We start from the raw sequence: 113793 nt of genomic DNA, 5'->3' as shown, positions 1-113793 counted from the left end.
CACCGGCAGCTACGCCAATACCGTGCCTGCCGGGCGTGAAGGCGTAATTAATAAAGACATTAACGGCCAGTTGCGCTGGGATTTCGCGCCGATGAACTCGCTGGAGCTGGAAGCGGGCTACAGCCGCCAGGGCAACCTCTACGCGGGCGACACCCAGAACACCAACACCAATGCGCTGGTGAAAAAGAATTACGGCAAAGAGACCAACCGTCTCTATCGCCAGAATTACTCGCTGACCTGGAACGGCGGCTGGGACAACGGCATCACCACCAATACCTATGCCCAGTACGAACACACCCGCAACTCGCGCAATAACGAAGGCCTGGCGGGCGGCACCGAAGGGATTTTCTCTGATGAGAATTTCTCGAATATCGATCTCAGCGACGTCTTGCTGCACAGCGAAGTCAGCCTGCCGCTGGACTGGCTGGTTAACCAGAACCTGACGCTCGGCACCGAGTGGAACCAGCAGCGCATGAAGGACCTGGCGTCCAATACGCAGTCGCTGACCGAAGGCGGCGCTATCGGCGGCGTTGACGCCACCAACCGCAGCCCCTACTCAAAAGCGGAGATCTTCTCGCTGTTCGCCGAAGACAACATGGAGCTGACCGACAGCACCATGCTGACGCCGGGCCTGCGTTTCGATCACCACACTATCGTTGGCAACAACTGGAGCCCGTCGCTGAACCTTTCACAAGGGCTGACGGACGATATCACGCTGAAAATGGGCATCGCCCGCGCCTATAAAGCGCCGAGCCTCTATCAGACCAACCCTAACTACATTCTCTACAGCCGTGGCCAGGGCTGCTACGCCAGCGCAGGCGCCTGCTACCTGATGGGCAACGACGACCTGAAAGCGGAAACCAGCATCAACAAAGAGGTGGGGCTGGAGTTTAAACGCGACGGCTGGCTGGCGGGCGTCACCTGGTTCCGTAACGACTACCGCGACAAGATTGAAGCGGGCTACTCGCCAATTGGCAAAGCGTCTAAAGCCACCACCGACGTTTATCAGTGGGAAAACGTGCCGAAGGCGGTTGTGGAAGGGCTGGAAGGGTCGCTTAACGTGCCGGTCAGCGACACGGTGAACTGGACTAACAACTTCACCTACATGCTGCAAAGCAAAAACAAAACCACGGGCGATCGGCTGTCTATTATCCCGGAGTACACGCTGAACTCGACGCTGAGCTGGCAGATTCGCCAGGATATCTCCGTGCAGTCCACGTTTACCTGGTACGGCAAACAGCAGCCGAAGATTTATAACTACAAAGGCGAGCGCGCCACCGGCAGCGAGACCAACGAAGTGAGTCCTTACAGCATTGTTGGCCTGAGCGGCACCTGGGACGCGACCAAAAACGTCAGCCTGACGGCAGGCGTGGATAACCTCTTTGACAAGCGCCACTGGCGCGCGGGCAACGCGCAAACCACCGGTAACGACACGACGAAATCGTATATGTACGGCGCAGGCGCGGAAACGTATAACGAATCAGGCCGCACCTGGTATGTCAGCGTCAACACGCATTTCTGATAGCGTTTGCTAAAGCATGTTGAGGATAAAAGGCGGGGATACTCCCGCCTTTTTGTTTTCGTTACACTGTTTCCTCTTTAAACCGCGCCATCTCTTTTATGCAAACCCATATCCGCTCCTTTACGTTTGCCGGCCACACGCTGTTTCGCGTCGGGTTCGACCCCGCTACGCTGCACCCCGCCGACCTGCTCTGGCTGGCGCATCATGAACAGGTTAGCCGCTTCGCGCCGCGCAGGCAGGCCGAGCACCTTGCCGGGCGAATAGCGGCAGTGGCGGCGCTTCGCCATGCCGGCAGCGACAGCCCGGCGCCGGGTATCGGCCTTAACCGTGAACCGCTCTGGCCGGCAGGCTTTTGCGGCAGCATTACCCATATTTCAGGCGTGGCGATGGCGGTGGCGATAAAAAGCGCCAGCCCGCGCCCGGGCATTGGCATCGACCTGGAAACCCTGCTGGATGAAAACGGCGCGGCGCAGATTGCCGAGGGCGCGCTTAACGCCTGCGAGCGCGAGCGCCTGCGCCAGGCCGCGCTTCCCTTTCCGCTTGCCGTTACGCTCGCCTTTTCCGCCAAAGAGAGCCTTTTTAAAGCGCTGTTCCCGCAGGTCAGAACCGCGTTCGGCTTTGACTGCGCGGAGATCGTAGCGTTTGAACAGCGCACGCTGACCCTTCGCCTTACGCAGGCGCTTGCCTCTTATCCCACCGGCGCCGCTTTTTACGTTCACTGGCAGCGGCTTGAGAACGCGGTAGCCACTCTGGTCCGCGGTTAACGCCGCCCCCCCTAATTCCAGGGGGAATCAGCCTTAAAGACGCATTCTTGCTGAAGATGCGTATGGCTTTGCCGATAACCCCTTAACCTACCAGCTATTTTTACTGCTCTGTCCTGCGCCGTCGTTGCGCCAGCACGAGTACAGGGATAAGGACGCGATGAATCGCCCTACCACCGATGCGGCGCCTGCCAGAGACGCCCTTACGCCGCCGCACAGGCAGCGCGAAGAAGGTCATTTCAATGCCGCCCGCGCCGTTCAGGCAGCACGTTTTACCTTAGATAAAGACGTTATCTTATCGGCGGCCACCCGCACCGCCCTTGATGAATGCCTCGCCCGCCTGCGTTTTCACCACACCATTTACCGGCATTGGAACTTCGCCAGCGTCGACCCCATGGGCATGACCGCCATTCTTAATTTTTACGGCCCTCCCGGCACCGGCAAAACGCTTTGCGCCGAAGCGCTGGCGGGACAGCTGGGCCTGCCTTTTCTGTCGCTGGGCATCGCCGAGCTGGAAAGCAAATTTATGGGCGAGACGGCAAAAAACATTCAGGCCGCTTTCGCCTGCGCCCGGGAGACAGGCGCGCTGCTCTTTTTTGACGAAGCCGACACCCTGCTTGGCAAACGCCTCTCTTCCGTCACACAAGGGGTGGATAACGAAGTTAACGCCATGCGCTCCACGCTGCTTATTGAACTGGAGCGATTTGAAGGCATCGCCGTTTTCGCCACCAACTTCGCCAACAATTACGACGAAGCCTTTCGCAGCAGAATTGGCTATCACGTTGAATTCACGTTGCCCGACCATGCCGCCCGCCAGCGGCTCTGGCATAAATTTCTGGTGGCCGATATTCCGCTGGCCGACCCGCGCGACGCCTTGCTCGAAGCCGCAAGCGGGCTTTCTGAAGGTCTTGCCGGGCGTGAAATACGCACCTGCATGCGTCTTGCTCTGCCAAAAGCGTTGCTTGAAGCCGAGCGCGACGGCGTTTCGCCACGCCTCGCCACCCGCCATTTGCAGGCCGCCATCGAACAGGTTCTCGCCTCGCGTCAGGCTGTCGCCAGCCGGGCGGGCCGCCTGCCGGACGATCTCAACACAGCAAAAAAACTACTGGGCGTTTAAAAATAATAAAGGAGAGTGGAAATGGGTTTTTGGTCAAGCATAAGTAGTGGATTCAGCAGTTTCGTCAGTTCTGCGGCCAGCGTAGCCAGCCGGGTATGGGACAGCGTAAAAGAGACCGCAGCCCGAACCGTTTCGTGGATGGCGGATAAAGCGGAAACTTTTGTCGGCAGCGTGAAAAAGGTCTGGGATAAAGTAAAACCGGTTATCAACAACGTGATTCGCCCGATTGTGCAGACCGCGGCGAAGCTTGCCGCCAAAGTGCTGCCGCAGTTTCCCTGGATTGGCGGCGCGCTGAATGCGCTGGATCGCGCCCTTGGTTTGCTCGTTGAGTGGGATAAGAGCGACCTGGCTAAACGCATCAGTAAAGCCATTGAGTGGGCGATTAAAAAAGCGAAGGCGCTGAAAGATATCTTCCTGACGCCCGAAGAAAGGGAAGAAGCCCGTCAGCATGAAGAAGCGCTGCGCGAAGCGCGCAGCCAGATGCGCGGCGAAGCGGCCCGCGCCATCGACTTAGCCAGCCTGATAACCCACTACGCCCAGCTCTCTACCCGCATTCAGGATGTGCTGGAAAACATTCAGATCGCCGATTTTGACCATTACCTGCGTTTACGCGCCGCGCAGAAACTGCTCAAAGAGACCGAACAACGCCTGACCCGCGCACAGGATATCGATGTCATTACCGATGACGATCTGTTCCTGATTGAAACGGGCAGCGACCTGCTTAAGCCCGACCCTCAACTCAGCGACAGCGTGGCGCAGCGCCTGAATGATGTCGTGATAGCGCGTTTCGGCCAGAAGCTGCTGCCGTTTGTCTTTGAAGAGATGATCATGGCCTGGGGCTACGACCTCCAGGAGAGAGAAAACGAGTGGAAATCGCTTAGCGAAGCGCTCTCGAAAGAAGAAGTGCTGCTGCGTCGCCTGAAAATTGGCGAGCGCCTTGGCGATCTGTCGCCGGAAGAGGCGCAGATGTTAAGCGCCCTTGAGGCCCGCCTTCCGGCCCGGCAGAGCGAAATGGAAAGCAAACGCAAACGCACCAACGAGATGCGTAATTACGTCTTCGCCGCTGAGGGCTTTCTGCAACTGCTGGAAAAAGAGCCGGACGACTTTATCGCTGAAGGCCGCGACTACCTGCTGGAAGACAGCAGCGCCGCCGGGATGATCATTATTGAATGCGCCCAGTATGGCAAAACCTGGGAACAACTCACCTTTGACGAGCAAAGCCTGATTATCGATTTCGCTAATATTTTCGAAGAAGCCAGCCGCGCGCGCGCGCAAAAACTGGTTGAGGTGGCCGCATGACGCCGCAGGAGTTTTTCGCTTTTTTGCTGCCCCGCATGGAAATTATTCAGCTGGTTTTCGGCGGACTCATGCTGTTAATGGTCGTGGTCACCATCGGTTTGCTTTGCACCCGCGCCAACCCCACAGAATGGGAAAAAAACTGGCGCGCCGGCACGCCGGATAACGCGGCTGACGATCCTGACGTTGAGCACGGCTCGGTTAACGAAATGAGCGCCGCTGTTGCCACCGACGGGGAAAAAATGGCCGACGTCATGCCGGGCGTTTTGCTGATTGTTGGCCTTCTTGGCACGTTTCTTGGCCTGGGCATTGCGCTGAACAAAGCCTCCGACATTCTTATCGACGCCAACTCGGCCGGCATGGACAGCGCCATGACCAACCTGATGGGCATGATGGAAGGTCTCGGGACGAAATTCAAAACCTCCACCTGGGGCATTATCGCGTTTCTGTTTCTGAAAACCTGGGCGGCATTCGGCAAGTATGACGAAAAGCGCCTGCGCTGGTGCGCGCAGAAGATGAAAGCCGTCGTCGGACAGAAGCGCCAGGCTGCGCATCTTAAGCAGGCGCACACAGAAGAGCGTTTTATCCAGACTCTCGAAACGATTGACGCCAGCATCCGCCTTCAGGGCGAGGCCACGCAAAGCGCCCTGCTTACGCTGCAATCCGGCATCGAGCCGCTGCTTAAAACGCTGACCGCGCAGGGTGTCGACACCCTCCAGGCGAGCCATGCGCATGGCGAACGGCTCGCGCAGTTAGGCGAAACGCTTGCGGGGCTCCGCCACGATGCGGCCGGGCAAATGCAGGCGCAGGCTGAAAACCAGGATAAGCAGCTGGCGCAGGCCATCGCCACGCGGGAATCGCTTCAGCGCTTTATTGCAGCCAACAGTGAAAACCTTGCCGCGATCCAACACTCCGCGCAGCAGATGGCGGATGCCGCACAGGGCATGGGCGATTCGGCGAAGGATTTGCAGTCGGCCATCGGCGATTTCCGCACTGGCGTGACCGAGGTGCTGGCCACCCTTAAAACCGATCTCGGCTCCACCATTAATCAGATGGGCGACAGCTTCAGCCAGAACATGGCTTCTATTTCCGCGAATATGGCTAACGCCACTGACGGTATCTCCCATGCGGTGACCGATCTTTCGCAGAGCGTGGGCGTCACCATGAATGAGGTGCGCGGCTCCATTGAAAGATCGATGGATTTGCAGAGCAAAACGCAGCGCGACTTTATTGTCACCAGCGACACGCTGAACGAAAAAGTCATCGCCATGACCCGGCTGGTTGACGACCTGCGCGAGCAGATTGTCAGCGGCCTGCGCGCGGTGTCAGAAAGCGGCCGCCGCGTCGCCAGCCTGAATACCCGCTATGAAGCGCTGACGGATGCGGGGGTGAAAAGTGCCGACGCTATCGCCGCGCTGGTGGAAGCGCTCAGCGCCATGCAGCAGCGCAGCCCGCTTCAGCCGGCGATGGACAAGATTGACGCGGGTATCGGTCAACTGGTGCGCAGCGTTGAAAAAGCCCATAACGACGCCCTGAGCGGCAGCGAAGCGTCCAGCGCGCTCGCTTCGCTGGATAACCGGTTAACCGATACGCTAACAACGCTGACCGCCATCCAGCGCGACATGGCGGCCGCCAACCAGACGTCGGGCGCGCAGCTGGCGCAGACGCTAAAACCGCTGTCAGCGACGCTGCAAAGCCTTGAGCGCAAGCTTTCGACCCCGCAAACGCTTAACCCCGCCGCCCTGGGAGTGGTGTCGTGAAAGACAAACCGAATGAATGGGTTTCCGTCTCTGACCTGATGTCGGGCGTTATGGCGGTCGTCATGTTGTTGCTGGTGATGTCCGTGCTGCAAAAAACCTGGTCAGACGTAAAGCATAAGCAGGAAATGGAACAGGGGATTGGCGCCCAGCGCGCCAGAGTCGGCAAAATGCTTCAGGAGATAAAAACCTCGCTGGACGGCACGCAAAACGAGGGCCTGGTCGCGCTCGACAGCGGCTCGCAAAAAATCACGCTGCGTGACGGCGTCTTTAACCGGGGAAGCGCCTGTATCGCGCCCGCCGCCCGCCAGGCGCTTGCCACGATTGAAACGCAGGTAGTGAAGTTTCTTACTGAGTTTGGCACCGGCCAGGTATTTATCGAAGGGTATACCGATAACCTGCCTGTCGCCCGCCCGGTGACTAACTTTGAAAGCTTCTGCACCGTTTACGACGATAACTTCACCCTTTCCGCCGCCCGCGCCAGGGAAGCGCGCAAGTTTATCGTTGGCGATCTGACAGCATCCGTGGCGCGCCGGGTGATCGTAGCAGGCTATGGCGATTCCCAGCCCATTGCGGGCGTACCGCCGGAAGATGCCCGGCAACGGCGCATTGAAGTGCGCTTTGTTTTATCTGATAAACAGTAAGCCGCTTGCGGACGTGTTCTCGTCCGCACAGCTTCTCCCGCCCGCCAGAATGCTCTGATAACACCGCCGCCTTTGCGACTTCAGACTCGCCTGATAGCGGCGCCTGTGATAAACCGCGAAGGTAGCGGCGCCAGGTTGTTGTTTATCTGGCGTTTATCAGGAGAAGAACATGAAAAAAATCGCCATTATGAGCCTGCTGCTCGCCCTCGGCGGCCTGAGCGGCTGCGTATACCATCATCACCACCACGACGGCCATCGTCATCATCATGGCGATCGCCACCACGGCGACTGGCGATAACCCCCTGCTTTTCGCACCGGCCTGCGGCCATAAAGCAGGCCGGTCTTGCCCAAATCTCCTGCCCTCTTGCCTGTTTCTGCCGCCCGGCAAAATGTTGCAAAAAACGCATCGTTACGTTGCAAATATTTCATGAAGGAATGATTGCCTCCGTCATTAATTGCCGATACAAAGAGTAACGGCGTTATGCAGCCTTTCGCGCTGCGCCCCTCAGGTTTTATCGCATCAGCAGCAAAACCCCCGCCCGTTCCCTATTTCCCCGTCTAAGCGGCTCATCAGAAAGCCGGACGGGTACAGACATAAACACAACACAATTTTCAGGAGTATGTATGACGGTGATTTCCCGTACAGAGGTGATCTATGCCATGTCGCGCGACAACGCCCCGGTGGCGACCGTAGCGGACGGCAGCGAAGTGACGTTTCAGACTTGCGACTGTTTTTCCGACCAGATAACCCGCGCCGACGCGGTGTTTACCGAACTGGACTGGGACCGCATCAACCCGGCCACCGGCCCGGTTTATGTGGAAGGCGCAAAAGCGGGCGACGTGCTGCGCGTTGATATCAAACGCATCGCGCTCACCAGCGCCCAGGCGGCGATGGTCACCGCGCCGCAGCTTGGCGTGGTGGGCGATGAGCTGGAAAAGCCGCAAATCACTATCGTGCCGATTGAAAACAATCAGGCGCTGCTGCCAGGCGGCGTGCGCGTGCCGCTGAACCCGATGATTGGCGTTATCGGCGTGGCGCCTGCGGGCGACGCTATCTCCTGCGGCACGCCGGACAGCCACGGCGGCAACATGGACTGCAAAGTGATTGCCGAGGGCGCCACCCTCTACCTGCCGGTTAACGTAGACGGCGCGCTGTTCGCGCTGGGCGACCTGCACGCGGCGATGGGCGATGGCGAGGTGTCCGTTTGCGGTCTGGAAATTCCAGGCGAAGTGACAGTCAGCCTGAGCGTGGTGAAAAACCGCCCGCTGCCGACGCCGATGCTGGAAAACGCCGACGCCATTTACACGCTCGGTTCGGCAAAAACGCTGGATGAGGCCGCCGCGCTCGCCACCCGCAACATGGCGCACTTTATCGCAGACCACGCGAATCTCACCCTCGACCAGGCGATCACTCTGCTGAGCATTGCAGGCGACCTGCAAATCTGTCAGGTCGTCGACCCGCTGAAAACCTGCCGCTACGCGCTGCCGAAAGCCGTCGCCGCCCAACTGAACCTGCGTATTGAGGGCTAATGAATGTCGGTTGAACAATTTGGCTATAAGCAGGAGCTGCACCGGGCGTTAACGCTTAAGGACCTGCTGATTTACGGCATGATTTTTATGGTGCCGATAGCGCCGTTCGGCGTGTTCGGCTATGTCTGGGACGGCGCGCAGGGCATGGTGGCGCTGGCGTATCTTATCGGCATGGCGGCGATGTTTTTCACCGCCATGAGCTACTGGTCGATGTCCCGCGCCTTTCCGGTGTCCGGCTCGGTCTATGCCTACGCCCAGCGCGGCATTCACCCGACGGTCGGCTTTTTCGCCGGCTGGCTGATCCTGCTGGACTACATTCTGGTGCCTTCGCTGCTTTATATCGTCAGCGCCGCCGCGCTGTCGCCGATTTTGCCCGGCGTTCCGGCGTGGGTCTGGATAATCGGCTTTATCGCGGTGAACAGCGTCATTAACCTGCTCGGCATTTCGTTTACCGCCAAAGCCAACAAGTACATTCTGGTGGCGGAAATCATCGTGCTGGCGATCTTTGTGGTGCTTGGGTTGATTGCGCTCTACTCCGGCGAAGGCGCAGGACATCTGACGCTGAACCCGCTTTATAACGCCGACCATTTCAGCCTGCCGCTGGTGATGGGCGCGGTGTCGATCGCGGTGCTGTCGTTTCTTGGCTTCGACGGCATTTCAACGCTTTCTGAAGAGACCAAAGGCGGCGTGGATACCGTAGGCAAGGCGTCGCTCGGCGCGCTGATGCTGGTGGGCGTGCTGTTTGTCCTGCAAACCTGGATTGCCGCCGATCTTGCCCAGGGGATGAACTTCTCAAGCCTCGACACCGCATTTTACGACACGGCTAACCTCGCAGGCGGCGCATGGCTTAAGTATGTGACCATCTGGTCGACGGCGCTCTCCTGGGGTATCGCCAACGCGCTGGTGGCGCAGGCGGCGGTTTCGCGCATTCTGTTCGCCATGGCGCGCGACAAACAGCTGCCGAAGCTGCTCGCTAAAGTGCACCCGCGCTTTAAAACGCCGTATGTCAGCACGCTGATTGTGGCGGCGATTTCCATCGCCTCCGGCCTTTATTTCAACGGCAACATCGACAACCTCAGCCGGCTGGTGAACTTCGGCGCGCTGATGGGCTTTTTGCTGCTGCATATTTCGGTTATCAACCACTACATGCTGCGCAATAAGTCCCGCAACCTGCTGCTGCACCTGATTTTTCCGCTGATCGGCTTTTTCATTATCGGCTTTGTTATTTATGAGATGGACAGCCAGGCGAAGATCCTCGGCCTGAGCTGGCTGGCGGTTGGGGTGGTCTATTACCTCGTGATGCGCTTTACCCTCAAGCGCGACGTCGTGCTGGATCTCGACAACTAACCTTCCCTTATCTGGCTTCGCCGCCCGGCGGAGCCAGCCTCGCCGCTATACTTTCTCTTATTCACGGGATAACGCGCGCGTATCCCGCCTCGTTACGCCGCCTGAAAAGGAGCCGCCATGAAACTCTACGCCTATGACCACTGCCCCTTCTGCACCCGCGTGCGCTTTATCACCGGCATGAAAAATATTCCCATCGACGTGCGCTATTTGCTCTGGGACGACGAGCAGACGCCCGTGCAGCTGGTGGGCAAAAAGAGCGTGCCGATTTTTGATGACGGCGAAGGCACCCTGCTTACTGACAGCCTGGAGATTGTCGCCTGGCTCGACAGCCACTGGGCAGAGCCTCTTCTGCAAGCGGAAAATCGCCCGGAGGTGGATGCCTGGCTTAACGACGCGATGCTGCCGCTGCAAAAAATCGGCTATCCGCGCTGGCCGACGCTGCTGCTGCCGGAGTTTCAGGCCGCCAGCGCCCGCGATGCCTGGAAAGCGGCGAAGCAGGCGGAGATTAACGGCTTTGACGAAGCGCTCGCCGAAACGCCCGCGCTGGTCGAGCCTGTTTTCGCGCTGTTTGAGCGCGCCGAAGCGCTGCTGGGCGACGCCATCGACGCCCGGCATCCGGTGAGCTACACCGAAATCAAACTCTTTACCGTGCTGCGCGGCTTTACCTGCGAGCCTTCGCTGCGCTGGCCGTTGCCACTGCGCAAATGGCTGGATCTGCGCTCGCGCCACAGCGCCGTGCCGCTGTTCTGGTCGTAATCAGGCGACGGTGCGCGAGGTAATTACGCGGCGCGCGCCCAGCCAGTGATCCTGCCAGAAAGGGTTATTAAGATCGCTGATGCGGATGGTTTCGCCAGTGCGCGGCGCCTGGATAAACTGGCCGCCGCCCAGATAAACGCCGACGTGATCCGCCCTTTTGCCATGATGAATATGGAAAAAAACCAGGTCGCCTGGTTTTAACTCCGACACGTCAACCGCGTTGCCGCGTCGGTCGTGATACATCTCATTGGCGGTACGAGGCAGAGCGGCGGAGAGATGCGCGTTATAGGCGTAAAAAACAAGCCCGCTACAGTCAAACCCCTCGCGCGGGCTTTTACCGCCCCAGACATAGGGTTTGCCAAGCTGCGCTTTTAACCGGGCGATAATTTTCTCTCGCGTCTCGTGCAGCGCGTCGTTTTCCACAAACGCCCTTTCCTCTTCTGAAAAGGTGTCGCTTTCAGGTTTTTTACTGTCGTAAACACCCTGCCACAAAAAGGCTTCGTCGTTGAAGGTGTCGTAGTGAAAAGGATCTCTGACGGTCAAAATACGGCTTCCCTGCTGCTGATGCTTATGTGACACCGCTTTCGTCGCATGATGCGGTTTTGCCCACAGAGGCATGCTGACGGAAACGGCCATCAGCAGAGTAATAAGTCGTACTTTAGTCTTGAACATAGCGATGAATAACTTACCCGTCGGCGGTTTTTGTGCCCGCGCATGATGAAGAAGGACAGCAGAAGCGCTCAGCAGCGCTCAAAAAATAGACTACCACTCTGCTGCCGACGCCGGGTTTAGCGTTTCCTGAAAGTGACATTAGCTTTATTTCATCTGCCGGGCGCCAAATCCGCTTTGCTTCACTATGTGAAGCACTCTTTGCGGCTGTTTTATGACCCTCTTCACGCAACCTTCGCCTGCGATAGCCATACGGCCTCGCCTCCTTAACACTGCATAACAACCCGGCGGTACGGGACTTCACCCGCTAAACCCACGGGCGCGCCACGCGCTGCTCAGGAGAAAACATGAACACGACCGATACCCGTTACGTTGCAGGCTACCCGGCGGCCAGCCCGCAGGAAGGGCGGCAAAGCACCTTTAAAATCATGACCTCGGCCGGCGTCGGCCACTTTATCGAATGGTTTGATTTCGGCCTTTACGGCACGCTGGCAGCCATTATCGCCAGCAACTTTTTCGCCAGCAGCGACCCGACGGTCGCCCTGCTGAAATCGTTCGCCGTTTTCGGCTCCGGCTTTTTAATGCGCCCGCTGGGCGGGCTGTTTTTCGGCTCGATGGGCGACCGGCTCGGACGGCGTAAGGTGCTGGTAACGGTGATTACTATCACCTCGGTCTCCACCTTCGTGATGGGGATTTTGCCCACTTACTCCCAGGCGGGAATTATCGCCCCGGTCTTGCTGGTGCTGACCCGGCTGGTGCAGGGGTTTGCCGCGGGCGGGGAAAGCTCAGGGGTCATCACCTATCTTGCCGAAAGCGCTAAGCCGCACCGCCGCGCCACGCTGACCTGCTGGAGCGAAAACTTCAGCTTTATGGCGTTTGTCTGCGGCTCCGGGCTGGTGCTGGCGTTAACCCACTGGCTTGGCGAGCCTGCCATGAACGACTGGGGCTGGCGCATTCCTTTCCTGCTGGCCGCGCCGCTGGGGCTGGGCGGGTTCTATATGCGCCGCAATATGGAAGATTCCGCCGAGTTTCATAAGCTGAAAAAGAGCGGCAAGCTTGAGCAGTCGCCGCTGCGCACCACGCTGAAAACCTCCCTGCGCGCGCTGCTGTTTTGCGTCGGCTTTGTGGTGGTAAAAGCGGTAAGCAGCTGGGTGCTGCAATCTTTTATGCCCGGCTATCTTTCCACCTACCTTAATTACAGCCGCACCGACGCTTACCTGATTACCACGCTGGGGCTTCTGAGCGTGGCGATAGCCATGCCGGTAACCGGCTATCTCTCCGACAGGCTGGGCCGCCGCCCGCTGATGCTGATGGGTTGCGGCGGTTTTATTTTACTGACCTGGCCCGCCATGCTGCTGATGGCGCAAGGCTCCGTGCTCGCCTCGATAGGCGCAATGAGTATGCTGGGCATTTTCGTCGCGCTGTTTAACGGCGGCTGCGGCGCGGCGATGGTCGAGCTTTTCCCCACCGCCATTCGCTACGGCAGCATCGCTATCTCTTACAACATCACGGTGGCGCTGTTCGGCGGCGTTACGCCGCTCGCTTCGGCAAGCCTTATCACCTTTACCGGCAACCCGCTTTCACCCGCCTTCTATGTGATGGCGACGGCGCTTATCTCTTTTATCGCCGTGCTGCTTGCGAAAGAAACGGCAGGCAAAACGCTGGATTAATTTTCTCAAACGGAGTGCGTTATGAAGATTGTTGACGTGCAGTGCTTCCCGCTAAAAATCAGGCCGCAGGAGATTTACCTGGGCGGCAAGCCGGATGACGAAGCCGCAGACTATTACTATCGCCCGGAATACCGCTGCGTCTATTCCCGCAAGATGGAAACTTGCCTGGTGAAAATCACCAGTGAGGACGGGCAGGTGGGCTGGGGCGAGGCGCTCGCGCCGGTAGTGCCGCAGGTGATCGCGCAGCTGATCACGCACCTGTTTACGCCGCTGCTGCTTGGCGCTAACCCGTTTAACAGCGCGGTGCTGAACGCCAGAATGTACGACTCGATGCGCGATCGGGGGCATATCACCGGCTATCACATCGATGCGCTGGCGGCGGTGGATACCGCGCTGTGGGATCTGAAAGGCCGCCTGTTGGATCTGCCTGTCCACCAACTGCTGGGAGGCAATTTTCGCGATTCCGTGCCCTGCTATGTTTCAGGACTGCCGCGCCCCACCCTTGAGGAGCGCTGCGGGTTGGCGCGGGAGTGGCAGACGAAAGGGTTTAACGCCATTAAGCTGGCGCTGGGCTATGGCGTGAGCGAAGACCTGAAAAACGTCCAGGCGATCCGCGAGGCGCTTGGGCCGCAGGCGACGCTGTTTCTGGACGCCCACTGGAACTACAGCGTCAGCGAAGCGGCGCAACTTGCCGCCGGGCTGAATGCCCTTAACGTCAGCTTTCTGGAAGCGCCTTTGCTGCCGGAAGATGTCGCCGGGCACGCCGAGCTGCGTCGTAAAAGCGCCCTGCCCATCGCCCTTGGCGAAACGGAACGCACCTGTTACCAGTTCCGCCCTTTTATTGAACAGCGCGCCGTCGACATTCTTCAGCCCGATGTAGGGCGCACCGGCATTACCGAGTTGATGCGCATCGCGACGCTTGCGCAGACCTGGCATTTACAGGTTGCGCCGCACTTAAGCGTCGGGCTTGGCCCCTGTATCGCCGCCTCCCTGCATGTGGCGGCCGCCCTGCCGAATCTCTTCATGCTGGAATATCAGCCGCCGGTCTTTGAGGTTGCCAACAGCCTGCTGCGACAGCCGCTGCGCTGCGAGGCGGGCCACTACGCGCTGCCGACGGGCGCCGGATTGGGTATTGAAATTGACGAACAACGAGTACGTGAATCTGTCTGGAGTGACGCATGTTAAAAGGTAATGTTCCTATTCTCGCCACCGCGTTTGACGAACAGGGCGCGGTAGACCTCGCCTCAATCGAAAAGCTGGTGATTTTTCTGCTCGAACAGGGCATCGACGGGCTGGCGCTGTTTGGCAATGCCTCGGAAGGCTATGCGCTGACCAGCAAAGAAAAAGCGGCGATTTTTCGCACGGTAAAAGCCCTGACCGGCGATCTGCCGCTGGTGGCGGCGGCGGGCGGCGGGTCGTCACAGGCCGCTGTTGAAGATATCCAGCGTATCCAGGCGATGGGAGCAAACGTGGCGATGGTGAACCCGCCCTCCGTGGTTAAACCGGGGCCGGAGGAGATTTACCGTTTTTACAGCGATATTTGCCGCCAGTGCGATATTGACATCATGATCCAGGACGCGCCGCTGATGACGGGCGTGAATATCCCGGTGCCGACGCTGGTTCGCCTGTGCGAAACGCTGGCGCAAATTCGCTACATCAAAGTGGAGCAGCCGCCCACGACGCTGAAGATAAGCCAGCTTAAAACGGCGCTCGGGGAGCGCGCCGGGCTGTTTGGCGGCCTGAACGCCGGGTTTTTGTATGAAGAGCTTGCCCGCGGCATTATCGGCACCATGCCCGCCTGCGAATTTCCGGATGTCATCAACGCCATTTTGCAGGCCTGGACGCGCGACCGCGACGAGGCGCGCGCGCTTTTTTACCGCTATTTGCCGTTTCTGCGCTACGGCGTGCAGCCGGGCATCGGCGTGGCGGTGCATAAAGAGATCCTCTACCGCTCCGGCCTTTTCGCCACTCGCACCGTGCGCGACCCGGCGAAAACGCTGGATGAAACCACGCGCAAAGAGCTTTGCGAAATCACCGATCGTCTGCCGCTGGCGATTCTGGAGCGTGCGCGATGAGCGACTATATTGCCGTTGACTGGGGCAGCAGCAATTTTCGCGCCATGCGCGTAAACCGAGGGGAAGTGGTGAAGAGCGTGGCGTCGCCAAAAGGAGTGGCCCGCACGCCGCGCGAAGCGCTGGGAGTCATCCTGCGCGAAGAGCTTGCGCGCCTTGGCGACGACTACGACGCCAGCACGCCGGTTATCCTCTGCGGCATGATTGGCAGCAACATCGGCATAGTGGACGCAGGCTATCAGTCGCTGCCGCTGAGCTTCAGGGCGTTAACCGCGCGGGGCGTGGTGCTGGAAGGCGTATTGCCCAACCCGTTGACCGTCAGGCCCGGCATTTGCAGCCCGTCGGAGCATGAGATCTGCCGCGGCGAAGAGATGCAACTGGCAGGGGCGCTGACGCTGTGCGACGCCCGCGTTTTCGCCGCCGTCGGCACCCACAGCAAATGGCTGCGCGTCGATCGCCACCAGCAACAAGTGATCAGCCTGCGCACGCTGATGACCGGCGAGCTTTATCATCTGGTGTTGAACCACTCGGTGGTGGGGCGCGGGTTGCCTGAACAGCGTTTTGATGACGACCGCTTTCAGGACGGCGTGGAGACGGCCATCGCCATCGCCCAGGGCAACGCCGGGCTGGTGAGCGAACTGTTCCGCTGCCGGGGCCGCTATATCCTCGGCGAATTTGACGCCGCCTGCGCCAGCGCCTGGCTTTCCGGCCTGCTCATCGGCCATGAAATCCTCTGCGGGCATCCGCGTGAGGAAACGGTCTGCTTTATTGGCGCTGCGTCGTTGCTGCCCCGCTACCAGCAGGCGTGCGAATTACTCAACCTCCCCTGCCTGACGCTTGAAGCCGAAACGGCGCTGATAGCCGGGCTGAATAAGGTGTTTAGCGATGCTGTTTAACGGACGCATTATCGCGATTTTACGCGGCGTAACGCCGGATGACTGCCTGGCGCAGGTCGACGCGCTGGCGGAGCATAATATTCTGGATGTGGAAATCCCCGCCAACTCGCCTGACTGGGCGCAAAGCATCCGGCTGATCAAGCGCCGTTTCGCCCGGCGGGTGAACCTTGGCGGCGGCACCATCGTTACCCCTGCGCAGGCGGCGGCGTGCGCCGAAGCGGGCGCCGATTACGCGCTTACGCCGAATCTGGATGCGAAAGTCGTGGAAGCATGCAGAACGCAGGGGCTGAAAATCTGCGCAGGCGTTTATACCAGCACGGAGATCTTCGCCGCCTGCGCGCTGGGGGTAGACGCGCTGAAAATTTTTCCGGCGGTAACGCTGCCCGCCAGCTGGCCGCAGTTGATTAAGGGGCCGCTGTCGCAGGCGGTGCCCTTTTGCGCGGTGGGCGGAATTGATGAGAGCAATATGGCGGACTATTTGCAGCATTACGACAGCGTGGGCATTGGCTCCGCGCTTTATCGCCCGGGCCAGCCTGCCGCCGTTACGCGCCAGCGTGCGGCGTTGCTTGCCCGCTAACCGCCGCTGATTTTTTGCGCCGCCGACACCAGAAACGCTTTCAGCGCCTCCAGCTCAAGCTTTTCGCCATTCAGGTTGGAAAGCGCAATCGCCGCCTGCATGCCAGGAATGATGCAGGCCATGCGAGCGTCGCCGTCCGGCCAGACTTTCACCAGCACCTGATGACGCCGCGCCGCCTCAATATCCGCCCGGATAAGCTGAAAATCGTGTATGCCGATAAGATCGATAATCTCTTCATCGCTGCGCGCCGCCAGCAGCTTGATGCCGATAACCGATTCAACGGCGGGATAAGAGTCATAGTTGCCGATGGCTCTGGCCACGCTTTTTCCCTGCCGCGTATGGATGAGATAAACCACCTCTTTGCCGCTCAGTATGCCGACCACGATAGAGACGGGCTGGCTGCCCACCTCTTCCAGCGTCTCCAGCACCGCTTTGTAAAAAGCGGAGTTATGGATAACCTGGGCGGAAAAGCGGTGTACGCCCGGGCCGAGCGAATATTTGCGCTTTTCGTTGCGCTGCACCATCTCCAGCGCCAGCAACGTTTGCATCAGCCGCGTTACTTTGGCGGAGTCCAGCGCCAGCTGGCGGCCTATTTCGCGAATGCCGGTCGGCGCGCCGAGGCTCGCCAGCAGGTTCAGGCAGCGAAACGCGTCATAGACCGAGCGCAGTAGCATAGCGCTTGCGCTCAGCGTGCGTGAAACGCCGAAAGCGGCTGTTTTTGCCGCCCCTGCGCATCAAAGTTTTCCGGCGCCAGCCAGCCGCGCAAGGCGGCGTTTCGCTGCGGCCACTCTGCATCAATAATGGAGAACCACTCGCTGTCGCGGTTGCGGCCTTTACGCACCATCATCTGGCGCAGCAGCCCTTCGAAAGTAAAGCCAAGCCGCAGCGCCGCGTTACGCGAGGCGGCGTTCAGCGAATCGCACTTCCATTCCACGCGGCGGTAGCCCTGTTCAAAAGCGGCGCCGAGCAGCAGCCAGACCGCTTCGGTGCCGAGCACGGTATTTTTCATGCGCGGCGACCAGGTGACATGGCCGATTTCCACCGTGCCGTTAGCCGTGTCCATACGCATAAAACAGACCAGTCCTGCCGCCTCGCCGCTTTTTTGCTCGATGACGGCGTAGGGAGTAAGCGTCGGGTCCGCCACTTTGCCCTGCACCCAGTGCCAGGCCGCCTGCGGCGTATCGGGGCGTTGCGCGGCAAGCCACGTCCAGTCGCGCTCGTCAGGCGCCAGCTGGTAGGCCTCGAAAAGTTGCTGCGAATGGCGGTCCGCATCCAGCGGCTCAAGGCGGCAATAATGCCCTGCCAGCGGCACGCGGGGGAGGATCTGTACGCCCTGCCACTCCGGTACGGGCGCGCCAACGAGCTGGTTGTACTGGTTTAACTCGGTCACAGGAAAAATCCTTGCGGGTGGGATTGTTAATAAATTGTTGTATCAGGTAAGCCGCTGGAAAGAAAGTGAATGTCGTTCATAAAAATGCGTGAGGCGGTGTGGGCCGTTTTTTCTCCCTCAGGCTTTTTCTTTTGCTTCAGAGGCTTCAGAACAACTCGGTTTTATCCGAGCCGCTTCAGCGCAAACAGATGATTTTGCATGACTATACTTGCACAAAGCGCCACCCGCAGCCGTAGCTGGCTGCCATGACAAGAGATAATCCTATGCCTCTGAAACCCTTTAACGCCTCTGATCCTTTCACGCTGGGCATTGAACTGGAGCTCCAGGTGGCGAGCCCGCCCGGCTACAACCTAAGCCAGGACTCCTCCACGCTGATTAGCGAGCTGGAAGGCACAATCAGCGCCGGAGAGGTGAAACATGACATCACCGAAAGCATGCTTGAGATAGCGACCGGCGTCTGCCAGGACATTAACCAGGCGAGCGCGCAATTTTCCGCGCTGCAACGTGACATTCTCGCCTGCGCGCAACAGCACCATCTGGTGATTAGCGGCGGCGGCACGCACCCGTTCCAGAAATGGCAACGCCAGGAAGTGTGCGCCAGCGAGCGTTACGCCCGCACCCTGGAGCTGTTTGGCTACCTCATTAAGCAGGCGACGGTCTTTGGCCAGCATGTGCATGTGGGGTGTCGTACCGGGGATGAGGCGATTTATCTGCTGCATGGGCTGTCTCGCTTCGTGCCGCACTTCGTCGCGCTTTCCGCCTCCTCGCCTTATATGCAGGGTTCCGATACCGGCTTCGCCTCTTCAAGGCTCAATATTTTTTCTGCGTTTCCCGATAACGGCCCCGCGCCGTTTGTCGAAAACTGGACGCAGTTTGAAAAAATGTACGCCCGGCTCGAAGGCACAGGGGTGGTGGAATCGATTAAAGACTTGCACTGGGATATTCGCCCAAGCCCCGGCTTTGGCACGGTGGAGGTCAGGGTGATGGATACGCCGCTTTCGCTGTCGCGGGCCATTAACATCGCCGGATTTATTCAGGCTATCGCCCACTGGCTGCTGGAAGAGCGCCCCTTCAAACCGAAGGCGGAAGATTACCTGATTTACCGCTTCAACCGCTTTAGCGCCTGCCGCTATGGGCTGGAAGGCACCTTAACCGACGTTTGCACCGGCGAGCAGCGCACCATCGGCGAAGATATTCTGCGCACGCTGGAAAAAGTCGACCGCTATGCCGCTGACCTGAACGGCCGGAGCGCGCTTGAGGAGATTCATCGCTACGTGCGAAATAACGACAGCGACGCGCGCACTATGCGGGAATTTATGGCCGACGGGCTGTCGCTTTCGGAACTGGTGCGCCGCAACGGCGAAATCTGGGCTGCAACGCTTTAGCGGTAACTGTTTTCCGGCGTGGGGCGTGATTTTGCACGCCGGAAAATAACGCCTTACGCCCGGTCTATTGAAAACCAGCGCCGCCAGACGAAGCGGATAACCAGGTATTCAACGGCGCCGAGAAACAAAAACCAGGCGCAGAAAATAATGGTGTAGAGCTGGTTAAGATCCTGCAAATGGAAGGTGGCGATCATTTTTTGCGCCAGCGACAGCGCCAGTACCGGCGCGGGCAGCAGCAGACAAGAGAGAAAGGCCAGCAGCAAAATGCCGCCGGCCACCATCAAAGATTCGAGCGGATGCTTCATGAGGGACGAGAGCCTGAGTTTAAAAGGCGCATTGTCGGAGAATTCATCCGGCCTTGCAAATTCAGTTGTTCGCCTGTCGGCGGTAGCTGCCCGGCGATAAACTGTAGTGGCGCGTAAAAAGCCGCGTAAAGGTTTGCTGCGATTCAAAACCATACTTCAGCGAAATATCGAGCACTTTCTCGTTGGTGGCGCGCAGATCGCGCGCGGCGAGACTGAGCTTTTTCTCGCGAATATAGCGCCCTAAGCTTTCCCCTTTATGGTGGTGAAACAGGCGCTGCAAATGCCATTTAGAATAACCGGCGTGGCGCGCGACATCGTCAATGCGCAACGGCTTATGCAGATTGTCGTCGATCCAGCCGGTGAGGGTTTCTATAACCTGAGCGGGCAGTTCCATACAAGCGTCCCTCTGTTTTTAGGTTGAGTATTAACGTGGCGCGACGACGTTGTCGTCTTCCCACCACGCGCTGAAATGCTGCTCTGTTTGCGCAAGGCGCACCGGTTCGCCGGGGCGCGGCGTCAGCAGCGTATAAGCTTTATCGCGACTGGCCGCCGCCAGTCTTTTTAACGGATCGTTCCAGGCATGCTTCGCCATCGCAAAACGGCCGTTATGCCCCGGCAGGACGCGTTTGGCCCCCAGATCCTGCGCGGCCTGCGCCGTTTCTTCGGGCATCATGTGGATCTGGCTCCAGTCGCGGTCGTACTGACCGTTTTCCATGATGGCGATGTCCACGCCGCCGAACCGTTCGCCAGTCGCTTTAAAATGCGGGCCATAGCCGCTGTCGCCGCTGTAATAGAGTTTTTGCTGCGGCGTTTCGAACAGAAAACTCGCCCACAGCGTCTGGTTGCCTTTCAGGCCGCGCCCGGAAAAGTGACGCGCCGGCAGGGCATGCACCGTCAGCCCATCAGCAACGTTTACCGACTGCTGCCAGTCCACCTCTTTAATACGCGACGGCGCTACGCCCCAGGCTTCCAGATGCGCCCCGACCCCAAGCGGCGTGATGACCTGGCGAATTTTCGGGCGCAGCGCCCGAAGCGTGGCGTAATCCAGGTGATCGTAGTGATCGTGCGATATCACCAGCAGATCGATGTCCGGCATGCTTTGCGCCGTCCACGGGTAATCGCCGGCAAAAGCGCGGTTGAAAAGCGCAAACGGCGAGGCGTAGCCGCTAAAGACCGGGTCAATCAAAATACGTTTGCCCGCCAGTTGCAGATACCAGGAGGAGTGGCCCAGCCACAACGCCAGATCGTCGTTTTTATCCAGCGAGGCGATGTCGGTGTGAACCAGCGGTAGCGGACGCTCAGGTTTCAGGTTATCGATGCGCTTAAAGAGGAACTCGCCCCACGCGGCCCACTGGCTGCCCTGCCCGGTAAAAACACGCGTGGGCTCTTCATTCTGAAACGCGCCGTCGCGGTAGTTCGGCGAGCGCTCAACCTGCGCTTTTCGCTCTCCTTGCGGCGCGGCGCCGAAACCGGGGGCGAGGTAGAGCGCCAGCGCGCCCATTGCTGCTAACATAAGAATGCCTCCCGTAGCCCAGAAACGTAGCGGTTTTCTCATTGCGGTCCTCTGCGGATTTATTGTCGTGCCCGCCTGGAGCAGGCCGGGATATTCCCTTATTTAACAGGGGCATTGGTCCGAAAAGAGGCGTCTCGTCTTGATAATGAGTGAGTAAACACTCATTATAGAAAGCAAACCTGACCCGTCAAGACGTTTTTACAATGTGACGGGCCGCCTTGCGACAGGTCGAAGAGTCTGGTTCAATTCGCGTTTTCGAAAAAAGAGGTAGAAGCAGTGGCTCGTCCCCGTAGTGAAGATAAAAAGCTGGCGTTACTGGAAGCGGCAGCCGAAGCGATTGCCGAGGCGGGCATTAGCGCCTCCACTGCCCTTGTGGCGCGCAAGGCAGGCGTGGCCGAAGGCACGCTGTTTCGCTATTTCCCTACAAAAGACGATCTCTATAACGCGCTTTACCTGCACCTGAAGCACGGCTTCTGCCAGCCGCTTACCGCCAGGCTTGACCGCAGCGGGGAACCCAAAGCGATTACTCGCTATATCTGGACGACTTATATCGAGTGGGGTTTGCGCAATCCGCTGGCAAACCAGGCCATGCGCCAGCTTGCCGTTAGCGAAAAAATAACCGAAGCGACACGCCAGACAGTAAACGAGATGTATCCGGATCTGCGTAATCTGTGCGAGCAGTCTATCGCGCCCCTCTTTCTGGCGACGCCCTGGCGCGCTTTCGGCGACGCGCTCTTTTTCTCGCTGGCGCAAACGACGATAGATTTCGCCGCCCGCGAACCGGCGCGCGCCGAAGAGTTAATAAGCGTTGGTTTCGATGCGATGTGGCGCGCCCTGGGCGTTAATTAACCCAGGCTGACCGGTTTCTTCGGCCAGGCGACCTGCCCTGTGACATCATCTGTCATTGCACTCCTGTTTACTCTGCTTAACGCACTACCGTTTAAACATTCTTATATCTCGTTGCGTAAATAAGCGCGGAAATGTCGCGCATGTCACTGTAAACTCCCGCAAAGGAATAAGATTTATCTTAAACTGGTTAGGCAGGATTAACCTGACAGGAGAAATAAGATGGAACTGAGTAAGGAAGCCATCCGGCGGTTACTGGCGGCTGACATTGAAGTAAGCATTATGGGCGGCTGTTACCAGCGCGCCACAGTACGCGCGGTGTTCTATCACCATATTTTTGAATTAACAGTAGAAGTTACGCATCCGCTGCTGGTCTGGCAGTGCGGCAACCGCGACGGCGTGCATCTGGTAAAACGCGAAAAAAACGGTCGCAGCGTGGAGCTTGAGCTGGCCAAAGCATTGCAGGAAAAAGTGGCGCAAATGCGGCGCGCCGCGACCATGAGCGATGAGATGGCGCACAATCTTAGCGAGAAAAATCGCCAGCAGATAGAAGCGCTGGAACGCCAGTTGAAACGCTAAAGGCAAACTTAACCACGGGAAAGTCAGGCCGCAACGGTGGGTTAAAGGCGAAAGCCGCCCTTCCCCACCTCATCACGGCAACTATCCTGAGCCTGGCGTCATATCGGCCCGGCTTCAGAAACGGCCCGGCTTCGCCCAGCGGGCTAACCCTGGGTTTGGGTGGCAATAAACGGAAATTCTCTGGCGATCGCCTTTTCCAGATGCGCATCGAACGTTGCCGTCGTCATACCGCCTAGTTCAAAGATCAGTAAACCATCCAGGCCGCACACCAGCGCGATAAGCCGCCAGGCGATATTTTCCGCGCTGTCCGCCAGGGCCGCTGTTGATTCATGCTCACGGATAATACGCACCAGCTCTCCATGCCATATTTCCATCGACTGCGCATAAGCGGCTTTAAATGCCGGCTCCTTTTCCGCCAGCAGCGGCGCTTCACGCCACAGCCGCAGATAAGGATCGTAAGCTTCTTCCTGATAGCCAAGCATCGACAAAAGCCTGTCGCGCCAGCCTGCCGGTTGCGCTTCATCGGCAGTCTTGAGTTTTGTCTGGATAATACGCAAAAACGCCTGCGCCTTTAATTCCGTTGAGGAAGCAAAATGATGGTGCACCTGCCCTGCCGCTACACCCGCTTGCGCGGCAATTCGCCGTACCGTCATTGCGGCGAACCCTGCGCTCAGCGCCACTTCTGTAGCGGCCTGCAAAATGGTTTCTCTGCGTTCTTCCCGGTGTAAGTAACTCATGTTGTTTAGTAAACCTCGCCTTAACGAACTCCACTATAAGCTGGACAAGCGTCCAAATTCCACTACTATTGGCAAACTTTAAAGTTGGTCAAGTGTCCAGAATGGCCTTAAGGAGAGTTATGCTTCGTCAGTGGTTAACGCTGGCCATTATCGTGCTGGCTTATATTCCGGTCGCTATCGACGCAACCGTGCTGCATGTCGCCGCGCCGACGCTGAGCCTTTCGCTCAATACCAGCGGCAACGAACTGCTGTGGATAATCGATATTTATTCGCTGATGATGGCGGGCATGGTGTTGCCGATGGGCGCGCTTGGCGACCGCATCGGCTTTCGTCGCCTGCTGCTGTCTGGCAGCGCGCTTTTTGGTCTGGCTTCGCTGGCGGCGGCGTTTGCCCAGAGCGCGCTGTGGCTGATTATCGCCCGCGCGTTGCTGGCGGTAGGCGCAGCGATGATTGTGCCAGCGACGCTTGCCGGGATCCGCACGCTGTTCACCGATGCCCGGCAGCGCAATATCGCGCTGGGCGTCTGGGCGGCGGTGGGATCCGGCGGCGCCGCCTTCGGCCCGCTGGTGGGCGGCCTGCTGCTGGAGCACTTCTTCTGGGGCTCGGTTTTTCTCATCAACGTGCCGATTGTGCTGGGCGTTATCGCGCTGGCGCGGTGGCTGATGCCGCGCCAGCAAGGCCGCGCCGAACAGCCTGTCAACCTTACCCACGCCCTGATGCTTATTACCGCGCTGTTGCTGCTTATCTACAGCGCCAAAGCCGCGCTCAGGGGCGGCGTTTCGCCTGCGCTGGCGATGCTTCTGGCCATCGCAGGCGGCAGCCTTCTGGTTGCGTTCATTCACACCCAGCGCCGGGCAGCGAGACCGATGCTGGATATGTCGCTTTTCAGCCACCGCGTTATTCTGAGCGGCGTAATCATGGCGGTAACGGCAATGGTAGCGCTGGTGGGCTTTGAACTACTGATGGCGCAGGAGTTGCAGTTTGTTCATGCGTTCACCCCCTTCGCAGCCGGCCTGTTTATGCTGCCGGTTATGCTGGCGAGCGGTTTCAGCGGACCAGTGGCAGGGGTGCTGGTTTCCCGCCTGGGGTTGCGAACGGTGGCGGCAGGCGGCATGGGATTCAGCGCGCTGAGTTTTTTCGGCCTGTCGGTAACAGACTTTAGCACTCAGCACTGGCAGGCCTGGGGGTGGATGACGCTGTTGGGCTTTAGCGCCGCCAGCGCGCTGCTGGCTTCCACCTCTGCGATTATGGCCTCGGCGCCAAAAGAAAAAGCCGCAGCGGCAGGCGCTATCGAGACAATGGCTTACGAGCTGGGCGCCGGTCTTGGCGTGGCGATATTCGGCCTGCTGCTGAGCCGCAGCTTTTCGCAGGCTATTGTGCTGCCAACAGGATTAAGCGCCCGGGAAGCGGCAGGCGCGGCGTATTCTATTGGCGAGGCGGTTAAAGTCTCGCAACAGCTGGAGCCCACGCTCGCACAGGCCGTCATGGAGGCGGCGAAAACCGCTTTTACGTTCTCTCATAGTCTGGCGCTGAGCATAGCAGGCAGCGCCTTGCTGATTCTGGCGATGATAATGTGGTTTAGCTTCGCGGGAAGAAAGGGGAAATAAAGCAGGGAAATGATAAAGCAGACCGGGTTCAGGCCATGAGCCTGAACCCGCAGCAGACGTTAAGCCGCCTGCCAGGAAGAGGTCACCTCATCCTTATTTTTGTTGAGCAGAACTTTGTTGTTCTCAACTTTATCTACCCAGCTTAGCGGGATGTAATGGTGCATGCCCCCGGATTTCGGGTCGCTTTTCGCCAGTTTGATTTTATCTTCGCCTTCAAGGTGGTCGACAGTACCAACATGGCTGCCACAGCTGGCGATAACTTCTGCGTGTTCGCGGATTTCGTTTTTATTTACCATATGTCCTCCTGTCTATAAGGTAACAGTCAGTATAGACAACCTGATAAAAACGAAACTCATTATTAATATTCTGTAATATTTCACGATTTCTTTAAGATTATTCTATTGCCGTTTAGTCGATGCAGGGCAAGCTTAGCGGCGTTATCGCGAAGGGATAAAACCACGCCGGAAGCAGACTTACCCCTTTCTGCCATAATAAACAGGGCGCTACGGACAATGCCGTTTTGCCAGAGAGCATTTTTAAAATTACCTCAAAGGAATACTCATGCTGCCAAGAGGCTTTTCTAAGTTTTTCTTTATTCTCATTCTTGCTGTGGTCACGCTGGCCTTCCTGACGATATTACGGCCTTACGCCTCGGCCGTGCTCTGGGCGGCAATCCTTGCGGTTATCTTTTATAAAACCAAAGAGTGGATCCGTCGGCGGGCGACCGGCAACAGAAATGGCCTCGCGTCGTTGCTGACCCTGCTGCTTATCTGCCTTATCGTCTTTACGCCGCTGGCGGTTATTCTCTCTTCTCTGGTGAATGAATTTAATGTGGTCTATCGCAATCTCCAGGAGGACAACACCTCTATGTCGGTTGTGTTTGCCGATGTCATTCGCCACCTTCCTTCCTGGGGCCAGCAGTTGCTTGCAGACTATGACCTGGATGACGTAGGCGAAATACAGCGAAAACTCTCTGCCGCCGTTATGCAGGGCAGCCAGTTCCTCGCCGGCAGTGCGTTGGCTATCAGTAAAAACACCTTCAGCCTGGCGGTAGGCTTCGGGGTTATGCTCTACCTGCTCTTTTTCTTACTGAAAGATGGCTCGCATCTGGTGGCGTTAATTATGCGCGCCATCCCGCTGGAAAACCGGGTCAAGTATCGGCTGATTGCCCGCTTCGCCGCCGTGGCGCGCGCCACGGTGAAAGGCACGGTGGTGGTAGCCGTGATTCAGGGCTTTCTTGGCGGCGTGGCGTTCTGGTTTTTGGGGATTCAGGGTAGCCTGTTATGGGGAGCGCTGATGGCCTTTTTCTCGCTGGTGCCGGCCGTTGGCACCGCTTTAGTCTGGGTTCCCGCCGCCATTTATCTGTTCGCGGTAGGCGCGCTCTGGAAGGCGATAGCGCTTGTGGTTTGGTTCGTGGTGGTGGTCGGGCTGGTGGATAATATTCTGCGCCCCATACTGGTAGGAAAAGATATTAAGATGCCGGATTATCTGATACTTATCGCCACGCTTGGCGGCCTGACGGTGTATGGTATCAACGGCTTCGTAACAGGACCGCTGATTGCCGCACTGTTCGTTACCTGCTGGCAATACCTGGCCGAGCCGGACCGGGAAGATAAAGTGGGGCATTAAAAGCAACACGAGATGGCACAGAAACAGAATGGCGCGCCCTGCAGGACTCGAACCTGCGACCCACGGCTTAGAAGGCCGTTGCTCTATCCAGCTGAGCTAAGGGCGCATCGGGAAGATGCTGCCACAACGCCAAGGGAGCCTTTAACGCTGTGAAACGCGTGGAATTATACGGTGAGCGCCTTGTGAGTCAATGGCTTTCCGACTGCCCGCTTGCCTTTTAAGCATAAAGGCGCTTTCGGGACTGACAGCGCCGCCCGCTTCTGACAAAATATCAACATCCCCTCTCCTTTATCATTACAGATGGAATCCTCTCTCTGATGGCAGCAAAGATTATTGACGGTAAAACGATTGCGCAGCAGGTGCGACAAGAAGTTGCGGAAAAAGTGCAGGCGCGTCTGGCGGCTGGAAAACGGGCGCCGGGTCTTGCGGTTGTGCTGGTTGGCGCTAACCCCGCTTCGCAGATTTATGTCGCCAGCAAGCGCAAAGCGTGCGAAGAGGTGGGCTTTCTTTCCCGCTCGTACGATCTGCCTGAAACCACGACCGAAGCGGAACTTCTCGCGCTTATCGACGAGCTGAACGCCGACGCCGCTATTGACGGCATTCTTGTACAGCTGCCGCTGCCGGCGGGCATCGATAACGTAAAAGTGCTGGAGCGTATCGCGCCGGATAAAGACGTGGATGGTTTTCATCCTTACAACGTAGGCCGCCTGTGCCAGCGTGCGCCGCGTCTGCGTCCCTGCACCCCGCGTGGCATCGTTACGCTGCTGGAGCGCTACAATATCGATACCTACGGCCTGAATGCGGTGGTTATCGGCGCCTCTAACATTGTCGGTCGCCCCATGAGCATGGAATTGCTGCTTGCGGGCTGTACCACCACGGTGACTCACCGTTTTACTAAAAACCTGCGCCATCATGTAGAAAACGCGGATCTGTTGATCGTTGCGGTCGGCAAACCGGGCTTTATTCCTGGTGAGTGGATTAAGGAAGGGGCGATAGTGATTGATGTTGGCATTAACCGCCTCGAAAACGGCAAAGTTGTGGGCGATGTCGTGTTTGACGACGCCGCCGCGCGCGCTGCTTATATCACCCCTGTGCCAGGCGGCGTGGGTCCAATGACCGTCGCCACGCTTATCCAGAACACGCTTCAGGCGTGCGAGGAATATCATGACGCGGAGGGCGCGTAAAATGGCGACATTTTCTCTTGGAAAACACCCGCATGTTGAGCTGTGCGACCTGCTGAAGCTGGAAGGCTGGACCGAGAGCGGCGCGCAGGCGAAAATCGTCATCAGCGAAGGGCTCGTGAAGGTAGACGGCGCGGTGGAAACCCGCAAGCGCTGCAAAATCGTTGCTGGTCAGACTGTCACTTTTGAAGGGCAAAGCATCACCGTTACCGCCTGATGTTGTCTGAACGTAAAAACCCGCCATCAGGCGGGTTTTTTATTGGGCGGACCACGGACTTCTAAGCCGTTGCTCTGCCTTACGCTTGCGGCGGCTGGCCGTTAGAGGCCGTAATACCGCCATCTACCGGCAGATTCACCCCGGTGATATACCGCGCGTCATTGCTGGCGATAAACGCAATGGCGTCGGCGATATCTTCCGGCTCGCCGGCGCGTTTCAACGGAATACGCTCATAGAATTTTTGCAGCAGCGGTTCATTCTGCTTCATCTCTTCGGTCAGGTCGGTAAAAGTGAAACCCGGGCATATCGCGTTAACGCGCACGCCGTCCGCGCCGTAGTCCATCGCCAGCGCGCGAGTAAAGTTGGTGATAGCGCCCTTCGCGGCGTTATAAACACTCATGCCCCAGTCGCCGCCAAGGCCGGAAACAGAAGAGATGTTGACCACGTTGCCTTTGGTTTTAAGCAACTCAGGCATGAAATAATGCGTGCAATAGAAGACGCCGTTGAGGTCCGTGCCCATCAACGTTTCCCAGTCGTCCAGTTTAATTTCATGGATGCGGCCCTGAACGATAACGCCTGCGTTATTCACCAGCACATCGACACGGCCATATTCATCCGCCACGCGCTGCGCTAAATTTTGCACCTCTTGCGCATTCGAAACGTCGCAAGGCACGACAAGATGTTTGCCCTGCGCCAGCGTAGCCGCCACCTTCTCCAGTTTTTCCGGCGTACGGCCCACCAGCACGACGCTTGCGCCTTCGCTGGCGAAACGCTTCGCCGCCCCGGCGCCAATACCAGAACCTGCGCCGGTGATCACCACAACTTTCTGCTGAAAACGAGCCATAAAACCTCCTTTTTGTGCTGGGTTTATTAACTTATCTCTGTTAATAAGACTGGCAGCCCGTGAGCGCATCGCAAGCTAACTCACGTCATTTGGTCTTAACCGGCTGTTTTTAAATAACATTAAAAAGTTTAAAAATGTGATCGAGCGCATTTAATGAAGCGTCAGGCGGGTACCCGGATATAAACAGGCGAAGTAAAAAACCCGGCTAACGCCGGGTTTTTGTTATTTATTTGCGCTAGCGGGCTGGCCGCCCGTTGGCGCGACATCAACGATTTTAATATCGTAGACCATCGTTGAGTCAGGCGGGATCTCCGGCATTCTTCCTGCTTCGCCATAAGCCAGTTCAGGCGGCACAACGATACGGATTTCACCATGGTTATTCAGCACTGACAACGCCGATTTAAACAGCGGCGGATAACTGTTAAGCGGTAACGCCAGCACCGTACCCTTTTGCGTCATATCATTGATGATTTTGCCGTTTGACAGGCTTTCGCGGATAACGACCCCTACCGTGTCGCTGTTTTTGATCTTCCCGCTTCCCTTCTTAGCGATCAGATAGTAGTAGCCCATAGACGCTTTTTTCACGCCCGGCTGTTTACTGAAGCCAGTCATATACTGTCTGCCTTCATTGTTGGCGATTTTTTTGACTTTCTCTTCCTGGGCGCCGGAGTTTTTATCAAGCTCCTGTAAGACTTTGATCAGTTGCTCATACGACAGCTTCAACTCGCCGTTGATCATGTCCGTTGCGCCGTTCAATACCTGTTGACGAGCAATATGGTAACCGTACCCCTCTTTGCTCTTCATCATGCCTATCATCTCCTGAGCCCAAAACGCGCCCAGTGCATAGTCGCGGATCTCATCTGTGCTTTTCGGTTTCGCGGCGGTAGCGGGTTTCGCTTTATCAAGCGAGGCCAGTTGCTTATTTTTTTCCTCAAGCTGTTTGCTGGCTTCCTGCCATTTTTTCTCAAATTCGCTCGATTTTTTCTGGCTGGCGACCAGATTCTGCTCAGCCATCGCTAAAGCTGCGGTATTACCACTCTGTGAGGCAGTGAGTTCCGCCACTTGTTTTGCCAGCGCTGCCGCTTTTTTCTGCTCTTCTTGCACCTGTTGCGCCATTTTTTCGCTTGATTGCGTGCTGTCAGCCTGTGCTGTGGTTAAAACAGCAATCTCTTTTTCCAGCGCCAGCGTTTTTTTCTGGCTTTCAAGCAGTCGTGCTTGCAGCTTGCCGCTCTCCTGCGCTTTTTCGCCTTGCGCGCTGCTGAGGGTGGCGATCTGCGCTTTCATCGCCTGCGCCTCTTGCTGGCTGGCGGTGAGCTGCTGGCGAAGCTGCGCGCTTTCATCGGCTTTCGCTTTCTGAGTCTCTGTCAGCGAGGCAAGCTGGCTTTGCAGCGCCTGCGCCTTTTTCTGGCTCTCAAGCAGCTGCGCTTGCAGCTTGCCGCTCTCCTGCGTTTTGGCATCCTGCGCGCTCGAAAGCGTGGCGATCTGCGCTTTCAACTGCGCCGCCTCTTGCTGGCTGGCGGTGAGCTGCTGGCGAAGCTGGGCGCTCTCATCGCCTTTCGCTTTCTGCGCATCTGTCAGCGAGGCAAGCTGGCTTTGCAGCGCCTGCGCCTTTTTCTGGCTTTCAAGCAACTGCGCTTGCAGCTTGCCGCTCTCCTGCGCCTTTTCGCCTTGCGCGCTGCTGAGGGTGGCGATTTGCGCTTTCATCGCCTGCGCCTCTTTCTGGCTGGCGGTGAGCTGCTGGCGAAGCTGCGCGCTTTCATCGCCTTTCGCTTTCTGAGCATCTGTCAGCGAGGCGAGCTGGCTTTGCAGCGCCTGCGCCTTTTTCTGGCTTTCAAGCAACTGCGCTTGCAGCTTGCCGCCCTCCTGCGTTTTGGCATCCTGCGCGCTCGAAAGTGTGGCGATCTGCACTTTCAACTGCGCCGCCTCTTGCTGGCTGGTGTTAAGCTGCTGCTGAAGCTGCGCCATTACCTTCCCGCTACCGTTTTTCGCCGAAGCGAGTTCTGCCAGTTGTTTTTCCAGCGTTTCGGTTTTCGTTTCATTTTGTGAGAGCTGATTTAATATCTGCTGTTCTTTTGCGGCTTGCGCCTGCTTCTGCTGCGCCATTTGCGCTTCAAGCGATTGGTTTTTCTTCTGGCTCTCTTCAAGCGATTTTTTGATAAGCGCGATTTGCGCTGCTTTTTCACCCTGGCCGGAAACCGTGGCGGCAAGCTCTGCTTTAAGGCTCTGCAACGCTTTTTGGTTAGCGGCAAGCGCTTCACGGGTCTTATCCAGCGCCTCTGCTCTTGCATTACGCGAGACCCGCAGCTCAGCTATCTGCCTTTGCAGTTCAGCGCCATTTTTTTGACTTTCAGCTAATTTTTGCTGCACTTGCGCCAGCGCTTGCGCCAGCGCTTGCGCGTTTACGGCACGCGAACCCGTGAGTTCAACGATTTGTTGTTTAAGCGTTCGGTTTTGCTGTTGGGCCTCTTGTAAATCTTGCTGCAAGCGTGTTGCGCTTTGCGACGCGTTCCCCTGCCCGCGTGACAAATCACTAAGCTGCTTTTGCAGGGCGCTAACCTGCTGCTGGCTTTGCAGAGCGGCCTCTTGCAGATCCGCTTTTTCTGTCTGCCAGGTGTTTTTAGCACTGGCGAGTTCAGCGCGAAGCTTGTTGATTACCGCTTGCTGGTCGGCATAGGCAGTTGCCTTCACGGGCTGCGCAGTTTTTTTAGCTGGCTGTTTTTTGGCGGGTTTATCAGAAGAACCCTTTTCAGGTTCAGGTAACGGTACAGGTTTGGCCAGCAATAAATCGGGGATCCCGCTGGATTGCGCGGTAATGGCATCCAGCGACTTAAGCGTTTTCTCTGTATTGCTGGCCAGTACATGAGGGGCAACTGCTGCGTTAATGGCTACCGGTAATGCAAAAAAAAAAAATGGGCTTTAAATTAAAGCGTTTCATTTAATACTTTCCCCACGGCTGATTAATCCCTGCTGGATAGCCTGCTCAATGTCGTTACATATTTTTTGCGTTTTATATTTGTATAACGCATCAAGGGTGTCCCGGGTTTGCTCGTTAATATCGCTACGCACCGCGCTATAAGACGTGGCGGTCTGTAAAAGCGTTTCAAAAGCTTGTTTCTTTACGGCATACACAGAAGGGTTAATTTTAGAAAGCGCGGCGAGCTCGCGCTGGCATATCGTTGCCGAACCTTCTGAAGCCTGGCTTTCCTCGGCTTGCGGCGTGGTCATCTGCGGCGTTGGCAGCGGGGCGGACTGCGCCGTTTGCGCTGGCGTTTCAGCCTCCTGCGCAGCCTGTTCGGGTGGTAATGATTTATTATTCTGGCAACCGCTTATTAATAACGCGCCTGTTACAGCAAGAAGATTGATAAATTTTATCGGCATATATTTGCCGGTTTTATAAATAGCGCCCAAGATATTACCCCACTAAATTATATAGGCCATCGAAGCGAGAGCAGCGTTATCGCCGAGGCAAGACAGATAAAATCGATTATCCCTCATACATTAATCTAAAGACAATCCTGGAATGATATAAAATCCTGTAGAATATTCACGTTAATTATTTTTAATGAATCATTAATTAACAATAAAGATAAATACCTAAACGTTTTCTTATTATTAATCTGTCACACGCTATATTCAGCGCATTATTTCATTTAATTTTCAGAAAATATAAACCTCTGCGCAGCGTGCGTATGAGATGGTCATGGTTGCCTCTTTCAGCATGTCCACCCCTTCCTGACGCCATTTTCTGATCAATCTCAAAAAATCAGAATTTCTTCTGACAGAACGTTAAATTTCTGTTGCGCGTTGTAAGCCCACTGTAACAGCATAAGTAGAACGTTCTAGTAAAACGTTCTACTTAGATAAAACAGGGTTAAAACCCGTATAAATGGTCTGTCGGGGGAATCAGCATGAGTCTGATGTCAGGGTTGGTTAAATCGCTTTCAAAGCTCTCAATGATTGGCCGCGCGTTAATGCTGCCGATTTCACTGTTGCCAGCGGCCGGTCTGCTGCTGGCATTCGGCGACAAGTTTCATTTGCCGCTGATGATGAACGCGGGCGGGGTTATTTTTGATAACCTGCCGGTGCTGTTCGCCATAGGCTCGGCAGTGGGGCTTGCGGCGGAATCGGGCATCGCCGCGCTTTCAGCGGCGGTCTCTGTGTTAATTGTTAACGTTACTATCGGCACTATGCTTGGCATTACGCCGGAAATGGCGGCGAACGGCGGTAAATATGCCATGGTGATTGGTATTCCGACGTTACAAATGGGCGTGTTCGGCGGCCTTATCTGCGGCATTCTTGCGGCCTGGTGCTATAACCGTTTCCACACGCTGCAACTGCCGGAATTTCTGGGGTTCTTCTCCGGAAAACGCTTCGTCGCTATTGTTACCGCCCTGCTCTCTTTCCTGCTCGGGCTGGTGCTGCCCTATATCTGGCAGCATATTCAGGCGGGTATCGATGCGCTTTCTGTGGTAGTGAATGGCGATAACCAGGCGGCTTCAACCTTTATTTTCGGCCTTGTGGAACGTGCGCTTATCCCGCTTGGGCTGCACCATATCTGGTACCCTTCTTTCTGGTACTCCTTTGGCGACTACACCACCCAGTCGGGACAGTTGATTCATGGCGACCAGACCATCTGGTTTAAGATGCTGGAAGAAGGCGTAAAAAGCTTCAGCAGCGACAGCTACCAGAACGCCGGCAAATTCCTGCAAGGCGAGTATCCGCTGATGCTGTTCGCGCTGCCGGCAGCCTGTCTTGCGATGTATCACGAAGCGAATACCAAAAATAAAAAGATCGCCTCCGGCATTCTCTTTTCCGCCGCGTTAACCTGTTTCCTGACAGGTATTACGGAGCCGGTTGAATTTACCTTTATTTTTGTCGCGCCGGTGCTGTATGTCTTTAACGCCATCATGGCCGGGCTTTCTTACATGTGCATGTATCTGCTGCACGCGCATATCGTGAAATCTTTCTCCGCCGGGCTTATCGATTACATCTCGTTCGGTATTCTGCCTTCGTTTAACGGTTTTGAGACTAACTATCTGAACGCGGTCATCGTCGGCATCCCGATGGCGATTATTTACTACTTCACTTTCCGCTTTGTTATCCGTCGTTTCGACGTAAAAACGCCGGGCCGGGCGGATATAGCGGCAAATGCGGACGATAAAACCGATGCTGAACTGGCGAACGATATCATCGGCCTGCTGGGTGGCGCTGACAATATCGCAAGCGTGGGTTCCTGCATTACTCGCCTGCGCCTTGAAGTGGCGAAGCCGGAACGGGTGGATCGCGATGGTCTGAATAACGTCGGCGCGCGAGGCGTGGTCTTTGTCGGCGACAGCGGCATTCAGGTTATTTTCGGCGCCCGGGCGCAGTTTATCGCCCAGACGATGTCAGGCATGATTGGCCGGTAAGGCTTAACGCTTAACCTTTAAGCCTCCCGTATCGCTACGGGGGGCTTTGTGGTATCTAACGGAATAAACAGGCGAAGAAGGGATCCGATGAAGAAAGTCAGCATTATCGACGTGGCGAAACGGGCGGAGGTTTCTGTCTCTACCGTCTCACTGGTGCTGCGCCAGAAGGGGAAGATTTCGCAAGCGACCATCGCCCGCGTACAGGCCGCCATAGAGGCGCTGGGCTACGTGCATAACGTAGCGGCGGCAAACCTGCGCGCGAATACTTCGAATCTGATAGGCCTGGTGGTGCACGACTTTAATGATGCTTTTTCAACGCGCGTAACGGCAAGCGTGGTGCAGGCGCTGGAAGCGCAGGGATTTATGGTTTTTCTCACCCAGCCTTCTGACGATCCGGCTCGTCTGGAGCAGTGTCTGCTCTCTTTTACCCGCCAGGGGGTTGCGGGGGTGATTTATCTGGCGGCCGACGCCACACGCGATACGCTGCCCGCTATCATTGAAAATTGCACGCTGCCGCTGGTAGCGGTTTCTCAGTCGCCGTTGCAAAGCGCGCGCGATGTTGTCATGCGCGACAACCGTCAGGCAGGCAGCCTCGCCACTCGCTACCTGATTGAGCGCGGCCACCGTAATATTGCTTATATCGGCGGCAGCAAAACGTGCCTGGTTCGCCAGCAACGGCTGCTGGGTTATCAGGCAGCGCTGAAGCAGTACGGTATGCCGTGGCGAGAAGAGTTTACCCCGGCCTGCGCCGATGAAACCCATGCTGCCAGCCTCGCGACAAGAGCGCTGCTGGAAGCCAATAACAAAATTACCGCCCTGCTCTGCCATTCGCCGCACGCCATCATCGGCTGTATTGACGCTATTCAGCAGGTGGGCCGTACGGTCGGCAAAGATGTCTTCCTGACGCAGCAAGTCTCGCTGGCGGGCTTTGAAGACATGATGCACATTAATCTCACCTCGCCCTCTTTTACGTATGTCTCCTCCGCCAGCGAAGAGACCGGGCGCCAGGCCGCTTCGCTGATTATTCGCAAAATCCAGGCGCCTGATCTGGCGGCGCAGCGCATCACCCTTTCCGGCCAGCTGGTGGCGCGCGGCTCGGCCTGATTGACCACGCTGACTGCTATAAAGGGGCTTTGCGAAGACGAACGTTCGAACGCTGTATCAACGGCAAAAAAAAGCGGCTTTCGCCGCTTTTTCTTATTTCCGTCGCCAGGTGGTGCCTTGCGGGCCATCTTCCAGCACGATCCCCATTTCATTTAAGCGGTCGCGCGCCGCATCGGCTGCCGCCCAGTCTTTCGACTTACGCGCTTCAAGGCGTTTTTGGATAAGCGATTCAATCTCCGCAACCTCGCCGTCATCGGCCTGCGCGCCGCTTTGCAGGAACTGTTCCGGATCCTGCTCCAGCAGGCCCAGCACGGCGGAAAGCTTGCGCAGATGCGCCGCAAGATGATTCGCGCCAGCCTTATCTTCCGTTTTCAGCCGGTTCACTTCACGCGCCATATCAAACAGCACAGAGTAGGCTTCGGGGGTATTGAAGTCGTCGTCCATCGCTTCAACAAAACGCGCTTCAAACGCTTCGCCGCCTGCCGCTTCCACGCTGCTGTCGGTGCCGCGCAGCGCGGTATAAAGACGTTCAAGCGAGGCGCGAGCCTGCTTTAAGTTCTCTTCGCTGTAGTTCAGCTGGCTGCGGTAATGACCGGACATCAGGAAATAGCGGATGGTCTCGGCGTCGTAATATTTCAGCACGTCGCGCACGGTGAAGAAATTGCCAAGGGATTTAGACATCTTCTCGCGATCCACCATCACCATGCCGGAGTGCATCCAGTAGTTCACATACTCGCCATCATGGGCGCAGGTGGACTGGGCAATCTCGTTTTCGTGGTGCGGGAACATCAGGTCCGAGCCGCCGCCATGAATATCGAAATGGCTGCCAAGCTGTTTGCAGTTCATGGCGGAACATTCAATATGCCAGCCCGGACGTCCTTCGCCCCACGGCGACGGCCAGCTTGGCTCGCCGGGTTTCGACATCTTCCACAGCACGAAATCCATCGGGTTGCGCTTCACATCCGCCACTTCGACGCGCGCGCCCGCCTGAAGCTGCTCCAGATCCTGACGGGAAAGCGCGCCGTAGTTGGGATCGGTCGGCACCGAGAACATCACGTCGCCGTTGTCTGCGACATAAGCGTGATCGCGGGCGATCAATTGCTCTACCAGGTCGATGATTTCATGAATATGCTGGGTGGCGCGCGGCTCGCTGTCCGGGCGCAGAATATTCAGCGCATCAAAATCTTTGTGCATCTCGGCGACCATACGGTCCACCAGCGCCACAAAGTTTTCGCCATTTTCATTCGCTCGTTTGATGATTTTATCGTCGATATCCGTAATGTTACGCACATACTTCAGCTTATAGCCGAGGAAGCGCAGGTAGCGCGCCACCACGTCGAAGGCGACAAAAGTACGGCCGTGGCCGATATGACAGAGATCGTAAACGGTGATGCCACACACATACATGCCGACTTCTCCGGCATGGATAGGTTTGAATTCCTCTTTTTGACGACTCATTGTGTTGAAGATTTTTAGCATCAGGAGATTCCGTATCAGTGTGTGGTAAAAACGAAAAGCGCTATGTTACCTCATAATTCAAACCGGAAGGAGCACACTTTGCAAGGTGATCGCCACCTGCAAGTTATGCTATAACAACAGCCTGACGTCGCCTGCGCAGCAGGCTTCAGCACTACTACACAGAACAGGATGCAAGCATGGTTACTTTTCACACCAATCACGGCGATATCGTAATCAAAACTTTTGATGACAAAGCGCCGGAAACTGTTAAGAACTTCCTGGACTACTGCCGCGAAGGTTTTTACGACAACACCATTTTCCACCGTGTTATCAACGGCTTTATGATCCAGGGCGGCGGTTTTGAGCCTGGCATGAAGCAGAAAGCGACCAAAGACGCTATCAAAAACGAAGCGAACAACGGCCTGAAAAACACCCGTGGCACGCTGGCAATGGCCCGTACCCAGGCGCCGCACTCCGCTACCGCGCAGTTCTTCATCAACGTTGTGGACAACGACTTCCTGAACTTCAGCGGCGAAAGCATGCAGGGTTGGGGTTACTGCGTGTTCGCCGAAGTGGTGGAAGGCATGGACGTGGTGGATAAAATCAAAGGCGTTTCTACCGGCCGCAGCGGCATGCATCAGGATGTACCGAAAGAAGACGTGGTAATCGAGCGCGTGACCGTCAGCGAGTAATCGTGGCCACACTCTTTATTGCAGATCTTCATCTGTGCACAGAAGAACCGGCGATTACCGCCGGTTTTCTGCGTTTTCTGGCTGGCGAGGCGCGGCAAGCCGATGCGCTTTACATCCTTGGCGACCTCTTTGAAGCGTGGATCGGCGATGACGATCCAAACCCGCTGCATGGGCAAATCGCCATTGCCCTTCGCTCGCTGGTTGACAGCGGCGTCCCCTGTTACTTCATTCATGGCAACCGTGATTTTCTGCTCGGCAAAGGCTTTGCCCGTCAAAGCGGCATGACGCTTCTGCCAGAAGAGAAAGTGCTTGAGCTTTACGGCCAACGCGTGCTGATTATGCACGGCGACACGCTTTGCACCGACGATGTGGGCTATCAGGCTTTTCGCGCCAAAGTGCATCAGCCCTGGCTGCAAAAACTCTTTCTCGCCTTACCCCTTTACCTGCGTAAACGCATCGCTGCGAAAATGCGCGCCGGCAGCAAATCCTCTAACAGCGTTAAAGATATGGCGATTATGGATGTAAACGCGCAAACGGTTCTCCATACGCTTGAGCGCCATCGCGTACAGCATCTTATTCACGGCCATACCCACCGCCCTGCCGTTCATCAACTTAATGCGAATGGCGAGCCCGCGTTTCGCTACGTGTTAGGCGCCTGGCACACCGAAGGCTCAATGATTAAAGTCGCGCCTGAAGGCATCGAACTCATCGCTTTTCCGTTTTAATCTCCAGGGCTATTTTGCCGCTACGACAGCCGCGCAACCGTTTTCCTTGCCGCTAAACCGTGTTATTCTCGCACCCCTCGTAACGACGATTCGTTGTTTTGTCCGCACACCCCACAGGAGTTTTAAGACGTATGTCTTTAAGCAACCAACCGGCGCGTATCGCCATTGTCATGGGTTCGAAAAGTGACTGGGCCACCATGCAGTTTGCCGCTGAAATCCTTGACGCTCTCGATGTTCCTCACCATGTGGAAGTGGTTTCCGCCCACCGCACGCCGGACAAGCTGTTCAGCTTCGCTGAAACGGCGCAGGCGAACGGCTTTCAGGTGATCATCGCGGGCGCGGGCGGCGCGGCGCATTTGCCGGGCATGATTGCGGCGAAAACCCTGGTGCCGGTACTGGGCGTGCCGGTGCAAAGCGCGGCGCTGAGCGGCGTCGACAGCCTTTACTCCATCGTGCAAATGCCGCGCGGCATTCCGGTGGGCACACTGGCGATTGGCAAAGCGGGCGCGGCTAACGCCGCGTTGCTGGCTGCGCAGATCCTCGCGCAGCATGACGAGGCGCTGTTGAACCGGCTGAGCCTCTGGCGCCAGCAGCAAACGGACGAGGTGCTGGAAAACCCGGATCCGCGGGGTGCGGCATGAAGCAGGTTTGCGTTCTCGGCAACGGCCAGCTTGGCCGCATGCTGCGCCAGGCGGGCGAACCGCTGGGCATCCCGGTCTGGCCGGTGGGGCTGGACGACGAGCCGCAGGCGGTGCCTTTCGGACAAAGCGTCATTACCGCAGAGATTGAGCGCTGGCCGGAAACCGCGCTGACCCGCGAACTGGCGCGTCATCCGGCGTTTGTTAACCGCGACGTCTTCCCGATAATCGCCGACCGGCTGACGCAAAAACAGCTTTTTGACAAACTGAAGCTGGCCACCGCGCCCTGGCAGTTGCTGGCGGATAAAAGCGAATGGCCGGCCGTGTTCGACCGTCTCGGCGAACTGGCTATCGTCAAGCGCCGCGTCGGCGGCTACGATGGCCGTGGCCAGTGGCGCCTGCGTGCGGATGAAACGGCGGAACTGCCGCAGGAGTGCTACGGCGAATGCATCGTCGAACAGGGGATTAACTTCTCGGGCGAAGTGTCGCTGGTGGGCGCGCGCGCGCATGACGGCAGCACTGTTTTTTATCCGCTGACGCACAACCTTCATCAGGAAGGGATCCTGCGCACCAGCGTCGCTTTTCCGCAGGCGAATATGGAACAGCAGGCGCAGGCGGAAGCGATGCTTTCCGCCATCATGCACGCGCTGAACTACGTAGGCGTGATGGCGATGGAGTGCTTTGTTACGCCCGCCGGATTGCTGATTAACGAACTGGCGCCGCGCGTGCATAACAGCGGGCACTGGACACAAAATGGCGCGTCTATTAGTCAGTTCGAACTGCATCTGCGCGCCGTAGTGGATTTACCGCTGCCGCAGCCGGTGGTTAACAGCCCGTCGGTCATGGTGAATTTAATTGGCACCGACCTGAACTACGACTGGCTGAAGCTGCCGCTGGTTCACCTGCACTGGTATGACAAAGAAGTCCGCCCGGGGCGCAAAGTTGGTCACCTCAACCTGAACGACAGCGACACGGCGCGGCTTTGCGCCACGCTGGAAGCGCTGGTCCCGCTGCTGCCGCCGGAATATGCCAGCGGCATCGCCTGGGCGCAGATGAAACTGGGTTGACGAAAAAAGCGGGCCGCAAAGCCCGCTTTTTTTACTCTCGCGTCCCAGGGCGTCTTCCGTGGTCAAACAGATTCAGCCACGTAATCAGCCTGACAGCGTCTGCATACCTACGACTGTTGCTTTTCCCGCGTATACAAAAGTTTGCCCCGGCTTTAGCGCAGCGCCCTTGCTCTTACGCCGCGCTTGCCAGCGTGCTCAGGCTTCCAGCGCCTGGCGCAAATCCGCAATCAGATCGTCGGCGTCTTCAATGCCAACGGAAAGCCGGATCAACTGCGGCGTAATGCCGTTAGCGAGCCGCTGCGCCAGCGGAATAGAGGCGTGGGTCATGCTGAATGGCTGGCTCACCAGACTTTCCACGCCGCCTAAGCTCTCTGCCAGCGTAAAAAGACGAAGCTTTTTGATAACCTGCGCCGCGCGGCTTTCATCGCCCTTCACCACCACGGAAATCATACCGCCCGGCCCCTGCATCTGCCGACTGGCAAGCTGATGCTGCGGATGGGACTCAAGCCCCGGAAAAAAGAGCTTCTCCACCTGCGGCTGTTGTTCAAGCCAGCGGGCGATTTTTAACGCGTTAGCGCTGTGTTTTTCCATACGCAGCGCCAGCGTGCGAATACCGCGCAGCGTTAAAAAACTGCTGAACGGGTCGAGCACGCCGCCAACGGCGTTTTGCAGGTAAGCGAGCTGTTCACGAAGCGCTGCGTTATCGCCCACCACGGCCAGCCCCGCCACCACGTCGGAGTGGCCGTTGAGGTATTTGGTCGCCGAATGCACCACGATATCGAACCCTGTCTCCAGCGGTTTTTGCAGCGCAGGCGAAGCGAAAGTGTTGTCCGCCACGCTAATCACTCCATGTCGACGGGCGATAGCGGCTATCGCCGCGAGATCGGCAAGCTTCAACAGCGGATTGGTCGGCGTCTCCACCCAGATCATTTTCGTTTCAGGGCGGATCGCCGCTTCAAGCCCCGCCAGATCGTCCGGCTTTACCCAGGTGACAGATAACCCCGCCGTGCGCTTGCGCACGTTTTCCAGCAGCCGGTAAGTGCCGCCGTAAACGTCGTCAATCGCCACCAGGTGGCTCTCTTTATCCAGTAGTTCCAGCACGGTGGAAATAGCCGCAAGGCCCGAAGCAAAAGCATAACCCTGCGCCCCGCCTTCAAGCTCTGCAATGGCCCGCTCCAGCGCATGGCGGGTGGGATTGCCGCTGCGCGAATATTCATAGCCGGTATGTTCGCCCGGCGCCGGTTGCGCGTAGGTGGAGGTGGCATAGATTGGCGGCATGACGGCGCCGTACTGGTCGTCGTGCGCGCCGCTGTGCACGCTCAAAGTAGCAAACTTATCCATTTACTTTTCCTTATGATTCAAGCCGGTTGCGCCAGGCGTTCAGCACGTCGGTACGGGTAATAAGCCCGAGGAAGCGGTCGGCGTCGGTGATGACGGCCACCAGCCCGCGGGAGAAAACGTCAAACAGCGCGCTCTCGCTGGCGTTTTTAGTCAGCGTTTCGACGCGCGGGTTCATGGCGCGGGACACCGGCTCCAGGAAGCGCGCGCTGTCGCCGCGTACGGCATTAAGCAAGTCCCACTCATCAACGATGCCGACCACAGCGCCCCCTTCCAGCACGGGCAACTGCGAAATATCGTAAAGCCGCATGCGCGCCAGCACTGTCGCCAGCGTATCATCCGGCGCAGCGGTTACCGTTGCCCCTTCGTCATGGCGAAACGCGATAAAATCGCGCAGATCGCCCGTCGAAGGGCGCTCAAGCAGCCCCTGCTGGCGCAGCCAGTCATCATTGAACATTTTGGAGAGGTACTTATTGCCGCTGTCGCAGGCGAAAGTGACTACCCGCTTCGGCGTGGTCTGGGCGCGGCAGTAGCGCAGCGCGGCGGCAAGCAGCGTGCCGGTAGAGGAGCCTGCGAGAATACCTTCGGTTTTCAGCAGGCGGCGGGCGGTTTCAAAGGCTTCGGCATCGCTAATACGATAAGCGCGCCCAACGCCTTCAATTCGGGCGAGCGGCGGTATGAAATCTTCGCCTATGCCTTCCACGCGCCACGAACCGGCCTCGCCGTGGCGGCCATGTTCAACCTGGTCGGCAAGCACGGAGCCTGCCGGGTCCGCAAGAATAAACTCGGTGTCGGGCGAGTGCTGGCGAAACCACGCCTGCAACCCCCCAAGCGTCCCGCCGGAGCCTACGCCCACGACAATAGCGTCAATTTTCCCGGCCGCCTGGGCATACAGCTCCGGGGCGGTGGCGGTTTCATGCGCCAGCGAATTGGCCGGGTTAGTAAACTGATCGATATAAAACGCCCCGGGCGTCTCGCTCGCCAGCCGCTTTGCGTAATCCTGATAATAGGCCGGATGGCCTTTATTCACGTCTGAGCGGGTAAGACGCACCTGCGCGCCCAGCGCCCGCAGGTGGTAAATTTTCTCGCGGCTCATTTTGTCCGGCACCACCAGAATCAGCTTGTACCCCTTTTGCGCGGCGATAAGCGCCAGGCCCAGTCCCGTATTGCCTGCCGTGGCTTCAATAATTGTGCCGCCGGGCGCAAGAAGGCCCAGCCGCTCCGCTTCATTGATCATGGAGAGCGCCACGCGATCTTTAATCGAGCCGCCAGGGTTTTGATTTTCGAGCTTCAGTAACAGTTCGCAGGGGCCGGTATCAAGTTTTTGCAGCCGCAGCAGCGGAGTATTGCCGATCAACTCGCTAACGTTATGCGCTATGGTCATCGCGATTATCCTGTAATCAAGGTTTTCGCAGATGATAGAACCGTGGTTTTTTGCCGCTAAAGAACCTTTACTCACCTTTCAGAACCAAAAGGAATATTCTGCGCTATTTAGCCGTGAGGAAGGAAAGCGGTAAAGTCGTCCGGAAATATCGATGGCTAAACCTGTGCTAAATCGCTGCTTTTTAGCGCTAATTTCACGGTTTTCGCCCCGCTATTGCCGCCAGCAAGCAATGCTTTACCGAAATTGAGCTAAACGCTTTGCGGCCTTGTTTCTTTCTGCGGGCGCAAACTCTTGCCCGTCCTTTAGCGCGCAGGCGTAGAATGGCGCCGTCAGAAATTCAGGGGGAGTCACATGGATCAGAAGCTAACGGCGCGGCCCGATACCCGCGATTATCGCCAGTTGCTGGCGCAGGCCACGCCGCTTATCGACGTGCGGGCGCCGGTAGAGTTTGCGCAGGGCTCGCTGCCTGCGGCCTGTAACCTGCCGCTGATGAATAATGAGGAGCGCGCCGCCGTCGGCACCTGTTACAAGCAGCGGGGCCAGCAGGCGGCGCTGGCGCTCGGTCACCAGCTGGTGCAGGGCGAAACGCGCGAGAAACGCATAGCGGCCTGGCAAGCGGCCTGCCTGCGCCATCCCGAAGGGTATCTTTACTGCGCCCGCGGCGGGTTGCGATCCCATATTGTGCAGCAGTGGTTGAAAGCGAGCGGCATAGACTATCCGCTGGTTATCGGCGGCTATAAAGCGTTGCGTCAGGCAGCGAGCGACGCTATTGACGAGCTGGCGCGCCGTCCGCTGATTCTGGTGGGCGGCTGCACCGGCAGCGGCAAAACCCTGCTGGTGCGTGAGATGGCGACAGGCATCGATCTCGAAGGGCTGGCGCGCCACCGGGGATCGTCCTTTGGCCGCACCCTTACCGCACAGCTTTCGCAGGCAAGTTTTGAAAATCACCTTGCCGGCGCGCTGCTGGCACAGGAAGCCGTATGGCAAACGCTGCCTTCGCCTTTTTGGGTGCTGGAAGACGAAGGCCGCACGATTGGCGCGAACCATCTGCCCGCCGCGCTGCGCGAGCAAATGGCGCTTTCTCCCGTCGCTGTGGTGGAAGAGCCTTTTGAACGGCGCCTGCAACGTCTGGGCCAGGAATACTTTATCGGGATGCAGCAAGCCTGTTGCGAGGCTTATGGCGAAGAGGCGGGCTGGCGCGAATTTGGCGATTATCTTTATCACGGGCTTTACGCCATACGCCGTCGCCTGGGCCTTCAGCGCTTCGCCCGGCTTGCGGAGCTCCAGGCGCAGGCGCTCTTAAAACATCAGCAAACGGGCCGCCACGAAGCGCATTTCGACTGGCTTGTTCCGTTGTTAAATGATTATTACGACCCGATGTACCGTTATCAGCTGGAGAAAAAGTCGGCAAACATTGTTTTTCGAGGAGACTATGCGCAGGTGCAGGGGTGGCTGGAAAACCGCTACGGCAAATGAAAAACGGGCAGAGCGTATCTGCCCTTTGAGGATTAATGCCGGTCGCGCTTGTCGGCGCGTTTTGCCAGCCAGTCGCCCAGCATTTGCACCACCTGCACCAGCACAATCAGCGCGACGACGGTAACAATCATGACCTGCGTCTCGTAGCGGTAGTAGCCGTAGCGGATAGCCAGGTCCCCTACCCCGCCGCCGCCGACGATGCCCGCCATTGCCGAATAGCCAATCAGGCTCACCAGCGTAATGGTCAGGCCGCGCAGCAGCCCGGCGCTTGCCTCCGGCAGCAGCACGGTGCAGATAATACGCATCGGGCTTGCGCCAAACGCCTCCGCCGCTTCGATAATCCCTTTATCCACTTCGCGCAGCGCGCCATCCACAAGCCGCGCATAAAAGGCGATGGCGGCCACGGAGAGCGGCACCGAAGCAGCAATCGGCCCGATGGTATTGCCCAGCAGAAACTGCGTCAGCGGCAGCAAAAGCACCAGCAAAATAACGAACGGCACCGAGCGGATAATATTCACCACAACAGAGCTTACGGCGTTCACAAAACGGTTTTGCCAGAAGAGATGCCGGTCGGTGACGAAAATAAGAAAGCCAAGCGGCAGGCCGCCAATAATGGCCAGCAATGTAGAGATGCCAAGCATCTGGAAGGTTTCATTAAACGCGAGGCCCAGGTCGGCCAGCAAGTCATCCATTTATCACCTCCACCTGCGCGGTGCGCGCGCGTATATGCTCCACCGCCGCCGCCACGGCTTCCGGGTTCTCTTTGGCGGTGAGCTGGACCACTAAAATACCGAGCGCCCTTTCACCGATATACTCAATTTTGCCGTGCAGGATATTCACCGCCACGCCGAAGTTAACCGCCGCTTCGGAAAGCACCGGTTGTTCAGCGCTGTCGCCGACAAACAGAATTTTCAGCAGCGAGCCGTGCAAATGCTGACGCAGCCGCTCAGGCAGTGTCAGGTTTAGCGTGTGGGAAACCAGCTGCTGAGTAAACGGGTGTTGGGGATGGGCGAAGAGATCAAACACGTCGCCCTCTTCCACCACTTTGCCGCCGGACATGACCGCCACGCGATCGCAGATCGTTTTGATCACGTTCATTTCATGCGTGATCAGCACGATAGTAATGCCGAGTTGCTCGTTGATCCGCTTAAGCAGCGCAAGAATGGTGGCGGACGTTTCCAGATCGAGCGCCGAAGTGGGTTCGTCGCACAGCAAGACATCGGGATGATTGGCGATGGCGCGGGCAATGCCCACGCGCTGCTTCTGCCCGCCGGAGAGCTGCGCCGGGTAGCGGTCGGCTTTGTCCGCCAGCCCGACCAGCGCCAGAATTTCCGCTACGCGCGGGGCAATGGCAGCGCGCTCCCACCCCGCCGCCTTCAGGCTGAATGCGACGTTTTGCGCCACGGTGCGGGTATGCATCAGGTTGAAATGCTGAAAGATCATGCCGATGCGATGGCGCGCCTGGCGCAGTGCCGCGCCGCTCAATGCGGAGATCTCGGTGCCATTAACCTTAATGCTTCCCTCGCTCGGGCGCGTTAAGGCATTCAGCGTGCGCAACAGGGTGCTTTTTCCCGCGCCGCTGGTGCCGACAATGCCGAAGATTTCGCCAGGCGCAATACGCAGGCTGACGTTATCCACCGCGCGCGTGGTGGCGCCGCGCCGCGAGACGAAATCGACGCAAACATTATTTATTTCAATCATGCGGAACCTCAATAAACAAAACGCGGGCAGGCCGCAAAGCCCACCCGCGTAAAAACGATACGCTTACGGTTTTTTCGCCGCCGTCATCCAGTCGGGCTGCTGAAACGCGTTATAGATATTTTTCGGATCGTTAATGACTGCCGCGTACGCCGGGGATTTCACCACCGCCACAATATCTTTGGCGAAGGGTTTTTCCGCATCTTCCGTGCGTACCGCGATGATGTTTTTCAGGTTCTCGTCAAGCTGCTCTTGCTTAAGCGCCGTGGAGAGCTTAAGACCGGCGGCGATAGCGAAGTTGCCGTTCACCAGCGAAGCGGTAACGCCATCGAGCGTTCGCGGCAACTGCGCGGCTTCAAGGGGTTTAAAAACCAGCCCTTTCGGGTTAGTGGCAATATCGCGCTCAGACGCTTTCGTCGGGTCGATATTCTCTTTAATGGTAATCAGCCCGAGCGACTGTAAAAAGCGCAGCCCGCGCGCCAGGTTGGTCGGGTCGTTGGAAAGCGTAACGATGTCGCCTTTTTTTAGCTCATCGATGCTGTTGATTTTGCGCGAGTAAAGGCCCATTCCCGCGGTCGGCACGGTAATAAGCTTCGTGAGCTTCAGCCCTTTGTCGGCGGTGAATTTGTCAAAATAGAGCGAATGCTGGAAAAGGTTGGCATCTATGCTGCCGTTGGCGAGCGCCATGTTCGGCTGCACGTAGTCGCTGAATTCGCGCACCACTACCTTGTAACCTTTTTCTTTGAGCGAAGGGGCGATAGCCTGCTTCACCATATCGCCATAAGGTCCCGGCGCCACGCCGAAAACAACCGTGTGCGGGTCGCTGCCGGCGTGCGCGAGCTGTAATCCGCAGGCCAGCAAAAGCGCGCCGGTGGCGGCGCGAAAGGTATGACGCAATCCCATAACTTCTCCATTTAAAAATGTTGTGTCGCTGTGCGGCGCGCCGTGCGATGCGGCGCAATCCTTTCTCGCCTTGTGGTTAAAGGCATGGCTTAACATGGCACAGATCACAAGGCGCTGTCCTTGAAATTATTTCAAGATGCAAGTGAATATGTCATTGAACAGACAGCGTTTACGTTGTGCGTTTATCGCATTTGCAAAGTGAAAAAGCGGGAATGGGGGGTAGATACTCTGGACTGGAGATTCGCCCCGGCAGCTACCGGGGCGAGGCGACTCAGAAGTCGTAACGCAGACGCACCAGGTTCATATCGCCCAGATTGTCGGTGCTGGAAGTAAACACGTGCTCATAATCGACACGGAAACCGTAATCCAGCTGAACGCTGATACCCACGCCATTGTCGATGCGCTGATAATTGCGGCCATTGATGTATTCGATGCGGTCGCCCATAAAGTAAGGCTGAACCGATTTCACAGCGTACTGGCCCACCGGGAATTTATAACCGGCAAAGTACTCGATGCCCCACGCGTCGCCTGCGAAGTAATCATTCACCGAGACTTTTTTGGTAGTCATAAAGTTCTGGTACCAGCCGCCGCCTGCGGAGAGGGTCCAGTTGTCCGGCGTCCAGCTCAGCGCGGTGCCAATGATATTCTGATCGTAAGACTTGCTGTCGTTGTTATCCGGGTTACGCATGTCCGCGCGGGTGTAGTTCCACGCAGCGCCCCAGGCCAGATCGCTTGTCAGGTGATAATCAATGCCCAGCGAGCCGCCGCCCTTGCGCTTGTAACGCAGGCCGTTGCCCGGCAGAAATTCGCTGTCTTCAAACAGGTAAGAGGCGAAAATATCGGCATCGCCTACGGTTTTTCTGTACTTCAGCATTTTGCGCGAGCGGTACGAACCGTCGTAATCGCCGTTAATGCCGTTGCCCGGGGCCTGACCTATCATGTCGTAGTCCCAGATATCGGTTTTCACGCCGACCACATCATAATAAACGCTGTTCTGCTGGCCGAACGTCAGCAAGCCCCAGGTATCGCTCTTCAGCCCGGTGTAAAGCATGCGGCGCGAAGTGTCGTGAGCGCCGTCCGCGTAGTGATGATCCCAGTTGAACTGCGCAGGAATGTTAACGCCCAGCTCGTAGTAGCTCACCCAGCTAATATCGTCGAAAAGGTAGTAATCCGCCGCAAAGCGAAAGCGCGTGCCGCCATCAAAGCCGTTACGTTTGTAGCTGTTTTTGCCGTCGTCCCCGGTCATGTTCTGGAACTGCGGACGAATGCTGCCGCCAACGGTGAAGTTAAGACGGCTCAGCGGGTTGCCCGCCTGCGGATCTTGTTTAAGAACGGTGATTTCCGCCTGAGCGGCGGAGGAAAGCAGTGCCACTGCCGCGCCAACGGATACCGCCAGCGCTTTTATTTTTATCGTCATCATAATTCCCTGTAAATTGCCGTAAAACATTTAGCAGGCAAATGATAACCAGGATTAATCTGACCGTGTTGACCGTTTTTTACTGAATCGTGCTACTAAGCTTTCTTTTTTTATTATCTGATGCTGTTAAAGCCCACCATGCCAGGATAAAAAACCGGCAGGGTGGGCTTTAACATTAACCGGCGAAATGACGGAACAGCGCCCGCCCTTTCAGCAGCCGCACGCCAAGCCAGCCGCCGCACAGCGAAAGCAACAGCGCGCCGCAGAGCGGTAAAATTATCCACAGTCGCCAGTCTGGCTCCCACGGAAAATCAAAGACCCGGGTTTGCAGTATGCCGAGCGCGGTTTCCGCGCCGATGGCCGCCACCAGCCCCGCCACCAGGCCCAGCACGGCGAACTCGCACCACAGCGTAGCGCGCAGCAGTTTCTTGCCCGCCCCCAGGGTGCGGTAAACCACCAGTTCCTGATGGCGCTGGCGCATGCCCACCTGTACCTGGGCGAGCAGCAGCAGAATGCCGCAGGCGGTCACCAGCACCACCATCACTTCCAGCGCCCGGCTGACCTGCTCCAGCACCTGGCCTACCTGGCGCAAAATAGCGCCGATATCCAGCAGCCCCACGGTCGGGAACTCGCGGTTAAGCTGCGTCAGCATTGTGTTGTCATTTTCCCAGCGGAAGCTGGTAAGCCAGGTTTGCGGCTGACCATCCAGCGCTCCCGGCGGAAAGATAAAGTAGAAGTTGGGCCGCAGACTCTCCCAGTCCACTTTGCGCAGGCTGGTTACCCGGGCGGTGAAATCCTGCGTATCGCCGGTAAAGGTGACGCTGTCGCCGAGGTGAATATTAAGGCGCGTCGCCAGCCCCGCCTCCATCGACACTTCTCCCGCTTTCGGCGGCCAGTGGCCCGCAGTGACAGGGTTGTGTTCCGGCTTCTGGCTCTGCCAGGTAAGGTTAAGCTCGCGGTTTAGCGCCTCGTCTTTATTGCCTTCGGTGGCGGTGCCGTTAATCTGCGTCAGCCGCGCCCGCACAATGGGATAAAAAGATTCAGGCACAATCTGCCGTTCGGCCAGAAATGTTTTTACTGGCGCAAGCTGCTCAGGCGCGATGTTCACCAGGAAATAGTTCGGGCTTTCCGGCGGCAGCTGTTGCTGCCAGCGGTCGAGCAGATCGCCTCTTAACACCAGCAGCAGCGCCAGCAGCATAAAGGAGAGGGAAAAGGCCGCGAGCTGGCTAAGCGTCTGCCACGGCTGGCGCAACAGGCGGTTTACCGCAAGGCGCAGCGCCAGCGCTTTAATGGTCAGGCCCTTCAATACGCGCAACAGCCCCCAGCCTGCCACGCCGCAGAGCAGCGCCAGCACGACGGCGCCCGCGAGTACCGACCAGAGCAGCATGTTGCCGCCCATCAGCCAGGCGAGCAGCGCCACCACTACAAGCGTAATCACCGGCAGGTAAACCTTCAGCGGCCAGACGCTGGCTACCGCGTCCCGGCGCAGCACGCGCAGCGGCTGTGTGGCGAGCAGCAGCCGGTACGGGCGCAACCCTACCAGCAAGGAAATCACCACCATCGAGCCGACCGCCCACAACCACGGCCAGAAACTTGCCGCAGGCAATTCGGCGGGCAATACAGGCTTGAGCAGATGCATCAGCACCGCCTCAAACGCTTTTCCCGCCAGTCCGCCGGTCAGGGCGCTGAGCGCCAGCACGAGCAGCCACTGGCCGACGATAAGCTTGCGCAGCGCCGCCCTGCCCGCGCCAAGGGTTTTGAGGATCGCCACCAGGTCATAGCGGCTGCGGCAATAGTGTCCCATCGCCACCGCCACGGCGGCGACCGCCAGCAGCAGCGTTAACAGCGCTGAGAGCAGCAGGAATTTTTGCGACCGCTCGACGGATTTGCCAAGCGCCCCGTCATCTTCTTCCATACCGTACCAGCGGTGCTCCGGCTTAAGCTTCGGCAGCAGGAAATCTTCATAACGTTTAATTTGCTCAGGCGCGCCGGCAAATTTATAGCGCCACATCAGGCGGCTGCCGGGCTGCACCGCGCCGGTCTTTTCCACGTCAGCAACGTGCATCAGCAGCCGGGGCGCCATCTGGAACGGGTTAAAGCCGGCGTCCGGCTCCTGAATCACCGCGCCTGCTACCGTCAGCGTGGCGTCGCCCACATCGATTTTATCGCCCCGCTTCACCTTCAACAGCGCCAGCAGGCGCGGCGCCAGCAAAACCTGGCCCGGCTGCGGCTTCAGGTCAGGCGGGTCGGTTTGCAGCGCGCCATAAAGCGGATAAACGCTGTCCACTGCCTTTACGCTGGCGAGCTGCGGCGTTTCGGCGCCGAAGGTCATGGTCGTGAAGGTGAGCTGCTCACCCACCTTCAGGCCGTCGCGCTTCGCCTCCAGAAGCCATTCCTGCGGTACTGCGCGCGAGCTTCTGAGCGCCCGATCGCCTGCCAGAAAATCCCGGCTTTGCTGGCTTAAGCCTTTTTCCATGCGGTCGCTGATAGTGCCGAGCGCCAGCACGCAGGCGACAGCGAGGCTTAACGCCAGCCAGACTATCAACAAAGAAGAAGAGCGCCATTCGCGCCAGAACCAGCGGGCTATCATGCTTCCTCCCACAGCTTGCCGTCACGCAGGCGCAGGCGTCTGTCGCAGCGTGCCGCCAGCTCCGGGTCGTGGGTAACAAGGATTAAGGTGGTCGCGTGGTCGCGGTTTAAGGAGAAAAGCAGGTCGGCGATGCGATCGCCGGTATGGCGATCGAGGTTGCCGGTGGGTTCGTCGGCAAACAGCACCGCCGGACGACCGTTAAACGCGCGGGCGAGCGCCACCCGCTGTTGCTCGCCGCCGGAAAGCTGGGCAGGCAGATGATCGAGCCGTTTGCCAAGGCCGAGTTGCTCCAGCAACTGCCTGGCCTGCTCGCGGCTCGCGCGGTCGTTTTCGCCCCGCAGCAGCGCGGGCAGCTCGACATTCTCCAGCGCATTCAGCGTGGGAATCAGCATAAAAGACTGAAATACGAAGCCGACATGCTTCGCCCGCAGCCTGGCGCGGGCTTCTTCGTCCATGTTATGCAGCGGTTCGCCAAGCAGATTCACTTCGCCGCTGCTGCCGTCGTCGAGCCCGGCGAGAATCGCCAGTAAGGTAGACTTGCCGGAGCCTGACTCGCCAATCAGGGCGATGGTTTCGGCTGGTTTGACAACAAGCTCAACTCCGGTGAGGATGGAAAGCGCGTGTTCCCCCTGACCGACGGATTTAAAAAGATGATGAACTTCAAGGCTGTTTTCCGCTGGCATCTCGCTTTCCTGTTGTTTGTTTTTGTGAGTTTTCGCGCCGCTGCGGCGGACACGCTGCTTGTTCTTGGCGACAGCCTGAGCGCGGGCTACCGTATGGCGGCGAATGCGGCGTGGCCTGCGCTGCTTAATGATAAATGGCAGCAGCAAGAGACGCGCGTGGTAAACGCCAGCATTAGCGGCGACACCGCGCAGCAGGGGCTCGCCCGTTTGCCTTCCCTGCTTGAACAGCATAAACCACGCTGGGTGCTGATAGAGCTTGGCGGCAACGATGGGCTGCGCGGCTTTGCGCCAGACGCCATCGCCGCTACGCTGCGCCAGATTATCGAGCAGGTAAAAGCGGCAGGCGCGGAACCGCTTCTGATGCAGATTCGTTTGCCGCCCAACTATGGCCGTCGCTACACCGAAAGCTTCAGCGCCATTTACCCGGCGCTGGCGAAAGCCTATTCCGCGCCATTGCTGCCTTTCTTTATGGAGGAGATCTACCTCAAACCGCAGTGGATGCAGGACGACGGTATTCATCCCAATCGCGACGCCCAGCCCTATATCGCCGACTGGATGGCGACGCGGCTGGCCCCATTAGTTAAACACGACTCCTGACCCCGCGGGGCCATGAGCGGGTAAAGTTATGCAAAAATCACTCTTAATTACAGGATGTTCCAGCGGCATTGGTCTTGCCAGCGCCATTGAATTACAGCGTATGGGGTATCGCGTGCTTGCCGCCTGCCGCAAGCCGGAAGATGTGGCGCGTATGAACGCGCAAGGATTTACCGGCGTGCTGCTGGATCTCGATTCGCCTGAAAGCGTCGAGGCGGCGGCAGCCGACGTTATCCGCCTTACCGATAACCGTTTGTACGGCATTTTCAACAATGGCGGCTTCGGCGTTTATGGGCCGCTCACCACCATCAGCCGCAAACAGATGGAGCAGCAATTCGCCACCAATTTTTTCGGCGCCCACCAGCTCACTATGCTGCTTTTGCCGGCTATGTTGCCGCACCACGAAGGCCGCATTGTTAACACCAGTTCGGTGATGGGGCTTATCTCAACGCCTGGCCGGGGCGCTTACGCCGCCAGCAAATATGCGCTGGAAGCCTGGTCGGATGCGCTGCGTATGGAGCTTCGTCACAGCGGCATTAAGGTTAGCCTGATTGAGCCCGGCCCTATCCGCACGCGATTTACAGATAACGTTAACCAGACGCAAACGGACAAACCGGTGGAAAACCCAGGCATAGCCGCACGCTTTACGCTCGGCCCGGAGGCAGTGGTCGCAAAGGTGCGCCATGCTTTTGACAGCCCGAAGCCGAAAATTCGTTATCCGGTGACGATGGTGACGCATGCGGTCAGCCTGCTTAAGCGTCTGCTGCCCACCCGCGCGATGGACAAAATTTTACAGGGCTAAGTTGAAGGCGACGCTGCCGCCCCCATGTAAAAAAGAAATCGACAAAAGAGAGTGACTCATGTCCGTACAGAATATTGTCAACATTACTGAAGCAAACCTGCATCAGACGCTGGAACAATCGGTTTCCGTGCCGGTGCTGTTTTATTTCTGGTCCGATCGTAGCCAGCATTGTCAGCAGCTGACGCCGGTGCTGGAAAAACTGGCGGCGCAGTATAACGGCCAGTTTCTTCTTGCCAAAGTGGACTGCGACGCCGAGCAGATGGTCGCCGCGCAGTTCGGTCTGCGCGCTATCCCAACGGTTTACCTCTTCCAGAACGGCCAGCCGGTAGACGGCTTCCAGGGACCGCAGCCGGAAGAGGCCATCCGCGCGCTGCTGGAAAAAGTGCTGCCGCGTGAGGAAGAGCTAAAAGCCCAGCAGGCGATGCAGCTTATCGAGCAGGGCGACCACGCCGCTGCGCTGCCGCTGCTGAAAGAAGCCTGGCAGATGTCGAACCAGGATAGCGAAATCGGCCTGCTGCTCGCCCAGACGCAGTTGGCGTTAAGCCGCGCTGACGAAGCCGAAGCGGTGCTGAAAACGATCCCGTTGCAGGATCAGGATACTCGCTATCAGGGTCTGGTGGCGCAAATCGACCTGCTGCGCCAGGCGGCGGACACGCCGGAGATCCAGCAGCTTCAGCAACAGGTGCAGCAGAACCCGCAGGATGCCCAGTTGGCTTCTCAGCTGGCGTTGCAGTTTCATCAGGTTGGCCGCAATGAAGAGGCGCTTGAATTGCTGTTCGGCCATCTGAAGAGCGATTTAGCCGCAGGCGACGGCCAGGTGCGCAAAACATTCCAGGAGATCCTGGCCGCGCTCGGCACGGGCGATCAGCTGGCTTCTAAATACCGCCGTCAGCTTTACTCTCTGCTTTACTGATTTTTATTCCCCAGCGTCGGATGAGCGCTCGTCTCGTCCGACGCTATGCACTTGCCCTTTGACCACTCCCCTCTTCACGCCTCCTTATTTTCATTCTGCCCGTGGTAGAACTAACCCACGCCAAAGCCACCTCTAAAACTCTTAGCAAAGCGACAACGGCTTTCATTTGAAATACAGCCTTTTTATTTATAACTTACTATTGACTTAGATCATATTAATACATGACTTGAAATATTGAATGACTTTTACCCGACAAACAAACTCCATGACTAAATAGTGATTAATAAAGCCAACAACAAAAGACTCGTATAAGTCTAAACGATAGCCTTTTGTTTGTGCTTTTACTTTTCACTAATGACTTATGAAAGACAACAAGCAACGGGTGAAAAAATGAAATATATTAATGGCATACGGATTACTGCTCTGGCTTTCGCTACGACTCTGTCCGTCGGCGCTAATGTTGCCTCTGCTTCTAACAGGGATGTTAATGATTTCCTGGTAAAAGCCCGTGGTGATAACTACCAGGAAGCCGTTAACGCCTACGACAATCTGAATGCCCGCGATCGTATGGTTGTTGATGGCATCATCGATAAAACCGATGTAGTTAACCTTTTCACAGACATCAAAGGGCAGGCTGATGCTCTCCATCACGCTCACGCTGCGCCTGCTGGCTGGGATAGCAATAAAACACAAGCCTTTATCGATGCAGCCCACCGCCCGTTAGCCGCCATTTTGCCTGCTGCCCCGTCGACTCATAACGATGAAAATCCTGTTTCCCGGCAACAACAGGCGACCACACAGCCGCCTGAAACAGCTGATGTTATTGCAGCAGATATCAACCACGCGCAGCATACCGCAGATTCCGCCGCAAACCAGGTAGCCTTAGTCAATGGCAAAGCCGACACGATCCAGAAAGAAGTCATGGACAATGAAACGCGGGATGACAGGCAAGACGCAGCTATTCATCATGCGCAGGCCAATGCCGACGCAGCGCTAAAAACAGATTTTAAACTGGCTGAGGTTGTCCATGGTGAACAGCTTGAGCAGGCTAACCGCGAGCGCACGGCTTCTCAGCACGTAACGCCGGTGGTGGGTAAAGACGGTCTGAACGGCAAAGATGGCGCTGATGGCAAAGACGGCGTGACCACGCTTATCACCACCGTTGGAACCGACAGCGCGACTCAGGAACAGGTTGCTGATAATACGAGTAGCATTGCGCAAAACAGAACGCAGATTCGCACAGTACGAGCCGAAGCGGATGCCCAGGGTGAATTTATTCAGCAGATGGATCAAACCGTTTCTCAACATGCGAAAGCCATTGATACCAACTCAGCCCGAATCGATCAGAACAGTAAACGTATTAACCAGAACGCCAAACGTATTGACGACACTCGCGAGGATTTAAAGCGCGGCCTGAACAACGCAGCCGCCATGACGGGTTTGCACTATCACTCGAACGATGCCTATGCGCTGTCAGTTGGCACCAGTAACGGCGACGGCGCGGCAATGGCGGGCGGCCTTTCTCATTCACTGACCCAGCATACGGCGGCGACCGTTCAGGGGTCGTCGTCCATGGATGGCAGCTGGATGGCCTCAGTCGGTTTTTCAGGTGACTTCTGAAAAGACTTCATCAAGTCTTTAATACTACATAACACAAATTAAAGTCTTACTGATAAGTGATGTTAGCGATGAGAATAATGATGATAGCGTTACTGGTAGCAGGCATAACGGGCTGCACATCGTCAGCCCAGCGTATGCAGGAGTGCGAGGCGCAGGGTATTTCCCGCGACGCCTGCTATATTGCCGAACAGAACCGTCTAAACGGCATTAATGCGCAGGCGCAGGCTCAGGCCATGCGCAACGCTCAGGCGCTCTACCCTGTGCAACCAGCGGAAAAAGCGCATAAGCATCTTCACAAAGGAGCAAATTAATATGGTTCAGCAATGTATTAAAAGCCTGATGGTTATCTTTTCCTTGTGGAGTGCTTACAGCGTTGCGGCTGGCGAAGCGCATCCAGCAAAGCATGATGTGTGGCAACGTGCGCAATCGGTACACCGGGAACATAAAACCCGCTGCGCAGATCTTGAGCTTTTTACGCAACAAGGGTTGGCGCTGACGCCTGCGCAAGAAAAAGAGCGCGTACAGTGTAAGCGTCAAAACAAAGAGGGCGCGCCGGCGGCAAAATCCGTTACAGATAAAGGCATCTGGAAAGGGTATGGCGTAACGGTCACGCGGAACGCCGACCAGGTGTATGTCAACGGAAAGCCAGCTTCCCTTATTGAAAAAACACCCCAGGCCGCCGTTTATGAACAGGGAATAAACCAGGTCATATTCTACAACTCCGGCAAAGTTGCTCTGCAAACCGATAGCCGGTTCACAGGCTATCTTAAATAAAAGAGATAAGCGTCTTCACAGCCAGACTTCGGTCTGGCTTTTTTGGCGCTGTCGCTCAATAACAAGAACGCCTGAAGCGCGACAAAGCCACGCTAACCTCGTCTGCTTATCTCTTGCCCCTCTTTTATCAACCCGTTATAAAAAAAGCCTTGCGCTCACCCTGTTCAGTAAGCCTGCCTTTGTTATTCCCTTCATAAAACAGGGAAAAACGCCCTGAGCGATGAGGTTGACTACCCGCTGATTTACCGTTGGCGATACGTCTGTTTACACAACACAGATTTAACAGACTTGCCTCTCTCTGGTTGATCACATCTCTGTTTGTTATTCTGCCGGGGGTAAAACATCAGGAAGTTAAAAAATGCCACACGTTTTTCTAGAATTTGATATTGATCCGGGCGTGAAAACAGTCTCTGATTTGACTTATGTACTGCGACACGAGGCAGGCAAACAGACGGCTTATGCCATCAGCGCTGAAGTTGCGAAGTTTGTGCAGGATGCGCTGATCGTTAACGAAACCATCATCAGTTTTAAAAATTGCTGTTTTGCCTTCAGAAATGGTGCGGAATTTGTCACTTTTGACAACAAAGGCAAATCAAAACGCTTTTCCGACCCCATTCCCGCCTGGTTTATCCGCCCCGGCGAATTTGTCCGCTCCACCTGGCTGCGTACCCATGAATTAGCGGATCTCCGCGCCCCGGATTTTGTGAACGCGTTTATTGAAATGTTCCCTGATCTGAAAGAGCGGCGCCATCACGCCGATCTGTTATTTGATTTAAAGCTGGAAAAAACAAAAGCAAAAGCCGAAAGCGTCAGCCCGCCGACAGGCAAGCCGGGCAACAAAAACAGAATCACCACCAAACCCAAAGTGGCGGATTTAGGCTCGTTTGAGATATTCAGCCAATTTTTTGAGCGCCTGAAAACGGCTGTAAACAACGATACCTTTCCGACCTTACAGGTTCTGACCGGCCATGATGACATTACCCGCGTGCCGAACAGCCTGAAAGGTTCTGTTCGTACCTGGTTCAAAGCCGTTACCGGCGAGTTGCCTCCTAACAATAAGCGCGTTGGCGCAGGCAATGCCGTTCTGTTTTGCGCGCCGATCCGCGAACAAATCAGGCAGGTGGAGTCATGGGGGCTGGAAGAGTATTACCAGAAGCTTTCTCAGGCGATCGCGGAAGCAGGCGAAACGTATATCGCCGATTTCACCTTCAGAGTGTCCTGAACGTTCGCCGTAATAAAAAGGCAGCTTATCGGCGAGGTCTTTTAACCCGGCCTCGGCAATGGTCCGATCCCGGCGTCAATACCTGGATTCGGATGACGACGCCGGCCTCCCCCGGCGCTACAATAAGCAGCAAATTAACAGGAGGTTTTTTTGATGCTTATCGTGATCCCGATTCTTATCTTCGTCGCGCTGGTGATTGTCGCCGCCGGCGTCAAAATTGTGCCGCAGGGCTACCAGTGGACGGTGGAACGCTTCGGTCGCTACACTAAATCGCTGCAACCCGGCCTGAATCTGGTGGTGCCGTTCATGGATCGTATTGGTCGCAAGATCAATATGATGGAACAAGTGCTGGATATTCCTTCCCAGGAAGTGATTTCCAAAGACAACGCTAACGTCACCATCGACGCGGTCTGTTTTATCCAGGTTATCGACGCGCCAAAAGCGGCTTATGAAGTCAGCAACCTTGAACTCGCCATCATCAACCTGACCATGACCAACATCCGTACGGTGCTGGGCTCAATGGAGCTTGACGAAATGCTGTCGCAGCGTGACAGCATCAACACGCGTCTGCTGCATATTGTTGATGAAGCGACCAACCCATGGGGCATTAAAGTCACGCGTATTGAGATCCGCGACGTGCGTCCGCCCGCTGAACTTATCGCGTCGATGAATGCGCAGATGAAAGCCGAGCGCACCAAGCGCGCCTACATTCTGGAAGCGGAAGGGGTGCGTCAGGCGGAAATCTTAAAGGCCGAAGGGGAGAAGCAGTCGCAGATCCTGCGTGCCGAGGGCGACAGACAATCCGCTTTTTTGCAGGCGGAAGCGCGCGAACGTTCTGCCGAAGCGGAAGCCCGGGCCACGCAGATGGTATCTGAGGCTATCGCGGCGGGCGATATTCAGGCAGTGAACTACTTTGTGGCGCAGAAATATACCGAGGCGCTGCAACAAATAGGATCGGCGAATAACAGCAAAGTAGTGATGATGCCGCTGGATGCCGCCAGCCTGATGGGCTCCATCGCCGGCATTAGCGAGCTGATTAAAGAAAGCGGCAACGAGCGCAAACGCCCATGATCGCCCTTCTCTTCGCCCATCCGCACATCTTCTGGTTAAGCCTTGGCGGCCTGCTGCTTGCCGCCGAAATGCTGGGCGCGAGCGGCTATCTGCTCTGGAGCGGCGTGGCGGCGGTCGTCACCGGGCTTGTGGTCTGGCTGCTGCCGCTCGGCTGGGAATGGCAAGGGGTCTGTTTTGCCATACTGACCGTACTTGCCGCCCTGCTCTGGTGGCGCTGGCTGGCGCGCCGCCCGCAGCCCAAGGCCAACGCCGCGCTTAACCAACGCGGCCAGCAGCTTATCGGCCAGCGTCTGAGGCTGGATGACTCGCTCAGCAATGGTCGCGGAAACGCGCGCGTGGGCGACAGCAGTTGGCCGGTGATGGCCGATGAAGAGATCGAGGCAGGCACGCTGGTGGAAGTGATCGCGGTGGAAGGCATCCGGCTGCGCGTAAGGCGCGTTAAACCTGATAACGTTACGCCATAAAAAAGGGCAGCTTTAAAATGCGCTGCCCAAACCTGCTGCTCTCAACTTCTTGTGACTTCCCTGCCCTTTTAGAGAAATTTCTTTATTTCAAAATGAGTGGCATCGGGCGCCATGCTGAATGTTTTTCCCCAGGTAAAACCGTAATACTGAAATACCGGCGCCAGCGGCGCGCATGACACGCCACCCTCGCCGTCATTCTGATTGATATCCAGCGCCAGGCCGAAAGCATGGTTAGAAGGCAATGAACTAAAATAGCCGCTGGTAGGTCTGCGCAGGCGCATTTTAAATACGCTGTTGCACTGCGTAATAATATCCAGCAACCCCTGTTTTTCTATTTCTGCAAAAGCCGTTTGTAATTGCCTGTGCGCCTTTATATGGAAATAAAGATTACTTTCGCTGTTGGCTTTACCGACAAGTTGCGGGATATGCACAACCGCCAACTGCGAAGAAGGCTCAAAGCCGTTGATAAAGCTAATGGTATCGCCGTATAACGGCGGATTATGGTCGGTAACATAGGTCACCTTACCTATTAAAGGATGTTCATAAGAGTAAACAGACATAGTTGCTCCCTACGCTTCTTATTGTCACTTGCAGGTGAAATAGCGTTGACGTTTAGCAAGCAGCGCAACGCGCCAGCGATGCGGGTAAAATATATCGTTAATAATATGATGTCCCTTCTCTGAATAGCGTAAAGCCCGCTACGCAGAGGAAATAAAAAGCGTGCAGTGAAGATCAGTATTTATTATTAATTTAAAGCAGGACTGGCGCTTTTCAATCATACTTTCTTCGCGTTTTTGCATAAACGCCCGTCGCACCGGTTAGTTTGCGCTGCTGGTTAACCCAGTGGAATATGAAAGAGATTTTTCCAGCGCGACGGAGAAAGAAATAACACTCTATTAATTTCGCTTAATTGCGCTTATTTCTGCTGGCGCTGGCGTTTTCACTGTTTTTCATTGCGATGACAGCAGCCGGAAAGATTATCCATGATCGGGCAGTCGGCGCTGTCGTCGCCGGGGCACGCTTCCGCCAGCGCCAGCAGATGCAGCCGCATCGACTTAAGCTCTTCAATATGTCGCTCAATGTCCGCCACTTTTTGCAGCGTGCGGGCTTTTACGTCCGCACTGTGGCGCGCCGGGTCGTTGAACAGATGCACCAGCTCGCGGCATTCCTCCAGGGTAAAGCCCACCTGGCGGGCCTGACGCAGCAGCGTAAGTTCATCGAGATGCTGCTGGCTGTAGGTGCGATAGCCGTTTTCGCTGCGCAGCGGCGGCGTCACCAGCCCCTTCTCTTCATAAAAACGGATCGCTTTGCTGGTTAAGCCTGTTTTTTTCGCCACATCGCTGATATTCATCATTCCCCCTTGACCTTCCCCTTGATGGAAGGTTTACGCTTTATCACAATTAAGCAAAACCCCTTTCAGGGTCAAGCGCATTCTGAACAACCGAGGAGAGTGAGTATGTCTAACATCATTGAACTGGCCCTGGACGGCTTGTCCTGCGGTCACTGCGTGAAACGCGTTAAGGAAAGCCTGGAACAACGCCCGGACGTTGAACAGGCTGACGTGACTATCGAGAGCGCCCGGGTCATTACCAGCGCCAGCGCCGACGCGCTTATCGACACGGTAAAACAGGCCGGGTACGACGCGACCCTCGCGCACCCAAAGGCTGAGCCGCTGGCAGAGTCAACGCTCCCGCCGGAAGCACTGACAGCGGCCCCTTCCACGCTTCCGGCAGACGCGCAGCCTGACGACGACAGCCAGCAGTTGCTGATTAACGGCATGAGCTGCGCGAGCTGCGTGAGCCGGGTGCAAAACGCTTTGCAGGCCGTGCCGGGCGTCCGGCAGGCGCGGGTTAACCTGGCGGAACGCACGGCCCTGGTGATGGGCAGCGCGTCCGCCGCCGAATTAGTCGGCGCCGTAGAGAAAGCAGGCTACGGCGCAGAAGCAATAGAAGATGACCAGGCGCGCCGCGAGCGCCAGCAGCAGACAGCCGTCGCCGCCATGAAGCGCTTTCGCTGGCAGGCGGCCGTTGCGCTGGCGCTCGGCATTCCGGTCATGGTCTGGGGCATGCTCGGCGACAATATGATGGTCACCGACGCCAACCGCAGCCTGTGGCTGGTTATTGGCCTCCTGACCCTCGCGGTGATGATCTTCGCGGGCGGTCATTTTTACCGCAGCGCGTGGAAGAGCTTGCGAAACGGCGCGGCGACCATGGACACCCTGGTGGCGCTTGGCACCGGCGCCGCGTGGCTCTATTCCATAAGCGTCAACCTCTGGCCGCATTTTTTCCCGATGGAAGCGCGGCACCTGTATTACGAAGCAAGCGCGATGATCATCGGCCTGATTAACCTCGGCCATATGCTGGAGCAGCGCGCGCGCCAGCGCTCGTCCAAAGCGCTTGAACGCCTGCTTGATCTCACGCCGCCCACCGCGCGCGTGGTGACCGATAACGGCGAGAAAAGCGTGCCGCTGGCCGACGTGCAGTCCGGCATGACGCTGCGCCTGACCACGGGCGACCGCGTGCCGGTGGATGGCGAAATAACGCAGGGTGAAGCCTGGTTTGACGAAGCAATGCTGACGGGCGAACCAGTGCCGCAGCAAAAAGGCGATGGCGACGCGATCCACGCCGGGACGGTGGTGCAGGACGGCAGCGTGCTGTTTCGCGCCAGCGCCGTGGGCAGCCGCACTACCCTTTCACGCATCATTCGCATGGTGCGCGAGGCGCAAAGCAGCAAGCCGCAGATAGGCCAACTTGCTGACAGAATTTCCGCCGTGTTTGTGCCGGTCGTGGTGTTGATTGCGCTTGTCAGCGGCGCCATCTGGTATTTCGCCGGGCCAGCGCCGCAGATTGTTTACACGCTGGTGATTGTCACCACGGTATTGATTATCGCCTGCCCTTGCGCGCTGGGCCTTGCGACGCCGATGTCTATCATTGCGGGCGTAGGGCGCGCGGCGGAGTCTGGCGTGCTGGTGCGCGACGCCGACGCCCTGCAACGCGCGAGCGAAGTTGACACGCTGGTCTTTGATAAAACCGGCACGCTGACCGAAGGCAAGCCGCAGGTCGCGAATATCATTGTAGCGCCGGGTTTTGAAGAGACGCAGGTTCTGCGCCTTGCCGCCGCGCTGGAGCAAGGCTCCAGCCATCCGCTGGCGCATGCCCTTCTGGAAAAAGCGCAGGGGGCGCCGCTGCCTGCCGTCAGCAATTTCCGTACGTTGCGTGGCCTGGGGGTAAGCGGCGAAGCGCAAGGCCGCGAGCTGCTGCTCGGCAACCGCGCGCTGCTTGAAGAGCGTCGCGTTGATACCTCAGCGCTTGCTCAGGATATTGAAGAGCAGGCAGGGCGTGGCGCCACGCCGGTGCTGCTGGCAGTGGATGGCGCGCTGGCGGCGCTTTTCACTATTCGCGACCCGCTGCGCGGCGACAGCGTGGAGGCGCTCTCGCGGCTGCATTGCGAAGGCTACCGGCTGGTGATGCTGACGGGCGATAACCCGACAACCGCGAACGCTATCGCTAAAGAGGCGGGCATTGACGAGGTGATTGCCGGCGTGCTGCCTGACGGTAAAGCGCAGGCGATTGCCCGCCTGCAACACCAGGGGCGTAAAGTGGCCATGGTGGGCGACGGCATTAACGACGCCCCGGCGCTGGCGCAGGCGGATGTCGGCATGGCGATGGGCGGCGGCAGCGACGTGGCGATTGAAACCGCGGCGGTGACGCTGATGCGCCATAGCCTGCACGGCGTGGCCGACGCGCTGGCTATCTCCCGCGCCACGCTGCGGAACATGAAACAGAACCTGCTGGGCGCGTTTATTTATAATGCGCTGGGCATTCCCATCGCTGCCGGGATCCTCTGGCCCTTTACCGGCACGCTGCTTAACCCGGTGGTGGCAGGCGCAGCCATGGCGCTTTCTTCCATCACCGTGGTCAGCAACGCCAACCGGCTGCTGCGGTTTAAAGTAAAAGCGTAACCTGTTTCCTCTCTTCCTGACGGAAGAGAGGATTCGCCGGTTTCAGCGCCCGCTCCCTTCATGCTATGCCTGGCGCGTTCAGCTAAAGCCAGCACGCTGCTTTTCCGGCCATGCCAGCGCAAAAAGGGCGCTATTTGCACCTTATCGCCCGGCGCGCTAGCATGGTTTTCTTTTGTCAGGGAACGCTTATGGGTCTGTTAAGCCGTCTGATCGCCTTCTTTTCCCCGCTTCGCCCCGCCTATCCCTGGCCTGCGCTGGATGTCACGCTGCCAGGCGGTCGCCACCTGCACCTGGTCGGCAGCATTCATATGGGCACGCCCGATATGGCGCCGCTTAATGCGCGCCTGCTGGAAAAGCTTAAGCGCGCCGACGCACTGATTGTGGAAGCAGATATTCGCGGCGACGTCTCCCCCTTCGGCAATGAAGCGGTTTCGCAGCCGCTGCGTGAAAGGCTGAATGCGCAAACGCTAAAGCAGCTGGAAAAACTCGCCGGGGATTACGGCCTTTCGCTTTCTCGTCTGGATGAGCAGCCCGCCTGGCAGGTGGCGCTGGTGTTGCAGGCGCACCAGGCGCAGCGTCTGGGCCTGCGGCCTGATTTTGGTATCGATTATCAGCTGTTGCAGGCGGCGCAGCAGTTTTCGGTGCCGGTGATGGAGCTTGAAGGGGCGCAAAGCCAGATAGCCATTCTCAGACAGTTGCCGCAGGAAGGTCTGCCGCTGCTGGAAGATACGCTTACTCACTGGCATACCAACGCCAGACTGCTGCAACTGATGATTAGCTGGTGGCTGGAAACGCCGCCGCAAAAAGCAGAAGTGACGCTGCCTAACACCTTCAGCAGCGATCTCTACGACGTGCTGATGCACCAGCGCAACCAGCAGTGGCGCCATTATCTCTCCGCCCTGCCGCCAGGCCGCTATGTCGTGGCTGTGGGCGCGCTGCATCTCTATGGCGAAGGCAACCTGCCGGGGCTGCTTAAACCCGCGTAAGCTTTTTGCGCAAGCTGGTACTATTTTTCTTTGCCGCCGCCCGTCAGGATCAACAAAAAAGAGACAGGAAAAAGCACATGACTCCCGCCATTAAATTACTTGAAAAACAGAAGGTGGCGTTTACGCTTCACGCTTACGACCATGACCCGCACGAAACTAACTTTGGCGACGAAGTCGTGCGCAAGCTTGGGCTGAACGCCGAACAGGTTTATAAAACGCTGCTGGTGGCGATTAACGGCGACATGAAGCAGCTTGCGGTCGCGGTAACGCCGGTCTCCGGTCAGCTCGATTTAAAAAAAGTGGCGAAAGCGCTGGGCGCGAAAAAGGTTGATATGGCAGACCCGATGGTGGCGCAACGCACCACGGGGTATCTGGTGGGCGGCATCAGCCCGCTGGGGCAGAAAAAGCGCCTGCCGACGCTAATTGACGCGCCAGCCCGCAACTTCACCACCATTTATGTTTCCGGCGGCAAGCGCGGGCTGGATATCGAGCTGGCGGCAGAGGATCTGGCAACGCTGCTGAATGCGCAGTTCGCCGACATCGCCCGCCGCGACTAAGTTACTGCCAGTTCACTTCGCCTTTTGGCTCAAACGCGCCCGCATCCAGCGGCGTGTTTTGTTCAACAAACTGCTTCAGCACTTCCGCATCCACAAAGCCGGTGTTCACGTAGCCCGGCTTTTTGTCGATAGCCGGATAGCCGTCGCCGCCGGTGGCGTTAAAGCTAAGCGTCGCCATGCGGTAGGTTTTCGCCATATCCAGCGGCTCGCCTTTGATTTTGATATCGCTGAGCGCGCCGCCTGAAGCGGTAAAGCTGACATTCGCGAATTGCGGATAAGCGCCGGAATCAGGCTTCATCTGCGCCACCGCTTTCAGGTAATCCGCCACTTCCTGCCCCGTCATATCGACATAAACCAGCGTATTGCCGAACGGCTGCACCTTCAGCACATCTTTATAAGTGATATCGCCTGCTTCGATAGAGTCGCGAATGCCGCCGCCGCTCATAACAGCGAAATCGGCGCCGGTGCGCGCCATCTGCGCGCTGAGGATAAGGCGCCCCATATTGGTCTGCACGAAGCGAACCTTGCTGCGGTCTCCCTCAAGACGCCCCGTCACGCTGCCGATTTTCACGCCCAGCTGCGCCTGGCCTTTATGCTGGAATGGCGAGAGCAGCGAAAGCATCTGCGGGTTCTCCGGGATCTGCGGCGTATAGAGCACGCGCTCGCTCTGGCCGTTATCCCAGGTGATTTTCTTCTTCAGATTGATGGGGATGAGCTGATAGTTCACCAGCTTCATTTCGCCGTTACGGAACTCAAAATCGGCGCGGCCAACATATTTACCCCACTCGTGCGCCTGCACTATCCAGATGCCGTTCTGCTGGTCTGGGGCGCAAGGGGTGCCGGGCACGTAGTCCGCCTGTTTTTTGTTTTCAGAGGCCATGCAGACCGGGTCCTGCGAATGGCCGCCCACGATCATGGTCAGCGCGCCGGCAGGCAAGCTGCGGGCAAGCTCCACGTCGCCAGGCGCGTTCGAACCATGCTCACCGTTATCGTAATGGCCCATGTGGGTGGCGGCGATAATCACATCCGGCTTTTCCGTCTGTTGCAGTTCCTGAATGACCAGTTTCGCCTCATCGGCGGGCTTGCGAAACTCAATATCGGTAAAAAATTCCGGGTTGCCGATTTTCGCCGTGTCGTCGGTCGTCAGGCCGATAACGGCGATTTTGATCTCCTGGCGGTTAAAGATAGCCCACGGCTTAAAGAGCCGTTCATTCGTGCTTTTCTGATAAATGTTGGCGGAGAGGAACGGAAACTTAGCCCACTTCTCTTGCTGGCGAAGCACGCTTAGCGGGTTGTCGAATTCGTGGTTGCCGACCGCCATGGCATCGTAGCCGATAAGGTTCATGCCGCGAAAATCGGGCTCCGCGTCCTGCAAATCAGATTCCGGCACGCCAGTGTTAATATCGCCGCCAGAGAGCACCAGCACGCTGCCGCCTTTCGCCGTCACCTCTTTGCGTACGTTGTCCACCAGCGTTTTTTGCGCCGCCAGCCCATATTCGCCGTAGTCGTTGCGCCAGAAATGGCCGTGATGATCGTTCGTATGCAAAATGGTGATGTTATAGGTTTTATCGCGCTCCCAGGCAAAGGCGGACCCGCTCGCCAGCCCACTGAAAATCAGCGCCGCCGCCAAAACCCTGTTGGTACGTTTCATAACAACTCTCCCTGGCACAAAGTAAACGCTGAAATTACAGCGCCCTGAAAGCATAGACAACAAGGTTTTCAGCGCGATGACCTTTTACAGCGCGCGCGCACCTTTTTCAGGCGCGGAGGTCAGCCACACAATTTTTTATCCGTAGATGAAAAAGAAAGCGGTAAAAATCACCGGGCGATACCGCGCAAAACGCGACAGCATCAGGGTCTGGCATTACCCGCAAAAAAAACCAGCAAAGAAGGCATGCTAAAAGCTCTGCTTAATGCGCTCTTTTGCCCTTTTGCGCCATATTTACCGGCAATACGCTTACTTTTCCCCTTCGGGAGCCCGATAAATCTGTTAACCCTTTGTGCTGTCGACAGCGATTATTCAAAGCGTAAACCCCATAAGCTATCAATATGTCCTGTCGGCACTTTTTTTCGCTTTTGATTAAAGTTTTGTGCGGTATTCACCGATTATTCACAAACGCTGACAGAAAAATTGTCATAAACTAAAAAACGGAGTTTTGGCTTTTCGCCGAAGCGTGGATCTTTTGCTAACGAAAGGAGACGGAATGCATCACGCCACCCCGCTTATCACCACCATTGTCGGCGGCCTTGTGCTGGCATTTTTACTCGGCATGCTTGCCAACCGGTTGCGGATCTCTCCGCTGGTCGGCTATTTGCTGGCGGGCGTGCTCGCCGGGCCGTTTACGCCAGGTTTTGTCGCTGACACCAAACTTGCGCCGGAGCTGGCGGAGCTTGGGGTGATCCTGCTGATGTTTGGCGTGGGGCTGCATTTCTCTCTAAAGGATTTGATGGCGGTAAAGTCCATCGCCATCCCGGGCGCCGTCGCGCAGATTATCGTGGCGACGCTGCTCGGGTGGGCGCTGTCAACGTTAATGGACTGGTCGCTGATGACCGGCATTGTGTTTGGTTTGTGTCTGTCTACCGCCAGTACGGTGGTGCTGCTGCGCGCGCTTGAGGAGCGCCAGCTTATCGACACCCAGCGCGGGCAAATAGCCATCGGCTGGCTGATTGTCGAAGATTTAGTGATGGTGCTGACGCTGGTGCTGTTGCCCGCCGTGGCCGGCATGATTGAAAAAGGCAACCTCGGGCTTGCTACGCTTGCGGTTGATATGGGGTTCACCATTGGCAAAGTGGTGGCGTTTATCGCCCTGATGATGCTGGTGGGGCGCCGTCTGGTGCCCTGGATCCTCGCCCGCAGCGCTTCCACCGGTTCACGCGAGCTTTTCACCCTTGCGGTGCTGGCGCTGGCGCTGGGTATCGCGTTCGGCGCCGTCGAGCTGTTTGATGTCTCTTTCGCCCTGGGCGCGTTTTTTGCCGGTATGGTGCTGAATGAATCTGAACTGAGCCATCGTGCGGCGCACGACACGCTGCCGCTTCGCGACGCCTTCGCGGTGCTCTTTTTTGTCTCCGTCGGCATGCTTTTTGACCCGATGATCCTGGTAGAAGAGCCGCTGGCGGTCCTCGGCACGCTGGCTATCATCGTTCTTGGGAAATCGCTGGCGGCGTTTTTGCTGGTGAAGATGTTTGGCCACTCGCAGCGTACGGCGCTGACCATCGCCACCAGCCTCGCGCAAATTGGCGAATTTGCCTTTATTCTCGCAGGCCTTGGCATGGCGCTTGACCTGCTGCCGCAGAACGGGCAGAACCTGGTGCTGGCGGGCGCGATCCTCTCTATTATGCTCAACCCCATTCTGTTCGCCTTGCTGGAGCGCTTCCTGCAAAAAAACGAAACGCTGGAAGAGCAGACGCTGGAAGAGGCTATCGAAGAAGAGCAGCAGAACCCGGTGGATATTTGCAATCACGCGTTGCTGGTGGGTTACGGGCGCGTCGGCAGCCTGCTCGGCGAGCGCTTACTGGCGCAGAATATCCCGCTGGTGGTGGTGGAAACCTCGCGCAGCCGGGTGGACGATTTACGCGAGCGCGGCATTCGCGCCGTGCTTGGCAATGCCGCGAACGAAGAGATTATGTCGCTGGCGCACCTCGAGTGCGCGCAATGGCTGTTGATTACGATCCCCAACGGCTATGAGGCGGGCGAGATTGTCGCGGCGGCGCGAGCTAAACGCCCCGACATTGAGATTATCGCGCGCGCCCATTATGACGACGAGGTGGATTACATCGCCGAGCGCGGCGCGAACGAGGTGGTGATGGGCGAGCGGGAAATCGCCAATACCATGCTTTCCCTGCTGGAGCGCGCCCCCGGACCCATTACCGCGCCGGAACAGGCGGCCAGCTAATTCCGCCGCCCGACGTCCTCTCCCCTGTGGGGAGAGGCGAGCGCTTTAACGGTCCCAGTACGCCTCTTCAAGGCTGTCTTCCCGCTCCGGCAGACCGCGGGTTAAGCGCGGCGAATGCTGATTCAGCACCTGGTAGCTTACGCGGTTGGCGTATTTACACACCTGCGCCAGCGATGAATAGGTCAGCCAGGTAAATTTATGCTTGCTGGAGTTCGGCACATTGCTGCGATGATAGTTATTCGCCGTAATATCATGCAGCAGCGCCGCCAGCGCGCCGTCGCCCGCGCCGTTGGTGTTCATGATTTTCTCCGGCCCGCCCATATAAGGCGCGATATGGGAGAAAATACGCAGCGGCTGTTCGCAGTCTTTAAAGCGCATGGCGCGGCTGAACTCGTACTGGTTAAATTCGGCAATCGCGCCCGGCAGCAGCGGATGCTGCGTTTTGCGCTTCGCTTCCTCTTCCGTAAAGCCCGCCATGTAAAGCCCCACCGGCCCGGCGGTGCAAAGCACCAGGTCTACCCAGTCCAGCGCTTTATCGGCGGCGAGCAGCGGGTCGCTCTCGCCGGTTAACGCTTCCCCTTCCTCTTCATTCATCGCAAGAATCGATACGTGCTCTTTGAGGAAGTCGCGCCACCACTGCGGGTTATCGGCAATCACATATTTGGTGCCAAGGGTCAGCACGACGGGAACATTATGCTTTTTCGCGTAAGCGATGGCTTGCATGGTGGCGTCCGGCATCGGTTCGCCCGGTTTACAGCGCACCAGGTATGAGGTGAGCACCAGCGCGGAAGCGCCCGCAATGACCGACTCGGGAATACTTTCCGGGCGCAGCTGGTTCATGTGGCCGGGGCTGATAGCAAAGGTGCGCTCGCCGTTTTCGCTAATCAGCGTAAAACAGCGGCCAATGGCGCCGTCCACCCCTTGCAGGTAGTTAAGGTCAGTCCGGCTGGAGGTGTTACAGAGATAGCGGTAAGCGTAACTGCCAATCTGCACATTGTTGCACATCACGCCCAGCAGCACCGAGCGGTCATCCGCCAGCACAGAGTAGTTATGCATCGTGTTGCCGATGGTGCCGCCGGCAAACTGATGGGTAATCAGGTTTTCGCGAACCAGCTCCTGGTAAAGGGCTTCCGCTACTTCGTCTTCGATAACCAGCGAATGGCCGAGGCTCAGGCCGTAGCGACGGACAAAATCGTCGTCGACGCGGGCTTCGATATCCACCAGCGTCTGATCGATACCCACCACCCAGGAGGCGCTGGTTTCACTTTCAGGCTGGATTTGTTGCAGCAGCGGGTCGCGGGCGTTGACGGGGAAGTAGTGTTTGGACTTGCGTTTACCGGGAAATTTCATGGCTCGGGACAATGATGGCTAATGAGGCGGGGAATGGTAGCACACTCCCCCGCCCGCGTGCGATTAGCGATAACGCCCGATTAGCTCCGCCATCATGGCGATGTGAGAAGGCTCATCGTTGAGCGCGGGAATATATTCATACTTTTCGCCGCCTGCGTGCATAAAGATCTCTTTGTTTTGCACGGCTATCTCTTCCAGCGTCTCCAGACAATCCGCCGCAAAGCCCGGACACATCACCTGAATGTGCTTCACCCCTTTTTCACCGAGCATTTTCAGCGTTTCGTCGGTGTAAGGCGTAAGCCAGGGTTCACGGCCAAAGCGCGACTGGAAGGTCATCATCACTTTTTCCGGCGGCAGACCCAGCGCGGAGACCAGCTCACGCGTGGTGTCCCGGCAGCGTTGCGGATAGTCGTCGCCTTCATTGGCATAGCGTTGCGGGATGCCGTGATAGGAAAGCAGCAGCAAATCCGGCTCGCCGTGAGTGGCGAAAGAACGCCGCGCCGTCTCCGCCAGCGCGTTGATATAGGCGCTGTTGTCGGCGTAATCGCGGATGAAATTCAGCGAAGGCAGCTTGCGGTATCGGGCGAATATGCGGGAAAGTTCGTCCCAGACCGCCGCCACGGTGGAGCAGGAATATTGCGGGTAGAGCGCCAGCACCACGATGCGGTCGACATTCTGATCGAGCAGTTTTTTCACCGCGCTTTCCAGCGACGGCTGACCATAACTCATGCCCAGCGCCACCGGCATGTCCGGCAGGGCGTCGGCCAGGGCTTTCTCCTGCCGACGGCTGTAAACCATCAGCGGCGAGCCGCCTTCCATCCAGATAGAGTTATAAAGTTTCGCCACGCGCGGCGAGCGCAACGGCAGGATGACCCCGCGCAGCAGCGGCCACCAGAGTAAGCGCGGCGTATCCACCACGCGTTTATCGCTAAGAAACTGACGCAGATAGCGTTTCACAGCCGCAGGCGTGGGAGCTTCAGGGGTCCCCAGGTTCGCCAGCAGTACGCCTGTTTTTTCCAGACTCATTACCACACCTTAATCATTCTAACTGGCTGATAATTGTAGCTGATAAGCGCTTAAGATGAACCAATTGCAGCGAGAGGGGAAATGAGAAATTTTCTCACCCGACAGGACGCCGGGTGAGGCGCGCAATTAGCCGAGGATTTTTTCCAGCTCTGCACGGACTTCGCTGACCGCCTGGGTGCCGTCAACTTTCGCGTATTGGGTGTGACCCGCCTGCGCTTCCTTCTGGTAATAACCGATAAGCGGCGCGGTCATCTCATGGTATTCCACCAGACGCTTGCGCACGGTATCTTCCTGGTCGTCTTTACGGGTGGTCAGCTCTTCGCCGGTCACGTCGTCTTTGCCTTCCACCTTCGGCGGATTGAATTTGATGTGGTAAACGCGACCGGAAGCGGCGTGTACGCGACGACCGATGATACGCTCGACGATCAGTTCGTCCGGCACGTCGAACTCCAGCACATAATCAACGTTGATGCCCGCTTCTTTCATGGCGTCTGCCTGCGGGATCGTGCGCGGGAAGCCGTCCAGCAGGAAGCCGTTGCGGCAATCTTCCTGAGCAATGCGCTCTTTTACCAGGGCGATAACCAGTTCGTCAGTGACGAGCTTACCGGCGTCCATAATGTCTTTTGCCTGTTTGCCGAGCTCAGAGCCAGATTTTACCGCGGCGCGCAGCATGTCACCGGTGGAGATTTGCGGAATGCCGTATTTCTCCATGATGAATTGTGCCTGAGTCCCCTTACCTGCGCCCGGAGCGCCGAGCAGAATAATACGCATTGCGTAATTCTCCATACGTTTGGATTTTTACAACGTTATTTGAAGCGAAAACCATACCATTAAAGGCTGTATCACGACAAGGAAGGCGGGCCTGGTGAATGGTTTCATCGCCGGGTCAGGTGAGAAAAAGAGAAAGACAGGCGGCAGACGGGCAACGGCAGGGGCAGCAAGGTTATTTTTCATTCACGCTTACCCTCTCCGCTGAGGGAGAGGGTAAATATACGGGGGCGCTACCCCCCGCAGGGCGTTATCAGGAAACCAGCAGCTGGTTCATCCGGCGGATAAACTGGTTCGGATCTTCCAGCGTTCCGCGCTCGGCGAACAGCGCCTGATCAAGCAGCAGCTCCACCCACTCTTTAAACTGCGCTTCATCCTGGGTGTCGGCGGTGCGTTTCACCAGCGGATGATCCGGGTTCAGTTCAAAGAGATATTTCACTTCCGGCACCGCCTGGCCCGCGGCGGCGAACAGCTTCGCCATCTGGGTGCTCATTTCGTCATTTTCGGTCGTGACGATAGCCGGCGTGTCGGTGAGACGGTGAGTCAGACGCACCTCTTTCACGCGGTCGCCCAGCAGCGTTTTTACGCGCTCAACGAACGGCTCCAGCGCTTTCTCCGCCTCTTTGGCCTTCTCATCCACTTCGTCCGCCAGCTTGTCCAGCGACTCGTCTGCTTTAGCGACAGACTGGAACGCTTTGCCGTCAAATTCGGTGAGATAGCTCATCATCCATTCATCGATGCGGTCGGAAAGCAGCAGCACTTCGATGCCTTTCTTACGCAGCAGCTCCAGGTGCGGGCTGCTTTTCGCGGCAGCGTAGCTGTCGGCGGTGATGTAATAGATTTTCTCCTGACCTTCCTTCATGCGGGAAACATATTCTTCCAGCGAGACGGTCTGGGCGGCGGAATCGGTATGGGTGGAAGCGAAGCGCAGCAGTTTTGCAATGGTCTGCTGGTTGGCGTTGTCTTCCGCCGGCCCCTCTTTCAGCACCAGGCCGAACTGTTTCCAGAAAGTCTGGTATTTTTCAGCGTCGTCTTTCGCCAGTTTTTCCAGCATCTGCAACACGCGTTTAGTCAGCGCGGTGCGCAGGTTGCGGGTGACGCTGCTGTCCTGGAGAATTTCGCGGGAGACGTTAAGCGGCAGATCGTTGGAATCAATCAGGCCGCGAACGAAGCGCAGGTAGTTCGGCATGAACTGCTCGGCGTCGTCCATGATAAAAACGCGCTGCACGTAAAGCTTCAGGCCGTGTTTATGATCGCGGTTCCACATATCCCACGGCGCCTGCGCCGGGATATACAGCAGGCTGGTGTACTCCTGCTTGCCTTCCACGCGGTTGTGGCTCCAGGTCAGCGGGTCGGTGAAATCGTGGGCGATGTGCTTGTAAAACGCTTTGTACTCGTCGTCCTTAATTTCGCCTTTGCTGCGGGTCCACAGCGCCTGCGCTTTGTTGATTTTCTCCCAGGAAACGGTGGTTTCACCCTCTTTCTCTTCGCGGGTTTCAATCTCAACCGGCAGCGCGATATGGTCGGAGTATTTGCTGATGATCGCGCGCACGCGCCAGTCGTTCAGGAACTCATCTTCGCCTTCGCGCAGGTGCAGGGTAATCTCGGTGCCGCGATCGGCTTTGGTAATATCGGCGACGGTGTATTCGCCTTCGCCCTGAGACTCCCAGAACACCGCCTCTTCAGCGCTTGCGCCCGCTGCGCGGGTGCGTACGGTCACTTTGTCCGCCACGATAAACGCGGAATAGAAGCCCACGCCGAACTGGCCGATAAGCTGGCTGTCTTTCGCCTGGTCGGAGCCCATGGATTCGAGGAACGCTTTGGTGCCGGATTTGGCGATGGTGCCGAGGTGGTCAATCACCTCATCGCGGGTCATGCCGATGCCGTTGTCGGCGATAGTCAGGGTGCGCTGGTCCTTATCAAAAGAGACGCGCACGCGCAGCTCACCGTCGCCCTCGTACAGATCCGGGTTCGACAACGCGCGAAAGCGCAGCTTGTCGGCGGCGTCCGAGGCGTTGGAGATAAGTTCACGCAGGAAAATCTCTTTGTTCGAATAGAGAGAATGGATCATCAGGTGCAGAAGCTGCTTTACCTCTGACTGAAAGCCACGGGTCTCTTGTCCTTTCATGGGTTTCATACCTCAACAATACAGACAACATGTCAACGAATGGTGAGGCAGAGATGGGGATGCGTAGCGGGGATTTCAAGCGGGGGAACGCAAAGCTCCCCCGTTTGTTTAAAAATGAATCTTGTGGCGGCCCGCCAGCGAATGCGAAAGCGTGGTGCCATCGACCATTTCAAGCTCGCCGCCTACCGGCACGCCGTGAGCGATGCGGCTGGCTTCCACGCCATACTGGGCGCAAAGCTCGGCGATGTAGTTGGCTGTCGCCTCTCCTTCCACCGTTGGGTTGGTGGCGAGGATCACCTCTTTGAGCGGTTCGCTTTCCAGACGCTGTTCAAGGCGGTCAAGGCCGATATCGTCCGGCCCGATGCCGTCGAGCGGCGAAAGGTGGCCCATCAGCACAAAATAGCGGCCGGAGAACTGCCCGGTCTGCTCAATGGCGTAGATGTCCGCCGGACTCTCCACCACGCAAATCTGTCCGTTTTCCTGACGACGCGGGTTCGAGCAGATGTTGCAGATTTCCTGCTCGGTGAAGGTGCGGCAGTCGGCGCAGTGGCCGATTTCCGACATCGCGCGGGTCAAGGCCTGCGCAAGGCGCATGCCGCCGCTGCGATCGCGCTGTAAAAGCGCGAACGCCATTCGCTGCGCTGACTTCGGGCCGACGCCCGGCAGGCAGCGCAGCGCTTCCATCAGCTGTGTCAGCAGTGGACTGGTCTGCATCAGAACGGCATCTTAAAGCCCGGCGGCAGCTGCATGCCGGAGGAGACGGAAGCCATTTTCTCTTTCTGAGTCTCTTCAATGCGGCGCGCGGCGTCGTTGAAAGCGGCAGCGACCAGATCTTCGAGCATCTCTTTGTCATCTTCGAGCAGGCTTGGATCGATTTCCACGCGACGGCAGTTGTGCGCGCCGTTAATAGTGACCTTCACCAGACCCGCGCCGGATTCGCCAGTCACTTCCAGCTGCGCGATCTCTTCCTGCATCTTCTGCATTTTTTCCTGCATCTGCTGGGCCTGTTTCATCAGGTTGCCCAGACCGCCTTTACCACCAAACATAAGCTTCTCTCTTTGCTTCAGGTCGCTATCGGCCATGCCGATACGCGAGGCCAGGGGTTACAACAGGCGACAAAGCCGCCCGTCAAAGGGGGCGAATGCTCTCTTCGTCCAGATCTGCGTCGAAAAAGCGCCGCAGCGTCTGGATATTGGCATCCGCGATTATTGATTCACGCGCCTGCGCCAGCTTCTCTTCATAGATAGCCTGGCGCCATTCCAGCGGCGTGCGCTGCGCGAGATTATCATCTTCAATAATAGTCAGTTCAACCGGCGCACCGTATAACACGCCCAGCGCCTCCGCCAGCGTTTTTTGCGCAGAGGCGGAGTTGAGATGGCGCTGCGTTGGGCGCAAATGCAACGTAATGGTTGAGCCATCCTGCTCTTTCCAGGCGTTAAGCGCCACCTGCTCCACAAGCTTCGGCACCTGCAAACGGCTGACTTCCGCCGCCCAGGCATCGCGCTCGATGGCCTCTTCGGCAAGCTTAGCCGCAAGCTCCGGCGTTTTCTCGTGCTCGAGCGCGCGCTTGAGCGCTTTCGGCGTGGCCACCGGCTCTGCGACTTGCTCCGTGGGGTTTTGCGCTTTCCAGCGATACGCCTCTTTTTTTGCCGGTTTTGTCTCTTCAGCCGCCGGGCGCGCCTGAACGCGCTCAGTCACAGCCGCCAGACGCTCCAGCGCGGAAGTTTTTACCGGCCGCGCTTCGCCTGGCGCTGCCGGTTCACTCTTTTTTAGTTTGGTCGCTCCCTGCGCGCGCTGTAGCTGGCTGCGCGCCTGAAGCACCTGGCTTGTGGTGTCGGGCAGCGATGTCGCCGTTTCTCGCGGCGCCAGCGCAGGTTTCGGCTCCGGCGTGGCGTTGATAATGGGCAAGTCCACCATCGGGGAAGGCGCGCTTTCCGCCTGCGGCTCCGGCAACGGCGCGCGCGGATGAAACGCCAGCGCCCGCAGCATTGTCATCTCCACACCCATGCGCCTGTCCGGCGCCCAGGGCAGCTCTTTGCGGCCAATCAGCAGCGTCTGGTAATAAAGCTGCACATCGGCCGGCGGCACGGTGCGGGCGAGTTCGCGCATGCGCTGTTCAATGGCAGCCATATCGCTACCGATCGCGGAAGGGGAAAGCTGCGCCATTGCCACCCGGTGCAACAGGCCGAGCATTTCCACCAGCAGCGACTCCCACTCTACGCCGCGGGCGGCGGCGTCGTTCAGCAGCGCCATTACGCGCTCGCCGTCGGCAGACGCCATCGCCTCAATCAGCGACAACGCCTGGTCGTCATCCAGCGTGCCGAGCATCGCGCTCACCGCCTGGGTGGAGACTTGCCCGTCGCCGCTGGCGATAGCCTGGTCGGTCAGGCTCAGCGCGTCGCGCAGGCTGCCGTCGGCGGCCCGCGCCAGAAGTTGCAGCGCGCGCGGCTCATGGGCTATCTGCTCTTCGTTAAGAATGTGATCGAGCTGGTTGCGGATCTGCTCAACATCCAGCGCCCGCAGATGAAATTGCAGGCAGCGGGAAAGGATGGTGACCGGCAGCTTTTGCGGGTCGGTGGTGGCGAGCAGAAATTTAACGTGCGAAGGCGGCTCTTCCAGCGTTTTCAACAGCGCGTTGAAGCTGTGACGCGAGAGCATATGCACTTCGTCAATGAGATAGACTTTGAACCTTCCGCGGGCTGGCGCGTACTGCACGTTATCCAGCAGATCGCGGGTGTCTTCTACTTTGGTGCGCGAAGCGGCGTCAATTTCAATTAAATCGACAAAGCGGCCCTGTTCTATTTCGCGGCAGTTTTCGCACACGCCGCAGGGCGTGGCGGTGATGCCGGTTTCACAGTTCAGCCCCTTCGCCAACAGGCGGGCGATGGACGTTTTACCTACGCCGCGCGTGCCGGAAAACAGGTAAGCGTGGTGAATGCGGCCCAGCGACAACCCGTTCGCAAGGGCAGTCAACACGTGCTCCTGACCGACGACGTCAGCAAAGGTTTGGGGGCGCCATTTACGGGCTAAGACCTGATAACTCATGGGCAGGCTCTGAAACGCTGAAAGGTGAATTTTGAAGGGGTAATGCTAACATAGCCCCACCCGATGGGCGAGGCTGATATACATGTCCTGGTTTATGCGTTTATCGCTGTCGCGCAGACAAGGCGCTGAGGTTTTCCGCCGCGGCCGTTATCCCGCGTTTTGCCATTAATGACCAGGGAACGGCACAAGGCTGTAGCAGGTAATGCCCTGTTTGTTCAGACGCGCTTCGCCGCCAATATCGAAAAGATTAATGATAAAAGCCGCGTCAGTCACTTCGCCGCCCAGACGACGGATAAGCTTCACGGTCGCCTCGATGGTGCCGCCGGTAGCGAGCAGATCATCGACGACCAGTACTTTGTCGCCCGGTTTAATGGCGTCGACATGAATTTCCAGCTGATCGGTGCCGTATTCCAGCTCGTAGCTTTCAGCGATGGTTTCACGCGGCAGTTTACGCGGCTTGCGCACCGGGACGAAACCTACGCCAAGGGCCAGCGCCACAGGCGCGCCGAAGAGAAAACCACGCGCTTCGGTGCCGACCACTTTAGTGATGCCAGCGTTCTTATAACGCGCTACCAGCAATTCAATGCTCAGGGCGTAGGCTTTCGGATCTTCCAGCAGGCTGGTTACGTCACGAAACAGGATGCCCGGTTTGGGATAATCCTGAATGCTTTTGATGCTGTTCTTAAGGTATTCAAGCTGCTGCGCAGTCGCGGTCATGGATAGTTGCCTGATAAAAACGGTATTACTCACAGGGCGAATAATGCGAAAAGGGCAGATCGTTCAGCCTTTAACCACTCGCGCCTGTACTCGAAAACGGTCGAATTTACTGGCTGCGCGCCGCAATTGCAACAACTGCAATGACGCTTCAGGGCTTTTGTTGCTTTTCATCAACAACCGGAATGCGCCACATAAAAATCAGCAGTCCGCTTAGAATGCAAAGCAGCAGCATGCGCACCCAAAAAATATTCACCACCCAGAGCGAAATGGCAAAGGTCGCCAGAATAAACGCAACGGCGCGCGGCTTCGCGCCTCGCGGCATAGCGCGGTGCTGTTGCCAGAAACGCAGATAGCCGCCAAACCACGAACGGTAAAGCAACCAGTGGTGAAACGTCGGGGAGGAGCGGGCAAAGCACCAGGCGGCCAGCAATAAAAAGGGCGTAGTGGGCAGCAAAGGCAGCACGACGCCGAGTGTGGCCAGGGCTACCGCCAGCCAGCCGATGATGAGTAAAATGGTCCTTTGCATAAGCCTTCCCACATCAAGAAGAGCGTTACTGTAGCACAGCTCGCCCCGGGCTTTGCGGAGATGAGAATGAAAACCGCCCTATTATTACAATCGTTACAGGCGCATGTGGCGCAACTTGCCGCCCTGCTCGCCCCGCTGGCGCCTCATCAAACGCTCAGTCCCCGATTTGATCGCCAGCTTTTTCGCGCGCGCACCACCCGCATTGGCGATTATCTTGCCGAGATTAAAATCAATCTCGCTCAGCTTGAGGCCTGCGTGGCGCAAAATCATACCGAGCAGGTCGCATGGCTTGCACAGCGTCTGGCCGAACAGATAGCCGCGTTACAACGTGAGGCGGCGACCTGGCCGCTTCGCCGCTACGACAGCGCCCATCTCGCCGCAGGCCGCATGAATGCGCGGCTGTTGCAGCATCAGGATTATGAACGGCGGCTGATGATGATGAAAAACGAGCGCGAGCAGCGGCTGGCGCAGGAAACCACCTTAAACGGTCAGCAGCGTTTGCAGCGGGAGGTTGAAGCGCTGAACGGGCGTCTTGAACGCTGTCGCGCCGCGCTGATGAAAATTGAGAATGCGCTTTCTCGCATGACGCGCTAAAGCTTAAAGGATGAATAAAAGAGGAGACCGCGATGTCGCTTGAGCAAGCCCCCGACGAAGTTAAACTCGCCGTCGATTTGATTATGCTGCTGGAAAACCATCAGATCCCGGCGCAAACCGTGCTGGCGGCGCTGGAGATGGTGCGTCAGGATTATTTACGCAAGGCCCGCGAAGAGCGGGAACAGGCATGAAAAAGGCGGCCTGAGCCGCCCTTTTACGTTTATCCGGCAAGACGCTTGTCGTCGCCCGCCTCTTTGCCTAAACCACGCTTCACTTCAGTATGCTGCTCGCCCTTTTTATTATGCAGGTGAACTTCAAGCTGATTGAACGCGATATTGATACCGTTTTCGCGACACAGCCGGTCGATAGTGCGGTTAAGCTCATCCACCGTATAGCTGCGATCGCGCAATTCGCGCACATACAGACGCAGCTCATGATCCAGCGTGCTCGGGCCAAAAAGCGTAAAGAAAACGGCAGGTTCCGGATCGTGCATCACTTTCGGATGTTCCATCGCCGCCTGTAGCAGGATAGCCTTCACTTTATCCAGATCCGAGCCATACGCCACGCCAAGGCGGATCACCACACGCGTGATTGTATCGGTCAGCGACCAGTTAATCAGACGCTCTGTAACAAACGCCTTGTTAGGGATGATCACCTCTTTACGGTCAAAATCGGTAATGGTGGTGGCGCGAATACGGATTTTGCTGACGGTTCCCGAGAATGTGCCGATGGTCACCGTATCGCCAATGCGCACCGGACGTTCAAACAGGATAATCAGACCGGAAACAAAGTTACCGAAGATTTCCTGCAAGCCGAAGCCCAGACCCACCGACAGCGCCGCCGCCAGCCACTGTAATTTATCCCAGGAGACGCCGAGCGAGCCGAATACGGTCATCGCCCCTGCGGCGATAATCACGTAATTGAGGATAGTGGTGATGGCGTAGGACGCCCCCTGACGCATTTTCAGGCGCGAGAGCACCAACACTTCCAGCAGGCCCGGCAGGTTGCGAATGAGCGCCCAGGCGACGGTGAAAGCCACCAGCGCAAACAGGATGCTGCCCATGGTCACGTTTTTCGTTACCGCCGCCCCGGCTTCAGTGCCGTTGTAATGCCAGAGTACAATGCTGTCGAGATAGGCGAAAACGGTGATTAAATCAGACCAGATAGCCCAGAACACAAGACCAAACAGCGCGAACATCACTAACATGGTGATGCGCAGCGTCTGCTGGTTCACCTGATCCAGCGCAAGCGACGTTTCTTCTACCGGCTCCGCCCCTTCCGCGCCCTCTTTCACCAGGTTTTGCCGACGCGCCAGCGCGCGGCGGTAGGCGATACGACGCGCCGCCACGCTCAGGCCGCGCAGTACGGTCTGGTAAAGCAGGTTCCAGATGATCACCAGATAAACGGTCTCAATCCAGCGACCGGCAAGGCGCAGCGTCGTGTAGAAGTACCCGGTTACAGTAAGCACCAGCAGCGCCACCGGCACGATGGAGAGCACGGTTACCGTGACCAGACGCATGGTATGCGACTCTTTATCGCGCCAGCTTTCCCGGCACATCGGCCACACCAGCGCGGCGATAAGCAGCAGGTTTAAGAAGATCATGAACTGACCGAGCACGTCATCCATCAGATGCAGCGGCGACAGTTGCGCGACGACAGACCAGAAGAGCAGCGGCAGCAGCGCGAGGCTTACGCGCACAATCTGGCGACGCCAGTGGCTGGTGAGCGCAGAGGGCATCGCGAAATGGCTTACCGCCATGCCTTCTTTCTCCAGCACTCTCCAGCAGAGGCCGAACACCAGCCAGAACAGCGCCAGCTCTTTACTAAACGCCCACAGCAGGTCGCTGATGTTGAGCTGCATCACGTAGAGGATCAAGCCCACCGCGAGGATAATCAGGCAGACCGGCAGCGCGCGGACAAGGTTGATGAGGATCGCCTTTGGCGTGTGCAACTGGCTGTCGTTGCGCAATTGCCCTACTTCACCGGCAAGCTTCGCCAGATACTGACGCAGCCAGCTAAAGCGCCAGCGAATCAACCCGGCGATAAGCAACAGCGGCAGCCCGGCGAGAAACGCTTTCACCATCGCCGGCCAGGCTTTTTCCCAGTTGAAGGTGATTTTCATCCCTTTGATCTGATCGTGCAGCGCTGTCGGAAACGCTTTTATCCACTCCCAGTCCATCGGGCGGTTACTGTTAACCCAAAAGATCTGCTGAGTCAGTATCTTTTGCAGGTTGGTGCTGACGCTCATTAACTGCTGCTGATTGATTTGCAGGTTAATGGCCATCATCAGCTGGTTGCCCAGCTGCTTGTTGAGCTGGTCGAGCAACTCGCGGCGCATATCCACAACCTGCAACAGCGCGTCGTGCACGTCGTCGTTTACTTCGTCGGTATGGCCTTCTTCCAGCTTGCTGACGAACGCCTCGTTCTGGAAGAGCGCGTCGCGCTGCTGGTTGACTTCAAACTGTTCAAGACGCAGGTCCGCGATGCGGTTGGTCATGTCCTCCAGTTCATCGGCCGAAGGCAGCGTTTGCTGCTGCTGATAAAGGATACGCGAAAGCAGCAGGCTGCCTTTGAGAACCGAAATCTGCTCTTTCAGGGTTCGCTCAGACTGTAACGCCCGGTCGAGCCAGTTTTTAACGCGGATATTCTGCTGCACCAGCTCATTGCCGCTCTGAGTGGCGGTAATAAGACGCTGGCTGAGCTGATGGTTAACGTCCAGCTCCTGCTTCACCAGCGGGTTGTTCTGAATACGGCTGGCGTCTTCCGGCGTCACCGCTTCCTGCGCGGTTTTCTCGGTAATAGTTAACCGCTTGCTGTTTACCGCCTCCTGCAACAGCTGGAGCTGATGCTCAAGACGATTAATATGCGCGGTGGTGTAGTCGCGCTGTTTTTGCAGCGAATCCTGTAATGTGGTGTTGCCTTCAAGGCTTTTACGTTGCTGTTCGATCTGCGCATTCAGCAACGCCTGCTGAGCCAGCAGCAACGCCTGTTGGGAAGTGCGTAGCGCCTCTTCGCCCGGCGCCGTGCCGTTCAGACGGTTGCGAAGCTGTTGAAGCTGTTGAGACGCGGCGTACATGGCATTCTGCACCCGCTCCGGCTGGGTTTGCAGGGAAACCAGCTGGCTATTGAAGGTAGAGAGATCCGCCTGTGCGGACTGCAAATCGTCCAGCACCGCGCTGACACGCGTTTCCAGGCCGCGCAGAGAAAGCGCGTTAAGCATCTGGCGGGTCGCTTCATCGCTCTCCTGGTTGCTCAGGGCGTTGAGGCTTTCCGTCGCCTGGCGCATTTTTTCGGGCGCCTGCGCCACCTGCTGGCGGAGTTGTACGGTTTCTTGTTTTACGCGCTCGATTTTATCGAGCGTTTCCAGCGTTTGGGTCAAATCCTGCTGCGTGAGTTTATCCTGCGCAGACAGGTTTTTTTGCTTACCGAGCGCGTCCAGCTGCGCCTGAACTTCCGCACGCGCAGGAATTTCGCCTGGCGTCTGTGCAAAAGAGGAAGCGGGCAACAGCGTGCCGAACATCATAATGATGGCGAGAAAAATAACGGAAACCGTGTTCCGCAAAGAGGTGTTGAGCTGCATAATCGTTGAGAGTGTCATTACGGGCCGCGAAAGGGTTTCGCAGCCGCCTGCGTGGCGCAGAGAATATCACGCCTTCTGTCCCCGGAATAGCGAAGCGCTGAGCCTCCAGGAGAAATCCAACCTGCTAGTTCGCGCGCAGCGTTGGGCAGTAGTGGTACATTTCGAGAAGTATCGCCACAAAGGTTCGCGCTTCGCTTTGCAAATCAAACAGTTCTGGTGCGAAAAGCCAGTTTTCCATTAACCCGGAAATGTAGCTGCGCATGAGAATAGCGGCGCGGCGAATCAATAAATTTTCCGGTAATAAGCCTGCCTGCACGCAATGCTGCAAGCTTTGCTCGATGCGTTCGTTGCTTTCAAGGCAAAGATTTCGGTGCGCCTGTTGCGCTACCGCCATTTCGCCGACAAACTCACATTTATGGTAAATAATTTCCATCATCAAACGACGCCGCTCCTCGCCTGCTGTCGCTTCGAGTATGTGGACCAATATTTCTCTCAACACTGAGAGTGGATCGTCGGGAAATTTTGCCCGATACTCATTTTCAAGATCGGCAATACTGGCTTCTGATAATTCCCAGATCTCGCTGAATAAATCCGACTTGTTTTTGAAATGCCAGTAAATAGCACCACGCGTAACCCCCGCGGCTTGCGCGATATCGGCAAGCGAAGTAGCCGAAACACCCCGTTGCGAAAACAACTTTAAAGCTACGTCCAGAATGTGTTGTCGCGTCGCCAGCGCCTGCTGTTTGGTTTTTCGTGCCATGAGTCGGTGAAAATAGAGGAGTCAGATTTACATACATTTATGAATGTATGTACCATAGCACGACGATAATATAAACGCAGCAATGGGTTTATAGACTTTTGATCCATTGATCAATTTTTGGAATCGGACACTCGAGGTTTTGATATGAACAAAAACAGAGGGCTCACGCCTCTGGCAATCGTTCTGATGCTCTCAGGCGGCCTGGCGCTTACAGGATGTGACGATAAGCAGGAACAGCAGCAAGCGCCTCAAGCGCCGGAGGTTGGTGTTGTCACGCTGAAAAGCGAACCTCTACAAATCACCACCGATTTACCGGGGCGCACCAGCGCATACCGCGTAGCGGAAGTTCGCCCTCAGGTAAGCGGCATTATTCTGAAGCGTAACTTTACGGAAGGCAGCGATATCGAAGCGGGTGTCTCGCTTTATCAGATTGATCCCGCCACTTATCAGGCGACTTACGAGAGCGCGAAGGGCGATCTGGCGCGAGCGCAGGCTGCCGCCAACATTGCCCAGGTGACGTTAAAACGCTATCAGCGCCTGATCGGCACGAAGTACATCAGCCAACAAGATTTCGACAACGCGCAGGCGGAAGCCCAGCAGGCGAATGCCGCTGTCGTGGCCGCGAAAGCCGCTGTAGAAACCGCGCGCATCAACCTCGCTTATACCAAAGTGACCTCGCCTATCAGCGGGCGCATTGGTAAATCCAACGTCACGGAAGGGGCGCTGGTGCAGAACGGTCAGACGACCGCGCTGGCCACCGTGCAGCAGCTTGACCCGATCTATGTTGACGTTACGCAGTCAAGCAACGATTTCCTGCGCCTGAAACAGGAGCTGGCTAACGGCAAGCTGCAACAGGAAAACGGTAAAGCGAAAGTTGAACTGCTGACGCAGGACGGCCAGAAATTCCCGCAGCAGGGCACGCTGGAGTTTTCGGATGTGACGGTAGACCAGACCACCGGTTCTATTACGTTGCGCGCGATTTTCCCGAACCCTGACCGCACGCTGCTGCCGGGCATGTTCGTCCGCGCCCGTCTGGAAGAAGGGGTTAACCCGAACGCCATTCTGGTGCCGCAACAGGGCGTAGCCCGTACGCCGCGCGGCGACGCGACAGTCATGGTGGTCGGCGCCGGCGATAAAGTGGAAGTGCGTCCCGTGACCGCCTCTCAGGCTATCGGCGACAAGTGGCTGGTGACCGACGGCGTTAAAGCGGGCGACCGCGTTATCATCACTGGCTTGCAGAAAGTGCGTCCAGGCGCGCAGGTAAAAGCGCAGGAAGTCACGGCTAACCAGGAAAACCAGCAACAGCAACAGAATCAACAGCAGAACCAGCAACAAGCTGGCTCCGGCGAAGCCGCCAACGCAGGCGGTCAGTCTGAGCAACCGAAGTCTTAACTTAAACAGGAGCCGTTAAGACATGGCTAAGTTTTTTATCGATCGCCCCATCTTTGCGTGGGTGATCGCCATTATCATCATGCTGGCGGGGGCATTGTCCATTATGAACCTGCCCATCGCGCAATATCCTTCTATTGCGCCGCCAGCCGTGACGATTAACGCCACCTACCCGGGCGCGGACGCGAAAACGGTGCAGGATACCGTCACACAGGTTATCGAACAGAACATGAACGGTATCGATGGCCTGATGTACATGTCCTCCACCAGCGACTCCTCGGGTACCGTCCAGATAACCCTGACGTTTGAATCCGGTACTGACGCAGATATCGCGCAGGTGCAGGTGCAGAACAAACTGCAACTCGCCATGCCGCTGCTGCCGCAGGAAGTACAGCAACAGGGCGTAAGCGTTGAGAAATCTTCCAGCAGCTTCCTGATGGTGTTGGGCATGATCAGCACCGACGGGTCGATGACGCAGGAAGATATCGCAGACTATGTCGGCGCGACTATCAAAGACCCCATCAGCCGTACCACCGGCGTGGGCGACGTGCAGCTTTTCGGCTCGCAATACGCCATGCGTATCTGGCTTGATCCGAACAAGCTGAATAACTTCCAGTTGACGCCGGTTGACGTTATCAACGCCATTAAAGCGCAAAACGCCCAGGTCGCGGCGGGTCAGCTTGGCGGCGCGCCGCCGGTAAAAGGCCAGCAGCTTAACGCCTCGATCATCGCGCAAACCCGTCTGACATCCGCAGATGAGTTCAGCAAAATCCTGCTGAAAGTGAATCAGGATGGCTCGCAGGTACGTCTGCGCGACGTGGCTAAAGTAGAGCTGGGCGGCGAAAACTACGACGTTATCGCGAAGTTTAATGGTCAGCCTGCATCAGGCCTCGGCATTAAGCTCGCTACCGGCGCGAACGCGCTGGATACGGCGGAAGCCGTGCGTTCGACTATCGCCGAGCTTGAGCCTTACTTCCCGGCCGGCCTGAAAGTGGTTTACCCGTACGACACCACGCCGTTCGTGAAAATTTCAATCAACGAAGTGGTTAAAACGCTGATTGAAGCTATCGTCCTGGTGTTCCTGGTGATGTACCTGTTCCTGCAAAACTTCCGCGCGACGCTGATTCCAACCATCGCCGTGCCGGTAGTCTTGCTGGGTACGTTCGCCATTCTCGCCGCGTTTGGTTACTCGATAAACACCCTTACCATGTTCGGTATGGTGCTCGCTATCGGTCTGTTGGTGGATGACGCCATCGTCGTGGTGGAGAACGTCGAACGCGTTATGGTGGAAGAAGGTCTGCCGCCCAAAGAGGCGACGCGTAAATCCATGGGCCAGATCCAGGGCGCGCTGGTAGGTATTGCGCTGGTGCTCTCCGCGGTATTTATCCCGATGGCTTTCTTCGGTGGCTCCACCGGCGCTATCTACCGCCAGTTCTCTATTACCATCGTTTCGGCCATGGTGTTGTCAGTGCTGGTGGCGTTGATCCTGACGCCTGCGCTCTGCGCCACCCTGCTGAAGCCTGTCGCTAAAGGCGATCATGGCGAAGAGAAGAAAGGCTTCTTCGGCTGGTTTAACCGCATGTTCGATAAGAGCACGCACCATTACACCGACAGCGTAGGCAATATCCTGCGCAGCACTGGTCGTTATCTGCTGCTTTATCTGATCATCGTTATCGGCATGGCCTACCTGTTTGTGCGTCTGCCAAGTTCGTTCCTGCCGGATGAAGACCAGGGCGTGTTCCTGACCATGGCCCAGTTGCCTGCGGGCGCTACGCAAGAGCGTACTCAGAAAGTGCTCGATGAGGTTACCGACTACTACCTGACCAAAGAGAAAGCGAACGTTAACTCTGTCTTTACCGTTAACGGCTTTGGCTTCTCTGGTCGTGGTCAGAACACCGGTATTGCCTTCGTGTCGCTGAAAAACTGGGACGAGCGCCCAGGCGATGAGAATAAAGTTGAGGCAATTACTGGTCGTGCGATGGGCCGTTTCTCGCAGATTAAAGACGCGATGGTGTTCGCCTTTAACCTGCCGGCGATTGTAGAGCTGGGTACGGCTACCGGCTTCGACTTCGAGCTTATCGACCAGGCGAACCTTGGCCACGAGAAGCTGACCCAGGCGCGTAACCAGCTGCTTGGCGAAGCGGCTCAACACCCTGACCTGCTGACCCAGGTGCGCCCGAATGGTCTGGAAGATACGCCGCAGTTCAAAATCGATATCGACCAGGAAAAAGCTCAGGCGCTGGGCGTCTCTATCAGCGATATCAACACAACGCTGGGTGCGGCGTGGGGCGGCAGCTACGTAAACGACTTTATCGACCGCGGTCGCGTGAAGAAGGTTTACGTTATGTCTGAAGCCCAGTACCGCATGCTGCCGAGCGATATCAACAGCTGGTTTGTCCGCGGCGCTGACGGCCAGATGGTGCCTTTCTCCGCCTTCTCGACTACTCGCTGGGAATATGGCTCGCCGCGTCTGGAGCGTTATAACGGTCTGCCAGCCATGGAAATCCAGGGTCAGGCGGTGCCAGGCAAGAGTACCGGTGAAGCCATGGCTATGATGGAAGAGCTGGCGTCGAAGCTGCCGACCGGCATTGGCTATGACTGGACGGGCATGTCCTATCAGGAACGCCTCTCCGGCAACCAGGCCCCTGCCCTGTATGCTATCTCGCTTATCGTGGTCTTCCTGTGTCTCGCCGCGCTCTATGAGAGCTGGTCGATTCCGTTCTCGGTTATGCTGGTGGTTCCGTTGGGGGTTATCGGCGCGCTGCTCGCTGCGTCGCTGCGTGGCCTCAATAACGACGTTTACTTCCAGGTGGGCCTGTTGACCACTATCGGTCTGTCGGCGAAGAACGCCATTCTTATCGTGGAGTTCGCCAAGGATCTGATGGAGAAAGAAGGCAAAGGTCTGATAGAAGCGACGCTTGAGGCGGTGCGTATGCGTCTGCGTCCGATTCTGATGACCTCGCTGGCGTTTATCCTTGGGGTAATGCCGCTGGTTATCAGCTCCGGGGCAGGCTCTGGCGCGCAGAACGCCGTTGGTACGGGTGTAATGGGCGGGATGATTACCGCTACCGTGCTGGCTATCTTCTTCGTGCCGGTCTTCTTTGTGGTCGTGCGACGTCGCTTTAGCCGCAAGAGCGAAGACATAGAGCACAGCCATACGGTTGAGCACCATTAATCATGAAGGCCGCGCAAGCGGCCTTTTCTTTTTACGCTTCTTATTCCTCGTTTAACCGATGTCTATTCTTTCCGACATACCTATTATCATTAAGGTTATTAATATTCATCATCAATAAATACTAAGATTATTCTCATAAATAAGACGCCAGTATTAGAGACTATTTCACAGAAAAAAGAGTTCAGTTTAATTAGCGTTAAGCACGGTTGATAACCGAGGCGTAAAGGGCCGTAAGAAACAGCAGATATTAATCTTTGCCTATATGAGTAAGAGGTTGTGACGATTAATTGTAATTTTTCGTAATAGCGCCAGGAAAAATTCAATAGCCTGCTTTATAGTTAAAGTAGATTGAAAATCGAGACCGAAGCCTTCATATAAGTGAAGTATCTGCCCCTCAGCCGTCATCTGGTAAAAATTTTCGCTAAAAAGGGGGTTGCGTATGGACGAATACTCACCAAAGCGGCATGATATAGCCCAGCTAAAATTCCTCTGTGAAAGCCTGTATCATGACTGTCTCGCGAATCTGGGTGAGAGTAATCATGGGTGGGTTAACGACCCGACTTCCGCGGTCAACCTACAGTTGAATGAACTGATTGAGCATATCGCCAGCTTCGCACTTAATTACAAAATTAAGTATGAAGAAGACACGGTGCTGATTGAACAAATTGATGAATATCTGGATGATACTTTTATGCTGTTCAGTAATTACGGCATTAACGCGCAGGACTTGCAGAAATGGCGTAAATCCGGGAATCGCCTGTTTCGCTGCTTCGTCAACGCCAGCCGCGCGCATCCGGTGAGTCTCTCTTTCTAAAACTATTACAGCCATTTAAGGTGCAACGATGTCTACCAAACCACTAACAAAAATCGACTATTTAATGCGACTGCGACGCTGTCAGACTATCGACACCCTCGAGCGCGTTATTGAAAAGAATAAATACGAATTATCCGACAATGAACTGGCGGTTTTTTATTCCGCTGCTGATCATCGTCTTGCAGAACTCACTATGAATAAGCTCTACGACAAAATCCCTACCGCTGTATGGAAGTTTGTTCGTTAATTTTTTGTAATATCGTAGTTTTGCACACCTTCTATTAGTCCTGCTGCGCCAGCGTTTTGCATGGCGTTATGCTTTTGTTGTTGATGCCATGTTAGTGTCGAGCCACTGGTCGGGTTAACCGCGCCGGTCGCCAGCTCCATTAACATGGCTCTGTTGCTGTTTCTGATATAGCAGCACTCTTTTTGTTTGCCATATTTTTTCTCATTATTTTGTATTACCTTACATGCCATCTTTTCCGGCCTTGCCAGGTATAAAAATATGAGCGAAGAAAAAAGAAAAATGATTGCAGGCGAACTTTATCGCCCGCAGGATCCTGAATTAAAAGCCGATCGCCTGCGCGCCAGACAGCGGCTTCACGCCTTCAACCACAGCGAGCCGGAAGAGACAGCGTTGCGCAAACAGCTTTTGGCTGAGCTGCTTGGCGAAGGCGAGGATGCCTGGTTCGAGCCGCCCTTTCGCTGCGACTACGGCTATAACATTGTTGTCGGCAAAGCGTTTTACGCCAATTTTGACTGCGTGATCCTGGATGTTTGCCCGGTCCATATCGGCGATAACTGCATGTTAGCGCCCGGCGTTCATATTTATACCGCCACACATCCTCTTGATCCGGTGGAGCGCAACAGCGGTCTTGAGTTTGGCAAACCGGTAACCATTGGCGATAACGTCTGGATCGGCGGGCGGGCTATTATTAACCCGGGCGTGACAATCGGTAATAACGTGGTGATTGGTTCCGGCTCTGTCGTCACCCACGATATTCCTGATAACAGCGTTGCTGTCGGTAATCCGGCCCGCGTTATCAAAACGCTTTAACCCGTAAGGCGGTCAACTGTTATAGGTATTACGACGCCTTCTGTTACTTTTTTACGCCTCAGCGCGTGCGTAAAATAACCTCTACTCGTCCTTGCGCAACGCAACAGAAAGGTTTTGCATGACAGAAATACAGCGCCTGCTTATCGCCACAATTGACGAACTCAATCGCCGTGAAAAGCGCGACAACCGTCCGCGCTTTAGCATCAGTTTTATCCGTAACCATCCCTGGCTTTTTGTCGCCATGTACGCAGGCTGGTTTGCCACGCTCGCGGTAATGCTTCAGTCTGAAACGCTGGCGGGCTCCGTCTGGCTGCTGGTAGTGCTTTTCGTTCTGCTGAACGGCTTTTTCTTTTTCGATGTGAACCCGCGCTATCGTTATGAAGATATCGACGTGCTGGATTTACGGGTTTGCTATAACGGGGAGTGGTATAACACGCGCTTTGTGCCGGCTTCTCTGATTGAGGAAATCCAGCATTCGCCGCGCATCAGCGAAGCGCAAAAGGCGATGCTGAGCAAAATGCTTACGCGTAAAGGCGAGCTCTCTTTCTACGATATCTATTCTCTGGATAAAGGCGCAGCGCCTGCGCCTGCATCAACCACCGCGCCCGTGCCGGCGCGTTGATGTAAAAAACCCTCGCCTGCTGGCGAGGGTTTCGCTTAACGCCGTTTTTTCCTGCCCTGCACCGCCTTAAAGCGCGGGTTAGATTTACAAATTACATACAGCCTTCCCTTACGCCTGACTATCTGGCAGTCCGGATGACGCGATTTGGCGTTACGTAATGAGTTCAGCACCTGCATGGGATCACCCTCTTTTTACATTCATAAAGCCTGCATAGCGCTGACGGAAGCGGGCAGCGCTGCCTTCAGTAGAGAGCGTTTTCTGACGCCCGGTGTAGAACGGATGCGACGCTGAAGAAACGTCTATGGTGACATACGGATACGTCACGCCATCCAGCTCAATCTCGCGCTCGGTTTTGATGGTCGAACCGACTTTGAAATACTCGTTCGCGCTGGTGTCGTGAAAGACCACGGTGCGGTAATGGGGATGAATATTCGCTTTCATGCCTGCCTCAATAGATACGTTATAACATAACAATATCGTAAGGGCGGCGAAGGCGGATTGCAAGAGGCGGGAGAAAAATGAAGGGAAGAATATAAAGGGACAAAAATGAAGGGACGAAGATGAAGAGAAGAAAAAGGCGCGCCGTGACAACGGCGCGCCTGGCATCAAAGACGGAAGCCCGCTACCACCAGGTCAAGCTGCTGCGTCTGTTCGGTCATAGAGTGAGAAGCCGCCGAAACCTGCTGCACCAGCGCGGCGTTCTGTTGCGTCGTGCTGTCGAGCTGGTTAATGGCGATGTTTACCTGTTCGATGCCCGCGCTCTGCTCCCGGCTGGAAGACATTATTTCGCCCATCAGCGTAGTGACGTTGCGCACCCCCTGCAACAGTTCATCCATGGTGGCGCCCGCCTCGGTCACGAGATCGGTCCCCACGTCAATATTGCTGACGGAGGTCTCGATAAGCTGCTTAATTTCGCGGGCCGATTGCGCGGAGCGTTGCGCAAGATTGCGAACTTCCTGAGCGACCACCGCAAAACCCCGCCCCTGTTCGCCCGCTCTTGCCGCTTCCACCGCCGCGTTAAGCGCCAGAATATTGGTCTGGAAGGCGATGGAGTCGATAACGCTGATAATATCCACCACTTTGCCGGACGACGCCTGAATGCTGCTCATGGTCGTCACAACCTGCTTCACTACCTCGCCGCCCCGCTCCGCCACCTGAGAAGCCTCGTGCGCCAGCTTGTTGGCATGCGCGGCGTTATCGGCGTTCTGGCGTACTGTGCTGGTCAGCTCTTCCATAGATGCCGCGGTCTGTTCGATAGAACTCGCCTGATCCTCAGTACGCGCCGAGAGATCCTGGTTGCCGGTAGAGATTTGCTGCGAAGCTGATGAGATAGCCCGCGCGCTGTCGCCTACCTGTCGCAACATGGTTTGCAGATAAGTAATAACGCCGTTGAAGCTGTCGATAATGGCGTTGAATTCCGGGCTACTGGTCGGCTCCAGACGCTGCGTTAAATCCGCTCCGCCCGCCGACAACCGGCTGATGTTGCGGTTTAAATCCGCAAGGCGGCGCATCAGTGAGCGGATAAACAACACCAGCACGCCGAGCAGCAGCAGCGCCATCGGGATCTGCACCATGCTCAGGCGCGTCATTATTGTGCTGGTTTGCTGAGTCAGCAGCGAAGTGGGCAGATCGACTGCGATAATCCACGGGCTGCCTTTGATAGCCTGCAACATCACCGTGTGCGACTCGCCGTTGTTATCATATTCATGCTCTCTGCCCTGCCCCGCCTGGCCGCTGGTCAGCATCCCTTTCACCGCTTGCGCCATCGGGTCATCGCCCATGGCGGAGAGGTTTTTCAGGCTGGCGGTTTTGCCAATCTGATCGGCGTTGCCGACGATTTTGCCGTCCGCCTCGACAATCAGCACGCGTCCCTGGATAGCCTCATCCATTTGCTTCGCCAGCTGATTGAAGAAGCCGAGCGTCACGTCGATGGTCGCCACGCCCCACGGCTCTCCCGCTTTGGTGATAGCCATGGCGCAGTTTGTGCGCGGCTGCGGGCTGGCGTCGTCCTGATAAGCGTTCGCCCAGGCGCACTGCCCGGCGGGCGCGGCAAGACCCGCTTTATACCAGACTTGCTCGTAATAACTGGGCGCCGCTTCCGAGTTCCAGTACGTGTTAACTTCCAGCTGACGGGTGCTGGCGTTGCGGGCAAAAAAGGTGCTGAACTTCTGGCGTCCCGCTTCGCGTTTTTCCGGCAGCGGCCAGATACCGCCGCCGAAGACATTCACATCCTGGTATTGGTCGACAAGCGATGGCAGCAGGCGCTCAATCTCTTCGCTCTGCATAGCGGCGGCGGTTTGGGTGACGGTGCGCATTTGCGCCTGCACGCGGTTCATTTGTTCCACAATGCTAACCGCCACGTTGCCCACTTCGTAGCGAATCAACTGGGTTTCGCTGCGTTTGATTTGCGGCGTGACGAAGAAGTGGATGACCAGCATGGTCACACCCGTCAACACGGCGAAAAAGAGACACAAAGCAACAATAAAACGGGACTGGGTTGTTTTTAACATTATCCATTACCTGCTGGCTGTCTGGCGGTGCGCCTTTGGTGGACAACGGCAGGCGAAGCGTAAACTTGAACAAAAAATCGTTTTTCGCCAAAGCTAATGATTTCGCGATGAAACTAACTCTCTGATCTGCCACAAGGCTTTCACGCACGCAGAAACATTCTGACATACTTTCGCTTATGCAGCGGATGCAAATGCTTCGAACCCGGGGCGCTCATAACTTAGACAATAACGGTATTGGTGAGGGAAAAAGGCTTCTGGCAGGGTAGAAAGCACTGCCAGACCACCAAAGGAAAACCACAATGTTGCCGAACCGCTGTTGCGCTCAACCGTTTACTGTGAACCGCACTTACCCTGTTTCAGCTTACGGAGAACATCATGAGCACCGCTTCCCTTACCACCCTGCCCCTTCTCGATCTCGCGAAGCTTAACGCTGGCGGCGCCGAAAAGTCGGCCTTTCTTGAACAGCTGCGCGTTGCCGCGCGTGACGTCGGCTTTTTCTATGTGATCAACCACGGCGTTGACGCCGCGCTTTCCCGGCGCGTGCAGCAGGAAGCCCGCCGTTTCTTCGCCCTGCCGGATGCGCAAAAGCAACAGGTGGCGATGATCCACTCCCCCCATTTTCGCGGCTACAACCGCGCCGCAGCTGAAATAACCCGCGGCAAGCCAGACTGGCGCGAGCAGTTTGATATCGGCGCCGAGCGCCCTGCCCTGCCCCTTAAAGACAACGACCCGCGCTGGCGTCGCCTGCAAGGGCCGAACCTCTGGCCTGAAACGCTTCCCTCGCTCAAGCCGCTGCTGCTGAGCTGGCAAAGCGAAATGACGCAAATGGCGTTAACCCTGCTGCGCGCCTTTGCTGAAGCGCTCGCGCTGCCGCAAAACGCTTTCGACCCGCTTTATGGCGACAAACCCAACGAACACCTCAAGCTGATTCGCTACCCCGGTCAGCACGCTTCGCAAAGCAACCAGGGCGTTGGCGCACATAAGGATTCCGGTTTTCTGAGCTTTTTATTGCAGGATGAGCAGAAAGGCTTACAGGTAGAGGTTTCGCCGGGCCGCTGGATAGACGCCGCGCCGCTGCCCGGCAGCTTTGTGGTGAACATTGGCGAACTGCTGGAACTGGCGACCAACGGCTATCTGCGCGCCACGGTACACCGCGTGGAATCGCCGCCCGCAGGCCAGGAGCGTCTCTCCATCGCCTTTTTCCTCGGCGCGCAGCTGGATGCGGTTGTACCGGTTTACGCTTTGCCCGAAACGCTTGCCCGCGAAGCGCAAGGTCCGGAAAGCGACCCGCTTAACCCGCTGCTGCGCGATGTCGGCTGGAACTACCTGAAAGGCCGTTTACGCTCGCACCCCGATGTGGCTGAACGCTATTACCGTGACGTCCTGCGCCAGAGCGCGGAAATCATCGCCTGACGAACTAAAAAGGAAAACTGCTTATGAAACATGCCGCTTTTACGCTGGCAGGAACCGCGCTGTCGCTTTCTCTGGCCTTCTCCGCTTTCGCCGCCGGGCCGCTTCGCATTGCGGCGGATCCGGTGCCGCACGCTGAAATCCTTAACTTCATTAAGAAAATTGACCCGAAACTCGACTTACAGGTGGTGGAGCTTACCAGCGGCGTAAATGCCAATGAGCTGCTGGCGAACGGTGACGTAGACGCTAACTATTTCCAGCATGCTCCCTATCTGAAAGACCAGGAAAAGGCGCTCGGCAAAACCTTCGCCATCGCCGCCACGGTCCACATTGAGCCGCTCGGCATCTACTCACGTAAATATAAAGATCTGGCATCTGTGCCGGAAAACGCCACCGTCGCCGTACCCAATAACGTGACCAACTTAAGCCGCGCGCTCTTCCTGCTGCAAAGCCAGGGGCTTATCAAGCTCAAGCCAGGCTTTAGCGATCCGGCGAACGTCCTCGCCACGCCGAAAGACATCGCTGAAAACCCGAAAAAACTTAAGATCCTTGAAGTGGAGTCGCCGCAGATCCCCCGTACGCTGGATGATGTCAGCCTGGCGGTGATCAACGGCAATTACGCGCTGGAAGCGGGGTTGACCCCTGCTAAAGATGCGCTGGGGCTTGAGAGCGCGGAGCATAACCCGTACGCCAATATTCTGGTCACCAACCCGAATCTGGCAAGCGATCCGCGCATCAAAGAACTGGCGAAAGATCTACAGTCGCCGCAGGTGGCGCAGTTTATTCGCCAGCACTACAACGGCTCGGTGATCCCGGTGGCGCCGCAGTCATGATCGTCATCGAGCGGCTGAGCAAAGTGTACGCCGGAGAAGGCCGACCGGCGCTGAACGAGGTTTCCCTGACCGTGCCGGATGGCGCAATCTACGGCATTCTGGGCCGCAGCGGCGCCGGTAAAAGTACGCTTATCCGCTGTCTCAACCTGCTGGAGCGGCCCACATCGGGCCGCATCCTGATGAACGGCCAGGAGATTACCCGGCTCGGCCCCCGGGAGCTGCGCCAGCATCGCCAGCGCACCGGCATGATCTTCCAGCATTTTAATTTGCTGCATGCGCGTAATGTTGCCGACAACGTGGCGGTGGCGCTTGAGATAGCGGGCGTTCCCCGCGCGCTGAGAGAGGCGCGGGTGGCGGAGCTGCTCTCGCTGGTGGGGCTTAGCGACAAAGCGCGGGCTTTTCCTTCCCAGCTTTCCGGCGGGCAAAAACAGCGGGTTGGCATCGCCCGGGCGCTGGCCGCCCGGCCCGATTTTCTGCTGTGCGACGAAGCCACTAGCGCGCTGGACCCGGAGACAACCGCCTCGGTACTGGATCTGCTTGCCAGTATTAACCGCCAGCTTGGCCTGACCATCGTGCTGATAACCCATGAGCTGGAGGTGCTGAAAGCGATTTGCGACCACGCCGCGCTGCTGGAAAACGGCGAACTGGTCGAAAGCGGCAGTCTGGGCGAACTGTTGCAAACGCCCTGGTCAAGGCTGCGCCAGACGCTGGTGCGCGACAGCGTAACCCAGCAGGCATTTTTACGCCGCCACGGGGTGGATGAGAGGACATTATGGGACGTAGCATGAGCTGGGAAGAGGTCTGGCCGATCCTGCTTAACGGCACGCTGGAAACGCTTTATATGGTAGGGCTTGCGGCATTGCTTACCGTGCTGGTGGGGTTGCCGGTCGGCGTGTTGCTGTTTATCTCCCGCCGCAACGGCGTTTATCCGCTGCCGCACCTGAATGCGCTGTTGGGCGCGATAATCAATATTGGCCGTTCGCTGCCGTTTATCGTGCTGCTGGTGGCGCTCATCCCTTTCACCCGCCTGCTTATCGGCACCACGCTTGGCAGCACGGCGGCGGTAGTGCCCATTACCATCGGCGCGTTTCCCTTTTTTGCCCGGGTGGTGGAAAACGCGCTGGATGAGGTGGATAAAGGACGCATTGAAGCGATTTTGTCGATGGGCGGCACGGTCTGGCACGTTATCGTCAAAGCGCTGCTGCCGGAAGCGCTGCCCGCTATTTTGGCAGGCATTACGCTTACCGTCGTGATGCTGATTGGCTTCTCTTCCATGGCGGGCGTTATCGGCGGCGGCGGGCTGGGCGACCTCGCCATCCGCTACGGCTATCAGCGCTTTAATGACCAGATCATGGCAGGCACCGTGGTTATCCTCGTGGCGCTGGTGCAACTGGCGCAGTCATGCGGCGACAGGCTGGTGCGCCGCCTCGCCCATCGCCGTTAACCTGCCCCCCGGGCTGGCCGGGGGCGCTTATACCTCGTCACGCTTGAGCAGCAGCGTAGTCAGCACAAAAGAGATGACCAGCGCCAGCGCGACGCCCAGCAGGGCGAAGATAAAGTACGGGCCGATATAGGCAGGCAGGCTGAAAATGCTCGACAGAATATAGCCGTAAAGCCGAACGCCGAAAAAGGCGATAAAGGCTGAAGCGAGCGAGCTGGCAAGCGTCGCGGCGATAAACGCCTTTTTATAGCGCGTCAGCACGCCGAACAGCGCCGGTTCCGTAATGCCAAGCAGCGCCGAAACCGCGGCGGAAAACGCCACGCTTTTGTCGTTGCGCGCCCGGCTTAAGCGCCAGATGGCGAAGGTTGAACCGGCAATCGCCATATTGGCCATAAACATCATCGGCATCAGCATGTCATAGCCGCGATCGCTGAAGTTTTGCAGCGCGATGGGCGTCATGGCGTGGTGCATGCCGGTAAGAATAGCCACCGGGCGGATCGCGCCGACAATCAGCCCGGCAAAGCTCGCCGAAACGCCGAACAGCCCCTCAATAAACCATGCCAGCGCCTTGCCAAGCCAGATGCCAAGCGGGCCTATCACCACCAGCGCCACCAGCGCCGCCAGAAACAGCGTCAGGGTGGGAGTAAACACAGTTTTCAGCGCGTCCGGCATAAAGCTGTCCACCCAGCGGTGGATATAGCTAAGCGCCAGCACCGAGAAAATCACCGGAATAACGCTCGCCGAATAGTTAAATACCGAAACCGGGATAGCGTTCAGGAACCAGAAAGCGTTGACTGCGTCCGGGGCGTGGCTGGCGAGCGCTTTCGCCGCTTCAATAAGCGAAGGGTACATCAGGCAGGCCGCCACCGCCGCCGCCAGGTATTCGTTAGTTTTGAAGATTTTCGCCGCTGAGACGGCGAGAAAAAACGGCAGAAAATAGAACACGCCGCTCGCGATAAGATCGATAACAATGACCGTGTCGCTTTTTGCCGGCACTGCGCCCAGCGCTATCAGCCCGGCAAGCAACCCTTTTATCATTCCCGCCCCGGCAATGGCGGGCACAATCGGGCCAAAAACGCCGGAAACCGTGTCCATAAACAGCGAAACCAGGCTCTTGCGCCCTTTTTCGCTTGTTGCCGGGGACGTCGTTTCGCCGCCAAGCGCCGCCAGCATTTGCTCATACCAGCTGTTCACTTTCGGGCCGATAATTACCTGGAACTGGTCGCTTTGCAGTTGCGCCCCCAGCACGCCCGGCACTTTTTTAATTTCCGCCTGCTCCACTTTATTATCGTCGATTAAGTCAAACCTTAAGCGCGTCATGCAGTGCCAGACTTTATTAATATTTTCCGCCCCGCCTACGAGACGAATAATATTATTTACGGCCTCATGCGTCCCCATAACCTCTCCCGCTATCACATTATTATTTTTGGCATTATTCAGCCTCAAGAGTAGAGAAAGGCACACGACAAAACAAACCAATAAAACTGGATTTCCGTCACACTTTAAGCTGTGAGAGGGAACAAAAAGCAGCCCCCATAGCAATTGGTACGGTATTTACAGAAAAAAAGACGGCAATAACAAACCAATAAAATTTTCCCGAAAAAAGCGGTTTACGCGCCCTTTAATTTGCGGCAATAGTAAATAAAAGCCTTTTAAAATTTATTCTGACCAGCCGCAGGGAGTATTTACGGTGTCGCCAACGCTTATTGAAAATGTCGAATGTTTTATTACTCGTCCCGATCGTCATAACCTGGTGGTGGTGCGGGTGCGCACAAACAAAGGCGTGACCGGCCACGGCTGTGCCACTTTCCAGCAGCGTCCGCTGGCGGTTAAAACCCTGGTCGATGACTACCTCAGGCCGCTGCTGGTGGGGCGAGACGCCAACGACATCGAAGACCTGTGGCAAATGATGATGGTCAACGCTTACTGGCGCAACGGCCCGATTATGAACAACGCCATCGCCGGAGTGGATATGGCGCTGTGGGATATCAAAGCGCAGCTGGCGGGCATGCCGCTTTATCAACTCTTCGGCGGAAAATCGAAAGACGCTATCGCGGCCTATACGCATGCCAGCGGCGAGACGCCGCAAGCCCTTTGCGAGGAAATCGACGCGCTGCTGGCTCAGGGCTACCGCCATATTCGCTGCCAGACCGGCTTTTACGGCGGCGTGGCGCAGGCGATGCACGCCACTCGCGCCCCCTCCCCCGGCGCCTATTACGATCAGGATGAATACCTCGCCAGCACGGTAGAGATGTTCAAAATGCTGCGCGAGAAATATGGCCAGCGCTTTCACATTCTGCATGACGTACATGAACGGCTTTTCCCGCAGCAGGCGGTGCAGCTCGCCAAAGCGCTGGAGCCTTACCAGCCCTGGTTTATCGAAGATATCCTGCCGCCTTCGCAAAGCGCCTGGCTTGAACAGGTGCGCCAGCACAGCAGCGTACCGCTGGCGATGGGCGAGCTATTTAATAACCCGGCGGAGTGGCATGACCTGATAGTGAACCGGCGCATCGACTTTATCCGCTGCCACGTTTCGCAGATCGGCGGCATTACGCCTGCCCTGAAGCTCGCCATATTTTGCCAGGCCTTCGGCGTACGCGTAGCCTGGCATGGTCCTGGCGATATGACGCCCATCGGCGTGGCGGTGAACACGCACCTGAATATTTATCTGCACAACGCCGCTATCCAGGAGTACATCCCGCATAATGCGCAAACCGGCTCTATCTTTGCGGGCGCCATCGCGCCGGAAAACGGTTATCTGTATGCCCCGCAGCAGCCCGGTATCGGCGTCGGGTTTGATGAAGAGGAGGCAAGCCGCTGGCCGGTGGTGTACCGGGCGCATGAGTGGACGCAAAGCCGCCTGCCCAACGGCGCTATTCACACGCCCTGATATCAGGATTCGCCCTGGCGAAAGGCGAGATTGTCGCGATTAAAAGGAATGACGTAAGTACAGCTGTAGTTGATATCGACAATCTCGCTTATTTCATAAATCCGGCCCCCTTCCAGAATGCCGCGATTGCTGATGCGCATGGCCGGCATGTTTTTTTTGCAGCCTAATAAGGCCGCCTGTTCGCGGCTCACGCTCACCGCCTGGTAAGTGGTAAGCAGATGCGAAATGCGGTAACCCTTAGCCAGCACATACTGCTGGATCGAGCGCTCAATCACCTGCTGCGTGAGATCGGGAAAGGCGCTGACCGGCATGCGAGAGATCTCAATCTGCACCGCCTCGCCGTCCACAAACCGCAGGCGGCAGAACTGCCAGATATATTCCCCTTCGGCCAGCCCAAACGCCTGCCGCGCCTCGCTGTCGGGCAGTTTTTTATGCAGGCTTACCATTCGATAACGGATCTGGTCGAAGCGTTTTTCAGTGATGGAGTTATACACCAGAGGGTTGGCTCGCGCCTGTTCGTTAATCCAGATGCCCGACCCTTGCACTACCCGCACCACGCCGATGCTTGCCAGCTTCTCCAGCGCCTGACGAATGGTAAAGCGCGAAACGCCATAATCGGCGGCAAGCTGGCGCTCCGGCGGCAGCTTGCGCGGGCCGTTTTCATCCCGCTGATAAATTTTGCTGAGCAGGTCCTGCGTCACGAACTCTTTTTTCTTCACTTAACCGCTCTCCCGTTGCGAAATCATGCTTCGTCGCTGTGCAAAAGTGACCCCGGATCGCTATGCTAACGTGAGCCGGATGTTTTGTATAAACATCAACAGGAAAGCCGGGGATGACGTGAAGACCAGACATCGAGTACGCCTGATAACCGGGATGTTAACACTGGCCGTACTGCTGCCGGTGCTGTTTAGCATCTGGCTTGCCCATCACCAGGCGGAAAAACGCTTCCTTAACGAACTGAACAGCTACACCGATCGTACTCTGCGCCGTACCATCCAGGTGGAAGAGCAGGCAAAAATCGCCCTCTGGGAGATTAACCGCTTTCGCGGCGAAGCCTGTGGTCCCGAACACCTGAAGACGATGCGCCGCCTTACCTTCAGCTTTCGTCATGTACAGGAAGTGATGTTTATTCGTAACCGCACGCTGCTTTGCTCATCGCTTGAAAACCGGGAGGAAGATCGGCTCTGGCCGCGCCCCGATCGTATTAACGCCGAAGGTTACGCCGTCTGGTTTACCGAAAACAACGATCTCAACTTTTATCACTATATGGTGGCGCTCGGCATTGGATCGCATGTGGTGGTGATGGATCCGATGTCATTTATCGATGTCATCCCCTTCGGCAGCTGGCCTATCGACGTGGCATTAATCGGCCTTAATCAGAACCGGGTTATCGCAAGCAGCGCGCGCTTTGACGAGCGCGTCTGGCAGCGCGCCCGGCAGAGCAATTTAAGTACCTTCGAGCACCAGGGCAACGTTTATCTTATCCGCCGCCAGCCAGACTCCGGCTTCGCGCTGGTGGTCTGGGCTTCGCGCCTGCCGCTGGAAAAAGCGAGCCGCGACCAGCTGCTGCTCTGGCTGCCGCTCGGCGTGGTGATAAGCGCCCTGGCGGTGGTGCTGACGCTGCGCCTGCTGCGCCGTATTCAGTCGCCTCGCTACCGGCTGCTGGATGCGATCAACGCGTCGGAGTTGCGGGTTTTCTATCAACCCATCGTTAACCTGTCGAATGGCCGGGTTGTGGGCGCCGAAGCGCTGGTGCGCTGGCCGCAGCCGGACGGTTCAATGTTAACGCCCGATATCTTTATACCGCTTGCCGAACAAACCGGGCTTATCACCCGCATTACGCGCCAGGTGGTGGAAAGCGTGTTTCGCGATCTGGGGGATTACCTGCATGTGCATCCCGACATGCATATTTCCATTAATCTCGCGCCGGAAGATTTAGCCTCTGACCATCTGCTCGACATGCTGACCCCGCTGCTGGCGCGCTGGGAGGTGGAGCCGCACCAGATAGCGTTAGAAATTACCGAACGCAGCTTCGCCGACCCCAAAGTCACTTCGCCGGTTATCGAGCGGCTGCGTGCAGCGGGGCATGCGGTTTATATCGACGATTTCGGCACCGGCTACTCCAGCCTCAGCTACCTTCAGGATCTGCCCATCGATATCCTGAAAATCGACAAATCCTTCGTCGACGCGCTGGAATATAAACAGGTCACGCCGCACATCATCGAAATGGCGAAAAGCCTGAAGCTCAAAATGGTGGCGGAAGGCGTTGAGACCGAAAGCCAGGCGGACTGGTTGCGCCAGCACGGCGTGCAGTTCGGGCAGGGCTGGCTTTACAGCAAAGCCTTACCGGCCGGCGAATACATCGCCTGGTTTACCCAGCAGAACACCACGCTGCTGACATAATATCGGCCTGCGGCAGCGCCTTTGTGTGTTCAAAACAGACAGTGAGAACAAGGCGATGACAAAGAAAGCGGATTATCCAACAGAACACATACGGCACTGGCTGGAGCCAGGCCCGGTGGTGCTGATTAGCTCGCAGCGGGCAGCGGAGCGCAACATTATGACTCTGGGCTGACATACCATTCTGGAATTTTCTCCGTCGCTGGTGGGCTGCATGATCGCCTCCGGCAATCACAGTTACGACATCATCCGGGAAAGCGGCGAGTGCGTGATAAACCTGCCGACCGAAGAGATGGCGCAAACGGTGGCGCGCATTGGTAATTGCAGCGGCGCGGATGAAGATAAATTTCAGCGTTTCGGCCTGACGGAAGAACAGAGCCAGGTGGTGCGGGCGCCGGGCATCGCCGAGTGCCACGCCTGCTTTGAATGCCGTCTGTATGACGACGCTATGGTGGAAAAGTACAACTTTTTTATCTTCGAGGTGGTGAAAGCGCGGGTGCGGCCGCAACCAAAGTGGCCCCGCACGCTGCACTACGCCGGGGCCGGACAGTTTCGCACCGACGGCGAGGTGCTGGACTGCAAAAAATGGTTTACCAAAGTCTCGTAAATCATTTATCCAGAATGGGCATGAAACCGCCGTAAATCATCCGCTTGCCGTCAAAAGGCATTTCATCGCCAAGCGCCTTCATGCGCGGGTCCGCCATCATTTTTTCATTGGCGGCGTCGCGCGCCTCTTTAGAAGGGTATTCAATCCAGCTAAACACCACCTCCTCGTTTTCCTGGGCCTGCACGGCGCGGCGAAAATCGGTGAGCCTGCCGTCCGGCACATCCTCCGCCCAGCATTCCACCACGCGCAGCGCGCCAAACTCCTTAAACAGCGGCGCGGCTTTTTCCGCCAGCGCCTGGTAGGCCGCTTTATTTTCCGCAGGCACCGCCACGACAAAACCATCGACATAGTTCATTTCATACCTCCGCAACGAAGGAGCGGGCGGCGAACCGCCCGCAGTGAGAGTGCGAGGATAAGTGTAGTGGCGCGCCTGTCATCACGCCTGTCGCCAGCTAAAGCCGTAGCGCAACCGTTCTTTATCGAAAATAAACGCCGGCGCGACGCTTGGGCTCCAGGAGTCGTCGCCGCCCACGCCCATATGGAATGCATCCAGGTTAAGCCAGACGCCCGCCTCCTCGCGCAACAGATGGCGATGGCTGGTCTCTTTAAGCTGCCGCGCGCTGTAACGGCTTAAGCCAAAGTGAAAAAGCCCTTCCAGCTGGTGCGAACCGTAGCGCAGCTCGCGCGTTTCGCAGCGCAGCCCGTTCTCGCTCGGGAAGATATAAGGCGTATGCAGCGCCGCAAGCGGCAGCGTCCAGCGCCCCTGTTGCGCCGCGAGGCGTCGGTCAGGGTAGTTCTCATGCGGCCCAAGCCCCAGCCACTGCGCCTCTGGCGCCACTTCCGCCAGCTGGCAGCAAAGCCCGATGCGGGCTGGCGGCGGAATGTCCGTCGCAACCTGAACATCAATGCTGGCGTGCAACGTCCCGCTGGCGTCGATGCGCCAGTTTTTCTCGCTGATAAACAGCGTCCGGCCCGCGTGCTGCCAAGCATGAAGGCTGTGGATCAGCACCTCGCGCCCGGTGCTTACCGCCTCGCAGCGCAAACATTGCGGCGTCATCTCATACATGCCCGCCGCTTTCCAGCGTTCGACCCAGGCGTTCGGGTCGATGCGCGTCGCCTCGCTCACGCCGATGTCGTTATCCAGCGGCGCGCGGGTAAAGTTATCCATTAGCGGCGAAAGCAGCGTCGGCAGGCCGTCGCGCCACCACTGCTCCAGAAAACCGGTGGTACGGCTGAAACACCATTCGTTATCGCCCTGCTGTACGCGAAGCGCGGTTTCGGTAATTTTTAACTGCGGCGTTTCGCCCGCCGCCGCCTGTTGCGGCAACGCCAGCGAGCCCGGCAGGCGCCACTGATCCCACGCGCAGCGATGCTCCGCTTGCGACCAGGCGGTGGCCTGCGGCTGCACGACATCCACATTCAGCCAGCACTGGCCGGGCGGCAGCGTATCCGGCAGGGCCAGCGTAAACTGCTGTTTCCCCTGCGGGGCCAGCTCAAGCGGAAATTCCCCCTGCCCTGCCGTTTCGCCTTCCACCTCAAGCCGCCAGCGCAGCGTTTCGTTATCGGTACGGCGGAAAAGGTACTCGCTGGTCACCTCGACCACCAGCGGCGCGTGAGAAACCAGCCGGAACTGAAAGAACTGCTGCGCACGCTGCGCTTCATAGAGCGCCGGGTGCGGGGTGCGGTCGGGAAAGACCAGACCGTTCATGCAGAACTGGCGATCGTTCGGCGTATCGCCGAAATCGCCGCCGTAGGCCCAGAAAGCGTTGCCTTCGGCATCGGTTTTCGTCAGCGCCTGATCGACCCAGTCCCAGACAAAACCGCCTTGCAGGCGCGGAAATTCGCGAAACGCCTGCCAGTAGCGGGCGAAGCCGCCGAAGCTGTTGCCCATCGCGTGCGCGTATTCGCACAGGATCAGCGGGCGGCTTTCGCCAGGCAGGCCAATCCACTTTTTCAGCGACCACTTCGGCACCGCCGGGAAGGGCTGGTCCTGATCCACACGGGCATACATGGGGCAGATAATATCGGTGGCCGCCGTGTTCGCCCCGCCGCCCTCATACTGCACCGGGCGTGTGGGATCGTTGGTTTTTATCCAGCGGTAGAGCGCATCGTGATTCGCGCCGTGCCCCGATTCATTGCCCAGCGACCAGATGATAATCGAAGGATGGTTGCGGTCGCGCTGCACCATGCGCGTGACGCGCTCGCTCATGGCGGGCAGCCAGCGCGGATCGTCAGAAAGGCGGCTCATCGGCTCCATGCCGTGGGTTTCAATGTTGGCCTCATCCACCACATACAAGCCGTACTGGTCGCATAACCGGTACCAGAGCGGATGATTAGGATAATGCGAGCAGCGCACAGCATTGAAGTTGTGCTGCTTCATCAGTTCGATATCGCGGCGCATGGTCTCTTCATCCACCGCCTGCCCGCGCTCGGGATGGTGCTCGTGGCGGTTGACGCCGCGAATAAGCAGCGGCTTGCCGTTGAGCTTCAGCAAGCCGTCGCTGATTTCCACCTGACGAAAGCCGATGTCGCACGCTTCGGCTTCCAGCAGCGCGTTATGCTCGTCATAAAGCGCTACGACCAGGCGGTAAAGGTGCGGGGTTTCGGCGCTCCAGAGCAGCGGGTTTTCTACTGGCAGACGCAGCGTAACGCGGTCGTTATACGCCCCGCGCTCGTCGATAACGTCGCTGCCGAAGGCGCTGTCGCCCTGCGCAATGCGTTCCCCGTTCTGCCAGAGCGAAAGCGCCACGCGGCAGGCGCCAACGCCCGCGCCTTCCGCCCGCGCCAGCACCTCAAGCGTCGCGCGGCTGAAATCTTCGTTCAGGTGGGTGAGCGCCTGGTAATCCGCAAGGCGGGTCGCGGGCTTGTGTAAAAGCGTGACGTCGCGAAAAATTCCGCTCATGCGCCACATATCCTGATCTTCCAGATAGGTTCCGTCGCTCCAGCGCAGCACCAGCACCGCGAGGCGGTTTTCTCCGGCCCGCAATACGCCGCTCAGGTCAAATTCCGCAGGCAAGCGGCTGTCCTGGGAATATCCCACCCACAGTCCGTTACAGAAAAGGTAAAAAGCGGAGTTTACGCCGTCGAAGACAACCCGCGTTTGCCCCTGCGCCAGCCACGCTTCAGAAACATCAAATGTGAGCGAGTAACAACCGGTGGGATTTTCTTTCGGCACGCAGGGCGGCGTGACCGGTATGGGATAGGTTACGTTGGTATAAATGGGCGTATCGAACCCCTGCATCTGCCAGTTCGACGGCACCGGCATCGCCGTCGCTTCGGGGAGATCGGTTAACAGCCAACTTTCAGGCACCTGTTCCGGCGCGCTGAAAAAAGAGAAACGCCAGTCGCCGTTCAGGCTTTGCGCCTGCGATGAAGCCTGCGCTTCACGCGCCTCTTCAACGGTGCGCCAGCTGTAAAACGGCGGATGGGCGTCCAGCCGGTTCAGGCTGGTCACCAGCGGGTTTTCCCAGTCGCGGCGGGAGAGCAGGGTTTGTAAAGCAATCGTCTGAGCAGGGGCGGTCATCGTTACCTCATCCTTATTTTGCGAAGCGCTCACAATGAAGTAACGATGCATCAGGAAAGTGCTCAGGTAAAGCGGGAGATCCTTATCCGTCGAGGAGGATCACAGAAGCATTAAGGATTTTTAAGACGCGCAACGTCCTGCGCCAGCTGGCGAAGCGCTTGCGCAAGACGCTGCGCATCCGGCGCCTGCTGGCGCGGCGCGGTGGTGCGGCGCTCCACCAGCGAAACCGGCAGCATCTGCTGCTCGTCGGCCAGCGGCTGGGTAAGGCCCGCCACCAGCCTGTCTACCGCCTGCTCGCCCAGTTCGCGGAAGTCCTGGCGAATGGTGGTGAGCGGCGGTGAATACCAGGCGCTGTCGGCGGTATCGTCATAACCCATAATGGAGAGCGCTTCCGGCACGTTAATGCCGCGCTCGGCGCAGGCGCGCAGTGCCCCCAGCGCCATCTGGTCGTTAGCGACAATAATGGCCTCGGGCTGCGCGGCAAGCAAAACGTGGCACTGCTGATAACCGCAGGCGGCGCTCCAGTCGCCGTGCGCCACCGCGCATGGTTCCAGCGCCGCCCGTGAGAGCGCTTCCCGCCAGCCTTCGTAACGCAGACGCGCCGAAACCGCGTTTTGCGGCCCTGCCAGTAATGCGATGCGCCGGTGTCCAAGCGACAGCATATGTTCCACCGCAAGCCGCGCCCCTTGCGCGGCATCAAAAACCAGCCCGCTGACCGGCGCCTGCGGGCCTACATCAAGAAACAGCACCGGCAGCGGATGGCAGCGCTGCGCCAGTTGCCGCGCGTCTTCATCTTCAAGCGGCACATTGACCAGCACGCCGTCTACCCGTTGCGCCAGCAGGCTCTCTACCGCAGCGTGGCAGGCTTCAGGAAGGTTTTCATCAAGCATTGAGATAACCACGCTGAAGCCGCGCTCGCTGGCGCGTATTTTCATGGCGGCGGCGATTTGCGAAGGGGCATGCAGCGCAAGCGTGGCGGTGACAAGCCCGAGCGTCATGGTTGGCTTGCCGGCAAGCTGCTGCGCCACACGGTTGGGCACGTAATGCAGCTGCGCCATCGCCTGTTCCACTCTCTCGCGGGTGCGCTGTGAAACGTGCTCCGCCTGGTTGATCACCCGGGAAACGGTCTGGTAGGAGACACCCGCATGGCGGGCTACATCATAGAGCGTAATCGCTTTTGGCTTCATGGCGGCTGGTCTGGCTAAAAAGGCCATTCTACACCAGCCGCCGCCCTTATGTTGCGATGCGCTTCGCAGCCTGCTCAGACCGGCTGGCGAGCCGCTGGTGGCGATGAAGGCGCCACACGAAACCAGGGCAAACAAAGCTGAATAAGCGGCCCGATAGTGAGCGCATACAATACCGTGCCGACGCCGAACGTGCCGCCCATCGCCCAGCCCGCCAGCAGCACCGTCACTTCAATTGCGGTGCGGATGCCGCGCACTGACCAGCCGGTGCGGGCATGCAGCCCGGTCATTAAACCGTCGCGCGGACCGGCGCCAAACCCTGCGCCAATATACATCCCCGTTGCCAGCGCATTCACGATGACGGCGCAGGCCAGTAAAACGCTACGCGCCGCGAGCGATTCCAGCGGCGGCATAACCGCCAGCGCCGCGTCTGCCGCCAGCCCCAGCACCACGACGTTGCTGACTGTGCCAAGCCCCGGACGCTGGCGCAGGGGGATCCACAACAGCAGCACCAGCGCGCCCACCAGGATCATCACCATGCCGATATTCAGCGAGAAAATTCGCGCCACGCCAAGGTGGAACACGTTCCACGGGTCAGCGCCCAGGTCAGCGCGTACAAACATTGCCGTGGAAACGCCATAAAGCACCAGACCGGTATAAAGCTGAATCAACCGACGCACCATTTTTTTATCCTCTTTGGGTGAATGGCTATCACTCTACGCTTTGCGGCCCTATTATTAAGGTCCAGTTTTTATAAAGTGGACTGCTTATGAGCCTTCGTCGTACCGCCACCGCCTCTTTGCTGCGCCAGCTTGGCCGCTGGCAGCAGGAGAACAGCCGCGCCCCGGTGTATCGCCAGCTGGCGGATGCGCTGCGTTTGCTTATTCTCGACGGCCGCCTGCCGCTGGACAGCCGCCTGCCAGGCGAGCGGGAATTCGCCGCCGCGCTCGCCGTTAGCCGCACCACCGTCGCCAGCGCGCTGGGCATATTGCGCGATGAAGGCTACCTGGCAAGCCGCCATGGTTCTGGTTCCGTCACGCAGCTGCCTGCCAGCCGGGAGAGCATCCCGACGCGTACCGGCGCAACGCCGCTGCTTGATCTTTCCACCGCCGCCCTCAGCGCCGGGCCGGAGATTCATCATGCCTACCAGCAGGCGCTGACGGCGCTGCCGCCGCACCTTGCCAGCACAGGGTATGATCAACAGGGTATTGCGCCGCTGCGCGCGGCTATCGCGCAGCGCTACCAGGCGCGGGGCTTGCCTACCACGCCCGAGCAAATCATGGTGGTGAACGGCGCCGTAAGCGGCTTCGCGCTGGTATTAAGGCTTTTCACAGGGCCGGGCGACAGGGTGGTGGTCGACCACCCTACCTACCCGCTCGCCATTGCCGCGATTCAGGGCGCCTCGTGCCGCCCGGTGCCCGTCGCGCTGCCGCAAACGGGCTGGGACACCGACGGTCTGGCGGCGACTATCGCCCAGACCTCGCCGCGTCTGGCCTACCTGTTACCCGATTTTCATAACCCGACCGGGCAATGCATGAATGCGGCGACGCGTCTTGAAGTAGCGCAGATCGCTGCCCGCACCCGCACCACGCTTGTGGCAGACGAGACCATGGTTGATCTCTGGTATGACGCGCCGCCCCCGCCTCCGCTGGCGGCTTTTGATGAAGATGAGCGGGTGATTACGCTTGGCTCCGCCGGCAAAAGTTTCTGGGGCGGTTTGCGGCTTGGCTGGATCCGGGCCAGCGCAAAAACTATCGCCTCATTAATTCAGATACGCGACACGCTGGACTTAGGCTCCCCTGTGCTTGAGCAGCTTGCCGTCGCCTCTCTTCTGACTCACAGCGAAGATTTTCTCCCTGCCCGGCGCGCATGGCTGCGAAAACAGCGGGACGATTGCGCGGCGCTGCTGGCGCAGCTTTATCCCGGCTGGCGCACCGTTACGCCGCCGGGCGGCCTTTCTTTCTGGGTCGAGTTACCCGGCGAGCTGGCGACGCGCTTCGCCGCCAGCGCGGAAAACGCCGGCGTTCATCTTGGCGCAGGCACGCGCTTTGGCGTGCAGGGGGCGTTCGAGCGTTATTTGCGGCTGCCTTTTACTCATGAGACCGCCCTTTTACGTCAGGCGCTGGAAAGCGTGCAGCCGCTCTGGTTGCAGCTGGAACAAAACGGCAACAATGGGATGCGCCGCGTAGTATGAATGCGGCGTCGCCTTCAGGCGCTGAGGATAGGTATTGTCAGGCGCCACAAAAATACCGCCAGAATGCCCAGCAGCCAGGCGCACCAGCCCGTTACGACAACGGTAAGTGCTATCTCAACCACACAGAATAAACGCCGCATCGTCATACGCTACCCCCGCCATAGCCAGACTATAGAGCGCCAGGATAGAACGGAAATATTGCAGGAAAGCGATCGTCGGGAAAAAGTTTAAGACGGGAAAAAAATAGATGACGAGCCGGAAAGCTCGTCACAAACAGCATCATCCTTAATGGCACATTGCGAGATGGTGAGGCATGTTTTTATATTATGGATGCATTCTTGCATTCCATAATGTCCCCTTTATGACGCTTTTATGAAGAAAAAATGTCATTTTAGTTTCACTTTTATTACGCCTGGCGGGGAACAGGAAATCCTTTAACGGAAATAACAAAAACCCCTTCTTCGCGTTTAATTTTGGCGCCTGCGTCACACCAGTCGGAGGCGATGCGAAAAAACTCGTCGCTGCCGATATCCCAGCCCAGACGCACCTTTTTTACATAGCCTGAACGGAGAAGTTCACACGCTTCGCGATAGGTCGAAGCAGTAGGGAGTGAGGTTTGGGTTTTCATTTTTTCTTCTTCAGCAGTTTTCTTAATGCTTTGATTTCTTTTTGGTTAAGAGGAGAAATATCCTCTTCTTCAGTGTGCTGGCTGTCGACATCTTCATGGCCTGGCTCGTAAGACTCATTGGCAGCAAGCAGCGCCCGGGAGAGCAGTTTTTCAGTGATAGCGCTGAGGGTTTCATTGTTTTGCTCAGCGTGAAGGCGGATCTGGTCTTTTAATTCTGCGCTAATTTTAACGTTAAGCACCGCTGTACTCATAAGAAAATCCTTTGAGAAGAAAAGCAGGGGGTTATTTAATACCGTAAATCACTTTTAATATCCAGCACTAAGACTTACCTGATTCGATTAAGCGTGCATAACAAAAGAAAACAATATTTATATGACAGTAATATGACAGTTAAATGAAAATAATAAGACAACAGAAAAAACAGGGGAATAAATAAGGAGGGATAATACCGCCCTGCTGTTTAAGCCAGAGCGGTATTGAAATGCTACGCGGGGATAAGCTTATCGTGCTTAAGCTTTTCAAAAAGCGCGAACAGATCGTCACGGGTTGAATGGTAATTCAGAAAGCCCGCTTTGCGGCTTTTGCTCATATCCGTGAAAACTTCCATCGGACGACCGAGATCGGCATCCGTATGCCACCAGGAGGCAAGCCGGTTAACATCCGGCTCGCTCAGCTGATGCGCCTCAGCCACGGCTTTCCAGAGCGCCGGGGCGTTGTGGCGCGCCATGCTCTCTTCAAGCGGCTGTTCAGTTTGCGGGAAAGGCGCGGCTTCAATGCCAAAGTAAGCCGCAATTTCCCCCCACATCCATTTCCAGCGGAACACATCGCCGTTAACGGTGTTGAAATCTTCATTTTTAGCCGCAGGCGACGTTGCCGCCCATTCCAGCTGCTCGGCCACCAGGCTCGCGCTGCTCATGTCGGTAACGCCATTCCACTGCGCGGCGGAGCCAGGGAAAACAAAGGGCAAACCGTGGTATTTACACAGCGAAGCGTATACCGCCAGGGTTTGCCCCATATTCATGGCGTTGCCGATAGCGTAACCGATGATGGTATGCGGGCGATGCACGCTCCAGCTGTAGCCATACTTTTCCGCCCCGGCGAACATTTCATCTTCCTGGGCATAATAGAAGTTATCGACCGGCTGGCGGCCCTGCTCTTCGCGAAACGGCGTCAGCGGCACTTCGCCTTTACCGTAAGCATCAAACGGCCCGAGGTAATGCTTCAGGCCGGTAACCAGCGCAACGTGGCTGCCGTTGAGGTTTTCACCCAGCGCCTCGATAACGTTACGCACCATGCCGCCATTGACGCGAATGTTCTCTTTTTCATTCGCCTGGCGCGCCCAGACGCTAAAAAAGAGCGCGTCTGGCTTAAGATCTTTCACCGCTTCTTTTACGGATGCTTCAGAAGTGAGATCCGCCGTAAGAGAGTGACAGCCTTCCGGCACAGGCGTACGCCCGCGCGACAGACCATACACTTCCCAGCCTTGTTCAAGTAACCGTTTCGCCGTAGCGGAACCCACCACGCCGCTGATCCCGGCGATAAGCGCTTTTTTCTGCATTGAAACCTCCTTCAGGTAGTGAGATAAAGCTTAATCGGGAATACGATTCTTATCCTGGGTATAAAATCACGACATACAGGAATTTAATTCATCAATCATGATTACCGATGAAAGCCTCAAGGGCATCAGCTGTTTTGTTGCCGCCGTCGAATGCGGCAGCTTCAGCGCCGCCGCCGAGCGGCTGCATCTTACGGGGTCTGCCGTAAGCAAAAGCGTGGCGCGACTTGAAAGCCGCCTTGGTTCGCGGTTGCTTGATCGCACCACCCGCAGCATGACGTTAACGGATGCAGGCCAGGCCTATTACGATGCGTGCCAGCGCATCCTGAGCGACCTTAGCGAAACCGAAGCCATGCTGGCGGCGCAGCGGCGCATTCCCGCAGGCAGGCTCCATATCGCACTGCCGCAGACGTTCGGCCGCAAAGTGGCGATGCCGCTGCTTAATCGCTTCGCCAGCGCTAACCCGGAGCTGAGCTTTACCCTCGCTTTCTCTGACCGCTTTCTCGATCTGTTTGATGAAGGAATAGATCTTGCCGTACGCATCGGCGGCCCGCTGGACTACCCGCAGATGCTCGCGTCACTGCAACTGGGCGCAGAGCAACGCGCTTTTTTCGCCTCGCCCGGTTATCTCGAACAGCACCCGCCAGTAAACCACGTAAAAGACTTAGAGCATCTCCGGGCGATTGTTTATCAGCTGGCCGACGGCAGCCATAAAGCCTGGCGCATAATGCAGGATAACGGCCAGGCGGTGGACCGCCCGACGCCGTGGCGCATGGCAGTAGGCGATGGCGAAGCGCAGCTTTCGGCGGTAAAGGCGGGGCTTGGCGTTGGGCAGATGGCGACATGGCTTACGCGCGAAGCGGAAGCCGCAGGCGAGCTGGTGCGGCTGTTGCCTGAGCAGCTTGTGGAAGGCCTGCCGCTGATGCTGGTCTGGCCGCGTAAAAAATCATTAACGCCGAAAATGGAAGCGCTGCTGGAGGCGATGCGGGAGCTAAAAATCAGGTGAGGCACAAATGGGTGGGGGCCCTGCCAGCTACATCCCGGCACACACGTCCTTTGCTTTGGCTGCTTCCTTCCGGACCTGACCAGGTAAACAAAGTAGCGTTGCGGGAGAACCAACAGGGCCCCCATTGAGGGCGTCGTTAAACGCGCAGGCGGCATTATGTCGCCTGCCCCTGCCAATTGCAAGCAAGCCCGCGCCAGATGCCGGTTTATTGCGCAATCGCGCCGCCTCGGTTTTCCCCGCGCCGGTAACATCTTCAAGAATGACCAGATGAGGGCCAGGTTCGCTGATATTGAGCTCCAGCGCTTTCTGCTGAAGCGGCGTTGGGCAGGTGATGAAGGGAAAAAGCGTGTCGATACCTTCAAACGGCGCGACATCGCTTGCCGCCGGCAGCAGTCGCAGCGCGTTTTTCGCCTGCGCGACAGAACGCGGCCAGTACTCTGCTGACGGCATATTCTTCGCAACCCACGGGAAAAAGTGGTTGCCTGAGCCAATCCAGTCCGCCAGCACCACCAGGGCTGAAATCAGCCAGCTCTGCGATAAGAACTGCTCTCGCCAGCTTTCTTCGCTCCACGCCTGCGGCAAGGCGACAGAGGGAAACAGCGCATGCGCTTCCCTGGCGAAGCGCTGCGCGGCTTCGATATCTTTCGGTAAAAAATCGTTATGGCAGTTCTCGCAGGATACCGGCTGACCGTGGTGACCAATCACCACAGGCAGCCAGCGATCCAGCACGCGTTTACGCAGGCGCACTGAAAGCGGGCTGGCGATGCTTTCTGCAACAGCATCGCTGAGATGGTGTTGCCACAGCCACATGCCTGTTAAGGTGTGGTGGTGGCGACTGTTGCTGACGCTGCGCTGGCCGCTATCCAGCGCCTCATGGGTATACTTTTGCTGGAACAGGCGCGCAAATTTGCCAATATCGTGCCAGCAGAGCAGCCAGGCGAAAAATTCTGCCGCCTTCTGGCGGTCTTCCAGCCCCAGCCCGGCGAAGATCGCCGCGGCGTTAAATCGGTTTTCCATTACCAACATGTAGCCGCAGGCCGCAACATCCAGAGAGTGCCACTGCAATAAATGAAATTCATCACCCTGATGATTTTCACTCTGACGTGCTTTGCCCCAGTATAAAAAATGGCTCATAAATCAGTCCATTGAAGTAAGTTTCACCTATTTTGCGGCGGCTTCACTCCTCGTACTGTGAACGCAAACGTATTTTTCCTGTGCATAAAAACTATTTAATTACAAATGGTTAACTGATTTTCATTCAGCAGAATTAATAAGGAGCTTACTGGCGCATACGCCGCAGTTCTCTTTTGGCTTACCCTTTTTTATGCTTATAGCCCTGTTATTAAAAGGAGGCGCCCCATGGACAACCCAGACAGTTTCCCGATGCGCGTTTATCAGATTGTCGCCGCCATCCCTGAGGGCTGCGTGACGACGTATGGCGAAGTGGCGAGGCTTGCGGGTTCGCCGCGGGCGGCGCGGCAGGTGGGCGGCGTATTAAAGCGCTTGCCGCAAGGGAGCCAGTTGCCCTGGCATCGGGTCGTGAACCGGCACGGCGCGATTTCACTTACCGGGCCAGATTTACAAAGACAGCGGCAGGCGTTGCTTTCTGAGGGCATACAGGTGTCGGGCAGCGGGCAGATTGACCTGGCGCGCTACCGCTGGCGCTATTAAAAAACGCCTCCGGAGAGGCGTTTTTTGTGGGCTTAGAACTGCGTTGGCGCTGGAACCGCTGACGACGGGTTAACCTGCGTCGGCGAGGTTGTCGGCACGGTAGTC

At 57.2% G+C, this 113793-nt stretch carries 107 protein-coding genes, 1 tRNA gene, 1 other RNA gene, 3 pseudogenes and 1 other annotated feature (2 of these 113 cut by a window edge); of the genes and pseudogenes, 60 read left to right on the top strand and 52 right to left on the bottom strand.

The window, feature by feature from the left end:
- From DW56_RS16120 to grxB, 10 genes are all read left to right on the top strand, one after another.
- Positions 1-1522, top strand: partial view of a TonB-dependent siderophore receptor gene (locus DW56_RS16120; RefSeq protein ID WP_024562023.1) — the 3' portion only. 734 nt of this gene lie to the left of the window's left edge; only the last 1522 of its 2256 coding nucleotides appear in the window; the start codon falls outside the window, past its left edge; its stop codon occupies positions 1520-1522.
- A 98-nt stretch (positions 1523-1620) separates the two neighbouring features.
- The gene (entD, locus tag DW56_RS16115; protein WP_024551417.1) at positions 1621-2286 is read left to right on the top strand and encodes an enterobactin synthase subunit EntD; all 666 of its coding nucleotides are present in this window, start codon (positions 1621-1623) and stop codon (positions 2284-2286) included.
- Between the two features lie 157 nt (positions 2287-2443).
- Positions 2444-3400, top strand: a complete 957-nt coding sequence (locus DW56_RS16110) for an ATP-binding protein (protein WP_024551418.1) — start codon at positions 2444-2446, stop codon at positions 3398-3400.
- A 21-nt stretch (positions 3401-3421) separates the two neighbouring features.
- A complete protein-coding gene (locus DW56_RS16105; RefSeq protein WP_139152785.1) occupies positions 3422-4699 on the top strand; it encodes a hypothetical protein in 1278 nt (425 codons plus the stop codon).
- A complete protein-coding gene (locus DW56_RS16100; protein ID WP_024551420.1) occupies positions 4696-6456 on the top strand; it encodes a hypothetical protein in 1761 nt (586 codons plus the stop codon). The genes DW56_RS16105 and DW56_RS16100 overlap by 4 nt, the downstream gene beginning before the upstream one ends.
- Positions 6453-7097 (top strand): OmpA/MotB family protein, encoded by a 645-nt coding sequence (locus DW56_RS16095; protein ID WP_024551421.1) that lies wholly within the window; start codon positions 6453-6455, stop codon positions 7095-7097. Before DW56_RS16100 ends, DW56_RS16095 begins: the two co-directional genes overlap by 4 nt.
- 169 nt (positions 7098-7266) lie before the next feature.
- Positions 7267-7395 carry a hypothetical protein gene (locus tag DW56_RS22920; RefSeq protein WP_234409172.1) on the top strand — a complete coding sequence of 43 codons (129 nt, stop codon included), beginning with the start codon at positions 7267-7269 and terminating at the stop codon, positions 7393-7395.
- 326 nt (positions 7396-7721) lie between these two features.
- Positions 7722-8627, top strand: a complete 906-nt coding sequence (locus tag DW56_RS16090) for an acetamidase/formamidase family protein (protein WP_024551422.1) — start codon at positions 7722-7724, stop codon at positions 8625-8627.
- A gap of 3 nt (positions 8628-8630) precedes the next feature.
- Positions 8631-9974: an APC family permease gene (locus tag DW56_RS16085; RefSeq protein WP_024551423.1), complete on the top strand. Its 1344-nt coding sequence runs from the start codon at positions 8631-8633 to the stop codon at positions 9972-9974.
- A 117-nt stretch (positions 9975-10091) separates the two neighbouring features.
- Positions 10092-10730, top strand: a complete 639-nt coding sequence (grxB, locus tag DW56_RS16080; protein ID WP_024551424.1) for a glutaredoxin 2 — start codon at positions 10092-10094, stop codon at positions 10728-10730.
- On the opposite strand, the pseudogene DW56_RS22915 reads toward grxB, so the two are convergent.
- Positions 10731-11168 (bottom strand): annotated as a pseudogene (locus DW56_RS22915) (C40 family peptidase); the annotation flags it as partial.
- 659 nt (positions 11169-11827) lie between these two features.
- Here DW56_RS22915 and DW56_RS16070 point away from each other — a divergent pair.
- Genes DW56_RS16070 through DW56_RS16050 form a run of 5 tightly spaced genes read left to right on the top strand, consistent with a single transcriptional unit; the run spans position 11828 to position 16614 of the window.
- Positions 11828-13069 carry an MFS transporter gene (locus DW56_RS16070; RefSeq protein ID WP_049293966.1) on the top strand — a complete coding sequence of 414 codons (1242 nt, stop codon included), beginning with the start codon at positions 11828-11830 and terminating at the stop codon, positions 13067-13069.
- Positions 13070-13090: 21 nt separating this feature from the next.
- On the top strand, positions 13091-14254 hold the full coding sequence (locus DW56_RS16065; RefSeq protein WP_024551427.1) for a mandelate racemase/muconate lactonizing enzyme family protein: 1164 nt from the start codon (positions 13091-13093) through the stop codon (positions 14252-14254).
- Positions 14248-15144 carry a dihydrodipicolinate synthase family protein gene (locus tag DW56_RS16060; RefSeq protein ID WP_024551428.1) on the top strand — a complete coding sequence of 299 codons (897 nt, stop codon included), beginning with the start codon at positions 14248-14250 and terminating at the stop codon, positions 15142-15144. Before DW56_RS16065 ends, DW56_RS16060 begins: the two co-directional genes overlap by 7 nt.
- Complete coding sequence (locus DW56_RS16055; RefSeq protein ID WP_024551429.1) at positions 15141-16037, top strand: 2-dehydro-3-deoxygalactonokinase; 897 nt, start codon at positions 15141-15143, stop codon at positions 16035-16037. The genes DW56_RS16060 and DW56_RS16055 overlap by 4 nt, the downstream gene beginning before the upstream one ends.
- Positions 16027-16614 carry a beta/alpha barrel domain-containing protein gene (locus DW56_RS16050; protein ID WP_024551430.1) on the top strand — a complete coding sequence of 196 codons (588 nt, stop codon included), beginning with the start codon at positions 16027-16029 and terminating at the stop codon, positions 16612-16614. The genes DW56_RS16055 and DW56_RS16050 overlap by 11 nt, the downstream gene beginning before the upstream one ends.
- Here the strand turns inward: DW56_RS16050 and DW56_RS16045 are convergent.
- Together DW56_RS16045 and DW56_RS16040 are read right to left on the bottom strand one after the other, a co-directional pair.
- On the bottom strand, positions 16611-17288 hold the full coding sequence (locus DW56_RS16045) for a helix-turn-helix domain-containing protein (protein WP_024551431.1): 678 nt from the start codon (positions 17286-17288) through the stop codon (positions 16611-16613). The genes DW56_RS16050 and DW56_RS16045 overlap by 4 nt on opposite strands.
- Before the next feature lie 11 nt (positions 17289-17299).
- A complete protein-coding gene (locus DW56_RS16040; protein ID WP_024551432.1) occupies positions 17300-18004 on the bottom strand; it encodes a GNAT family N-acetyltransferase in 705 nt (234 codons plus the stop codon).
- Between the two features lie 263 nt (positions 18005-18267).
- Here DW56_RS16040 and DW56_RS16035 point away from each other — a divergent pair, with 263 nt between their 5' ends.
- A complete protein-coding gene (locus tag DW56_RS16035) occupies positions 18268-19389 on the top strand; it encodes a YbdK family carboxylate-amine ligase (RefSeq protein ID WP_024551433.1) in 1122 nt (373 codons plus the stop codon).
- Between the two features lie 53 nt (positions 19390-19442).
- Here the strand turns inward: DW56_RS16035 and DW56_RS16030 are convergent, their stop codons facing one another.
- The 3 genes from DW56_RS16030 to DW56_RS16020 all read right to left on the bottom strand — a co-directional run bounded on the left by DW56_RS16030 (position 19443) and on the right by DW56_RS16020 (position 21249).
- Complete coding sequence (locus DW56_RS16030) at positions 19443-19694, bottom strand: DUF1158 domain-containing protein (RefSeq protein WP_024551434.1); 252 nt, start codon at positions 19692-19694, stop codon at positions 19443-19445.
- 61 nt (positions 19695-19755) lie between these two features.
- Positions 19756-20088, bottom strand: coding sequence for a RamA family antibiotic efflux transcriptional regulator (locus DW56_RS16025; RefSeq protein WP_024551435.1), 333 nt, complete (start codon positions 20086-20088; stop codon positions 19756-19758).
- A gap of 30 nt (positions 20089-20118) precedes the next feature.
- Entirely contained in the window at positions 20119-21249 is a 1131-nt protein-coding gene (locus DW56_RS16020; protein WP_024562025.1) for an MBL fold metallo-hydrolase, read from the bottom strand.
- A gap of 234 nt (positions 21250-21483) precedes the next feature.
- On the opposite strand from DW56_RS16020, the gene DW56_RS16015 reads away from it, so the two are divergent.
- Positions 21484-22056 (top strand): TetR/AcrR family transcriptional regulator, encoded by a 573-nt coding sequence (locus DW56_RS16015; RefSeq protein WP_024552721.1) that lies wholly within the window; start codon positions 21484-21486, stop codon positions 22054-22056.
- A 219-nt stretch (positions 22057-22275) separates the two neighbouring features.
- Positions 22276-22632, top strand: coding sequence for a hypothetical protein (locus DW56_RS16010; protein WP_024552722.1), 357 nt, complete (start codon positions 22276-22278; stop codon positions 22630-22632).
- A 143-nt stretch (positions 22633-22775) separates the two neighbouring features.
- Here the strand turns inward: DW56_RS16010 and DW56_RS16005 are convergent, their stop codons facing one another.
- On the bottom strand, positions 22776-23369 hold the full coding sequence (locus DW56_RS16005; protein ID WP_024552723.1) for a TetR family transcriptional regulator: 594 nt from the start codon (positions 23367-23369) through the stop codon (positions 22776-22778).
- A gap of 119 nt (positions 23370-23488) precedes the next feature.
- Between DW56_RS16005 and DW56_RS16000 the strand changes: the two genes are divergently transcribed.
- Positions 23489-24976: an MFS transporter gene (locus DW56_RS16000; protein ID WP_024552724.1), complete on the top strand. Its 1488-nt coding sequence runs from the start codon at positions 23489-23491 to the stop codon at positions 24974-24976.
- A gap of 59 nt (positions 24977-25035) precedes the next feature.
- Here the strand turns inward: DW56_RS16000 and DW56_RS15995 are convergent, their stop codons facing one another.
- Positions 25036-25272 carry a DUF2171 domain-containing protein gene (locus DW56_RS15995; RefSeq protein ID WP_024552725.1) on the bottom strand — a complete coding sequence of 79 codons (237 nt, stop codon included), beginning with the start codon at positions 25270-25272 and terminating at the stop codon, positions 25036-25038.
- A 265-nt stretch (positions 25273-25537) separates the two neighbouring features.
- Here DW56_RS15995 and DW56_RS15990 point away from each other — a divergent pair, with 265 nt between their 5' ends.
- On the top strand, positions 25538-26605 hold the full coding sequence (locus DW56_RS15990) for an AI-2E family transporter (protein ID WP_024552726.1): 1068 nt from the start codon (positions 25538-25540) through the stop codon (positions 26603-26605).
- A gap of 29 nt (positions 26606-26634) precedes the next feature.
- Here DW56_RS15990 and DW56_RS15985 read toward each other — a convergent pair.
- A tRNA-Arg gene (locus DW56_RS15985) sits at positions 26635-26711 on the bottom strand.
- A 211-nt stretch (positions 26712-26922) separates the two neighbouring features.
- Between DW56_RS15985 and folD the strand changes: the two genes are divergently transcribed.
- Positions 26923-27789 carry a bifunctional methylenetetrahydrofolate dehydrogenase/methenyltetrahydrofolate cyclohydrolase FolD gene (gene folD, locus DW56_RS15980; protein WP_024552727.1) on the top strand — a complete coding sequence of 289 codons (867 nt, stop codon included), beginning with the start codon at positions 26923-26925 and terminating at the stop codon, positions 27787-27789.
- A 1-nt stretch (position 27790) separates the two neighbouring features.
- A complete protein-coding gene (ybcJ, locus tag DW56_RS15975; protein WP_024552728.1) occupies positions 27791-28003 on the top strand; it encodes a ribosome-associated protein YbcJ in 213 nt (70 codons plus the stop codon).
- Between the two features lie 79 nt (positions 28004-28082).
- On the opposite strand, the gene budC is transcribed toward ybcJ, so the two are convergent.
- The 3 genes from budC to DW56_RS15960 form a co-directional block, all read right to left on the bottom strand.
- Positions 28083-28847, bottom strand: a complete 765-nt coding sequence (gene budC, locus DW56_RS15970; protein WP_024552729.1) for a meso-2,3-butanediol dehydrogenase — start codon at positions 28845-28847, stop codon at positions 28083-28085.
- A 222-nt stretch (positions 28848-29069) separates the two neighbouring features.
- The gene (locus tag DW56_RS15965) at positions 29070-31535 is read right to left on the bottom strand and encodes an FKBP-type peptidyl-prolyl cis-trans isomerase (RefSeq protein ID WP_152525472.1); all 2466 of its coding nucleotides are present in this window, start codon (positions 31533-31535) and stop codon (positions 29070-29072) included.
- A 243-nt stretch (positions 31536-31778) separates the two neighbouring features.
- Complete coding sequence (locus tag DW56_RS15960) at positions 31779-32225, bottom strand: hypothetical protein (RefSeq protein WP_139152828.1); 447 nt, start codon at positions 32223-32225, stop codon at positions 31779-31781.
- A 530-nt stretch (positions 32226-32755) separates the two neighbouring features.
- Between DW56_RS15960 and DW56_RS15955 the strand changes: the two genes are divergently transcribed.
- Positions 32756-34255 carry a PTS transporter subunit EIIC gene (locus DW56_RS15955; RefSeq protein WP_024553933.1) on the top strand — a complete coding sequence of 500 codons (1500 nt, stop codon included), beginning with the start codon at positions 32756-32758 and terminating at the stop codon, positions 34253-34255.
- A gap of 87 nt (positions 34256-34342) precedes the next feature.
- Positions 34343-35359, top strand: a complete 1017-nt coding sequence (malI, locus tag DW56_RS15950) for a Mal regulon transcriptional regulator MalI (RefSeq protein ID WP_024553934.1) — start codon at positions 34343-34345, stop codon at positions 35357-35359.
- 93 nt (positions 35360-35452) lie between these two features.
- Here malI and cysS read toward each other — a convergent pair whose 3' ends face one another.
- Positions 35453-36838: a cysteine--tRNA ligase gene (gene cysS / locus DW56_RS15945; protein ID WP_024553935.1), complete on the bottom strand. Its 1386-nt coding sequence runs from the start codon at positions 36836-36838 to the stop codon at positions 35453-35455.
- Positions 36839-37014: 176 nt separating this feature from the next.
- Between cysS and ppiB the strand changes: the two genes are divergently transcribed.
- The 4 genes from ppiB to purK all read left to right on the top strand — a co-directional run bounded on the left by ppiB (position 37015) and on the right by purK (position 39939).
- A complete protein-coding gene (ppiB, locus tag DW56_RS15940) occupies positions 37015-37509 on the top strand; it encodes a peptidylprolyl isomerase B (RefSeq protein ID WP_024553936.1) in 495 nt (164 codons plus the stop codon).
- A gap of 2 nt (positions 37510-37511) precedes the next feature.
- The gene (lpxH, locus tag DW56_RS15935; protein WP_024553937.1) at positions 37512-38234 is read left to right on the top strand and encodes a UDP-2,3-diacylglucosamine diphosphatase; all 723 of its coding nucleotides are present in this window, start codon (positions 37512-37514) and stop codon (positions 38232-38234) included.
- Positions 38235-38365: 131 nt separating this feature from the next.
- A complete protein-coding gene (gene purE, locus DW56_RS15930) occupies positions 38366-38875 on the top strand; it encodes a 5-(carboxyamino)imidazole ribonucleotide mutase (RefSeq protein WP_024553938.1) in 510 nt (169 codons plus the stop codon).
- Complete coding sequence (gene purK / locus DW56_RS15925; RefSeq protein WP_024553939.1) at positions 38872-39939, top strand: 5-(carboxyamino)imidazole ribonucleotide synthase; 1068 nt, start codon at positions 38872-38874, stop codon at positions 39937-39939. The genes purE and purK overlap by 4 nt, the downstream gene beginning before the upstream one ends.
- Before the next feature lie 195 nt (positions 39940-40134).
- Here purK and DW56_RS15920 read toward each other — a convergent pair whose 3' ends face one another.
- Both DW56_RS15920 and DW56_RS15915 read right to left on the bottom strand, forming a co-directional pair.
- Positions 40135-41280, bottom strand: a complete 1146-nt coding sequence (locus tag DW56_RS15920) for a trans-sulfuration enzyme family protein (RefSeq protein WP_024553940.1) — start codon at positions 41278-41280, stop codon at positions 40135-40137.
- Between the two features lie 10 nt (positions 41281-41290).
- Positions 41291-42661 (bottom strand): pyridoxal-phosphate dependent enzyme, encoded by a 1371-nt coding sequence (locus DW56_RS15915; RefSeq protein WP_024562027.1) that lies wholly within the window; start codon positions 42659-42661, stop codon positions 41291-41293.
- 351 nt (positions 42662-43012) lie between these two features.
- Here DW56_RS15915 and mnmH point away from each other — a divergent pair, with 351 nt between their 5' ends.
- A complete protein-coding gene (gene mnmH, locus DW56_RS15910) occupies positions 43013-44137 on the top strand; it encodes a tRNA 2-selenouridine(34) synthase MnmH (RefSeq protein ID WP_024551361.1) in 1125 nt (374 codons plus the stop codon).
- 32 nt (positions 44138-44169) lie between these two features.
- Here the strand turns inward: mnmH and DW56_RS15905 are convergent, their stop codons facing one another.
- The 6 genes from DW56_RS15905 to ybbA all read right to left on the bottom strand — a co-directional run bounded on the left by DW56_RS15905 (position 44170) and on the right by ybbA (position 51428).
- Complete coding sequence (locus tag DW56_RS15905) at positions 44170-44829, bottom strand: methionine ABC transporter permease (RefSeq protein WP_024562028.1); 660 nt, start codon at positions 44827-44829, stop codon at positions 44170-44172.
- Positions 44822-45838 (bottom strand): virulence-associated ABC transporter ATP-binding protein SfbB, encoded by a 1017-nt coding sequence (gene sfbB, locus DW56_RS15900; RefSeq protein WP_024551363.1) that lies wholly within the window; start codon positions 45836-45838, stop codon positions 44822-44824. Before sfbB ends, DW56_RS15905 begins: the two co-directional genes overlap by 8 nt.
- A gap of 63 nt (positions 45839-45901) precedes the next feature.
- Entirely contained in the window at positions 45902-46738 is an 837-nt protein-coding gene (locus DW56_RS15895) for a MetQ/NlpA family ABC transporter substrate-binding protein (protein WP_024551364.1), read from the bottom strand.
- 271 nt (positions 46739-47009) lie between these two features.
- A complete protein-coding gene (locus DW56_RS15890) occupies positions 47010-48155 on the bottom strand; it encodes a porin (RefSeq protein WP_024551365.1) in 1146 nt (381 codons plus the stop codon).
- A 175-nt stretch (positions 48156-48330) separates the two neighbouring features.
- Positions 48331-50745, bottom strand: coding sequence for a putative ABC transporter permease subunit YbbP (gene ybbP, locus DW56_RS15885; RefSeq protein ID WP_024551366.1), 2415 nt, complete (start codon positions 50743-50745; stop codon positions 48331-48333).
- A complete protein-coding gene (ybbA, locus tag DW56_RS15880; protein WP_024551377.1) occupies positions 50742-51428 on the bottom strand; it encodes a putative ABC transporter ATP-binding protein YbbA in 687 nt (228 codons plus the stop codon). The genes ybbP and ybbA overlap by 4 nt, the downstream gene beginning before the upstream one ends.
- On the opposite strand from ybbA, the gene tesA reads away from it, so the two are divergent.
- The 9 genes from tesA to DW56_RS15840 all read left to right on the top strand — a co-directional run bounded on the left by tesA (position 51396) and on the right by DW56_RS15840 (position 58888).
- Complete coding sequence (gene tesA / locus DW56_RS15875; protein WP_024551367.1) at positions 51396-52025, top strand: multifunctional acyl-CoA thioesterase I/protease I/lysophospholipase L1; 630 nt, start codon at positions 51396-51398, stop codon at positions 52023-52025. The genes ybbA and tesA overlap by 33 nt on opposite strands.
- A 28-nt stretch (positions 52026-52053) precedes the next feature.
- Positions 52054-52824 (top strand): SDR family oxidoreductase, encoded by a 771-nt coding sequence (locus tag DW56_RS15870; RefSeq protein ID WP_024551368.1) that lies wholly within the window; start codon positions 52054-52056, stop codon positions 52822-52824.
- Between the two features lie 58 nt (positions 52825-52882).
- Entirely contained in the window at positions 52883-53737 is an 855-nt protein-coding gene (locus DW56_RS15865; RefSeq protein ID WP_024551369.1) for a thioredoxin family protein, read from the top strand.
- Between the two features lie 390 nt (positions 53738-54127).
- Positions 54128-55357: a hypothetical protein gene (locus DW56_RS15860; RefSeq protein WP_024551370.1), complete on the top strand. Its 1230-nt coding sequence runs from the start codon at positions 54128-54130 to the stop codon at positions 55355-55357.
- 77 nt (positions 55358-55434) lie between these two features.
- A complete protein-coding gene (locus tag DW56_RS21825; protein WP_234409170.1) occupies positions 55435-55668 on the top strand; it encodes a hypothetical protein in 234 nt (77 codons plus the stop codon).
- Between the two features lies 1 nt (position 55669).
- On the top strand, positions 55670-56131 hold the full coding sequence (locus DW56_RS15855) for a hypothetical protein (protein ID WP_024551371.1): 462 nt from the start codon (positions 55670-55672) through the stop codon (positions 56129-56131).
- 358 nt (positions 56132-56489) lie between these two features.
- Complete coding sequence (locus DW56_RS15850) at positions 56490-57353, top strand: hypothetical protein (protein WP_024551372.1); 864 nt, start codon at positions 56490-56492, stop codon at positions 57351-57353.
- Between the two features lie 153 nt (positions 57354-57506).
- A complete protein-coding gene (locus tag DW56_RS15845) occupies positions 57507-58424 on the top strand; it encodes an SPFH domain-containing protein (RefSeq protein ID WP_024551373.1) in 918 nt (305 codons plus the stop codon).
- The gene (locus DW56_RS15840; protein ID WP_024551374.1) at positions 58421-58888 is read left to right on the top strand and encodes an NfeD family protein; all 468 of its coding nucleotides are present in this window, start codon (positions 58421-58423) and stop codon (positions 58886-58888) included. The genes DW56_RS15845 and DW56_RS15840 overlap by 4 nt, the downstream gene beginning before the upstream one ends.
- Before the next feature lie 68 nt (positions 58889-58956).
- Here DW56_RS15840 and DW56_RS15835 read toward each other — a convergent pair whose 3' ends face one another.
- Both DW56_RS15835 and cueR read right to left on the bottom strand, forming a co-directional pair.
- The gene (locus tag DW56_RS15835) at positions 58957-59448 is read right to left on the bottom strand and encodes a M15 family metallopeptidase (RefSeq protein ID WP_024551375.1); all 492 of its coding nucleotides are present in this window, start codon (positions 59446-59448) and stop codon (positions 58957-58959) included.
- Between the two features lie 380 nt (positions 59449-59828).
- Positions 59829-60239: a Cu(I)-responsive transcriptional regulator gene (gene cueR, locus DW56_RS15830; RefSeq protein ID WP_024551376.1), complete on the bottom strand. Its 411-nt coding sequence runs from the start codon at positions 60237-60239 to the stop codon at positions 59829-59831.
- 105 nt (positions 60240-60344) lie between these two features.
- On the opposite strand from cueR, the gene copA reads away from it, so the two are divergent.
- The 3 genes from copA (at position 60345) to ybaK (ending at position 64392) form a co-directional block, all read left to right on the top strand.
- A complete protein-coding gene (gene copA, locus DW56_RS15825; protein WP_029589964.1) occupies positions 60345-62849 on the top strand; it encodes a copper-exporting P-type ATPase CopA in 2505 nt (834 codons plus the stop codon).
- A gap of 188 nt (positions 62850-63037) precedes the next feature.
- Positions 63038-63835 carry a TraB/GumN family protein gene (locus DW56_RS15820; RefSeq protein WP_024551940.1) on the top strand — a complete coding sequence of 266 codons (798 nt, stop codon included), beginning with the start codon at positions 63038-63040 and terminating at the stop codon, positions 63833-63835.
- Between the two features lie 77 nt (positions 63836-63912).
- Entirely contained in the window at positions 63913-64392 is a 480-nt protein-coding gene (ybaK, locus tag DW56_RS15815; protein ID WP_024551941.1) for a Cys-tRNA(Pro)/Cys-tRNA(Cys) deacylase YbaK, read from the top strand.
- Position 64393: 1 nt separating this feature from the next.
- Here ybaK and ushA read toward each other — a convergent pair whose 3' ends face one another.
- Complete coding sequence (gene ushA, locus DW56_RS15810) at positions 64394-66043, bottom strand: bifunctional UDP-sugar hydrolase/5'-nucleotidase UshA (RefSeq protein WP_024551942.1); 1650 nt, start codon at positions 66041-66043, stop codon at positions 64394-64396.
- Between the two features lie 553 nt (positions 66044-66596).
- Here ushA and ybaL point away from each other — a divergent pair.
- A complete protein-coding gene (gene ybaL / locus DW56_RS15805) occupies positions 66597-68285 on the top strand; it encodes a YbaL family putative K(+) efflux transporter (protein ID WP_024551943.1) in 1689 nt (562 codons plus the stop codon).
- Positions 68286-68330: 45 nt separating this feature from the next.
- Here ybaL and DW56_RS15800 read toward each other — a convergent pair whose 3' ends face one another.
- From DW56_RS15800 to DW56_RS15760, 9 genes are all read right to left on the bottom strand, one after another.
- The gene (locus DW56_RS15800; RefSeq protein ID WP_024551944.1) at positions 68331-69635 is read right to left on the bottom strand and encodes an inosine/guanosine kinase; all 1305 of its coding nucleotides are present in this window, start codon (positions 69633-69635) and stop codon (positions 68331-68333) included.
- 63 nt (positions 69636-69698) lie between these two features.
- Entirely contained in the window at positions 69699-70661 is a 963-nt protein-coding gene (gene hemH / locus DW56_RS15795) for a ferrochelatase (RefSeq protein WP_024551945.1), read from the bottom strand.
- Between the two features lie 126 nt (positions 70662-70787).
- Complete coding sequence (gene adk, locus DW56_RS15790) at positions 70788-71432, bottom strand: adenylate kinase (RefSeq protein ID WP_024551946.1); 645 nt, start codon at positions 71430-71432, stop codon at positions 70788-70790.
- 250 nt (positions 71433-71682) lie between these two features.
- Positions 71683-73557, bottom strand: a complete 1875-nt coding sequence (gene htpG / locus DW56_RS15785; protein WP_024551947.1) for a molecular chaperone HtpG — start codon at positions 73555-73557, stop codon at positions 71683-71685.
- A gap of 108 nt (positions 73558-73665) precedes the next feature.
- Positions 73666-74271, bottom strand: a complete 606-nt coding sequence (gene recR / locus DW56_RS15780) for a recombination mediator RecR (protein ID WP_024551948.1) — start codon at positions 74269-74271, stop codon at positions 73666-73668.
- Complete coding sequence (locus tag DW56_RS15775; RefSeq protein ID WP_004386900.1) at positions 74271-74603, bottom strand: YbaB/EbfC family nucleoid-associated protein; 333 nt, start codon at positions 74601-74603, stop codon at positions 74271-74273. Before DW56_RS15775 ends, recR begins: the two co-directional genes overlap by 1 nt.
- An 82-nt stretch (positions 74604-74685) precedes the next feature.
- Complete coding sequence (dnaX, locus tag DW56_RS15770) at positions 74686-76602, bottom strand: DNA polymerase III subunit gamma/tau (protein WP_024551949.1); 1917 nt, start codon at positions 76600-76602, stop codon at positions 74686-74688.
- Positions 75283-75347, bottom strand: a sequence feature (DnaX frameshifting element). (Overlaps the previous gene by 65 nt.)
- A 165-nt stretch (positions 76603-76767) precedes the next feature.
- Entirely contained in the window at positions 76768-77319 is a 552-nt protein-coding gene (gene apt / locus DW56_RS15765) for an adenine phosphoribosyltransferase (RefSeq protein WP_024551950.1), read from the bottom strand.
- Between the two features lie 148 nt (positions 77320-77467).
- The gene (locus DW56_RS15760) at positions 77468-77845 is read right to left on the bottom strand and encodes a DUF454 family protein (protein ID WP_024551951.1); all 378 of its coding nucleotides are present in this window, start codon (positions 77843-77845) and stop codon (positions 77468-77470) included.
- Between the two features lie 66 nt (positions 77846-77911).
- Between DW56_RS15760 and priC the strand changes: the two genes are divergently transcribed.
- Both priC and rsmS read left to right on the top strand, forming a co-directional pair.
- Positions 77912-78439 carry a primosomal replication protein PriC gene (gene priC / locus DW56_RS15755; protein ID WP_024551952.1) on the top strand — a complete coding sequence of 176 codons (528 nt, stop codon included), beginning with the start codon at positions 77912-77914 and terminating at the stop codon, positions 78437-78439.
- A 32-nt stretch (positions 78440-78471) separates the two neighbouring features.
- Positions 78472-78630 (top strand): pleiotropic regulatory protein RsmS, encoded by a 159-nt coding sequence (rsmS, locus tag DW56_RS21820; protein WP_049294373.1) that lies wholly within the window; start codon positions 78472-78474, stop codon positions 78628-78630.
- 29 nt (positions 78631-78659) lie between these two features.
- On the opposite strand, the gene mscK is transcribed toward rsmS, so the two are convergent.
- Both mscK and acrR read right to left on the bottom strand, forming a co-directional pair.
- Entirely contained in the window at positions 78660-82037 is a 3378-nt protein-coding gene (mscK, locus tag DW56_RS15750; protein ID WP_411431225.1) for a mechanosensitive channel MscK, read from the bottom strand.
- A gap of 106 nt (positions 82038-82143) precedes the next feature.
- Complete coding sequence (acrR, locus tag DW56_RS15745; protein ID WP_024551954.1) at positions 82144-82779, bottom strand: multidrug efflux transporter transcriptional repressor AcrR; 636 nt, start codon at positions 82777-82779, stop codon at positions 82144-82146.
- Between the two features lie 144 nt (positions 82780-82923).
- Here acrR and acrA point away from each other — a divergent pair, with 144 nt between their 5' ends.
- From acrA to DW56_RS15725, 4 genes are all read left to right on the top strand, one after another.
- Positions 82924-84171: a multidrug efflux RND transporter periplasmic adaptor subunit AcrA gene (gene acrA, locus DW56_RS15740; protein ID WP_024551955.1), complete on the top strand. Its 1248-nt coding sequence runs from the start codon at positions 82924-82926 to the stop codon at positions 84169-84171.
- A 22-nt stretch (positions 84172-84193) separates the two neighbouring features.
- The gene (gene acrB / locus DW56_RS15735; protein ID WP_024551956.1) at positions 84194-87343 is read left to right on the top strand and encodes a multidrug efflux RND transporter permease subunit AcrB; all 3150 of its coding nucleotides are present in this window, start codon (positions 84194-84196) and stop codon (positions 87341-87343) included.
- A 439-nt stretch (positions 87344-87782) separates the two neighbouring features.
- On the top strand, positions 87783-88157 hold the full coding sequence (gene tomB, locus DW56_RS15730) for an Hha toxicity modulator TomB (RefSeq protein ID WP_024551957.1): 375 nt from the start codon (positions 87783-87785) through the stop codon (positions 88155-88157).
- A 28-nt stretch (positions 88158-88185) separates the two neighbouring features.
- Entirely contained in the window at positions 88186-88404 is a 219-nt protein-coding gene (locus DW56_RS15725; RefSeq protein WP_024551958.1) for an HHA domain-containing protein, read from the top strand.
- Here the strand turns inward: DW56_RS15725 and DW56_RS15720 are convergent.
- On the bottom strand, positions 88401-88634 hold the full coding sequence (locus DW56_RS15720) for a hypothetical protein (RefSeq protein WP_024551959.1): 234 nt from the start codon (positions 88632-88634) through the stop codon (positions 88401-88403). The genes DW56_RS15725 and DW56_RS15720 overlap by 4 nt on opposite strands.
- 28 nt (positions 88635-88662) lie before the next feature.
- On the opposite strand from DW56_RS15720, the gene maa reads away from it, so the two are divergent.
- Both maa and DW56_RS15710 read left to right on the top strand, forming a co-directional pair.
- Entirely contained in the window at positions 88663-89214 is a 552-nt protein-coding gene (maa, locus tag DW56_RS15715) for a maltose O-acetyltransferase (protein WP_024551960.1), read from the top strand.
- Between the two features lie 118 nt (positions 89215-89332).
- The gene (locus DW56_RS15710) at positions 89333-89836 is read left to right on the top strand and encodes a YlaC family protein (protein ID WP_024551961.1); all 504 of its coding nucleotides are present in this window, start codon (positions 89333-89335) and stop codon (positions 89834-89836) included.
- Positions 89837-89871: 35 nt separating this feature from the next.
- Here DW56_RS15710 and ykgO read toward each other — a convergent pair whose 3' ends face one another.
- From ykgO to DW56_RS15700, 3 genes are all read right to left on the bottom strand, one after another.
- Positions 89872-90012, bottom strand: a complete 141-nt coding sequence (gene ykgO, locus DW56_RS21815) for a type B 50S ribosomal protein L36 (RefSeq protein WP_049294377.1) — start codon at positions 90010-90012, stop codon at positions 89872-89874.
- 4 nt (positions 90013-90016) lie between these two features.
- Positions 90017-90277 carry a type B 50S ribosomal protein L31 gene (locus DW56_RS15705; protein WP_024551962.1) on the bottom strand — a complete coding sequence of 87 codons (261 nt, stop codon included), beginning with the start codon at positions 90275-90277 and terminating at the stop codon, positions 90017-90019.
- A 164-nt stretch (positions 90278-90441) separates the two neighbouring features.
- Positions 90442-92346 (bottom strand): methyl-accepting chemotaxis protein, encoded by a 1905-nt coding sequence (locus DW56_RS15700; RefSeq protein ID WP_024551963.1) that lies wholly within the window; start codon positions 92344-92346, stop codon positions 90442-90444.
- A gap of 375 nt (positions 92347-92721) precedes the next feature.
- Between DW56_RS15700 and DW56_RS15695 the strand changes: the two genes are divergently transcribed.
- The 4 genes from DW56_RS15695 to DW56_RS15680 are packed head-to-tail and all read left to right on the top strand — an operon-like array spanning position 92722 to position 96033.
- On the top strand, positions 92722-93759 hold the full coding sequence (locus DW56_RS15695; RefSeq protein ID WP_024551964.1) for an isopenicillin N synthase family dioxygenase: 1038 nt from the start codon (positions 92722-92724) through the stop codon (positions 93757-93759).
- 23 nt (positions 93760-93782) lie between these two features.
- Positions 93783-94589, top strand: a complete 807-nt coding sequence (locus DW56_RS15690) for a MetQ/NlpA family ABC transporter substrate-binding protein (RefSeq protein WP_024551965.1) — start codon at positions 93783-93785, stop codon at positions 94587-94589.
- Positions 94586-95377 carry a methionine ABC transporter ATP-binding protein gene (locus DW56_RS15685; protein WP_024551966.1) on the top strand — a complete coding sequence of 264 codons (792 nt, stop codon included), beginning with the start codon at positions 94586-94588 and terminating at the stop codon, positions 95375-95377. Before DW56_RS15690 ends, DW56_RS15685 begins: the two co-directional genes overlap by 4 nt.
- Entirely contained in the window at positions 95374-96033 is a 660-nt protein-coding gene (locus DW56_RS15680; RefSeq protein ID WP_161808555.1) for a methionine ABC transporter permease, read from the top strand. The genes DW56_RS15685 and DW56_RS15680 overlap by 4 nt, the downstream gene beginning before the upstream one ends.
- A gap of 27 nt (positions 96034-96060) precedes the next feature.
- Here the strand turns inward: DW56_RS15680 and DW56_RS15675 are convergent, their stop codons facing one another.
- Positions 96061-97428 carry a PTS transporter subunit EIIC gene (locus DW56_RS15675; RefSeq protein WP_024551968.1) on the bottom strand — a complete coding sequence of 456 codons (1368 nt, stop codon included), beginning with the start codon at positions 97426-97428 and terminating at the stop codon, positions 96061-96063.
- Between the two features lie 292 nt (positions 97429-97720).
- Here DW56_RS15675 and DW56_RS15670 point away from each other — a divergent pair, with 292 nt between their 5' ends.
- The gene (locus DW56_RS15670; protein WP_024551969.1) at positions 97721-98920 is read left to right on the top strand and encodes an enolase C-terminal domain-like protein; all 1200 of its coding nucleotides are present in this window, start codon (positions 97721-97723) and stop codon (positions 98918-98920) included.
- Positions 98921-98922: 2 nt separating this feature from the next.
- Here the strand turns inward: DW56_RS15670 and DW56_RS15665 are convergent, their stop codons facing one another.
- Positions 98923-99639: a GntR family transcriptional regulator gene (locus tag DW56_RS15665; RefSeq protein ID WP_029697291.1), complete on the bottom strand. Its 717-nt coding sequence runs from the start codon at positions 99637-99639 to the stop codon at positions 98923-98925.
- 118 nt (positions 99640-99757) lie between these two features.
- On the opposite strand from DW56_RS15665, the gene DW56_RS15660 reads away from it, so the two are divergent.
- Complete coding sequence (locus DW56_RS15660) at positions 99758-101323, top strand: EAL domain-containing protein (RefSeq protein ID WP_024551970.1); 1566 nt, start codon at positions 99758-99760, stop codon at positions 101321-101323.
- Positions 101324-101378: 55 nt separating this feature from the next.
- Positions 101379-101927: pseudogene (locus tag DW56_RS15655) on the top strand (flavin reductase family protein).
- A gap of 1 nt (position 101928) precedes the next feature.
- Here the strand turns inward: DW56_RS15655 and DW56_RS15650 are convergent.
- The 4 genes from DW56_RS15650 to yczE form a co-directional block, all read right to left on the bottom strand.
- Positions 101929-102282: a DUF1428 domain-containing protein gene (locus DW56_RS15650; protein WP_024551971.1), complete on the bottom strand. Its 354-nt coding sequence runs from the start codon at positions 102280-102282 to the stop codon at positions 101929-101931.
- An 81-nt stretch (positions 102283-102363) separates the two neighbouring features.
- Positions 102364-105450: a beta-galactosidase gene (locus tag DW56_RS15645; protein ID WP_029697290.1), complete on the bottom strand. Its 3087-nt coding sequence runs from the start codon at positions 105448-105450 to the stop codon at positions 102364-102366.
- A 110-nt stretch (positions 105451-105560) separates the two neighbouring features.
- Entirely contained in the window at positions 105561-106664 is a 1104-nt protein-coding gene (locus tag DW56_RS15640) for a LacI family DNA-binding transcriptional regulator (protein ID WP_024551973.1), read from the bottom strand.
- A 47-nt stretch (positions 106665-106711) separates the two neighbouring features.
- On the bottom strand, positions 106712-107317 hold the full coding sequence (yczE, locus tag DW56_RS15635; RefSeq protein WP_024551974.1) for a membrane protein YczE: 606 nt from the start codon (positions 107315-107317) through the stop codon (positions 106712-106714).
- Between the two features lie 86 nt (positions 107318-107403).
- Here yczE and yczR point away from each other — a divergent pair, with 86 nt between their 5' ends.
- Complete coding sequence (yczR, locus tag DW56_RS15630; RefSeq protein WP_024551975.1) at positions 107404-108828, top strand: MocR-like transcription factor YczR; 1425 nt, start codon at positions 107404-107406, stop codon at positions 108826-108828.
- Between the two features lie 14 nt (positions 108829-108842).
- Here yczR and DW56_RS23005 read toward each other — a convergent pair whose 3' ends face one another.
- The 4 genes from DW56_RS23005 to DW56_RS15615 form a co-directional block, all read right to left on the bottom strand.
- A complete protein-coding gene (locus tag DW56_RS23005) occupies positions 108843-108974 on the bottom strand; it encodes a hypothetical protein (RefSeq protein ID WP_267879861.1) in 132 nt (43 codons plus the stop codon).
- Positions 108975-109234: 260 nt separating this feature from the next.
- Positions 109235-109456 carry a hypothetical protein gene (locus DW56_RS15625; RefSeq protein WP_024551976.1) on the bottom strand — a complete coding sequence of 74 codons (222 nt, stop codon included), beginning with the start codon at positions 109454-109456 and terminating at the stop codon, positions 109235-109237.
- Complete coding sequence (locus DW56_RS15620) at positions 109453-109707, bottom strand: hypothetical protein (RefSeq protein ID WP_024551977.1); 255 nt, start codon at positions 109705-109707, stop codon at positions 109453-109455. Before DW56_RS15620 ends, DW56_RS15625 begins: the two co-directional genes overlap by 4 nt.
- 233 nt (positions 109708-109940) lie before the next feature.
- Positions 109941-111014, bottom strand: a complete 1074-nt coding sequence (locus tag DW56_RS15615; protein ID WP_024551978.1) for an SDR family oxidoreductase — start codon at positions 111012-111014, stop codon at positions 109941-109943.
- A 94-nt stretch (positions 111015-111108) separates the two neighbouring features.
- Here DW56_RS15615 and DW56_RS15610 point away from each other — a divergent pair, with 94 nt between their 5' ends.
- Positions 111109-112017, top strand: a complete 909-nt coding sequence (locus DW56_RS15610; RefSeq protein WP_024551979.1) for a LysR family transcriptional regulator — start codon at positions 111109-111111, stop codon at positions 112015-112017.
- Positions 112018-112035: 18 nt separating this feature from the next.
- On the opposite strand, the gene ffs is transcribed toward DW56_RS15610, so the two are convergent.
- Positions 112036-112132: signal recognition particle sRNA small type (gene ffs / locus DW56_RS21810), an RNA gene on the bottom strand.
- A 413-nt stretch (positions 112133-112545) separates the two neighbouring features.
- Positions 112546-113151, bottom strand: a pseudogene (locus DW56_RS15605) (CRISPR-associated endonuclease Cas3''); the annotation flags it as partial.
- A 225-nt stretch (positions 113152-113376) separates the two neighbouring features.
- Here DW56_RS15605 and DW56_RS15600 point away from each other — a divergent pair.
- Positions 113377-113688, top strand: a complete 312-nt coding sequence (locus DW56_RS15600) for an MGMT family protein (RefSeq protein WP_024551981.1) — start codon at positions 113377-113379, stop codon at positions 113686-113688.
- A gap of 32 nt (positions 113689-113720) precedes the next feature.
- Here DW56_RS15600 and DW56_RS15595 read toward each other — a convergent pair whose 3' ends face one another.
- A protein-coding gene (locus tag DW56_RS15595; RefSeq protein WP_024551982.1) for a YbaY family lipoprotein crosses the window boundary here: on the bottom strand, positions 113721-113793 show its 3' portion. Its footprint extends 500 nt past the window's final position; 73 of the gene's 573 nt are visible here — the last part of the coding sequence; the start codon falls outside the window, past its right edge; it ends in the stop codon at positions 113721-113723.

Source organism: Franconibacter helveticus LMG 23732 (assembly GCF_000463115.2).
GTDB lineage: Bacteria > Pseudomonadota > Gammaproteobacteria > Enterobacterales > Enterobacteriaceae > Franconibacter > Franconibacter helveticus.
Note: the sequence above shows the minus strand (reverse complement) of the source record. Positions and strands in the feature narration are given on the sequence as shown.

Coding starts and splice junctions, on each gene's coding strand:
- entD (WP_024551417.1), top strand. CDS start 1,621: ATGCAAACCCATATCCGCTCCTTTACGTTTGCCGGCCACACGCTGTTT.
- DW56_RS16110 (WP_024551418.1), top strand. CDS start 2,444: ATGAATCGCCCTACCACCGATGCGGCGCCTGCCAGAGACGCCCTTACG.
- DW56_RS16105 (WP_139152785.1), top strand. CDS start 3,422: ATGGGTTTTTGGTCAAGCATAAGTAGTGGATTCAGCAGTTTCGTCAGT.
- DW56_RS16100 (WP_024551420.1), top strand. CDS start 4,696: ATGACGCCGCAGGAGTTTTTCGCTTTTTTGCTGCCCCGCATGGAAATT.
- DW56_RS22920 (WP_234409172.1), top strand. CDS start 7,267: ATGAAAAAAATCGCCATTATGAGCCTGCTGCTCGCCCTCGGCGGCCTG.
- DW56_RS16090 (WP_024551422.1), top strand. CDS start 7,722: ATGACGGTGATTTCCCGTACAGAGGTGATCTATGCCATGTCGCGCGAC.
- DW56_RS16085 (WP_024551423.1), top strand. CDS start 8,631: ATGTCGGTTGAACAATTTGGCTATAAGCAGGAGCTGCACCGGGCGTTA.
- grxB (WP_024551424.1), top strand. CDS start 10,092: ATGAAACTCTACGCCTATGACCACTGCCCCTTCTGCACCCGCGTGCGC.
- DW56_RS16070 (WP_049293966.1), top strand. CDS start 11,828: ATGACCTCGGCCGGCGTCGGCCACTTTATCGAATGGTTTGATTTCGGC.
- DW56_RS16065 (WP_024551427.1), top strand. CDS start 13,091: ATGAAGATTGTTGACGTGCAGTGCTTCCCGCTAAAAATCAGGCCGCAG.
- DW56_RS16060 (WP_024551428.1), top strand. CDS start 14,248: ATGTTAAAAGGTAATGTTCCTATTCTCGCCACCGCGTTTGACGAACAG.
- DW56_RS16055 (WP_024551429.1), top strand. CDS start 15,141: ATGAGCGACTATATTGCCGTTGACTGGGGCAGCAGCAATTTTCGCGCC.
- DW56_RS16050 (WP_024551430.1), top strand. CDS start 16,027: ATGCTGTTTAACGGACGCATTATCGCGATTTTACGCGGCGTAACGCCG.
- DW56_RS16045 (WP_024551431.1), bottom strand. CDS start 17,288: ATGCTACTGCGCTCGGTCTATGACGCGTTTCGCTGCCTGAACCTGCTG.
- DW56_RS16035 (WP_024551433.1), top strand. CDS start 18,268: ATGCCTCTGAAACCCTTTAACGCCTCTGATCCTTTCACGCTGGGCATT.
- DW56_RS16030 (WP_024551434.1), bottom strand. CDS start 19,694: ATGAAGCATCCGCTCGAATCTTTGATGGTGGCCGGCGGCATTTTGCTG.
- DW56_RS16025 (WP_024551435.1), bottom strand. CDS start 20,088: ATGGAACTGCCCGCTCAGGTTATAGAAACCCTCACCGGCTGGATCGAC.
- DW56_RS16020 (WP_024562025.1), bottom strand. CDS start 21,249: ATGAGAAAACCGCTACGTTTCTGGGCTACGGGAGGCATTCTTATGTTA.
- DW56_RS16010 (WP_024552722.1), top strand. CDS start 22,276: ATGGAACTGAGTAAGGAAGCCATCCGGCGGTTACTGGCGGCTGACATT.
- DW56_RS16005 (WP_024552723.1), bottom strand. CDS start 23,369: ATGAGTTACTTACACCGGGAAGAACGCAGAGAAACCATTTTGCAGGCC.
- DW56_RS16000 (WP_024552724.1), top strand. CDS start 23,489: ATGCTTCGTCAGTGGTTAACGCTGGCCATTATCGTGCTGGCTTATATT.
- DW56_RS15995 (WP_024552725.1), bottom strand. CDS start 25,272: ATGGTAAATAAAAACGAAATCCGCGAACACGCAGAAGTTATCGCCAGC.
- DW56_RS15990 (WP_024552726.1), top strand. CDS start 25,538: ATGCTGCCAAGAGGCTTTTCTAAGTTTTTCTTTATTCTCATTCTTGCT.
- folD (WP_024552727.1), top strand. CDS start 26,923: ATGGCAGCAAAGATTATTGACGGTAAAACGATTGCGCAGCAGGTGCGA.
- ybcJ (WP_024552728.1), top strand. CDS start 27,791: ATGGCGACATTTTCTCTTGGAAAACACCCGCATGTTGAGCTGTGCGAC.
- budC (WP_024552729.1), bottom strand. CDS start 28,847: ATGGCTCGTTTTCAGCAGAAAGTTGTGGTGATCACCGGCGCAGGTTCT.
- DW56_RS15960 (WP_139152828.1), bottom strand. CDS start 32,225: ATGCCGATAAAATTTATCAATCTTCTTGCTGTAACAGGCGCGTTATTA.
- DW56_RS15955 (WP_024553933.1), top strand. CDS start 32,756: ATGAGTCTGATGTCAGGGTTGGTTAAATCGCTTTCAAAGCTCTCAATG.
- malI (WP_024553934.1), top strand. CDS start 34,343: ATGAAGAAAGTCAGCATTATCGACGTGGCGAAACGGGCGGAGGTTTCT.
- cysS (WP_024553935.1), bottom strand. CDS start 36,838: ATGCTAAAAATCTTCAACACAATGAGTCGTCAAAAAGAGGAATTCAAA.
- ppiB (WP_024553936.1), top strand. CDS start 37,015: ATGGTTACTTTTCACACCAATCACGGCGATATCGTAATCAAAACTTTT.
- purE (WP_024553938.1), top strand. CDS start 38,366: ATGTCTTTAAGCAACCAACCGGCGCGTATCGCCATTGTCATGGGTTCG.
- purK (WP_024553939.1), top strand. CDS start 38,872: ATGAAGCAGGTTTGCGTTCTCGGCAACGGCCAGCTTGGCCGCATGCTG.
- DW56_RS15920 (WP_024553940.1), bottom strand. CDS start 41,280: ATGGATAAGTTTGCTACTTTGAGCGTGCACAGCGGCGCGCACGACGAC.
- DW56_RS15915 (WP_024562027.1), bottom strand. CDS start 42,661: ATGACCATAGCGCATAACGTTAGCGAGTTGATCGGCAATACTCCGCTG.
- mnmH (WP_024551361.1), top strand. CDS start 43,013: ATGGATCAGAAGCTAACGGCGCGGCCCGATACCCGCGATTATCGCCAG.
- DW56_RS15905 (WP_024562028.1), bottom strand. CDS start 44,829: ATGGATGACTTGCTGGCCGACCTGGGCCTCGCGTTTAATGAAACCTTC.
- sfbB (WP_024551363.1), bottom strand. CDS start 45,838: ATGATTGAAATAAATAATGTTTGCGTCGATTTCGTCTCGCGGCGCGGC.
- DW56_RS15895 (WP_024551364.1), bottom strand. CDS start 46,738: ATGGGATTGCGTCATACCTTTCGCGCCGCCACCGGCGCGCTTTTGCTG.
- DW56_RS15890 (WP_024551365.1), bottom strand. CDS start 48,155: ATGACGATAAAAATAAAAGCGCTGGCGGTATCCGTTGGCGCGGCAGTG.
- ybbP (WP_024551366.1), bottom strand. CDS start 50,745: ATGATAGCCCGCTGGTTCTGGCGCGAATGGCGCTCTTCTTCTTTGTTG.
- tesA (WP_024551367.1), top strand. CDS start 51,396: ATGATGAACTTCAAGGCTGTTTTCCGCTGGCATCTCGCTTTCCTGTTG.
- ybbA (WP_024551377.1), bottom strand. CDS start 51,428: ATGCCAGCGGAAAACAGCCTTGAAGTTCATCATCTTTTTAAATCCGTC.
- DW56_RS15870 (WP_024551368.1), top strand. CDS start 52,054: ATGCAAAAATCACTCTTAATTACAGGATGTTCCAGCGGCATTGGTCTT.
- DW56_RS15865 (WP_024551369.1), top strand. CDS start 52,883: ATGTCCGTACAGAATATTGTCAACATTACTGAAGCAAACCTGCATCAG.
- DW56_RS15860 (WP_024551370.1), top strand. CDS start 54,128: ATGAAATATATTAATGGCATACGGATTACTGCTCTGGCTTTCGCTACG.
- DW56_RS21825 (WP_234409170.1), top strand. CDS start 55,435: ATGATGATAGCGTTACTGGTAGCAGGCATAACGGGCTGCACATCGTCA.
- DW56_RS15855 (WP_024551371.1), top strand. CDS start 55,670: ATGGTTCAGCAATGTATTAAAAGCCTGATGGTTATCTTTTCCTTGTGG.
- DW56_RS15850 (WP_024551372.1), top strand. CDS start 56,490: ATGCCACACGTTTTTCTAGAATTTGATATTGATCCGGGCGTGAAAACA.
- DW56_RS15845 (WP_024551373.1), top strand. CDS start 57,507: ATGCTTATCGTGATCCCGATTCTTATCTTCGTCGCGCTGGTGATTGTC.
- DW56_RS15840 (WP_024551374.1), top strand. CDS start 58,421: ATGATCGCCCTTCTCTTCGCCCATCCGCACATCTTCTGGTTAAGCCTT.
- DW56_RS15835 (WP_024551375.1), bottom strand. CDS start 59,448: ATGTCTGTTTACTCTTATGAACATCCTTTAATAGGTAAGGTGACCTAT.
- cueR (WP_024551376.1), bottom strand. CDS start 60,239: ATGAATATCAGCGATGTGGCGAAAAAAACAGGCTTAACCAGCAAAGCG.
- copA (WP_029589964.1), top strand. CDS start 60,345: ATGTCTAACATCATTGAACTGGCCCTGGACGGCTTGTCCTGCGGTCAC.
- DW56_RS15820 (WP_024551940.1), top strand. CDS start 63,038: ATGGGTCTGTTAAGCCGTCTGATCGCCTTCTTTTCCCCGCTTCGCCCC.
- ybaK (WP_024551941.1), top strand. CDS start 63,913: ATGACTCCCGCCATTAAATTACTTGAAAAACAGAAGGTGGCGTTTACG.
- ushA (WP_024551942.1), bottom strand. CDS start 66,043: ATGAAACGTACCAACAGGGTTTTGGCGGCGGCGCTGATTTTCAGTGGG.
- ybaL (WP_024551943.1), top strand. CDS start 66,597: ATGCATCACGCCACCCCGCTTATCACCACCATTGTCGGCGGCCTTGTG.
- DW56_RS15800 (WP_024551944.1), bottom strand. CDS start 69,635: ATGAAATTTCCCGGTAAACGCAAGTCCAAACACTACTTCCCCGTCAAC.
- hemH (WP_024551945.1), bottom strand. CDS start 70,661: ATGAGTCTGGAAAAAACAGGCGTACTGCTGGCGAACCTGGGGACCCCT.
- adk (WP_024551946.1), bottom strand. CDS start 71,432: ATGCGTATTATTCTGCTCGGCGCTCCGGGCGCAGGTAAGGGGACTCAG.
- htpG (WP_024551947.1), bottom strand. CDS start 73,557: ATGAAAGGACAAGAGACCCGTGGCTTTCAGTCAGAGGTAAAGCAGCTT.
- recR (WP_024551948.1), bottom strand. CDS start 74,271: ATGCAGACCAGTCCACTGCTGACACAGCTGATGGAAGCGCTGCGCTGC.
- DW56_RS15775 (WP_004386900.1), bottom strand. CDS start 74,603: ATGTTTGGTGGTAAAGGCGGTCTGGGCAACCTGATGAAACAGGCCCAG.
- dnaX (WP_024551949.1), bottom strand. CDS start 76,602: ATGAGTTATCAGGTCTTAGCCCGTAAATGGCGCCCCCAAACCTTTGCT.
- apt (WP_024551950.1), bottom strand. CDS start 77,319: ATGACCGCGACTGCGCAGCAGCTTGAATACCTTAAGAACAGCATCAAA.
- DW56_RS15760 (WP_024551951.1), bottom strand. CDS start 77,845: ATGCAAAGGACCATTTTACTCATCATCGGCTGGCTGGCGGTAGCCCTG.
- priC (WP_024551952.1), top strand. CDS start 77,912: ATGAAAACCGCCCTATTATTACAATCGTTACAGGCGCATGTGGCGCAA.
- rsmS (WP_049294373.1), top strand. CDS start 78,472: ATGTCGCTTGAGCAAGCCCCCGACGAAGTTAAACTCGCCGTCGATTTG.
- mscK (WP_411431225.1), bottom strand. CDS start 82,037: ATGACACTCTCAACGATTATGCAGCTCAACACCTCTTTGCGGAACACG.
- acrR (WP_024551954.1), bottom strand. CDS start 82,779: ATGGCACGAAAAACCAAACAGCAGGCGCTGGCGACGCGACAACACATT.
- acrA (WP_024551955.1), top strand. CDS start 82,924: ATGAACAAAAACAGAGGGCTCACGCCTCTGGCAATCGTTCTGATGCTC.
- acrB (WP_024551956.1), top strand. CDS start 84,194: ATGGCTAAGTTTTTTATCGATCGCCCCATCTTTGCGTGGGTGATCGCC.
- tomB (WP_024551957.1), top strand. CDS start 87,783: ATGGACGAATACTCACCAAAGCGGCATGATATAGCCCAGCTAAAATTC.
- DW56_RS15725 (WP_024551958.1), top strand. CDS start 88,186: ATGTCTACCAAACCACTAACAAAAATCGACTATTTAATGCGACTGCGA.
- DW56_RS15720 (WP_024551959.1), bottom strand. CDS start 88,634: ATGGCATGTAAGGTAATACAAAATAATGAGAAAAAATATGGCAAACAA.
- maa (WP_024551960.1), top strand. CDS start 88,663: ATGAGCGAAGAAAAAAGAAAAATGATTGCAGGCGAACTTTATCGCCCG.
- DW56_RS15710 (WP_024551961.1), top strand. CDS start 89,333: ATGACAGAAATACAGCGCCTGCTTATCGCCACAATTGACGAACTCAAT.
- ykgO (WP_049294377.1), bottom strand. CDS start 90,012: ATGCAGGTGCTGAACTCATTACGTAACGCCAAATCGCGTCATCCGGAC.
- DW56_RS15705 (WP_024551962.1), bottom strand. CDS start 90,277: ATGAAAGCGAATATTCATCCCCATTACCGCACCGTGGTCTTTCACGAC.
- DW56_RS15700 (WP_024551963.1), bottom strand. CDS start 92,346: ATGTTAAAAACAACCCAGTCCCGTTTTATTGTTGCTTTGTGTCTCTTT.
- DW56_RS15695 (WP_024551964.1), top strand. CDS start 92,722: ATGAGCACCGCTTCCCTTACCACCCTGCCCCTTCTCGATCTCGCGAAG.
- DW56_RS15690 (WP_024551965.1), top strand. CDS start 93,783: ATGAAACATGCCGCTTTTACGCTGGCAGGAACCGCGCTGTCGCTTTCT.
- DW56_RS15685 (WP_024551966.1), top strand. CDS start 94,586: ATGATCGTCATCGAGCGGCTGAGCAAAGTGTACGCCGGAGAAGGCCGA.
- DW56_RS15680 (WP_161808555.1), top strand. CDS start 95,374: ATGAGCTGGGAAGAGGTCTGGCCGATCCTGCTTAACGGCACGCTGGAA.
- DW56_RS15675 (WP_024551968.1), bottom strand. CDS start 97,428: ATGGGGACGCATGAGGCCGTAAATAATATTATTCGTCTCGTAGGCGGG.
- DW56_RS15650 (WP_024551971.1), bottom strand. CDS start 102,282: ATGAACTATGTCGATGGTTTTGTCGTGGCGGTGCCTGCGGAAAATAAA.
- DW56_RS15645 (WP_029697290.1), bottom strand. CDS start 105,450: ATGACCGCCCCTGCTCAGACGATTGCTTTACAAACCCTGCTCTCCCGC.
- DW56_RS15640 (WP_024551973.1), bottom strand. CDS start 106,664: ATGGCCTTTTTAGCCAGACCAGCCGCCATGAAGCCAAAAGCGATTACG.
- yczE (WP_024551974.1), bottom strand. CDS start 107,317: ATGGTGCGTCGGTTGATTCAGCTTTATACCGGTCTGGTGCTTTATGGC.
- yczR (WP_024551975.1), top strand. CDS start 107,404: ATGAGCCTTCGTCGTACCGCCACCGCCTCTTTGCTGCGCCAGCTTGGC.
- DW56_RS23005 (WP_267879861.1), bottom strand. CDS start 108,974: ATGACGATGCGGCGTTTATTCTGTGTGGTTGAGATAGCACTTACCGTT.
- DW56_RS15625 (WP_024551976.1), bottom strand. CDS start 109,456: ATGAAAACCCAAACCTCACTCCCTACTGCTTCGACCTATCGCGAAGCG.
- DW56_RS15620 (WP_024551977.1), bottom strand. CDS start 109,707: ATGAGTACAGCGGTGCTTAACGTTAAAATTAGCGCAGAATTAAAAGAC.
- DW56_RS15615 (WP_024551978.1), bottom strand. CDS start 111,014: ATGCAGAAAAAAGCGCTTATCGCCGGGATCAGCGGCGTGGTGGGTTCC.
- DW56_RS15600 (WP_024551981.1), top strand. CDS start 113,377: ATGGACAACCCAGACAGTTTCCCGATGCGCGTTTATCAGATTGTCGCC.